Annotated in this window: 107 protein-coding genes and 1 riboswitch; of the genes, 24 read left to right on the forward strand and 83 right to left on the reverse strand. The window is 41.1% G+C overall.

Translation table 11 applies throughout. From position 1 onward, the window contains the following. Window positions 1-216: 216 nt before the first annotated feature. From GPDM_RS14620 to GPDM_RS14705, 18 genes are all read right to left on the reverse strand, one after another. Window positions 217-1,296 carry a hypothetical protein gene (locus tag GPDM_RS14620; RefSeq protein ID WP_008432559.1) on the reverse strand — a complete coding sequence of 360 codons (1,080 nt, stop codon included), beginning with the start codon at window positions 1,294-1,296 and terminating at the stop codon, window positions 217-219. 193 nt (window positions 1,297-1,489) lie between these two features. Continuing rightward, window positions 1,490-2,665 carry an iron-containing alcohol dehydrogenase gene (locus GPDM_RS14625; protein WP_008432560.1) on the reverse strand — a complete coding sequence of 392 codons (1,176 nt, stop codon included), beginning with the start codon at window positions 2,663-2,665 and terminating at the stop codon, window positions 1,490-1,492. Between the two features lie 44 nt (window positions 2,666-2,709). Then, window positions 2,710-4,131, reverse strand: coding sequence for an aldehyde dehydrogenase family protein (locus GPDM_RS14630; RefSeq protein WP_008432562.1), 1,422 nt, complete (start codon window positions 4,129-4,131; stop codon window positions 2,710-2,712). A gap of 17 nt (window positions 4,132-4,148) precedes the next feature. Continuing rightward, window positions 4,149-5,546: a hypothetical protein gene (locus GPDM_RS14635; RefSeq protein WP_008432564.1), complete on the reverse strand. Its 1,398-nt coding sequence runs from the start codon at window positions 5,544-5,546 to the stop codon at window positions 4,149-4,151. A gap of 127 nt (window positions 5,547-5,673) precedes the next feature. Further along, window positions 5,674-6,678 carry a LacI family DNA-binding transcriptional regulator gene (locus tag GPDM_RS14640; RefSeq protein WP_008432566.1) on the reverse strand — a complete coding sequence of 335 codons (1,005 nt, stop codon included), beginning with the start codon at window positions 6,676-6,678 and terminating at the stop codon, window positions 5,674-5,676. A 231-nt stretch (window positions 6,679-6,909) separates the two neighbouring features. Then, window positions 6,910-7,194: a putative quinol monooxygenase gene (locus GPDM_RS14645; protein ID WP_008432568.1), complete on the reverse strand. Its 285-nt coding sequence runs from the start codon at window positions 7,192-7,194 to the stop codon at window positions 6,910-6,912. Between the two features lie 3 nt (window positions 7,195-7,197). Then, the gene (locus tag GPDM_RS14650) at window positions 7,198-7,875 is read right to left on the reverse strand and encodes a type 1 glutamine amidotransferase domain-containing protein (RefSeq protein ID WP_008432570.1); all 678 of its coding nucleotides are present in this window, start codon (window positions 7,873-7,875) and stop codon (window positions 7,198-7,200) included. Between the two features lie 102 nt (window positions 7,876-7,977). Then, on the reverse strand, window positions 7,978-8,499 hold the full coding sequence (locus GPDM_RS14655; RefSeq protein ID WP_008432573.1) for a DUF421 domain-containing protein: 522 nt from the start codon (window positions 8,497-8,499) through the stop codon (window positions 7,978-7,980). 229 nt (window positions 8,500-8,728) lie between these two features. Further along, a complete protein-coding gene (locus GPDM_RS14660) occupies window positions 8,729-10,243 on the reverse strand; it encodes an AbgT family transporter (RefSeq protein WP_008432575.1) in 1,515 nt (504 codons plus the stop codon). Window positions 10,244-10,259: 16 nt separating this feature from the next. Then, window positions 10,260-11,579, reverse strand: coding sequence for a helix-turn-helix domain-containing protein (locus GPDM_RS14665; protein ID WP_008432577.1), 1,320 nt, complete (start codon window positions 11,577-11,579; stop codon window positions 10,260-10,262). Further along, complete coding sequence (locus GPDM_RS14670; protein WP_008432579.1) at window positions 11,576-12,814, reverse strand: M20 family metallo-hydrolase; 1,239 nt, start codon at window positions 12,812-12,814, stop codon at window positions 11,576-11,578. Before GPDM_RS14670 ends, GPDM_RS14665 begins: the two co-directional genes overlap by 4 nt. Next, window positions 12,807-14,123 carry an amidohydrolase gene (locus GPDM_RS14675; RefSeq protein WP_008432581.1) on the reverse strand — a complete coding sequence of 439 codons (1,317 nt, stop codon included), beginning with the start codon at window positions 14,121-14,123 and terminating at the stop codon, window positions 12,807-12,809. The genes GPDM_RS14670 and GPDM_RS14675 overlap by 8 nt, the downstream gene beginning before the upstream one ends. 11 nt (window positions 14,124-14,134) lie before the next feature. Next, window positions 14,135-15,310: a M20 metallopeptidase family protein gene (locus GPDM_RS14680; RefSeq protein ID WP_008432584.1), complete on the reverse strand. Its 1,176-nt coding sequence runs from the start codon at window positions 15,308-15,310 to the stop codon at window positions 14,135-14,137. Between the two features lie 243 nt (window positions 15,311-15,553). Then, the gene (locus GPDM_RS14685; RefSeq protein ID WP_202795736.1) at window positions 15,554-16,321 is read right to left on the reverse strand and encodes an NAD(P)H-binding protein; all 768 of its coding nucleotides are present in this window, start codon (window positions 16,319-16,321) and stop codon (window positions 15,554-15,556) included. Between the two features lie 290 nt (window positions 16,322-16,611). After that, a complete protein-coding gene (locus GPDM_RS14690; protein WP_008432588.1) occupies window positions 16,612-17,577 on the reverse strand; it encodes a carbohydrate kinase family protein in 966 nt (321 codons plus the stop codon). Between the two features lie 32 nt (window positions 17,578-17,609). Further along, window positions 17,610-19,079: a glycoside hydrolase family 32 protein gene (locus tag GPDM_RS14695; protein WP_008432590.1), complete on the reverse strand. Its 1,470-nt coding sequence runs from the start codon at window positions 19,077-19,079 to the stop codon at window positions 17,610-17,612. 169 nt (window positions 19,080-19,248) lie between these two features. Then, window positions 19,249-21,069, reverse strand: coding sequence for a beta-glucoside-specific PTS transporter subunit IIABC (locus tag GPDM_RS14700; protein ID WP_008432592.1), 1,821 nt, complete (start codon window positions 21,067-21,069; stop codon window positions 19,249-19,251). Between the two features lie 111 nt (window positions 21,070-21,180). Next, window positions 21,181-22,170 carry a LacI family DNA-binding transcriptional regulator gene (locus tag GPDM_RS14705; protein WP_008432593.1) on the reverse strand — a complete coding sequence of 330 codons (990 nt, stop codon included), beginning with the start codon at window positions 22,168-22,170 and terminating at the stop codon, window positions 21,181-21,183. Window positions 22,171-22,450: 280 nt separating this feature from the next. On the opposite strand from GPDM_RS14705, the gene GPDM_RS14710 reads away from it, so the two are divergent. After that, on the forward strand, window positions 22,451-23,497 hold the full coding sequence (locus GPDM_RS14710; protein ID WP_008432595.1) for an aromatic acid exporter family protein: 1,047 nt from the start codon (window positions 22,451-22,453) through the stop codon (window positions 23,495-23,497). An 81-nt stretch (window positions 23,498-23,578) separates the two neighbouring features. On the opposite strand, the gene GPDM_RS14715 is transcribed toward GPDM_RS14710, so the two are convergent. From GPDM_RS14715 to GPDM_RS14725, 3 genes are all read right to left on the reverse strand, one after another. Further along, entirely contained in the window at window positions 23,579-24,964 is a 1,386-nt protein-coding gene (locus GPDM_RS14715) for an LVIVD repeat-containing protein (RefSeq protein ID WP_407918608.1), read from the reverse strand. Between the two features lie 348 nt (window positions 24,965-25,312). Then, window positions 25,313-25,987, reverse strand: a complete 675-nt coding sequence (locus tag GPDM_RS14720; RefSeq protein WP_008432599.1) for a metallophosphoesterase family protein — start codon at window positions 25,985-25,987, stop codon at window positions 25,313-25,315. 161 nt (window positions 25,988-26,148) lie between these two features. Next, window positions 26,149-26,991 (reverse strand): aldo/keto reductase, encoded by an 843-nt coding sequence (locus GPDM_RS14725; protein ID WP_008432601.1) that lies wholly within the window; start codon window positions 26,989-26,991, stop codon window positions 26,149-26,151. 154 nt (window positions 26,992-27,145) lie between these two features. Here GPDM_RS14725 and GPDM_RS14730 point away from each other — a divergent pair, with 154 nt between their 5' ends. Then, window positions 27,146-28,603 carry an amidase family protein gene (locus GPDM_RS14730; protein ID WP_008432602.1) on the forward strand — a complete coding sequence of 486 codons (1,458 nt, stop codon included), beginning with the start codon at window positions 27,146-27,148 and terminating at the stop codon, window positions 28,601-28,603. An 89-nt stretch (window positions 28,604-28,692) separates the two neighbouring features. On the opposite strand, the gene GPDM_RS14735 is transcribed toward GPDM_RS14730, so the two are convergent. Further along, a complete protein-coding gene (locus tag GPDM_RS14735; protein ID WP_008432603.1) occupies window positions 28,693-28,872 on the reverse strand; it encodes a hypothetical protein in 180 nt (59 codons plus the stop codon). Window positions 28,873-29,147: 275 nt separating this feature from the next. On the opposite strand from GPDM_RS14735, the gene GPDM_RS14740 reads away from it, so the two are divergent. From GPDM_RS14740 to GPDM_RS14755, 4 genes are all read left to right on the forward strand, one after another. Continuing rightward, window positions 29,148-29,885 (forward strand): maleate cis-trans isomerase family protein, encoded by a 738-nt coding sequence (locus GPDM_RS14740; protein WP_008432605.1) that lies wholly within the window; start codon window positions 29,148-29,150, stop codon window positions 29,883-29,885. 145 nt (window positions 29,886-30,030) lie between these two features. Further along, complete coding sequence (locus tag GPDM_RS14745; RefSeq protein ID WP_008432607.1) at window positions 30,031-30,534, forward strand: TRAP transporter small permease; 504 nt, start codon at window positions 30,031-30,033, stop codon at window positions 30,532-30,534. Between the two features lie 41 nt (window positions 30,535-30,575). After that, window positions 30,576-31,850, forward strand: a complete 1,275-nt coding sequence (locus GPDM_RS14750; protein ID WP_008432609.1) for a TRAP transporter large permease — start codon at window positions 30,576-30,578, stop codon at window positions 31,848-31,850. A 105-nt stretch (window positions 31,851-31,955) separates the two neighbouring features. Then, window positions 31,956-33,020: a TRAP transporter substrate-binding protein gene (locus tag GPDM_RS14755; RefSeq protein ID WP_008432611.1), complete on the forward strand. Its 1,065-nt coding sequence runs from the start codon at window positions 31,956-31,958 to the stop codon at window positions 33,018-33,020. 236 nt (window positions 33,021-33,256) lie between these two features. On the opposite strand, the gene GPDM_RS14760 is transcribed toward GPDM_RS14755, so the two are convergent. From GPDM_RS14760 to GPDM_RS14830, 14 genes are all read right to left on the reverse strand, one after another. Then, complete coding sequence (locus GPDM_RS14760) at window positions 33,257-34,495, reverse strand: DUF1572 family protein (protein ID WP_008432613.1); 1,239 nt, start codon at window positions 34,493-34,495, stop codon at window positions 33,257-33,259. A 280-nt stretch (window positions 34,496-34,775) separates the two neighbouring features. Then, window positions 34,776-35,237 carry a hypothetical protein gene (locus GPDM_RS14765; protein WP_008432615.1) on the reverse strand — a complete coding sequence of 154 codons (462 nt, stop codon included), beginning with the start codon at window positions 35,235-35,237 and terminating at the stop codon, window positions 34,776-34,778. A gap of 70 nt (window positions 35,238-35,307) precedes the next feature. After that, a complete protein-coding gene (locus tag GPDM_RS14770; protein ID WP_008432616.1) occupies window positions 35,308-35,901 on the reverse strand; it encodes a hypothetical protein in 594 nt (197 codons plus the stop codon). A gap of 65 nt (window positions 35,902-35,966) precedes the next feature. Further along, on the reverse strand, window positions 35,967-36,758 hold the full coding sequence (locus GPDM_RS14775) for a hypothetical protein (protein ID WP_008432618.1): 792 nt from the start codon (window positions 36,756-36,758) through the stop codon (window positions 35,967-35,969). A 94-nt stretch (window positions 36,759-36,852) separates the two neighbouring features. Continuing rightward, complete coding sequence (locus tag GPDM_RS14780; protein WP_008432620.1) at window positions 36,853-40,596, reverse strand: AAA domain-containing protein; 3,744 nt, start codon at window positions 40,594-40,596, stop codon at window positions 36,853-36,855. Window positions 40,597-40,976: 380 nt separating this feature from the next. After that, window positions 40,977-41,303, reverse strand: a complete 327-nt coding sequence (locus GPDM_RS14785) for a hypothetical protein (protein ID WP_008432622.1) — start codon at window positions 41,301-41,303, stop codon at window positions 40,977-40,979. A 345-nt stretch (window positions 41,304-41,648) separates the two neighbouring features. Beyond that, complete coding sequence (locus GPDM_RS14790; RefSeq protein WP_008432623.1) at window positions 41,649-42,956, reverse strand: PQQ-dependent sugar dehydrogenase; 1,308 nt, start codon at window positions 42,954-42,956, stop codon at window positions 41,649-41,651. Between the two features lie 327 nt (window positions 42,957-43,283). Further along, the gene (locus GPDM_RS14795) at window positions 43,284-45,554 is read right to left on the reverse strand and encodes an ATP-binding cassette domain-containing protein (RefSeq protein WP_008432624.1); all 2,271 of its coding nucleotides are present in this window, start codon (window positions 45,552-45,554) and stop codon (window positions 43,284-43,286) included. Between the two features lie 376 nt (window positions 45,555-45,930). Then, window positions 45,931-46,146: a hypothetical protein gene (locus GPDM_RS14800; RefSeq protein WP_008432626.1), complete on the reverse strand. Its 216-nt coding sequence runs from the start codon at window positions 46,144-46,146 to the stop codon at window positions 45,931-45,933. Window positions 46,147-46,228: 82 nt separating this feature from the next. Further along, a complete protein-coding gene (locus GPDM_RS14805) occupies window positions 46,229-46,468 on the reverse strand; it encodes a hypothetical protein (RefSeq protein WP_008432627.1) in 240 nt (79 codons plus the stop codon). Window positions 46,469-46,885: 417 nt separating this feature from the next. Continuing rightward, complete coding sequence (locus GPDM_RS14815) at window positions 46,886-47,512, reverse strand: DUF5677 domain-containing protein (protein WP_008432630.1); 627 nt, start codon at window positions 47,510-47,512, stop codon at window positions 46,886-46,888. 13 nt (window positions 47,513-47,525) lie between these two features. Continuing rightward, on the reverse strand, window positions 47,526-47,990 hold the full coding sequence (locus tag GPDM_RS14820; RefSeq protein WP_008432631.1) for a hypothetical protein: 465 nt from the start codon (window positions 47,988-47,990) through the stop codon (window positions 47,526-47,528). A 194-nt stretch (window positions 47,991-48,184) separates the two neighbouring features. Next, window positions 48,185-48,553 carry a methyl-accepting chemotaxis domain-containing protein gene (locus tag GPDM_RS14825; RefSeq protein WP_008432632.1) on the reverse strand — a complete coding sequence of 123 codons (369 nt, stop codon included), beginning with the start codon at window positions 48,551-48,553 and terminating at the stop codon, window positions 48,185-48,187. Window positions 48,554-49,022: 469 nt separating this feature from the next. Next, entirely contained in the window at window positions 49,023-49,583 is a 561-nt protein-coding gene (locus tag GPDM_RS14830) for a CGNR zinc finger domain-containing protein (RefSeq protein ID WP_008432633.1), read from the reverse strand. 140 nt (window positions 49,584-49,723) lie between these two features. On the opposite strand from GPDM_RS14830, the gene GPDM_RS14835 reads away from it, so the two are divergent. Beyond that, window positions 49,724-50,374, forward strand: a complete 651-nt coding sequence (locus tag GPDM_RS14835) for a peroxiredoxin-like family protein (RefSeq protein WP_008432634.1) — start codon at window positions 49,724-49,726, stop codon at window positions 50,372-50,374. A 244-nt stretch (window positions 50,375-50,618) separates the two neighbouring features. On the opposite strand, the gene GPDM_RS14840 is transcribed toward GPDM_RS14835, so the two are convergent. From GPDM_RS14840 to GPDM_RS14875, 8 genes are all read right to left on the reverse strand, one after another. Then, on the reverse strand, window positions 50,619-51,185 hold the full coding sequence (locus GPDM_RS14840) for a DUF4126 domain-containing protein (RefSeq protein WP_008432635.1): 567 nt from the start codon (window positions 51,183-51,185) through the stop codon (window positions 50,619-50,621). Between the two features lie 423 nt (window positions 51,186-51,608). Next, window positions 51,609-52,277, reverse strand: a complete 669-nt coding sequence (locus GPDM_RS14845) for a hypothetical protein (RefSeq protein WP_008432636.1) — start codon at window positions 52,275-52,277, stop codon at window positions 51,609-51,611. Window positions 52,278-52,281: 4 nt separating this feature from the next. Then, window positions 52,282-52,740 (reverse strand): protein-export chaperone SecB, encoded by a 459-nt coding sequence (locus GPDM_RS16335; protein WP_008432637.1) that lies wholly within the window; start codon window positions 52,738-52,740, stop codon window positions 52,282-52,284. After that, a complete protein-coding gene (locus tag GPDM_RS14855; protein ID WP_008432638.1) occupies window positions 52,740-53,339 on the reverse strand; it encodes a hypothetical protein in 600 nt (199 codons plus the stop codon). Before GPDM_RS14855 ends, GPDM_RS16335 begins: the two co-directional genes overlap by 1 nt. Before the next feature lie 182 nt (window positions 53,340-53,521). Next, window positions 53,522-54,322: an AlbA family DNA-binding domain-containing protein gene (locus GPDM_RS14860; RefSeq protein ID WP_008432639.1), complete on the reverse strand. Its 801-nt coding sequence runs from the start codon at window positions 54,320-54,322 to the stop codon at window positions 53,522-53,524. 43 nt (window positions 54,323-54,365) lie between these two features. Beyond that, window positions 54,366-55,595, reverse strand: a complete 1,230-nt coding sequence (locus GPDM_RS14865; protein WP_008432640.1) for a restriction endonuclease subunit S — start codon at window positions 55,593-55,595, stop codon at window positions 54,366-54,368. After that, window positions 55,570-57,153 carry a type I restriction-modification system subunit M gene (locus GPDM_RS14870; protein WP_008432641.1) on the reverse strand — a complete coding sequence of 528 codons (1,584 nt, stop codon included), beginning with the start codon at window positions 57,151-57,153 and terminating at the stop codon, window positions 55,570-55,572. The genes GPDM_RS14865 and GPDM_RS14870 overlap by 26 nt, the downstream gene beginning before the upstream one ends. A gap of 481 nt (window positions 57,154-57,634) precedes the next feature. Further along, window positions 57,635-60,394: a type I restriction endonuclease subunit R gene (locus GPDM_RS14875; protein ID WP_008432643.1), complete on the reverse strand. Its 2,760-nt coding sequence runs from the start codon at window positions 60,392-60,394 to the stop codon at window positions 57,635-57,637. Between the two features lie 166 nt (window positions 60,395-60,560). Here GPDM_RS14875 and GPDM_RS14880 point away from each other — a divergent pair, with 166 nt between their 5' ends. From GPDM_RS14880 to GPDM_RS14895, 4 genes are all read left to right on the forward strand, one after another. Continuing rightward, the gene (locus GPDM_RS14880) at window positions 60,561-60,911 is read left to right on the forward strand and encodes a type II toxin-antitoxin system RelE/ParE family toxin (protein ID WP_008432644.1); all 351 of its coding nucleotides are present in this window, start codon (window positions 60,561-60,563) and stop codon (window positions 60,909-60,911) included. A 6-nt stretch (window positions 60,912-60,917) separates the two neighbouring features. Continuing rightward, entirely contained in the window at window positions 60,918-61,241 is a 324-nt protein-coding gene (locus tag GPDM_RS14885; RefSeq protein WP_008432646.1) for a helix-turn-helix domain-containing protein, read from the forward strand. A gap of 504 nt (window positions 61,242-61,745) precedes the next feature. Next, the gene (locus tag GPDM_RS14890) at window positions 61,746-62,120 is read left to right on the forward strand and encodes a Na-translocating system protein MpsC family protein (RefSeq protein ID WP_008432647.1); all 375 of its coding nucleotides are present in this window, start codon (window positions 61,746-61,748) and stop codon (window positions 62,118-62,120) included. Window positions 62,121-62,281: 161 nt separating this feature from the next. Continuing rightward, window positions 62,282-63,304, forward strand: coding sequence for a sodium-dependent bicarbonate transport family permease (locus GPDM_RS14895; protein ID WP_008432649.1), 1,023 nt, complete (start codon window positions 62,282-62,284; stop codon window positions 63,302-63,304). Window positions 63,305-63,635: 331 nt separating this feature from the next. Here the strand turns inward: GPDM_RS14895 and GPDM_RS14900 are convergent, their stop codons facing one another. Next, a complete protein-coding gene (locus GPDM_RS14900; protein WP_008432651.1) occupies window positions 63,636-64,409 on the reverse strand; it encodes an Ltp family lipoprotein in 774 nt (257 codons plus the stop codon). Window positions 64,410-65,089: 680 nt separating this feature from the next. Next, window positions 65,090-65,179, forward strand: a riboswitch (cyclic di-GMP riboswitch). Window positions 65,180-65,321: 142 nt separating this feature from the next. Here GPDM_RS14900 and GPDM_RS14905 point away from each other — a divergent pair. Next, window positions 65,322-66,785, forward strand: coding sequence for a S8 family peptidase (locus GPDM_RS14905; RefSeq protein WP_008432652.1), 1,464 nt, complete (start codon window positions 65,322-65,324; stop codon window positions 66,783-66,785). Between the two features lie 122 nt (window positions 66,786-66,907). Further along, the gene (locus GPDM_RS14910; RefSeq protein ID WP_008432654.1) at window positions 66,908-68,140 is read left to right on the forward strand and encodes a GGDEF domain-containing protein; all 1,233 of its coding nucleotides are present in this window, start codon (window positions 66,908-66,910) and stop codon (window positions 68,138-68,140) included. Window positions 68,141-68,208: 68 nt separating this feature from the next. On the opposite strand, the gene GPDM_RS14915 is transcribed toward GPDM_RS14910, so the two are convergent. From GPDM_RS14915 to GPDM_RS14925, 3 genes are all read right to left on the reverse strand, one after another. Further along, on the reverse strand, window positions 68,209-69,528 hold the full coding sequence (locus GPDM_RS14915) for a short-chain fatty acid transporter (RefSeq protein ID WP_008432655.1): 1,320 nt from the start codon (window positions 69,526-69,528) through the stop codon (window positions 68,209-68,211). Window positions 69,529-69,666: 138 nt separating this feature from the next. Beyond that, window positions 69,667-70,263, reverse strand: coding sequence for a hypothetical protein (locus tag GPDM_RS14920; protein WP_008432656.1), 597 nt, complete (start codon window positions 70,261-70,263; stop codon window positions 69,667-69,669). Between the two features lie 166 nt (window positions 70,264-70,429). Next, window positions 70,430-71,914: a flotillin family protein gene (locus GPDM_RS14925; RefSeq protein WP_008432658.1), complete on the reverse strand. Its 1,485-nt coding sequence runs from the start codon at window positions 71,912-71,914 to the stop codon at window positions 70,430-70,432. Between the two features lie 207 nt (window positions 71,915-72,121). Here GPDM_RS14925 and GPDM_RS14930 point away from each other — a divergent pair, with 207 nt between their 5' ends. Further along, the gene (locus GPDM_RS14930) at window positions 72,122-72,388 is read left to right on the forward strand and encodes a hypothetical protein (protein ID WP_008432660.1); all 267 of its coding nucleotides are present in this window, start codon (window positions 72,122-72,124) and stop codon (window positions 72,386-72,388) included. Window positions 72,389-72,402: 14 nt separating this feature from the next. After that, window positions 72,403-72,570: a hypothetical protein gene (locus GPDM_RS16755; RefSeq protein WP_008432661.1), complete on the forward strand. Its 168-nt coding sequence runs from the start codon at window positions 72,403-72,405 to the stop codon at window positions 72,568-72,570. Window positions 72,571-72,822: 252 nt separating this feature from the next. On the opposite strand, the gene GPDM_RS16945 is transcribed toward GPDM_RS16755, so the two are convergent. From GPDM_RS16945 to GPDM_RS16760, 9 genes are all read right to left on the reverse strand, one after another. Beyond that, the gene (locus GPDM_RS16945) at window positions 72,823-72,957 is read right to left on the reverse strand and encodes a hypothetical protein (RefSeq protein WP_008432663.1); all 135 of its coding nucleotides are present in this window, start codon (window positions 72,955-72,957) and stop codon (window positions 72,823-72,825) included. 65 nt (window positions 72,958-73,022) lie between these two features. Further along, window positions 73,023-73,430 (reverse strand): DUF3021 domain-containing protein, encoded by a 408-nt coding sequence (locus GPDM_RS14935; RefSeq protein WP_008432665.1) that lies wholly within the window; start codon window positions 73,428-73,430, stop codon window positions 73,023-73,025. Then, window positions 73,427-73,888 carry a LytTR family DNA-binding domain-containing protein gene (locus GPDM_RS14940; protein ID WP_008432666.1) on the reverse strand — a complete coding sequence of 154 codons (462 nt, stop codon included), beginning with the start codon at window positions 73,886-73,888 and terminating at the stop codon, window positions 73,427-73,429. Before GPDM_RS14940 ends, GPDM_RS14935 begins: the two co-directional genes overlap by 4 nt. Before the next feature lie 331 nt (window positions 73,889-74,219). Then, window positions 74,220-74,708, reverse strand: a complete 489-nt coding sequence (locus GPDM_RS14945; protein ID WP_008432667.1) for a DUF4306 domain-containing protein — start codon at window positions 74,706-74,708, stop codon at window positions 74,220-74,222. Window positions 74,709-74,804: 96 nt separating this feature from the next. Next, complete coding sequence (locus GPDM_RS14950; RefSeq protein ID WP_008432669.1) at window positions 74,805-75,857, reverse strand: hemolysin family protein; 1,053 nt, start codon at window positions 75,855-75,857, stop codon at window positions 74,805-74,807. Window positions 75,858-75,907: 50 nt separating this feature from the next. Continuing rightward, complete coding sequence (locus GPDM_RS14955) at window positions 75,908-77,224, reverse strand: hemolysin family protein (RefSeq protein WP_008432671.1); 1,317 nt, start codon at window positions 77,222-77,224, stop codon at window positions 75,908-75,910. A 38-nt stretch (window positions 77,225-77,262) separates the two neighbouring features. Continuing rightward, window positions 77,263-77,649 carry a MerR family transcriptional regulator gene (locus tag GPDM_RS14960; RefSeq protein WP_008432673.1) on the reverse strand — a complete coding sequence of 129 codons (387 nt, stop codon included), beginning with the start codon at window positions 77,647-77,649 and terminating at the stop codon, window positions 77,263-77,265. Between the two features lie 434 nt (window positions 77,650-78,083). Next, window positions 78,084-80,069, reverse strand: a complete 1,986-nt coding sequence (locus GPDM_RS14965) for a penicillin-binding transpeptidase domain-containing protein (protein WP_008432677.1) — start codon at window positions 80,067-80,069, stop codon at window positions 78,084-78,086. A 463-nt stretch (window positions 80,070-80,532) separates the two neighbouring features. Then, window positions 80,533-80,706: a hypothetical protein gene (locus GPDM_RS16760; RefSeq protein ID WP_008432679.1), complete on the reverse strand. Its 174-nt coding sequence runs from the start codon at window positions 80,704-80,706 to the stop codon at window positions 80,533-80,535. Between the two features lie 157 nt (window positions 80,707-80,863). Between GPDM_RS16760 and GPDM_RS14970 the strand changes: the two genes are divergently transcribed. Next, entirely contained in the window at window positions 80,864-81,676 is an 813-nt protein-coding gene (locus GPDM_RS14970) for a CPBP family intramembrane glutamic endopeptidase (protein WP_008432681.1), read from the forward strand. Between the two features lie 31 nt (window positions 81,677-81,707). On the opposite strand, the gene GPDM_RS14975 is transcribed toward GPDM_RS14970, so the two are convergent. From GPDM_RS14975 to GPDM_RS15040, 14 genes are all read right to left on the reverse strand, one after another. Further along, the gene (locus GPDM_RS14975; RefSeq protein WP_008432682.1) at window positions 81,708-83,534 is read right to left on the reverse strand and encodes an ABC transporter ATP-binding protein; all 1,827 of its coding nucleotides are present in this window, start codon (window positions 83,532-83,534) and stop codon (window positions 81,708-81,710) included. Further along, the gene (locus tag GPDM_RS14980) at window positions 83,531-85,255 is read right to left on the reverse strand and encodes an ABC transporter ATP-binding protein (protein WP_008432684.1); all 1,725 of its coding nucleotides are present in this window, start codon (window positions 85,253-85,255) and stop codon (window positions 83,531-83,533) included. The genes GPDM_RS14975 and GPDM_RS14980 overlap by 4 nt, the downstream gene beginning before the upstream one ends. Beyond that, window positions 85,252-85,716, reverse strand: a complete 465-nt coding sequence (locus tag GPDM_RS14985) for a MarR family winged helix-turn-helix transcriptional regulator (protein WP_008432685.1) — start codon at window positions 85,714-85,716, stop codon at window positions 85,252-85,254. The genes GPDM_RS14980 and GPDM_RS14985 overlap by 4 nt, the downstream gene beginning before the upstream one ends. A gap of 141 nt (window positions 85,717-85,857) precedes the next feature. Further along, window positions 85,858-86,121, reverse strand: a complete 264-nt coding sequence (locus GPDM_RS14990) for an RNA polymerase sigma factor (RefSeq protein WP_008432687.1) — start codon at window positions 86,119-86,121, stop codon at window positions 85,858-85,860. Between the two features lie 139 nt (window positions 86,122-86,260). Next, window positions 86,261-87,157, reverse strand: coding sequence for a TIGR01777 family oxidoreductase (locus tag GPDM_RS14995; RefSeq protein ID WP_008432688.1), 897 nt, complete (start codon window positions 87,155-87,157; stop codon window positions 86,261-86,263). Window positions 87,158-87,221: 64 nt separating this feature from the next. Then, window positions 87,222-87,668, reverse strand: a complete 447-nt coding sequence (locus tag GPDM_RS15000; protein WP_008432694.1) for a DUF4385 domain-containing protein — start codon at window positions 87,666-87,668, stop codon at window positions 87,222-87,224. 346 nt (window positions 87,669-88,014) lie between these two features. Beyond that, window positions 88,015-88,581, reverse strand: a complete 567-nt coding sequence (locus tag GPDM_RS15005; protein WP_008432696.1) for an MEDS domain-containing protein — start codon at window positions 88,579-88,581, stop codon at window positions 88,015-88,017. A gap of 347 nt (window positions 88,582-88,928) precedes the next feature. Continuing rightward, window positions 88,929-90,566, reverse strand: coding sequence for a glycoside hydrolase family 13 protein (locus GPDM_RS15010; RefSeq protein ID WP_008432698.1), 1,638 nt, complete (start codon window positions 90,564-90,566; stop codon window positions 88,929-88,931). Between the two features lie 12 nt (window positions 90,567-90,578). Beyond that, window positions 90,579-91,598, reverse strand: a complete 1,020-nt coding sequence (locus tag GPDM_RS15015) for a LacI family DNA-binding transcriptional regulator (protein WP_008432699.1) — start codon at window positions 91,596-91,598, stop codon at window positions 90,579-90,581. 13 nt (window positions 91,599-91,611) lie between these two features. Beyond that, window positions 91,612-92,427, reverse strand: a complete 816-nt coding sequence (locus GPDM_RS15020; RefSeq protein ID WP_008432701.1) for a carbohydrate ABC transporter permease — start codon at window positions 92,425-92,427, stop codon at window positions 91,612-91,614. Then, window positions 92,427-93,287, reverse strand: a complete 861-nt coding sequence (locus GPDM_RS15025) for a carbohydrate ABC transporter permease (protein ID WP_008432702.1) — start codon at window positions 93,285-93,287, stop codon at window positions 92,427-92,429. Before GPDM_RS15025 ends, GPDM_RS15020 begins: the two co-directional genes overlap by 1 nt. Before the next feature lie 622 nt (window positions 93,288-93,909). Next, window positions 93,910-95,214, reverse strand: a complete 1,305-nt coding sequence (locus GPDM_RS15030) for an ABC transporter substrate-binding protein (RefSeq protein WP_008432704.1) — start codon at window positions 95,212-95,214, stop codon at window positions 93,910-93,912. A gap of 226 nt (window positions 95,215-95,440) precedes the next feature. Next, a complete protein-coding gene (locus GPDM_RS15035) occupies window positions 95,441-96,313 on the reverse strand; it encodes an ROK family protein (protein ID WP_008432705.1) in 873 nt (290 codons plus the stop codon). Between the two features lie 24 nt (window positions 96,314-96,337). After that, window positions 96,338-97,927, reverse strand: a complete 1,590-nt coding sequence (locus tag GPDM_RS15040; RefSeq protein ID WP_008432706.1) for a glycoside hydrolase family 13 protein — start codon at window positions 97,925-97,927, stop codon at window positions 96,338-96,340. Between the two features lie 155 nt (window positions 97,928-98,082). Between GPDM_RS15040 and GPDM_RS15045 the strand changes: the two genes are divergently transcribed. Beyond that, window positions 98,083-98,973, forward strand: coding sequence for a PucR family transcriptional regulator (locus tag GPDM_RS15045; protein ID WP_008432707.1), 891 nt, complete (start codon window positions 98,083-98,085; stop codon window positions 98,971-98,973). A gap of 107 nt (window positions 98,974-99,080) precedes the next feature. After that, entirely contained in the window at window positions 99,081-100,178 is a 1,098-nt protein-coding gene (locus GPDM_RS15050) for an ABC transporter ATP-binding protein (RefSeq protein ID WP_008432708.1), read from the forward strand. Between the two features lie 125 nt (window positions 100,179-100,303). Here GPDM_RS15050 and GPDM_RS15055 read toward each other — a convergent pair whose 3' ends face one another. Beyond that, the gene (locus GPDM_RS15055) at window positions 100,304-100,945 is read right to left on the reverse strand and encodes an alpha/beta family hydrolase (protein ID WP_008432709.1); all 642 of its coding nucleotides are present in this window, start codon (window positions 100,943-100,945) and stop codon (window positions 100,304-100,306) included. Window positions 100,946-101,060: 115 nt separating this feature from the next. On the opposite strand from GPDM_RS15055, the gene GPDM_RS15060 reads away from it, so the two are divergent. Then, window positions 101,061-101,621, forward strand: coding sequence for a maltose acetyltransferase domain-containing protein (locus tag GPDM_RS15060; protein ID WP_008432710.1), 561 nt, complete (start codon window positions 101,061-101,063; stop codon window positions 101,619-101,621). A gap of 192 nt (window positions 101,622-101,813) precedes the next feature. On the opposite strand, the gene GPDM_RS15065 is transcribed toward GPDM_RS15060, so the two are convergent. From GPDM_RS15065 to GPDM_RS15075, 3 genes are read right to left on the reverse strand one after another with little or no spacing between them, the layout of a single operon-like run. After that, a complete protein-coding gene (locus tag GPDM_RS15065; protein WP_039863459.1) occupies window positions 101,814-102,113 on the reverse strand; it encodes a hypothetical protein in 300 nt (99 codons plus the stop codon). 46 nt (window positions 102,114-102,159) lie between these two features. After that, window positions 102,160-103,143, reverse strand: a complete 984-nt coding sequence (locus GPDM_RS15070; RefSeq protein ID WP_008432712.1) for an ornithine cyclodeaminase family protein — start codon at window positions 103,141-103,143, stop codon at window positions 102,160-102,162. 24 nt (window positions 103,144-103,167) lie between these two features. After that, window positions 103,168-104,481, reverse strand: a complete 1,314-nt coding sequence (locus GPDM_RS15075) for an MFS transporter (protein ID WP_008432713.1) — start codon at window positions 104,479-104,481, stop codon at window positions 103,168-103,170. A 161-nt stretch (window positions 104,482-104,642) separates the two neighbouring features. Between GPDM_RS15075 and GPDM_RS15080 the strand changes: the two genes are divergently transcribed. Then, entirely contained in the window at window positions 104,643-105,161 is a 519-nt protein-coding gene (locus GPDM_RS15080) for a helix-turn-helix domain-containing protein (protein ID WP_008432715.1), read from the forward strand. Window positions 105,162-105,174: 13 nt separating this feature from the next. Then, window positions 105,175-105,531 (forward strand): DUF1801 domain-containing protein, encoded by a 357-nt coding sequence (locus GPDM_RS15085; RefSeq protein ID WP_008432716.1) that lies wholly within the window; start codon window positions 105,175-105,177, stop codon window positions 105,529-105,531. A gap of 35 nt (window positions 105,532-105,566) precedes the next feature. Here GPDM_RS15085 and GPDM_RS15090 read toward each other — a convergent pair whose 3' ends face one another. The 5 genes from GPDM_RS15090 to GPDM_RS15110 form a co-directional block, all read right to left on the reverse strand. Then, the gene (locus GPDM_RS15090; RefSeq protein ID WP_008432717.1) at window positions 105,567-106,319 is read right to left on the reverse strand and encodes a class I SAM-dependent methyltransferase; all 753 of its coding nucleotides are present in this window, start codon (window positions 106,317-106,319) and stop codon (window positions 105,567-105,569) included. Window positions 106,320-106,337: 18 nt separating this feature from the next. Next, complete coding sequence (locus GPDM_RS15095; protein WP_008432718.1) at window positions 106,338-106,622, reverse strand: DUF5316 domain-containing protein; 285 nt, start codon at window positions 106,620-106,622, stop codon at window positions 106,338-106,340. Between the two features lie 779 nt (window positions 106,623-107,401). Beyond that, window positions 107,402-108,421: an ABC transporter permease gene (locus GPDM_RS15100; protein WP_008432719.1), complete on the reverse strand. Its 1,020-nt coding sequence runs from the start codon at window positions 108,419-108,421 to the stop codon at window positions 107,402-107,404. Beyond that, on the reverse strand, window positions 108,418-109,143 hold the full coding sequence (locus GPDM_RS15105; RefSeq protein ID WP_008432720.1) for an ABC transporter ATP-binding protein: 726 nt from the start codon (window positions 109,141-109,143) through the stop codon (window positions 108,418-108,420). Before GPDM_RS15105 ends, GPDM_RS15100 begins: the two co-directional genes overlap by 4 nt. 103 nt (window positions 109,144-109,246) lie before the next feature. Beyond that, a complete protein-coding gene (locus tag GPDM_RS15110; protein ID WP_008432721.1) occupies window positions 109,247-109,786 on the reverse strand; it encodes a GNAT family N-acetyltransferase in 540 nt (179 codons plus the stop codon). Window positions 109,787-109,966: 180 nt separating this feature from the next. Between GPDM_RS15110 and GPDM_RS15115 the strand changes: the two genes are divergently transcribed. The 3 genes from GPDM_RS15115 (at window position 109,967) to GPDM_RS15125 (ending at window position 112,232) form a co-directional block, all read left to right on the forward strand. After that, complete coding sequence (locus tag GPDM_RS15115; protein WP_008432722.1) at window positions 109,967-110,221, forward strand: SHOCT domain-containing protein; 255 nt, start codon at window positions 109,967-109,969, stop codon at window positions 110,219-110,221. 99 nt (window positions 110,222-110,320) lie between these two features. Then, a complete protein-coding gene (locus GPDM_RS15120) occupies window positions 110,321-110,647 on the forward strand; it encodes a four-helix bundle copper-binding protein (RefSeq protein ID WP_008432723.1) in 327 nt (108 codons plus the stop codon). 106 nt (window positions 110,648-110,753) lie between these two features. Continuing rightward, a complete protein-coding gene (locus tag GPDM_RS15125) occupies window positions 110,754-112,232 on the forward strand; it encodes a phytoene desaturase family protein (RefSeq protein ID WP_008432724.1) in 1,479 nt (492 codons plus the stop codon). A 33-nt stretch (window positions 112,233-112,265) separates the two neighbouring features. Here the strand turns inward: GPDM_RS15125 and GPDM_RS15130 are convergent, their stop codons facing one another. The 3 genes from GPDM_RS15130 to GPDM_RS15140 are packed head-to-tail and all read right to left on the reverse strand — an operon-like array spanning window position 112,266 to window position 115,281. After that, window positions 112,266-112,934 (reverse strand): response regulator transcription factor, encoded by a 669-nt coding sequence (locus tag GPDM_RS15130; RefSeq protein ID WP_237704170.1) that lies wholly within the window; start codon window positions 112,932-112,934, stop codon window positions 112,266-112,268. Continuing rightward, window positions 112,927-114,315, reverse strand: coding sequence for a sensor histidine kinase (locus GPDM_RS15135; protein WP_008432731.1), 1,389 nt, complete (start codon window positions 114,313-114,315; stop codon window positions 112,927-112,929). The genes GPDM_RS15130 and GPDM_RS15135 overlap by 8 nt, the downstream gene beginning before the upstream one ends. Window positions 114,316-114,342: 27 nt before the next feature. Next, window positions 114,343-115,281, reverse strand: a complete 939-nt coding sequence (locus GPDM_RS15140; protein WP_008432733.1) for a F510_1955 family glycosylhydrolase — start codon at window positions 115,279-115,281, stop codon at window positions 114,343-114,345. Between the last annotated feature and the right edge of the window lie 62 nt (window positions 115,282-115,343).

The raw sequence follows: 115,343 nt of genomic DNA on the forward strand, positions 1-115,343 counted from the left end.
ACGGCACGTTGACGAAAGAAGAAGCTCAGACTCAGCTTGAAGCACTTGATGTCGAACTTCCTAAACAACGCGGTGGGGCTAAAGAGCACCGTGGAGAACGCGATAATACAAACGACGAAACTTCTGACGAAGGCTTGTAAAAATAAGAAAACTCGGTACCTTTGGGTGCCGAGTTTTTTTTTGGAGATATGGATTGCGACATGCTGAAAAAGCTATTCAAGTCTCTGGCCACTTAAAACCTCCATAATAATATCGTGTCTTAATTTGACTGAGATCATATTCCCATTCTGTAATCGCATGTCGGTATTTTTGTTCCCCATTTTTTTGTTTTTTTCTTAACCTCACATTTGCGCTAATAATGTATACTACTTTTTTTAGTCCTATTGCTGGAATCGCTCTTCTAATCGCTTCCCATCGTTCTTCTCTTGTAGAGCCACTAATTCGATAACCGATTTTATTCAATTCACTTTGCTCACTAAATAACGAATCTTCAATAGAAGCAAGTGATGCAGACGAATTCGTGTCCACTGAGTTCCATTGACCTGTCTTTTCAGCACTTTTCTTTTCTTGGGAAGCATTCTTGATATTCGTAATTTGGCGATACTTGAGTACTAGTGGGGAATATCTTGCAGATAACTTTTCAAATTGCTCTTTAACCATATAAATTTCTTTAAGCAATACATCAACAAAAATATTTTCCACTTCTGTATACAAATATATTTCACGAGAGCTTTTCGTTTCATATAATGGCAGAATAGCTTTTCGTCCGACTAAATTATATTTTCTTATGAATGTCTCTAGAACTGCGTTGTCGATAACATTAATTTTGTAACGATAAATGGCAGGTTTTAATGAGTCATTTAATTCTGTAAGGTCAGTTGTAGCAGATTCGTTTTCGGATGTAGAATTCTCATAATAAGTCTTTTCACGTTTTTTCTTTTCAGTTGCTGCCGACAGCTCATTTCTAACTTGTAACAAGGTCTTTTCCCACTCATCTTCCTTAGCAGGTTTATTAACTGCTATATCAGCACGCGCTTCTTCTTTAACTACTTTTTTTATAGGTTTAGGTAAAGGATTATTTTGTTGTTTAGATACTTCTAAGTCTAAACGTACTTGAAGCTGCAGATTTTCCCCTTCACGTTTTTTCAACTTTGTTTTTAGCTCTTGTATTTTTTCCTCTTGCCGTTTTATTACTTCTTTTTGACTTTTAATCGTTGTTTCGTATCCAGCTATTACTTTCTTAATTTCTAATTCAGCTGCCATAACAGTTTCTAAAATTCTCGTTTTAAAATCCATAGTTGGTTTCCTTCCTCTACTGAAATGGATATATTATACAACTACATATATAGTAGCATATGTTTATATCGTTCGGATCTCAGAATAAGCAAGCTTCTATTTAGAAATTAAAAAAACTTCTATTTCCCAAGATGTTCACTCTCAGGAAATAGAAGTTTTATGTACTACATTCAATTTAGTTAATACGCAAGCTTTACTTTTCTACAACTTCGCCTTTATAAGCTGCTTGGTAAATCGCGAAAATGTCTTCTCTCTCCAATGGCATTGGACTTCTTGCCAAAATTCTCTTTTGCTTAATGCCATCATCCGCAAGACTATCCAAAACGTCTTCTTGAATGCCAAATTCCTTTAATGACAATGGAATTCCGACATCAGCTACTAATTTTTTCAGTTCTTCAATGCACTTTAGTGAAGCTTCTTCTTGAGACAACTGATTCGAACTAAAGCCCATCGCTTCTAAAATATCTTTCATTCTTTTTTCACAGCTTTGGCGAATATAGCCCATGACGTACGGTAATAGAACAGCATTCGATTCGCCATGTGAAATGTGAAATTGCCCGCCTAAAGGATACGCTAACGCATGAACGCCCGCTACGCCCGCATTGAAAAATGATAAACCAGCTAAATAACTGCCATAGCTCATATCCATACGCGCTTCTTTATTTTCTCCATCTGCTACAGCCGTTCGAATAGAGCCACTAATTAAACGGATTGCTTGCAAGGCAAGTGCATCAGTCACTGGGTTCGCATTCTTGGAAACATAGGCTTCAATCGCATGTGTTAACGCATCAATCCCTGTAGCAGCCGTTACTTTTGGAGGCAACGATGTTGTTAATGCTGGATCCACTATGGCGACATCTGGTAACAGATAGTCATGCGTTACCACATCTTTTGAGGACTCCAACGACAGCACCGAAATATTGGTCACTTCTGAACCTGTTCCAGATGTTGTAGGGATCAATATTTTTGGTATGCCCTTATGAGTTAACGAACGACTCCCCGTTAAGTTCAAGTAGTCAGCAACTTTCCCTTCATGTGTTGCGAGAACTCCGGCCAATTTAGCTAAGTCGAGTGCACTCCCTCCGCCTAACCCAATTACTAGATCAAATTTATGTTCTCTCGTGAAAGCGACTAGTTTCTCTCCTACTTCTAATGGAGGCTCCGGAACCACTTCTGTATAAACACTTGTTTTCCACCCTTGCGCTTGAAGCGGTTCAATAATTTTATTGGTCATCCCCAATTCTTCTAGAAGTGGATCTGTCACTATTAAAATATTGCTGGCATTTAAGCGTTCTACCTCACTTACCAAATGCTCTAATGAATTCCAACCTGTATAACTGATCGGCACAAACGTTATTTTGTTTGACACTGTAAACACTCCTTATCAAATATCATACATACAAAAAGGGCTTTTTAAGATTGATTCCAAATGACGAGTTTCATTTCAGTCATTTCCTCAATCGTATACTTCAGTCCTTCTTTACCATTGCCGCTTTCTTTTACTCCACCATACGGCATTTGGTCCACTCGGAATGTCGGAATATCGTTGATAAGTACGCCGCCAACTTGCAGCTTTTTAGATGCATTGAACGCGGTCTTAATATCATTGGTGAAAATACCCGCTTGTAAACCGTAATCAGAGTTGTTGATTTCACTTATGCCTTGCTCAACTGATTGGATTGAGTTGACGATTACAATAGGCGCAAACACTTCTTGGCAAGAAACTTTCGAATCGGCAGCGACTTGGGTAAGGATAGTCGGTTGGAATACTTCATCTTCAACTTTTCCTCCAATGACTAACTTCGCTCCTTCAGCAACAGCTTCTTGTACCCACGTTTCAGCTCGTTGTTGCTCTTCTTTAGAAATCATAGCTGAAATTTCTGTTGTCGGATCCAGTGGATCTCCAACTTTCAGTTTTGCCGTCGCTTCTTTAAAACGAGTAAGAAACTCTTCGATTAAACTTTCCATTATATAAATCCGCTGCAACGAAATGCATACTTGTCCTTGGTTTGAAAAAGATCCAATGACAACCTTTTCAATCACCACATCCATGTCTACACCTTCATCAATAATAAGCCCTGAATTTGAACCCAGTTCTAACGCTACTTTTTTCAATCCAGCTTTGTCTCGAATGCCTTTACCGACAGCTGGGCTCCCTGTAAAAGTAATCATTTTTACTTTTTCACTTTCAACTAAAACGTCCCCAACCGTTTTCCCACTGCCTGTCACCAAATTAAAAGCACCTTTTGGTAAATCTGTTTGGTCCAATAATTCTGCCAGTAGAAAAGCAGATAATGGGGTTTGAGAAGCAGGTTTTAAAACTACTGTATTTCCTGAAGCAATAGCCGGTCCGATTTTATGTGCTACTAGATTTTGTGGAAAGTTAAACGGTGTTATGGCAGCTACAACACCTATCGGTTCTCGTAATGTATAGGCTAAGCGATTGCTTCCGCCTTTTGCTGCATCCATTGGAACCATTTCGCCAGTTAAGCGCTTTGCTTCTTCTGCTGCAAATTTATACGTTTCAATTGTGCGATCCACTTCGCCTAGCGCATACTTTAGTGGCTTTGCGGATTCTAGTGAAATAAGTTTTGCTGCTCTTTCTCTATGTTCGATAAATAATGCAACCAATTGTTCAAGAATTTCTGCCCGTTGATACGCCGTCAAATTTGTCATTTCTTCACTAGAATTTGTGGCAGCATCAATAGCCTTTTCTACATCTTCTTTTGACGCTTTTGGAATGTCTCCAATTTTTTCATTTGAATACGGTGAAAACAGCTCAACATAGTCAGTAGTCTCTACCCATTGCTTATCAATGTAAAGATTCTTTTTCATGCGGTACATCCTTTCCTTTATAAAACAGAAGTTTCTTCTTTAACTTGTAAAGGTACATCTTTCGTAAATGTTTTGTCTGATTCATTCTTAAAGAAGTCTTTTCCGTAGATCAATAAACATAAGACGATCCCTATCGCGAAAGCCCAAGCTGCTCCTTTGATGACTAAAACCGCTCCAATAATTCCTGCGATTCCTAAGTCACTTTGGCTTCTTGCTTCTAAAATACCAACTTTCACACTGACATAGCCTTGAATCAGAAGTGTTAAAGCAAGTGCTACACCTAGAATTGGTTGAACTAAACTTACAATCGGTAATAATAGTAAGCCGGTATTAGTTCCCCAACGGAATGAACCAGCACCACCAATAAAGGAATCCATCGCTTTTCTTCCGTCTTTAAATCGTTGAACCAGTACCACTTGCATAGCAGCCCATAGCGGACCTGCCATCGTAACATCGGGTCCAAGGATACTCATTGCAGAGTTTCTTGTTCCAAAAATCAAATGCGCACGATTCGCATTGTAATCAATTTTTTCGTCATCACGAGATAAATCTGCTTCTTTTACTAAAGCCTTTGTTTGCAAAACGTCACCAAACAATACGATATACGCTGCAAACACAGTTGGAATGCCTGTTATAAACAGCATTAATGGTGGGAAGCCTAAGCCGAAAACCGTGTAACCCGTCCACAAACCGATGAAATCGGGAGAGCTAATTCCCCACTCAATTGTTGGCCAAGGAGCTTCACCAAACAGTGGTGCAATAACAATTGCGATAATAATGATTGGGAAAATACCGAGCTTGCCGATTGTTCCCCATAAATTATTCGTTAGTTTCAGCTTGGTAAAATGTTTAGAGAAAAGTAAATAAAAACCGATGCCTACAGCAATCGAAATCGTCCAAGGATACGTTTCAAAACGACCTCCTACTTCGAAAATAGAAGCAACTGCCGCAAAACCAGCACCTAATATAATGCCTGATCTAATCGCAGACGGAATACTTGATACTACTTTAGAAGCTAATCCGGTAGATCCTAAGAAAATGGCAAACAACCCTAAGGTCAATTGAAATGCGATTAAAGCATGTACCCTTTCTGGACCTTCTGGAAATTGAAGACAATACAGCATAATGAGTGGAATGGCTGGTGTAATCCATCCCGGTATTGTCGGATCTCCTAGAAGATGATGCAATAAATAAAAGACGCCATTTAACATGACAATCGCTAATGCAACTTCAAACGACATTCCAAGTAATTCTATCAATAACGGAATGGCTGCCAAATCAACTGCACACATCAACAAGCCTTGTACATAATCTGGCCATTCGAATCGGTAATGAATAAACGGCAAACGAATTTTAAAAGGACCAGCTGGAATATACGGCGATTCTTCACCAAACTTTCGATTTTTCCATTTCATAACATATCCCCTATCTCTTTGTTAGTAGCGTTCTTTACAAATCCCCTGGATTCCTTGTCAAAAATGGAAGCGTAACCATTTATGATTAAAAAAATGGTTACGTAACCATTTAACTAAAAAAAAGAACTTATGCCTCCTTCTTCTTTTTAATTATTGTCTTTCTTTCAAATAGTCTAACAGCTTCTGTTATTTGAACACAAGGTTTATTTTGTTGTTGAATCATCTTAATTAACTTTTCAATCGCAATTCTACCTAGATCGATAGGTGAAGAAATACCAACGGTCGTTAGATTAATCGAAGCATGTTGTCCAATTTTCACGTTATCAATTCCAATTATGCTAATGTCTTCTGGCACCTTATAACCTGCAGAAATATAAAAATCCATCATTTGTATGGCGATGGCATCGGTTGCCGCGCAAATTGCCGTAGGCTTTTCTGAAAGCTCTTCTACCTTCAAAAAAGTTTGATACAAATTTTCTTTACTTGTCTTCCCAATGAATATCTTTTCTGGATTTATCGCGGCGTTATTTTGTTGAAATGCTTTCAAAAACCCATCATAACGACCTTTAAAAGTGCTCATCTCTGTCGGTCCACCAATCCAGCAAATCTCTTTATGATTAAGTGAAAACAAATAATCTGTCGCCAAATAGCCTGCCTGCTCGTTATCCATTTCCACAAAATTTTTGTTATTTTCGTGTTTTCTATTGTACAGAATAAATGGAATTCCTGATTTCTCTAACTTCTCAAACACTGGATCTTCCAATAAAACCGATGACAAAATAATGCCATCCACTTTCTTTTCAAAAATAGCGTTATAAATCTCCTCTATATTTTCGTCATTAGAAAAATGAACATTTATTTTAAATCCATTTTCATTTGCATAGTTAACAATTGATGTTGTCGTTTCAACAAAAAACGGATTGTACAAAGGCCCTGAAATAAGCGCAATCGTATCGCTCTTTTTTTGTACAAGAGATCTCGCATTGCCGTCTGGAATATAATTCAATTCATCGATTGCAGCCATTACTTTTCTATATGTCGGCTCTTTTACTAAATGAGGTGTATTTACGACGCGTGATACGGTCGTTTGTGAAACACCTGCATATTTTGCCACATCTTTTGACGATACCATTTTGATTCTCCGACCTTCCTCTACAAATTCTACCTAACTCTTACTTTATATGTATTACTTAAAGCTAGTTGATTTCTAAGAGATTTTCAACTTAAATCGAATTTTCTTTTTCTAATTTTTGTTCTATGTATACTCATAGCTATTGCTTTACTAGAGCTAAAAAAATGCAGCACTTTGCGATAGATCATCACAAAGTGCTGCATTTAGTAATTATGAAATTTTATGAATCGTTTAGACGGTCTTTAACTTAAAAACTTCGCGTCTTTCAACCAAGTCCGCCGTGTTAGTCCGGTATTCTTGGTAATGACTAGACGCGACATGACTCTCTAACGCGTCTTTGTCTTTCCACTCTTCGTGAAGGACAAACGTGTCGTCTTCAATTGATTGATGGAGAACATAGTTTACGCAACCCGCTTCTGCTCGGGAAGCTTCTAGAACTTTGTTCAATTCCGTCAATAATTGATCTTCCATGTTTTCTTTTGGCTTTAGAATCGCAGTAATGACGATTGATTCCATTGCTTAGTTGTCCTTGTTGTTTCTTTTATCTAACGCTTTAACCAATTCGTCTGCTAACTCTTCAGCAGAAAACGGATCGCGCCCAGTTACTAATTGCTCGTTGCCCCATACTACTTTGTTTTCAGCACTATAATTAGCGACTTCGTTCATTTTTCCTTCTAGGCTAAATGGTAGAATTTCAGGAAGACCTTCCGGTTCAACCGCTTCAGGATAACCTGTTACGTCTAAGCCATCAATGATGCTCAAACCATCTGGACGTGTTGTCCAGATTAATGGAGCCGGTCCGTGACATACAGCTGAAACGATATTTCCGTTGTCATAGACGGTGTTAATGATGTCGCGCAGTTCTTGACTTTCAGCCAAGTCATACATAGCCCCGTGGCCTCCAACGATAAATACTACGTCGTACTCTTGTGCATTTACATCTGAAAGAGCTGTTGTGTTATCCGCTATTCCTGATTCGTACATTTTTTTGTATTTGCCTTCAGGATCGTAATCTTCGCTGATGCTGATTTTATCGAGCGTTGGTTTGCCGCCTAGTGGTGAAGCTAGGTCTACTTGATGTCCTGCTTTTTCCAAAATTTCTTTCGGAGCAAATAACTCTTCAGCCCACCAGCCAGTTTCGTAATTATTTTCTGTATCTTTGTGTCCACTTGATAATACTGCTAATACTTTTGCCATGTTTTGTTTCCTCCTCTGATTGATAAATCATCCTAATACTAGTTGTTCCCGAATGTTTTGCATTTAAACAAACTGACTAGAGGGACAATTTTAAGACCCCCTCTATTTTCGCGATATGCCTTCTAACGCACTCTTCGACTTCACCGATTCTTTTTTGATAACAGATATTGAGCCGTCTCCCTCAAGAACAATTGCTTCTACTGCTTCAAAAGAACTTAGACCCTCTTGACGCAATCTCGCTCTCAAATCCTCTTCCCGTAAGTGTTCTTTCAATAACATTTTTTCATTTAATGCATCTTCGTAGTACAAAAATGTCGGTGTTGCTTTGATAAAATCTGAAAACCTCCTCGACTTTACTGCTAGTTTTGTGACTATATACTGAAGCAATGTCAACATAATCAACACTACCGCACCGTCAGCAAAAGAAACTTTTTCGCTTGTGATAATGCTCGACAAAGTTGCACCATATGTGACCGTTATGATGAAATCAAACATATTTACTTTTGCAAGCGACCGTTTTCCAAACAAACGAAGCAGCAAGATCAGGAAAGGATATGCCAACAAGCACATAATCGCCACACGCAAAAGACTCTTCCATCCATCAAAGAAGATAGTATCCAGCATCTTTTCACTCCCTCTCCGAACAGGTTTAAATATAAGATTTCACTCAAAATTTACCCGTTGATACGTGGATTGAAACGAAGGTCATATGACATCTAAACTGGTGCTCTTCTTATCTTTGGGTGTGAGCCATGCCCAAAGCGGCCAGCGCGATTTTTTCACAACAAAAAAACTGCACCACCCTTGTTAGACACAACTAACAAGGGTGGTGCAGTTTTGATTAATAAATAGTTTACATCCGCAAGCTAATACCAGGTCCGATTGGAAGCCCAGTCAATGCGAAGATGATCATCATGATAACCCACACGCCGAAGAAAATCAGGCTGTATGGCAACATCAATGAAATCAATGTACCAAGTCCCGCTTTTTTATCGTATTCGCGCATAAAGGCGAGAACGATTAAAATATACGGATTAAGTGGCGTGATGATATTCGTTGAAGAATCGGCAATACGGAACGCCAATTGAACAAATGCTGGGTGGTAATCAAGCAGCATGAACATCGGGATAAAGATTGGTGCCATTAACGCCCACTGCGCAGAACCACTGAAGATTAACAAGTTCAATAATGCAGCAAGAATACTGAATGCGACCATGACCGGCAATCCTGTCATATTTATACTTGTCAGGAATTCTGCACTGTTAACAGCCAACCAAATGCCAAGATTACTCCAGTTGAAATAACTGATAAACTGAGCTGCCGCAAAAATAAGAACGATATAACCCGACATGTCTTTAATAGCATCCGCCATATAAGCAGGGATGTCTTTTGATTCCGTAATTTTCTTCACTGTGACGCCGTATGCGACAGCAACCGTGATGAAGAAGAAAAGAATGATTGGAACAATTCCGGATAAGAACGGTGACGGAATGATGCCGCCATCTTCATTTCGAACAGGAGAACCTGGGAAGAACACTAACAATGCGATCAAGCCAATATAGACAGCTGCCGCGATTAAGGCGTTGCGTAACCCTTTGTTTTCTTGCTTTGTTACAGGTTCGAACGATTTATCTATTCTGCCTGTATACTTACCAAGGCGCGGTTCGATTAATTTTTCTGTGATAATTGCGCCAACAATCGCCATGATAATAACCGAAGCACTCATGAAGTACCAGTTATCGACTGGTGTAACGATAAACGTCTCATCAATCGTTTTCGCCGCTTCCGTTGAAATCCCGGATAGCAATGCATCTGTTCCTGTGATCAATATGTTTGCTGTAAATCCAGCGCCCGTTCCAGCAAATCCAGCTGCAAGACCGGCGAGCGGATGTCTACCTACCGAGACAAAGACCATCGCAGCAAGCGGTGGAACTAAGATAAATGCGGCATCCGATGCCAAGTTACCCATAATCCCGGTAAAGATCACCGCGTATGTAATCAATGATTTTGGTGCATTTAAGATCGATTTCTTAATAGCCGTTTCCATTAAGCCAACACGTTCAGCTAAACCAATACCGAGCATCATTACAAGCACCAGACCAAGTGGCGCAAAGCCGGTGAAGTTATTGATGGTTTCTGCGAGAATATAACGAATTCCTTCTCCTGAGACAATGCTTCGAATCGCCATTTCTTCACCGGTTCCTGGGTGGATTACGGTGGCACCAAGCGAACTAACTAACCATGAGAGTAAGACAACAAACACTGCTAAATATACAAAGATAAAGAATGGATCGGGTAAGCGATTGCCCCATTTCTCAATAAAGTTCAAAAACCCTTTTTTGCCTTGTTCTTCTGTCGGTGATGTCATTCCCATTCCTCCTCGTTTAGTTCTCTGAACCAAATAGTAAACGGTACAATTTCCGCGGACGTCCTCTTCGGCCAGATTCTTCTCCTGAAACTTCTGCTACGCCAACACTTTCAAGTTCGGTCAAAATTCTGCGTGCATTGCGTTCGGTGCTGTTCATCCACTGCGATAATTCCAGTGCCGTGATTTCTTCTTTTGCGTAATGGTGAGATAGCGATTCAATACGGGCGACAACGGTTTGACTAATCGCTGCGTCTTTTAGCGCTTCTTGCCATTTTGCTTCACTGCTGCGCCGGCTATAGCTGAGCTCATTTCCTAGGGAATTGATCTCCGTCACTTTTCCGCCTTCGTCAATATTGATAACAACACCGTTCTCTTTTTCTCGGGTATAATCCAATGCCAATCTGACGTTTTGTTCGGAGTCTGTAACTGTTCTGCCGTATCCCACACCAATGCGGACGTGCATATTGCTGTTGGCAAAAATTTCTTCTTGCAACTCTTTCAAGTGGTGGAATTTACCGTATAGCTCTAGTTCACCTCTTGTTGTATAGATGAAATAAATGCCATTCCCCATGCTCACTTTCGAGCCTTTTACTTCTTCAGCAAAATCGATAAGCACGCGATTCGTGGCGAGCTCCTGCCGTTCTATTTTGAACGGTGTCTTGCGCTGTTGCGCTTGGCTTGGGTAAATGATTTCGATGCCAATCATTGCTAATTGCTTCATCCGGTAAAGATCCGACAAGCTCCTTTCTTTAATAACTGAAATTGCTCGGTGCGCTGCCAGTTCCGATACACAAATCCGATAAACCGGCACGCCTCTTTCTTTTAAGGCATTATACGTACTATGAACACAAGTTAGCGCTGCCTGTATTTCACCTGAACGATAAAGTGCCTCGTGGTAATCGACCAATTCTTCAGCAGGAATATAACCGAGTTCTGGAGCGGTGTGAATTTTCACCTTTTCCAAATCAAAGTCTTTCAACATTTTCAACACTTCTCCGCGTGGAACCGAATCGAGGCTAATGCTCGACAACACCACACCTTCTTGCATAATGGCGTCCAGCATCGTCCCGAGTAAACTCGACCCATGCAGCAAAATATAATCTGCGTGGTCGGCATCGATTAACTGTTCTTTTAATGCAAAATGATAAGGCGCCGGACCCGAAAAAAGCCAATGGCCAATACGGGCTGAATTTTCATTGATAATTTCTTTTGTTTCTTCGGTCTGTTCGTAAATGAACGGAATCAGTTCGATGCCGTCTAAACTGCCGGCCGCTTTCATCGTTTCGTTAACCGAGTCTTTTGGTCCGATTAATCCGACTTTCACGATTTCTGTCATAGCGTCGTTGCCTCCATCAAATAACGGGCTAAAAGTTCTGAGCCCATTTTCAAATCTTCCGCTGTTGCATATTCATCTGGATGATGACTCAAGCCGTCTTTACAAGGGATAAACAGCAATCCACTCGGCCATACTTGCGCCATATTCATGACATCATGTCCCGCGCCGCTATCCATGTGATGTGCTAAATAAGCTTCTTGGTCACCCGCATCAACTAACTGCCGAGCTATCTTTTCATCAAGCAAAACAGATGGATTATCGACTAATACTTCAATAGAGATAGCTACGCCGGTCGCTTGTTCAATACGGTTTGCTTCAATCCGAATCGCTTCTGCCATTTTCTTTTTTAACCCATCATCAACACTACGGATGTCTACTCCAGCAGTTACCGTTTGCGGAATTACATTCATCGAGTTTGGAGAGGACGTCAAGGTACTAACTGTCGCCACTAGCGGTTTCTCATACACATCATTGAGTTGAAGAGCTGTATCTTGAACAAATGAAATAAAAGGAGCCGCTGCCGCTAAAGCATCTTGTCTGCGGTCCATCGGCGTCGTACCTGTATGTCCTGCTTTGCCATTAAACGTAACGGCTAAGCGAATCGGACAAGCCACACCTTTAACAATGCCGTAATTTTTTTCATGGTCGTTTATATGCATTCCTTGTTCGATATGCAGTTCGACAAAGCTTTTTAGTTCCTCTTTTGAACGTTTCGCTTTGGCCAACTCTTCCCAGTTAAAGCCTTGGCTTTTAACAGCTTCCGCCAGTGTCGTGCCGTGTTGGTCGACAAGCGTTCCAATAGAATGATCCAATAATCCACTCATCGCTTTACTGCCAATTGTCGAGACACCGAACCGCGAAGATTCCTCCGAACGGAAACAAATGACTTCAATCGGTCGTTTTGGTTGATAATCGGCTTCTTTTAGCAATTTAACTGCGCCGAGGCCACATACAACGCCCGCTCCTCCGTCAAATGCGCCACCGTTTGGCACCGTATCAAGATGAGAGCCGGTCGCTACCGCCGCATTTTCGCCACCTGGAACTTCCCACCGCGCAATCATATTTCCTGCCGCGTCTACTTTTACAGCCAAGCCTAACTCTTTCGCGATGTCTTTAAAAACTTCCATGGCGCTTGTTTCTTCAGGTGTATAGCCTTCTCGCGTAAACCCTTCTGTTCTAATCAATGCATTAGTCATATTCATCCGCTGTAAATGTTCAACTAACCAGCTAAGCACGTAACCCGTCCTCCTTTAGCAAATAATCCGTTGTTCGTATTATCGTTTCCAATCCAGCCAGTAACGCCTGTTCCTCATAATCGAAACAAGGATGATGATGACCGGCAGGTAACGGACTTGCAAAAATCATAAATGTTGCTTTTCCGCCTTGTGCACGGACGCGCTCGATCATGTATGTAACATCTTCTGAAGCTCCCACTTCCAAATGCGGAACAATCTTTAAGCTTGTTGACAATGCACATGCTCGTTCTACAACTTTCGCGAATTCGTGATCCGCAGCTGTCGAAACCGATCTTCCCATGTGTTCAAGTTCTAGCTCGACATCGTATAATGCAGCACTCGCCTGTAAAATCCGCGTTGCATTTTCTTGCATGTAAGCATCCAACTTATTGGTCTCACCGCGCGTTTCGATTTCCATCAACGCTTTGTCTGCGATAACATTGCGTCCGGCTCCTGCATGCAAAGTGCCGACATTGATACGAGTGATTCCGTCTTTATGGTTGGCAATGCTATGTAGATGCAATGCAGCTGATGCGGCAGCGAGCAACGCGTTGCGTCCTTCATTGGGCTCTAGTCCAGAATGTGCCGACTTGCCAATGAACTTCGCATTGATTTTGGAACTGGCCAAAAATTTTGATGTGGTCGCTGCAACTGTTCCTGACGTTAAATTGTGAATCCCGACATGACCGCTCATAAAGTAATCAATGTCATCAAGCCACCCTTTATCAACAATTGCTTTTGCACCGCGTCCACCTTCTTCTGCAGGTTGGAACAAAATTGTGTACTTGCCATTTAAGCTGTCTTTTTTCTTCGCCAAATAATTCGCGAGTCCGAGTCCAATTGCCGCGTGACCATCGTGACCGCAAGCATGCATCATTCCTGCAATTTGAGAACGAAACTCTTGTTGTGCTGGCACATGATCAGTGCATTCTGCTTCTTCTATTGGCAATGCGTCTATATCAAAGCGATAAGCAAAGTTCGGGCCTGGTCTTCCTGTGTCAAGTACAGCTGCAAATCCAGTATGTCCACCTTTCATCTTTTCAAGAAACTCAGGCGGCACGCCTTTTTGAAGCGCTCGCTGTTCATTTTCCGCGAGCATTGGATCACACGGTACACCCATGCGTTCTGAGCTTGTTAAAAAGTCTGTTCCATAAAAAAGTAAAAATCCTTTTCCAGCTAATTCTTCGCTCAACTCATAAGTGGTTACGTATTCCGCAAAGCCGATTTCAGGATACTGATGTCGCTCGCGTCGTTGTTCAATCACATACGGCTCAATCTCTTCCATGAATTGTTCAATGGAATTTGCCATTTCTGTTCCTCCTATTTGTTCAATTCGGCTAGCACGTCAAGCGCTGCTTGGGCCATCAACTCTGTCCCAATCGACAAAGCTTGTTCATCGATCATAAAGCCAGGGTCGTGGAGCGGTTTTTGATGTTCTCCGACCGAAGTGCCTAACCAGTAATAAACCCCTTCATACTTTTTCAAGAAACGTCCAAAATCTTCTCCAGCCATACTGCCGATTACTTCTGGTGTACCAACATCACCTAATTGATGTTTTGCCGATTTCCGAACTACTTCAGCCCAACGCTTTGTATTAATCGTTGCTGGGTAACCATCCGAATAGTCGATTTCACAAGAACCGCCCATCATTTCCGCAGCTCCTTGAACCACTTCATGGAAACGTTTTTTCAAAAGTTTCTTGGTATCGTCTGAAAGAGAACGAATCGTTCCTTCGAGCACTACCGTGTCCGCTACGACATTGTAACGATAGCCTCCTGCAATTTTCCCAATTGTGATTACACCTGAATCCATCGGGTTCGCGTTCCGGCTAACAATCGTTTGGATGGCAGACATGACTTGGTTGGCGATAATAATCGCATCGACGGTTTGATGAGGCATCGATGCGTGGCCCCCTGCTCCGTAGATTGTCACTTGGAAACGGTCAGAGTTCCCCATGATGGCTCCGTCTATGACACCAACTTGCCCAGCCGGTAGACCTGGCCAAACATGTTGCGCGATTAAAACATCCGGTTGATACGTATCAAAAACACCATCTGCCATCATTTGCTCCGAACCACCTGTTGGTGCATTTTCTTCAGCCGGCTGAAAAATTAATAACACGGTTCCAGCAATATCGGCTTTCTGGTCTTGCAGTAATTTTCCGACTCCGAGCAACATGGCCGTATGCGCATCATGCCCGCATGCATGCATTTTGCCATCGACTTTAGACTTGAACGGCACATCTGCTTTTTCTAAAATCGGTAAGGCATCGATATCGGCACGCAATCCAACCGTTTTTCCTGGCTTATCGCCTTGGATCACACCAAGGACACCTGTTTTTGCATATCCCGTAGAATATGAGATACCATATTCATCAAGTTTCGCTTGTATTTTTCGAGAAGTTTCCGTTTCTTCGCCACTCAATTCAGGGTTCTCATGAAGATCCCGTCTAAATGCGCGAATCTCTTCGAACAACTCTTGTGTTTGCTTTTTCAACAATGTCACCTGCTTTTCTATTTAAGGAAATAGACCTTAATCATTCCGTTAATAAAGAGTGTACACTATTTCACTAATACAGCGCCACTTTAATTTTGATTGTTCTGAATATAATTTCAATAAAAAAGCAGCTCCGCTGTTACGCGGAGCTGCTTTTGGTGGTGTGAAAAATTTTTCTGGTGTTAAATTTAAAAATTACGCTAGTTTTGCATATGCATTATCAAACCAATTTACTTCACGTCATCACTTGCTCTTTGGACTAACACTTTCGAAATAATCTTCCCAAGATTGATGGGCTCTCCCTGTAGCTTCAACATAATGGCTTGGGTTATTCGACTTGCCGTCTTTAATGCCTTGATAGATTCCGGTTACGACTGTGCCGATAAATTCACCTAACTCAGCGATTCGTTCTTCTTTAAATTTCTCTACACTAATAGCTGTATAAGTTAAATCCGCATCAAACGCATTGCCCAAGTAGTCCGCTAACTCGTACTGCGTAATGGCTTCACCGTGAAGGTTGTATATTTTCGAATTGTGCTGATCTTCTATCAGCATTTTTGCGTAAGCATAAGCCAGTTCCGCTCTTGTCGTGTAGCCACATTTGCTATCGCCTGCGCAATTTCGAATGCCACCTTCTTGGATATAAGAGTCAATGTATTCCACATCGGGCTCGATGTAAATACCATTACGTCCAATCACCCAGTCTAGTCCGCTATCGATTACATCTTGTTCGGTTTGTCGATTACTTTGAACAATCGGCGAAAACGCTGTGCCTTCTTCTGCTCCTTGTATGCTGGTGTAGACAATTTTCTTTACTCCGCTGTTTTTAGCCGCTTTAATAACATTGCGATGTTGGGGTATACGTTTGTCAGGTGCATCCATACCGGAAATGAGTAACAATACATCTATTCCTTCCAGTGATTTCTCTAATGCTAGTTGATCCTCGTAATCGCCTGGTCGCACTTCAATACCTAAATGTGCTGCTTTTTCAGGTGTTCTCGCTAGTCCAATAACTTCATCTTATGACAGCAGCGAGACTGTTGCATCTACTATTGCTTCACCCAACTTACCATTTGCAGCCGTTACTGCTATTTTCATCCACTTGTCCCCCATATCTCTTTTTTGCTTATACAGTCGTTCGTTACTTTCAACTCAAGTATAAATGATTGAGAAGCAAAAAGCGTATTCTCCGTAATTAGTAATTAGGAGTATAGACTAGAATAAAAAAGAAGCTCCGCTATTGCGCAGAGCTTCTTTTTTATGGGGATAAAATGGACAACATCAATTATTCGACCGACTCCCTATCCGATTAATTGCAATACTTGCTCTCTAGAAGGAATAGACGAAATCGCGCCTTTCCCCGTGGTCGTTAACGCACCGCTAGCATTGGCAAAAGCGAGAATTTCTTTAACATGCTCTGCTACAAGCTCTTCTAAATTGTCTTGAGTCGCACCCTTATTTAGTAATTGATACAGAAATCCGCCAATAAATGCGTCTCCCGCTCCTGTGGTGTCTTCTACTTTCACACCATATCCTTCAGATGAATAGTGGTTGTTTTGCACATAGACATCGGCACCGTTTGCACCTTTTGTAAACACGACAACTTTTACGTCTCCTGTAAACAACGACGCAATCGCTTTTTGTTCATCCGCTATTCCCGTAATAAACTCCAGTTCTTCATCAGAAACTTTAACGATGTGAGACAGCGGGATAAATTTCAAAATCGTGTTTCTGCACTCTTCTGCATCTTCCCAAAGAGGCAAGCGCACATTGGGATCAAAACTAACGACACCACTATAAGCTTTCGCTAATCGAATGGCTTCGACATGCGCTTGTTTCATTGGACTTTCAACTAAGTCTACAGAGCAAAAGTGCAAAATGTCGCCGTGATTGAACCATTCGCCCTTTATTTCTGAAGCAGTCAGCAGTAAATCGGCAGAAGGGTTTCGGTAAAATGAAAAATCACGTTCCCCGTCTTCACGTAAAGACACGAAGGCTAATCCAGTAGGTGCTTGTCGTGTTCTTGAAATTTTACCGACTTGAACACCAGCCACTGTAAGTTGCTCCAACAGAAAATCGCCAAACGCATCTTGTCCTAATTTAGTAATCAGTGAAGCACTGCCCCCAAACTTCGCTACAGCGACGGCAACGTTTGCAGGCGCACCGCCCGGAACCCGTTCAAAAGAGGTCACATCTTTTAATGCTAATCCTTTTTGTTGGGGGATAAAATCGATTAATAACTCGCCAATTGAAAGTAGATTCCCCACTCCACACACCTCTTTCTCTAAATATGATCTTTTCAATAATCCCACTTTACTGCTTTGAAATTTACCGATCCATTTGTTGCAAAAAAGCGAATTTCCTTACTTTCTGCAGAAGGGAAAATTCGGGAAGTAAATACGGCTTCTCCATCATTTACAAAGATCTCTACGGACGAAGAATCTACAAACAAGTGGAATTTTATTTTTTCTCCATCGAGTTGATATTTTCTTTCTGTGCCATACGCGATCGCTACTTCTTCACCGGACGCCGTACGATCTAGTATCACTTTCTCTTGCGTCGCATCGTATTGGATGACTGTTTTTTCTTCACCACTTGCTCGGAATTCAACGCCATAAATCGCAGCGTCTTGCCGTTCAAATTCACAAACTAATTCATAAGCAGCACCAGAAAACTTATCATAGGTTTTCACTTCATTTGTTATGAAGCCTGACACTTCTGCTTTTGTTTTACGAAGAGATTCGAGTTCTGGAATTGGTGTTTGGCGCAGCTTACCGTTTCGAACCGTTAATTCTCTCGGAACTGTCAAACAGTGCGCCCATCCGTTCACGTCACTCGGATACTCTACTTCTGGTAACCCCATCCACCCGACTAAAATACGTCTACCGTTAGGATCTTCCATCGTTTGAGGTGCATAAAAATCAAATCCTCTATCAAGCTCCTCAAAATTTCCATGAGTCATTTCTTTCTTTTGTAAATCGATTTCTTCTCCTAGCACATACCCAGCTTGATATATGTTTTGGTAACGATCGCCTTCTGGTAGGACTCCTTGCGGTGATAAGATCAACACCCCTTGATCACCCAGTACAAAGTAATCTGGGCATTCCCACATAAATCCGAAATCGCCCAATTGGGTTTGGACTTCACCTTCAAACTTCCATTCAAATAAGTCAGGCGAACTTAATAACCCCACACATCCTGTTTGATCTGTTGTTTGCGCGCCAATCACAGCGTAAAATTGTTCTCCTTCTTTCCATACTTTAGGATCACGAAAATGCTCTGTATAGCCTTCAGGTACATGGTCAAAAACAGACTCGTTCAACTTTAAAATCGTGCCCTCGTTATCCATCACGGCGATGCATTGATGAGGGTGTCTATCTAACTTTTCATCCCGCGTGTTACCTGTGTAAAACAAATACAGTTTTCCGTCATGCTCAATGGCACTACCTGAATAAACGCCGTGACTATCAAAATAACTGTTTGGTTCAATCGCGATCCCGACATTTTCCCAGTTTACCAAGTCTTTTGACTTGGTATGGTACCAATATTTTAGTCCGTGAAACGGACCTAACGGATGCCATTGATAAAACAAATGATATTCCCCCGCGTAAAAACAAAAGCCATTCGGATCATTTAACAAACCTGAAACCGGTTGAATATGGAAAGTTTGACGCCACGAACAATTATTGACTCTTGAAACTAGCAAATCAATTTCTTGCTGGCTGACTTCTTCTATTCGGGTATATTTTTTTACTTTTTGTAATTTCATTTTGGTAAGCTCCTTTTAGCAACACCATTCCGATTTACTAAAAATTTTTAGTATAAATTGATAAAGACCCCTCTTGCGGAACCGGTTCCGCAAGAGGGCGTAAAACATTCCTTGCTATAATACTAGTTTACGCTATTTAAACCAACATTAACTGCTCTAAGTCTTGAGATTAAACCGATACACTCAATAACACATCATTTTTTTCGACAACTTTATTGTCTGTTTGAATGATTTCTTTGTAAAGACTTGAGTTGGTAATAATGACTGGCGTTGTAAGATCGTAGCCTTCTTCTTTGATTTTTTCCAAATCAAACGTTACCAGTTCATCTCCTTGTTTGACTCTGTCTCCTTGTTTAACTTTCGCTTCGAAATATTTCCCTTGTAATTCTACCGTATTCAACCCAATGTGGATTAACATCTCTACGCCCGTATCGGAAGTAATGCCAATTGCATGACGCGTTGGAAAAAGAGCGGTAACGACGCCGTTTACTGGCGAAAATGCTGCGCCAATTGTCGGTTCAATCGCGATTCCTTTGCCCATTGTTTCAGTTGAGAACACAGGATCATTTACTTCGCTCAAAGCTTTTACTTTGCCAGTTAATGGACTTACGATATTTTGTCCTTCGATAAGCAACTCACCCGATTCGATCGTTTTGGCTTCTTTGCTTTCATATCCTAATAACAACACTGCTAGTGCCGTACCTAAGATCGAAAAAGCAATAACAATCACATAGCCAATGACCGGTAGAAATGTTGGGATTGTAAAAACGCCACCAGCTAATTGTGTAGCTTCGACTCCTAGCCCTCCAGCAAGTGCACTCGCCAGTCCGCCCATGATAACAGCGATAACGAATACGCGCTTATAGCGGAAAAATAGACCGTATATAACCGGTTCTGTAATTCCGGATAGCACACTCGGGATTAAAGCAGCACCCGCAATCGCTTTTAGGTTTTTGTCTTTTGTTTTTAAGAAGACGCCTAGTGCTGCTCCACCTGCAACCCAAACCGTTCCCATAACAATTCCTAATAGCGCATCACTGCCGGTAGTTGTAATATTCGATAGCATCAGTGGGATAATTGCCCAGTGAAGCCCTAAAATTACGATAAATACCCAACCCGCTCCGAGTAAAAGTCCTGTTAAAATAGCACTCTTATCTAAAACAAAAACGGTAGCTTGTAAAATCGCATCTCCTACATAAATACCGAAAGGTCCAAAAATCAACACTGTTAATGGCACCATCACGAGTAAAGATACCATCGGAATAATAATCATGTGTAACTGAACGTGAAATGCTTTTTTAAGAACTCTTTCTAATAGTGAATAAATACTAACAGCAACAAACACAGGAAGTACAGTTGAGGAATAATTGATCAATACTACTGGTATGCCAACAAACGAACTAATATCTCCTGCTTCCGATAAACTCGTAAAGTTTGGCTCTAGTAAAGCAGCTGCTATAACGGCTGAAATGTACGGACTCACACGAAGCTTTAAAGCCAATGTTACCGCTATCAAAATTGGTAAAAAGTAAAATACGGCATTCGCAGCAGCAGATAAAATAGAATACGTTCCACTTTCAGCTGACAACCAGTCCAGCATAACCAGAACAATTATAAGCGCTTTCAATAAACCAGAACCACAGATGACAGGGATTAACGGCGTAAAAGTGCCTGATATCGTATTAAAAATTCTTGAAGACAACCGGCCTTTTTCTTTTGTCTCTTCCGTAGCATCTGAATCCGCTCCGAAATTACCGATTTTCATAATTTCACTAAACACGCTTGAAACTTGCGGGCCGATGACAACTTGATATTGTCCGCCACTTTCAACAACTTTTAAAATCGCCAGTTTTTCCAATTCTTTTTTATCGGCTTTTTTGTTGTCTTTTAAATTGAACCTTAACCGAGTCGCACAATGTGCAACGCTTGATACATTTTCTTTTCCCCCAACCAAACGAATAATGTCTTCCGCCAACTTTTTATAACTCATTTCCCCATCTCTCCTCTTCGATTCAGTTTTTTGGAACCGGTTCCATTTCAAGCTATTATAAAACCGGTTCCATTTTTATTCCAATAAAACCGATTCCATTCACTGATTATATTACCGCTTTAATTTATTGTCAACGCTTTCTCGCTCAATTATCTGATAATCAGACAATTGAGAGCGTGGAATTTCGCCGCCGTTCAATAAGGCCACTAAACTAGTAGCTGCCATTCTCCCTACTTTTTCATAATGAAACTTAACTGTTGTTAAGCCAGGATGGATAATTCCAGTTACATCATACCCGCCAAATCCGGCAATTGATAAACTAGACGGAACGTCAATCTCTTTTAAATGGGCTGCTTTTAACGCCCCTAAAGCAATATTATCTGTAGCACATACGATAATAGAAGGATCAAAACTCTCAATGATGGAAGATGTCACTTCAACCGCATTTTCCATTTTAAAACTGGTTTCATAATAATTCACTTCACAACTATCGTCTTCACTAATAGCTCTTTTAAACCCTTCTTTTCTTCGTACGCCTACAGCAATATCTTTTTCAGTCACACCTAAATAAGCAATTTTTCGATGACCATTTTTCAACACGTATTTCCCTAAATCATAGCCGGCCGAATCATCGTCATGGATTAAACTGTACAGTTGATCGTGTTGTTGGCCGACTAGAATCACGGGTAAATTTGTTTCTTCAAATGCTTTTAAGTGTGCCTCTGAAATTTGAGTGGCCAGTAAAATAATCCCGGCAACTTTTTGGTTGTACAAACTATAAATACTTTCAATTTCCCGTACCAAATCTTGACTGGTATTCGCAATCAACATTTGATAATTCAAATCTCTTAGTTGCTCGTCAATCCCCATCAAAACTTGAGAAGAAGCAAACGAATCGAGGCGTGGCACAATCGTTCCAATAATGTTTGGTTTTTTGGCTTTTAAACTTTGGGCAAAGTTATTGGGCGTATATCCTGTTTCATGTATAATTCGCTCGATTTTTCTTTTGGTGGCCACGCTAATCGAACCGCCATTAAGATACCGCGACACGGTGCTTTTTGCTACACCCGCTAATTGAGCTATATCCGCAATTGTTTTCATGATTCCAACTCCAAAAGAAGTAAAATTTGTACCTTTAGTATATACCAAAATAACATGAAACCAGAAAGAAAGGTAGAAAGCATTAATGCTCGCTACCTAATCCCTCCTGTTTCGGATCCACATAAATTATAGAATTGTATCCATAAAATCTTTGCATCAAAAGTTAGTTTCACAAGTAGCTGCACGTGAGAAGCAAAAAAATGTGTTGCTGTTCATAAGAACTTGGGTGATATACTGAACAATAGGAGAAAAATTACAGAAAGGAGCTGATGGATAAAAAATGCGTTCTTTTCACTTTAATGGCAGTCGAATTGTCAAAACTGGGATTGCTATCTTTTTAACCGCCGTCATTTGTGAATGGTTTGGTTGGCCACCTGTATTTGCGGTAATCACCGCAATCGTGACGATCGAACCTACAGTTAGCGACTCGATTAAAAAGGGACTCGTTCGGTTCCCAGCATCCGCGATTGGCTCTGCATTCGCTGTCCTCTTTATCACACTTTTCGGGAACTCCCCGATTACCTATACACTCGCTGCAGTAGCAACGATTTTAGCTTGTTACCGACTCAATTTGCATGCCGGTTTACTGGTTGCCACATTAACATCTGTCGCAATGGTCGAAGTGATTCATGAACATATTTTGATCTCTTTCTTTATTCGCTTAGGGACGACGACCATTGGACTGTTAGTGTCTACCGCTGTCAATATGCTCGTGTTTCCGCCCAACTATCGAAAAAATATTTTGAAGAGCATTCAACGCATTGGGGAACGCGCAGGCAATATGTTGGAAGAGACATTTCAAACCATCCTTTTTGACAGTGACGCGAACCGTCAAAAAGAGCAGTTGATCGTAAAAGAACTGATTACTGAAATTCGAAAAACCGAGAAACTAATCCATTTTCAGCGCGACGAATCCAGTTTGTATCCGTGGGTTCGCGAGCGAGAAGCCGAGCTTCAAATGGCAGAAAAGCAATTGCTCTTTTTACATAACTTAGAATTCCATTTAGATGCTTTGCTTTATATCCCGCTGCACAATTTGTCGTGGACCACTGCCGAGCGAAAAGTTGTTATGCACGCCGTAACTGAACTTGCGAACGACTTGAAACACTCAATCGACTACGATCACGAAAAGCATCAATGCCAATTAAAAAATATTACCGATCTTTTTTGGGACAACAGCAAAGGTATCACAGCAAGCGATGCTAGACGCCCTACTGAATTCCCACCCGAATTTACGATTCTTTACGAACTGATCACGATTTATGATTTAGTGGATAAGTTTTTTGATCCGGGGAGTGTGCAGGCTGCACGAGAGACAGAGAAATAATTGCAAAATAAATAGGAGCAGCGCCAGGGAAATAACTGGCACTGCTCCTTTCTTGTTTATCTTTTCTGCTTTATTGATCATTTACTGTTTGGCGTTATTTTTTACAAGCACTTTCAAACCTTGCGCCATATCGGAAGCCAGCACGTAATTGCGGTCCACGAACACACCCCAAACATCTGCTTGGTCAGGCGCGTATTGGCCGATTTGTTTCGGATTAGCCGGGTCGGTGATATCCACTGCGTAAACTCCACCTGCATAATGACTTAAGTAAAGCGTGTTGCCGTGTACTTTCGGATCGTGCACTGTATTGGCAAATGTCGGGCCATCTTCAACTTTTTCGGTCAAGTCCGTTTTAAACTCACTCAATAACACGGGATTTGCTTTATCCTTGATATCAAAAATTCGCGTATAGCCATAAGATTCCTCGTACCCAGGACGCACAGGCGAAGAAACTTCCCGAGTTTCAATCAGCACATTGCCGCCTTTGGCTAAAGCCGCTGAATGGGCTGATCCCTGCTGATTGGATGCATAGTCTGTGCTACTCAAATAGACCGGATTTTCCGGGTCTGTAATATCAAAAATGATCGTGCCGAGGTCCCACATGGAGACATAAGCGTATTGCGCATTATTGTCGGTGATGACACTGTGATTGAACACAGGACGAGTTTTGCCATCCGGCGAGTTCCAGTGGTAGCCATTAAAGTCGGCTGGTACTTCGTCCAGAATCCGCGGATCAAATTCCCAAAGTGTTTCCGGCTCTGCCGGATTGGACACATCGACAATCGTAAAGTCTTTGTGTTCGCCGTGGCTATAATAATCAGCGTATGGATTAGAAGCCAGCACAAGAGCTTTGTTTCCTTGCATCGTCAAAGTAAGCTCATGGGTACCGCGCGTGTTTTCATAAGTTTCCCAGTAGCCTAGCTTTTTGGGATTAGTCGGATCGGTCACATCATATAGCAGGAATCCGCCCGACGTATCTTTCGCATTACGATTCAGCTGTTGGACACTCACGACGGCCAGGTCTCCTTTAAAGTCAGGAGTATTAATACTTTTAACAATGACTTTTTCCTGCCATGTATTTTCTACGTCGTCGTTTGCAAAGACCGCAACTTCCACCGGATTGGCAGGATCTTTCAAATCAAAAACTCGCACACCTCCATTGCCCCCATTGGCCGTATGCGTGCCCACATAGGCATAGCCTTTATGAGCGAAGACATCAGCTGTGTTGTTCTGCACCCCATCAATTTCTTTTAACTGTGCTGCGCCAGCTTCTTTCAGGAACGAAAGATTCTTAGATCCTTCTACCTTTGCATCACTCAGATTTGCAATTTCTTCATTGGAAAATACTTCATGTTCTCCTTTTGATACGCCTGAACTATCGAGTTCATCGTGCGCAAAAGCGGTAGGTACCGCTGATAGTACTAGTACAGAAGCAAGCATTACATGGGTAAACGACTTTTTAATCACCAATATATTTCCTCCTTTTGAAAAATTAATCTTATTTCTACTTTATTCTATTAAATGGAAATCATTAAAACAACTACGGAACACGAAATAGTTTGAATATTTATAAAAATAAATCAAATGATACAGTTTCTATAAGGACTACTGAACTACCATTCAATTTTGTATTGGTCCATTGGTTGGCATATACATTGCATTTCACAAGGGACGGTAAAATTCACGAAACACTTTCAGATGCACAGCCTATTGAATTGAAGTAACTAACAACGAATTAGTAGAATTAAAAAATTCCCTCTACATAAAAAAGCCGCATATCAAAATGCGACTTTTTTATGTAGAGCTGTCCCTATATTAGCTTTTCCTCACACTATAAAGCTTCTTACTCGGCAGTTCCAAACAATTTAACTGTCCCCCGTAAACCGCGCCACCATCAATTCCGATAATCTGATTGTCACCGAAATAAACATCGTAATTTTCTGTCCCTCGAAGTACAAACGTTGGTGTATGGCCAAAGATTACTGTCTTATTGCCCGAATACCCTGTATGAAATTCTTGGCGAATCCATAGTAAGAGATACGGGTCCGTCTCGTGAGGCGAGACACCCGGTTGAACCCCAGCATGCACAAAAATATAATCATCCGTTTCATGGTAGTAATCCATTTCCTTAATAAACTCCACGTGCCCGCCAAAAATTCCGTTCACTGGTAGTGTTGTATTTTGTATGGAAGGATCATAGCTATGCAATGTAGCCAGTCCTCCGTTTCGCACCCAATTTTCTTTCGCACAAGGTTTCTCCGCTGCGGCTTCTAGCATCATTTGGTCGTGATTTCCCCGCAAGATAATAGCTCCCTGCCTTTTCAATTCGATAACGCGCTCCAACACTTCTTTTGAGTCCGGTCCTCGGTCCACATAATCCCCTAGTAAAATTAGCTGATCTACAGCGGCATCGTACTCTATCCTCTCTAATAACTCATTAAACAATTCGAGTTCTCCATGAATATCGCTAATGGCTAGTAGTCTTTTCACGAGACTCACCCCTTCGCTGTTGAGTTTTTAGGCGAAACTAGTTGGTTGATTGGTTAATGCATCGCTCTTTGTGTTTAAAAAAGACTCATTCCATTGAATGAGCCTAGATTTTATCATCAAGATTTCCAAAATCATCGAGCAGTTGTTCTTAACCCAATCTCCTAAAATTCTTCATGCGTGGCCGGATCCATATCAAACAATCGGCCATCTGAGCGAGACAGTTCTGAGATTGCAATCATCTCGGATTCACTTAATTCAAAGTCGAAAATGGACAGGTTTTCTCGCTGCCGCTCGGGCGAAGTGGAGCGTGGAATAGAGACAGAGCCGATTTGATATTGCCAGCGCAGCACGACTTGAGCAATGGTTTTGTTATGAGCTTCGGCAATTGTCTTAATAGCGTCGTTTATCAAAATATCTTTCGCCTTGGCAATCGGGCTCCACGACTGTGTTTGGATTCCATGATCTACGTGTACTTTGCGCTGGTGTGCTTGGTTAAAGAACGGATGCAATTCCACTTGGTTCAAACTCGGTGTCACCCCGGTCTCATGAATAATCCGCTCTAAGTGCTCTGGTAAAAAATTGCTGACGCCAATCGACCGGACAAGTCCCCATTTTTGCGCATCAATCAACGCTTGCCAAGCTTCTACGTAAGTGTCTTGATTGGGCATTGGCCAGTGGATCAAGTAAAGATCAAAATAATCCAGCTGGGAACGGTACAGCGATTCTTGAATGGCCACTAAGGCTTTTTCATATGTGTGATAACGTCCCGGCAGCTTAGATGTCACCCATAGTTCTTCACGAGAAATGCCGCTACGTCGTATGCCTTCTCCTACCGCTCCTTCGTTTTCGTAATTATACGCTGTATCAATCAACCGGTAGCCGGCATTGATTCCACTGCTGACTGCGTTCGCTCCCGCATTGCCCCACAGTCCGTATGTACCCAGTCCAATAACCGGCAAAGTCGTTCCATCGTTTAAGGTCACTTTTGGAATTGCTTTTTCCATCTACTTCCACTCCTCCCGCTTTTATTTTCAGATTACTCTTACATCTCTCTAAACTCAAACGATTTGGTCTCAATTCATGACGCTTTACTTTATGTAAAATTAAGAATTGATGTACAATTAGAGACAGTACATCACTATAGCGAGGAGCTTACATATGGAAACAAGCACATTCAAACTAACCGAAACAACAATCCAAGACATTCAACAAGCTTTTCATGACAATAAACTAACTTCCGTGGAATTGGTTCAAGCTTATCTCGATCGGATCGAAGCTTTCGACCAGAATGGCCCAAAAATCAATTCCATCTTAACAATCAATCCGGACGCGCTAAAAATTGCAGCACAACTGGACGAAAAACGCGGGCAGGATAATCAAGGTCCTCTTTACGGTATTCCTGTGTTACTAAAAGACAATATCGAAACCGCGGACCCGATGCCGACAACAGCCGGCGCCATTGCACTCGAACACAATTTTGCAAAAGAAGATGCATTTGTTGCCAAGCAATTGCGAAACGCTGGGGCGATTATTCTCGGCAAAGTGAACTTGAGCGAATGGGCGTATTTCATGTCGCAAGACGGCCCGAGCGGTTACAGTTCACTCGGCGGACAAGTACTGAACCCATATGGCATTGGTGTCTTTAAAGCAGAAGACGTTGGTGGTTCGAGTTCAGGGACAGGCGCAGCAATTGCATCGAACTTCGCTGTTGTGGGTGTCGGCACAGAAACATCCGGCTCGATTTTAAGTCCAGCAAGTGCTAATTCGATTGTCGGTATTAAGCCAACAGTTGGTCTCATTAGTCGCTCGCGCATCATCCCGATTGCCGAAAGTCAGGATACCGCAGGACCGATGGCGCGTACTGTGACAGATGCCGCGATTTTGCTCGGCGCTATGACCGGCGTCGACGAACAGGATTCAGCAACACAAAAAAGCACTGGCCAAGCACTCACTGATTACACACCGCACTTGAAAAAAGACGGATTGGACGGCGCACGCATTGGTGTGGATCTAAATTTCTTAAACAACGAGGCCCCAGAAGAACGTGCCATTATGGACGAGGCAATCGAGCAAATCAAAGCACTCGGCGCCACAGTTGTTGAAGTGACCATTCCTAAATCATCATTCCAGTCAGACGTCTTGTGGTATGAATTCAAGCGCACCGTTAATGATTATTTGCGCACTACACCTGACGCAGTACCAGTCAAGTCACTCGTAGATGTTATCGAGTTTAATAAACAAGACCCTGAACGTCGCATGAAATTCGGGCAAGCTGAACTGGAAAAATCACAAATCTTAAGCGACGATCCAAACGACTCGACCTATTTAGAACACCGTAAAACTGATTTACGCTCTTCTACATCAGAAGGATTGGATCTCATTACGCAAGAACACCAACTCGATGCGCTGTTATTCCAAAACAACCGTGGTGCCGCTATGCCCGCAAAAGCAGGCTATCCGTCCATCACTGTTCCAGCTGGATACGCGAGCAGCGGGCATCCCGTTGGTGTTACGTTTAGCGCACAGGCATTTAGTGAAGCGCGGTTGATTGAATTGGCTTTTTCGTATGAACAAGCGACTTTGAAACGAAAAGCACCAGACTTGGAATCTTACTAAATTTAATTGCACGATTTAAAAAACCCTTTACTGAAACGACTGCAGGAAATTGCAGTCGCTCACTAAAGGGTTTTTCTGTGTCGTTTCAACTATCCGTTATTTCGAGGCATATATGCATAAGCTTTGTAATCGTCCGTAACTTCGAATAGTACTTTGGACGGAAGCTTTTGTTCTGCTCGTTGTTGCTGGTTGATGTTCTTGAACGCCTGTTCTTTTAAGTTCTTTAAATTATGATACTTCAAAACCTTAATGCCAAAATTGATCTTCACTCAATGGTTCTCTACCACAATCGCCGTCAAAATCTGCGATTTAGATGTTGCGCTTTTCTGGGAGCGGAACAATTCATTGTTCAAAATGAATACAAAACAATAAAAACTTCATACACTTTTTTGGAAGAATTCGAATTCTAATATTGTATAATAAAAAGAATATTTAAAAAGTTTCAAATATTCATTGGAAGAAAGGGGATGAATTTCATAGGATGACTAGCTTTACATAGTTCTTTCATAACTGTGCACTAAAAAATGAAGCAAGAGGTGAAATTATGAAAGACTTGCCATATGGCTGGAGAGGAAAATTGGGCTTGATCTACATTGCTTCCGCTTGGTCAATGGACGCTGAATATGTTGATATGGCTCCTGATGGGGTTACTACCCTTACAACGAGAGTCGCTTTATCAGAAAATCCCGATCATTTCACAGTTGATGATGTCCACTCGCTTGGAGAAGATGCAGTAAAAGCGGCGAAATTATTAGCGCAAGCTCCAGTAGGTTCCATTGCCTTCGGTTGCACAAGCGGCAGTTTTGCAAACGGTGTGGGCTACGATAAAGAACTGATAAAAAGAATGGGGGTTGCTTCCAATAACATCCCCTGCACAACAACTACTACTGCAGTTGTAGCAGCATTAAATGCTTTCAATGTTAAGAAAATCGCAGTAGCGACACCTTATGAAGACGCCTTAAACAGACTTGCCAGAACCTTTTTAGAAGATAGCGGATTTTCGGTCACCAACATGACTGGACTTGGTATAACAAGTGATTATGAAATATCAAACACAACTGTAGATACCATTTACACAATGGCGATGGAAGTGGACACAGCCGACGCCGAAGCTATTTTCATTTCATGTACCGGCTTATCGGCAGTACGCTTGATTGAGACACTGGAAGCTGACTTAGGAAAGCCGGTTGTATCATCCAACCAGGCGACTTTCTGGCATAGTATGAAGTTAGCTGGAATCAATGAGGATGTTAAAGGTTTCGGAAGCTTATTCCGTTTATAAAGTGCATAAAAGAAGTCATGGTTAAAATTCAGGAAATTTTCTATGCACTTTATAAATAATCAGAAAAGATATCATAAGCGAAGAAACACAATAAGGCTACACATATTATAAAAGACTTCCAACTAACGCAGGGGGTGTAGAGAAGATGAAAACATTCAAAAAAATTGAAAAAATCTGGTCCTCCATCGAATTGGCCATTTTAGGACTAATAACGCTTGTAATGAGTGTGTTGTTAGCCGGAAATGCGGTCAGCCGCTACCTTTTCAATAAAAGCTGGGGATTTTCAGAAGAAGTTGGTTCCCTCGCACTGGTCGCCATGACATTCTTGGGGATCGGCTATGCGGTAAGAAAAAAGCAGCATATCGAGATGTCCGGATTTTACGATTTATTGCCGAAACAGGCACAGTGGGCTCTCCGACTGTTTATTGATCTGGTATCAGCTATTGTTTTGCTTTTTCTCACTTACCTCGCCTATGAGTACGTTTTGCATTTGCATCAAATCGGTGAAGTGACGACGATGCTTCAGTTCCCCGTTTATCTTATTATGGCTGTCATACCTATCGGGTTCTTCGTTGCATTTCTTAGTTATTTAGTTGACTTTATTATGGGCATCTATACGAGAAAAGAAAATGACATTGACGCCAAATAATTAACGTCTCATAAACCCAGACACAGCTAGGAGGAAATACATTGCTATGGCTCATAATTGTATTATTGTTCGTTATGCTATTTATGAATTTTCCAATCATGATTGTTTTATTAACAACAGGCCTTGTCATGATGCTGACACTTGCTCCAAATATCGATTTTGTCATTTTTATTCAACAACTGGCTAGCAGTGTCCAATCTTATGTATTACTCGCGATACCAATGTTCATTTTTGCAGCGGACATCATGGTTAAGGGAAACACCGCAAATAGATTATTGGATTTCGTTAAGGATTTGTTCGGACATATCCGAGGTGGAACGGGGATTGTGACTGCTGCTACAAGCACCTTATTCGGTTCGGTTTCGGGTTCCTCCCAAGCAACAATAGCAGCTATTGGACCGCCGATGCGCAAAAGAGCACTGGAGTATGGATACCAAGATTCACATATCATGGGATTGATCGTCAACTCCGCCGGAATCGCTATTTTGATTCCACCGAGTATTGTCATGATTTACTACGGAATGCTGACCGGTACTTCCATAGGAGACTTGTTTATAGCCGGAGTCATTCCTGGCGTGCTAATTTTTTTCGGCTTTGCTGCATACGAATACTTTATCGCAATACGGAAGAAAATTCCGGTTGAACCTAAAGCGACGATGGGCCAAAGATGGAGTTCATTTAGAAGAGCTCTTTTAACGTTTGGGTTCCCTATCATTATCTTAGGTGGAATCTATTCAGGAATGTTCAGTCCGACCGAGGCAGCGGCATTCTCTGTATTTTACGCCATTATCTTGGAAGTATTTATTTTCAGGTCCGTTAAGATCAAACAGCTTCTGCCAATTGCAGCATCAACCGGAGTCATAACCAGTGTCGTGTTTATTTTATTAGCTGCCGGTGGATCGTTTTCTTGGATCATATCGTACTTAAGAGTTCCTCAAGCTTTGACAGAAGCCGTATTGGGAAATAACCCAAGTGAACTTCAAGTAATCATCATCATGTCGTTATTTTTTTTAGTTTCTTGTATGTTTGTCGATTCGCTGGTGGCGATTGCCATTCTAACACCAATCTTTTTCCCGATTGCTTCTCAAATGGGCATCGACCCAGTCGTAATTGGAATTTTAATCACCATGCAAGCGACACTTGGTACTGTCACGCCGCCATTCGGTGTAAACATATTCACCGCTTGTGCTGTATTCAATAAACCGTATGCAGAAGTTGTAAAAGGGGTATTCCCCTATATTATTATCTTTTTAATCATTAATGTCCTATTAATCCTTTTCCCGGACATTATAATCGCTTACCGCTATGTGCTTTAAAATTCTTGGCATTATCGCCAAATAAAGGGGGGTGTTTCCTCTAACTGATTCACTTACTACCGTTGAGCTTACTTGAAACAAATAAAACTAATAGGGGGTAACAATATGTTTAGTAAAAAAAATTCCATGCTTTTAATTCTTTTGATCCTGATGCCAATTTTCTTGTTTGCATGCGGCAACGATAACACTGAGGGCATTGAAGCTAAATCAAGTGATGATAGTATAGGCATTCGCTTTGCACACGAAGAAAGTCAAGGGGACGTACAAGATTTATATGCAAATAAATTCAAGGAATTAATCGAAGAAGAAACAGAAGGTCGAATTACTGTTGATATTTATACCACAGGGACGCTTGGAGGAAATGATGACATGTTCACTCAACTCCAGACGGGGGCGGTTGATATGGCCATTACTTCCCCAGGATTTACAGGAAGTGTTATTCCACAAACACAAATTATGAATATTCCATTCTTATTCTCAAATAACCCGGAAGTAAATAGAAAAGTACTGGATGAGAGTGAAGCGTTATACGGCACACTTGCAGACAAATACGAGGAAAAAGGATTGGAAATATTCAAGTTCTGGACAGAAGGTTCTATGTACTGGACAGGAAACAAAGAAATCACAGAACCAGCGGACATGAAAGGGCTGAAGATGCGTGGAATGCCAACTAGTATGATCATGGAATCTTACAAGTTAATGGGCGCAGATCCACAAGCTACAGATACCGGTGAAATCTATACGATGCTGCAAACAGGCGGAATCGACGGCCAAGAAAATCCATTATTCTTTATTTACAACAGTAACTTCCATGAAGTGCAAGATTATTTGATGGACTCTAAACACCATATTTACATCACGGCTACAGTGGCGAATTCTGAGTGGTTCTCTTCATTGGCTGAAGAAGACCAGAAATTGATCAATGAAATAATGCAAGAAGTGAATGATTGGTCGTTCACAATGCAACAAGAAGAAGAAGACAAAGCGCTGACTGAAATCAAAAAATCGGATCTGGAGATTATTGAATTGACTGAGGATCAAAGAGAATCGTTTAAAGAACTTGTTGCCCCTATCCGCGATGTTTATATTGAAACTGGCGGAGACGGAGCCGAGGAAATTTTAAAAATAATTGAACAAGATATACAAGCAGCAGAAGAAGAACTCAAATAATCGACTTCTCACATCGTACTCATTGATGATGAAGAACCTACTTGGCTGAAAAAAGTAAACATTCTGCCCTGTCCCGATAATTATGTTTAATCTACAGAACGTCAACCGATGGATTTTGTCTGTGACGTTTTGAGAGAAAAAATCAGTCAAATATTGAGTCAATTAAAGCACCCTTTATTGAAACGCTAGCATGGAGATGCCTGCCGCTCAACAAAGGGTGTTTTTTGGTGTAATTTTTACTGTTCGTTTTTCGGGCGTACATATGCATAAGCTTTATCATCTTCCATCACTTCGACCAGCAATTCGGTTGGAATCTCTTTTTCTCCTAATTGTTGCTGGCTAATTTTCTTTGGCGCCAGTTCCTTTAAGCTCTCCCAATTGCGGTATTTCAAAGCCTTGATGCCAAAATTGATTTTCACTCTATAGTTTTCTTCGATGCTTTTTACTTTTTCTTCGATCGCTTCAATGATTGAATGGTTCTCTACAACAATCGTCGCCAACGCCTGTGATTTGACGTCTGCTTCCTCAAAGTTCCGGATGGTCCGGAGATACAGCTCGTAGCATTCCTCAATAAACTGTACATTGAGCAGCACAAGCTCTTGCTTGGCATTAAACTGCCCGACGAGCTGCTCATACTCTTTTTTTACAGGGGCTTCTCCCCATTTTCGCAGCGTTTCATGTTCTTTCAAGCCTTCGATATTTGCAACAATTCCCTTCAAGTCTTTCATCAATACGTTTAAATCCTGCAACGTCGCCGTATAAAACCTTTCAATTTCTGCATCTTCCACACCATTAAGGGTAATGCCGTTTCGGCGGAACCGTTCAATGACTTCTTTGAAATAACCGAAGCGCGCCTCGATCCGTCCTGCAAAATCATTCTCGCGGTGCTGAATCAAAGCTTCGAGCTTTTGTTCCATGCTTTTCAAAGAGCTTTGGATTTCCATGAGCTGTTGCTGACCAACGACCGTCGTTAACAAGTTCATACTCGCGTGTGCTAAGAGCGCTGGATTTATACGCTTCACGAGAACAGCTTGTTCATAAATTCCTTTCACGCCATCTTTTTTCACTGCCGGCACATACCCTTTGCCGTCTACCCGTCCAATCAACTTCATGCTCTTATCTTTCAGACCCTTCACTACTTCCGGGCTAAACTCCACGCGGTACGTCCGGCTTTGGTGGAGCACTACCGCCCCGTCTTTTAGGGTCTGTGTGATAATCGGAATCATATGCATGGGAAGCTCGATTTTGTCATATCCGCTTTTGACGATTTCCTCTTTATCTACTTCCGATACTTTCGGGTTTAAATGGCTGTCGTCATCTTCTGGCTCTGGTTCAATCGTATCATTTTCTTCTGTCGTTTCTTCAGCATGTGGTTCTTCTATCTGCGCTAAGGCCTGCCTTTCCTTTCTAAAGTAAATAAAGACAGCAATCAGCAAAGTCAGTATTACTGCAACCGAAATAAAAATATATTCCACGGGCTTTCCCTCACTTCATAAATAGTCCTGGAACGCACATAAAAGCTTTCTAATTCGCTCTTATAGATTTCAGGTAAATCGATTCACTCTATTCATCTTTACCCAATTTCGCAGGAGCTTACCTTCCTATTCTCTAGATCGAGCATAATTTTTGAAAACGAATAGAATGAAAAAAGCTACACCTGCGCTGTTGATTTAGCAGGTGTAGCAATGGATCAGTTATATATTATTGTGTGTTGTCATCATCTATTAGAATTACTTCTGTCTAAGTAGCCGGTTTTCATTTTCCTTCATGAGCTTCAGTAATTTCTCGCATTAACTCAATCCAGTCTTCCCTTTTAAAATTATAATAGGCTAACTCTATTTTTCTTAAAACTAGATGAAGACTATCAAATTTCTCATCAGAGCGGAAACGCCACCAGCTTTTCACAGTAGGCGCCTTTGTACCAGGCGGATAATACGTTAACGTTCCTTCAGGGTTTATAATTTTTTCTAACTTGTCAGCATCTAAGTATCCGTGTGGAAAATCGATGTAAAGACCAAGTGAAAGTTTATGAGGTTTAATCGTTCCAATTTTATGCGTGGATTCCGCATCCTGATTCTCGAGTGAATCACTCCAAACGACTGGTTTATCACTGGTGATTACAAGTTGATCGTCTGTACTCGGCTCCACTTTACAATGAGGAAGCCCCTCAAACACATCGAGTATCTCGCCTAATTTTTGTTTTACTAATCCGTCCATTGTGTCACTCCTTTAGATTTACTTACTAAATTTCGTTCACTTTAAATAACTAATTATTTTGAAGCCGAAACTATATGGAATTTTCCTCAGGTCGAAAGTCCTTCAAATAATATTTATTAATATCCAATAAAATTTTATTGAAATCGTTTTCTGAATCACAATTAATGAGTTGAGTATTTATCTTTGGATAAGGATTAAAGAACTCGGATTCATTTTTTGATTCATAAATTACAGTTGCTTCTTTCAAAATTCTATCATTTGCTTCATTTCGAAGATTAGCGAGTAAAGCTTTCGATTTTTCATGCTTGCTTGTAATTAATTTATATTTCGGAAGATTGGTTGGGTTCTTTATATTTATATTATTTAAATCAAACTGGTAGTGATTTTGTATATTCTTGGCTTCAAATATAGCATCTCGAAAATTTTTTATATTTGATTCTGTAGATAAACTTACTTTTCTTAGATTCTCATATCTATACTTAAAATCATCTGAAGAAGAAAATATATCTTTTGTTTTTTCAGCTACTTTGTCACTGGCGCTTTTCACACCTTCTTTAACTATACTTTCGGTTGTCTCTTTGCCTAACCTTTTTATAAATTCATTCGCTAACATACTTGCTCCTAAACCGAACGCTGCCTTCACTACTTTATCCGGAACTTTCAATTGTATTCCCCTTAAGTTACTTCATTTTAATTCACCAAAATTCTTCTGGAAGCGAAACAATAAACTTAATTTTTGTCTTTACCACTTTCAAGATTAGTGACAGCTTCGTTGATAATTCTATAACTAAATGGCAATGTAATAGTTAATAAGGTTAGTATTATCGATAAGACACCGATGGTATTTCCTAATGATACCAAACCAGAATCTACTAACCACGTTTCTATAGATGCTATTATGTTATTTTCACTAGTTTTTTCTGTAATTCTAGCTATCCAACCAAATACTATAATTAAAAAAGTAATATATATTATCGAATAAAAAATACGCAGTACTAGATAAACTACTTGGTTTGGTATGCTCATATAAGATGATAATTCCTGAAGTTTATAACTAGTAACTACCCCTTTAATACCATTATCATGAGGAAAGAGATATTTAAGAAATATATAAAATATAAGGTTCAGCACAAAAGAAAGCACTATTAATAACACGCTGATATATGCAACAAATAAAATTAGTATAGTTGATAATAACAGTGGACTATTCATATCCATTTGAAAAATTATGAGACTTAGAAATATTAAACCAATTAGTGGAACTAAAAACGTCAAACTCAATACTATTTTATGATATAAACTCCATTGATAACTAGTTTTAACATTATGATCTTTTATAGTTAATACTATAGAAACAAATGAAACAAAGTATAGAATATAAATTAAGCTATTTTCCCACAAAATTAATATTGGAAAAAATGTAGCCATAATTAGCAGAATCAATTCCGGACCATTATATTTGCGGACCCAAGCTAATTCGTAGCCTCTCTTGAATAAATTGCTTTCCACATCATCTTGCATTTTTGTACTACCCTTCTTATTTTATATATATTATAAATTGTAGCATGTTGCTAAAAGCGTTTATAATTCTTTCCCAATATATAATTCCTATCTCTTATTTCAAACTCCCAGCCATACCCTCTTTAACCTCATCTTTCTTCACTAAAGCCTTAATAACCTGATCAATTCTCTCAATCTCCACACTCTGATTTTTCCACCAATTGCGACTCCAGATACGTTCGATGGTCCAGCCCCGGCTTTCGAGGAACTTTTGACGGTAGATATCGCGTTCTTTTGCATTCTTGGAACTGTGGTACATTGCCCCGTCGCATTCGATTCCTACGATATATTGAGAAGGATCGTTTGGATGGATGACGGCTAAGTCAATTCTGTAACCTGACATGCCAACTTGTGTTTGAACTTCGTATCCTAGGTTTCGCAATTGCTCGTACACTTGCTCTTCAAAAGGTGAATCGAATTGCAATGCTGATGTGGAGACACTTGTGTTACCGAGTTCATTGACGTCTTGTATGACTTCTTGAACTCTTTCTATTTGACCATTGGAAACCGCTCTCGCGTATTTCAAGTAATCCTTAAACAAGCGTGGACCATTACTTTTCGAATTCGCCACTTCCAGTTCTTCTGGTTCAATGCTGCTTACGACGATTGTTTCTTCTTTTGCACGTGTCACAGCGACATTCAGACGGTTTTCTCCGCCTTCCTGGTTCAGGGAACCAAATCGGTTGTATACGCGCCCTTCTTCGTTTTGGCCATATCCTACTGAAAAGAGGATAATGTCACGCTCATCGCCTTGGACATTCTCAATATTTTTTACAAAAACTCGTTCATCCAGACCCCTGCTCATCACTTCTCCATACAAAGATCCAAACTCCATATCCTCAATTGCTACTTTCTCAATCATGTCCAGAATTTTCGTCTGCTGAGTGCTGTTGAATGTAATGATCCCGACTGACTTTTCTTGTTTAGCAATCAAAAGTTCCTTGAGAACTTCTACTACCTTTATCGCTTCCACTTCATTTGCTCGATCAATCCATCTGCCATTCTCTACCTTGATCCATTGGATAGCTGGGGGCTCTTTATAAGGTTGCACATTTGGCGATATTTGAATTGCACCGTTATAGAAAGCATGATTCGAGTAGTTGATTAATTCCTCATATTTGGAACGGTAATGCCATTGAAGCGTCTTTTCATCGAATCTTCTTTTAGCCAAATTTAATAAACTTGGTGAGTCATTGGATAGAAAGTCTTCTTCATCTTCATCATTTTCAATGGTAGACATGAACATATTTGATGGCGGCAACTGCATTTCATCACCTGCCACAATTACTTGCTTCGCACGATAAATTGAAGGCAAGCCGTTTTCAACGGTACATTGTGAAGCCTCATCAAAGATGACGAGATCAAACAGATTTTCAGTCAATGGAAAAATGGATGAAACGATTTCTGGAGATGCAAGCCATACCGGTGCAACGTCCATTAATCCTTTATCCGCATATTGATTCACCAGTTTCCGCAACGGCCAGACTTGCCGCTTTTTACCGGTCTGGTGCTTCAGATCTTTAAATACATCCCGTGAGGAATCCTGAGCTCCTTGCAAGGATAGCTTCAGTTCATTGATCAAGTACTGGCGAGCAAGTTCTTTTTTCTTTTCAACCAATTCTTCAAAATTAGAGCGCAGCCGGTTATATTCGGAGTTCGATACTTTTTTTACAGCCGGATGCTTACGCTCCGCTTTGTCGATCCAGTAAAGATAAACCGACTGGCGTAACGTCTCTGTCCATTTTTCTGAAAGATTATCAAAACCAATTTGATTCTTTTTCTCTATCAAAAGCTTTATTAGCTTTTGTTCAGTTGGATTACATTCCTGCCCAAACTGATCCATATGCTGCAAATCTTCAAAATCGGTATGAAGATATTCTTGAATCAGTTCCATTTCCTTTACGGGTAACGAGCCATCAGAAACTAGCTCTTTATACTTCTCTACTTTCGAAGGTTCAAGAAAATATTTTAAGACTTCCATTTCTTTATTGATTTCACTTGTGATTTGCGCCAGATCATTCATCAGTAATAAGCTCTTTTTAATCTTCGGCCACTCTTGCGATTTAACACCTGAAAACTTAGCACCTTTATTTAAATCCTCAATAATTTTTTTGCCGGTAAAACTTGTCCAATACCATAAGCGCAAGCCTTGCATTGTCCGTGGTTCTCCGTCAGAGATATCTGGCTGGATTTTCAGAAGATCTTGTTGGATTCCCCATGTATAACCGGGAGTGATATCATCAGCATCCAAGAGATTTAAACACTCTTCCGCTTTTTTGATCTGTATAATTAATTGAGCCATTTTTTGTGTAAAATCCGTTTTTTCCTTCATACCAAATTTGGCGAAGGAAAGTCTGTCTTTCAGGGGATAGGAATCTTTGCCGAACCGTTCATACCATTCCGCATACGTATAAACCGTTGCCAAAACATCTTCCAAGTTTTCAGCATTCAACTCATTCGCAGCTGAATCGACTACGATGAAAGCTTCAATATCTCCAGTGCTTTTAGTTCTACTATACAAATCATAAAGCGATAATCCATTTTCATTTTTCGAATGCAGCCCGACAGCAATATTATTCAGTTCCATTTCCTGCTGCTCAAGTTTCTGAGACGTGGTTCGCAAATTTTGCGTCCACCCTTGTTCATAATTTAAAGAATACGAGAGGGTATCATTTATTTTTCCGTAAAGTGCTTTTCTATCTTGATTTTCATCGTGCACTAAAGCGGTATAGCCGGTTAAGTCGAGGCTGTGGAGCCGCTGGTAAACGACATCCAGAGCAGCCCTTTTTTGGCACACTACCAGAATTCTCTTCTTTTGATGAAGAGCATCTGTAATCAGATTGACAATCACCTGCGATTTCCCTGTTCCAGGCGGACCATGAACTGCCAACCCTTTTTTGTAGCGGGCTTCCTTCAAAATCTCTTCCTGGGAACCGTCAGTGTTTAACAGATACAGACGATTAAATTCACGGATGTCTTCTGGTTCGGTCTTCTGTGCATCCCAATCACTTTCCATTATTGTTGCATTTTCAGGATTTAGAAGATCACCAACTAAAGATAAATTGCTCGTTTCGCTAAGATCAATCAATTGATCATAATCGCGAACAAGCGAAGAACTCCCCTGTGGAAAATGGCCAATGATAGCATTCTTTGTGAGTTCCAACTGGCTCTTAAGTGGAATCTCATCCGTCTTGTATTCTTTTAAAGGCACATAACGGGCGGATACTTGTGTAACAGCTAATTGGAACCTTTCCAGGAAAGCCTGGATTTCTGCATCCCCCTTTGATGCCACTTCCTGCGCTTCATCCATCCACTCTTCTGAAAAGCGCAATTGATCTATTTTCTTGAACGCCAAAAATAAAGTCCGGTTGAGAATAGGCTCACCCTCATCTTTTTTCAACTCAAATGTCTGCCGGTTGATTGATCCCTTTTCCAAACGGACCGGGTAAAGGAATAGAGGCGCTTGGAAGAACGTCCCATCTGAGAAAGTACCAGAAACAAATGGTGTCCCCAAGTAAAAATCATGAACACCGGTCTCATCTTCAATGCCTTTTATATTTCTATAGAGCGTAGTCAGTTTTCTCGTATTCGCAGTATCCTTTTCTTCCTCTTTTGTTAGTAAAGAGAAAGACTTTGTCGACTTCCTTTTTAAGCCTTCCACTATTCCTTCAGCGATTTCAGAAGAGCTACGCGTCAGATCAAAACTCCATTTATCGTAAAGCTTCAACAAACGGATCGAACGGTTTCGTTTGCTGATATTATTCAATTTGTCTCGCATATGTACCAATTCCTGTTTCATATCTTCACCTCTATATTCTTCAAAAGTAAACTCGTTACTGATTAATAGTTATTATTATTTCATAATTTTACCACATCTTTTCTTATAGAATTGTAAATTGATTTGAATTCTAATTTGGAAGCGAGAGTGTAAAAACGATTTTTATATGGATATCACTTCTATAGGAGTGGAACAATTCCCACACTCTTTGTACAGGTGAATAATGTGAAAAAGCTGCACCTACTATGTAGACACAGCGGGTGCAACAATATATGTGATGTAAATTGTAGCGTATTAACTATTTAAAATTGTTTCTTTCTCAAAGACAAAACACTAACTGACTATATAGCCAAACAAAAAGAACCTTGAGACTGCCAAGGTTCTTTTTACAATTATATATATTAAGCATTTAATTTATATTGCTCTGCCACACCATACATGCCATTTTCAGTTGTTAGGTCATTCAATTCTGCAATAACAACCTTAGGAGTAGAAGGGTCAAATACTGTAGAAATATAGCTAACTTTAAATGTATAGATAGCTTTTATGCGGAAGTTTTGATATTCAGGTGAATTTTTTGTGGTCGTCCAATAAAGAACGTTGCCATCTTTATCTCCTAAAGCGACTACACGATATTCGTCATTTTTAAAGCACGACAAAAGCTTAAGATCCCTCGTATATTTCTTCCCTTTTTCAAATCCGTTCACTTCTTTAATCGCAAGCACCATCGAAATACACCTCATTCCATAGTGGTATGCACTTAATATAACAGAACTTACGTTCGATTACCAGTCGGAAGCTTAAAAAAGTTTGAATAATTAGTTTTTATTATAAAGTTAGTTCAAACTAGCTCACATACTTTTTTCATGTCAAAACCCATCCTTATATCTAGAATCTAAATTGTTCGGAATAGTTTTTTACACAGAGGCAAACTTTAATAATTTAATTACCTGTACAGGCAAAAAAGAAGCAGGCAACCATGGATGTCCATGATTGCCTGCTTCTTTAATATTGTCGACCGTCTTAAGTTAATAACATTGTCATAAGGTTAGCTACTTGTAGAGAATAATAACTTATTCCCCTGCTGCAGAAAGCTTATAAACCTTACCGCCATCAGTGATGGCAATAAGCGCGCCATCCTCAGTTACGAGAATATCGCGGAAACGTTCGCCTTCGTCAGTTAATAGACGTTCTTCTCCAACAATCATGTCTCCTTCAATAACAATACGTGCAATATAACTCGACACTAAACCGCCAACGAATAAATTGTTTTCCCATTCAGGAATTGCGTCGTGATCATAGAATGCCATACCGCTTGGTGCACTTGTTGGATCCCAATAATATCTTGGTTCAATAAAACCTTGTGCCTCATGTTCTGAAATACCTTCATTGACAAATTCACCAGAGTATTCGAGACCATAAGAAACTATCGGCCAACCATAGTTATTACCGGGTTCAATAATATTCAGTTCATCCCCAGCTTGTGGACCGAATTCAACAATCCATAAATCTCCTGTTTCAGGATTATAGTCTATACCTTGAATATTACGATGACCGTAGCTGTAAATACCATCCAGTGCATCTTCATCTTCAACAAATGGATTCGACTCTACTGGTTCTCCGTCTTGTGTAATGTGAATGACTTTACCTAAATAAGCATCCAATTCTTGTGCCCGATCGCGGCTTTCGACATCTGAACGCTCACCAGTTGTTAAGAACAGGTTGCCCTCTTCATCAAAGATGATACGTCCACCATAGTGTAAAGTACCTTCATATGCTGGTGTCGCTTGGAAGATAACTTCAAAATCTTCAAGTGAGGCTTCATCTTCTGATAAAACACCTTTACCAACAGCCGTTACCGTACCACCTTCAATGTCTTGAGAAAACGTCATAAAGACTAATTGTGAGTCGTCGAAATCAGGTGCAACGGCTACATCAAGTAACCCACCTTGATCTTCGTTATTTACCTCGGGTGTACCTTCAATCGGATCTGAAACAGAGCCGTCTTCAAGGTTTACAATAAGAAGTTCTGCTGCATCTCTTTGCGTCACAAGTAAGCGATTTGGTTCAAACTCTGCCATACCCCAAGACACGCCAAGACCTTCAACAACCACTTCCGTATCAAATTCTGTTTCAGTCTCTATTGCAGGTGCTCTTGTTTGTTCTGGAAATGCGGGTTCAAACTCAGTAACTTTTGGTTCAGTTTCTGCGCTTTTATTAGCACTTTCTTCAGTGCCCTCGTCAACACCTTCTTCTGTTACCGCATCCGAATCATCCGTTGATTTTTCGTCTGCAGTATCATCATTACCGCATGCTGCTAAAGTCATTACAGACATCAGCATTGCAGAGAACATTAATTTTGACCACGAAATTTTCGTCATCATATCTTCCTCCCTTTTTAAAATTTTTACTGAGTAACTATTAAATTCAGTTCTCAGAAATCAAACATCAGAAATTGATTAAGAGTTGCCTACCCTAACTAAAAACTCCCTTATAAATGCACTTTCCCTTAAACCTACTCCATCAAACCGATTTTTAGCATAAATGAATCATTTGCAGTGTGTGTTCGATGTGTTCCGTACAATTCTCACAAATTTTTAGAGAGGAATAAAATCAAAAAGGTGCAGCAATGTATAGTAAACAAATTGGCGTGTATTGTTTTCTGCACAGGAGCGCGATTTTATGTTGCCCCGCACAGAAGAATCTTTTCATCTCTTTGCATCTTTTCTCAGCCACTTCGCCGTCACCGTATCCGACTCGAGCATCGCTTCCGGGGTTCCCTCAAATAAGATTTCTCCTCCTCTTTTACCGCCACCTGGACCCATTTCGATGACCCAGTCGCTTGCCGCGATAAAGTCCAGATTGTGCTCGATGAGGATCACCGAATTCCCTCTGTCAACGAGTCCTTGGAATACAGCTAATAGATGGGCATTGTCTTTTGTGTGCAGCCCCAATGAGGGTTCATCGAGCAAGTAAATCTGCCCTTCTTTTTTCAGGTGACTGGCGAGTTTGAGGCGCTGCACTTCGCCGCCGCTCAACGAACTGGTCGTCTGGCCGAGTGTCAGGTAGCCCAAGCCGACATCTTTCAAGGTGTCCACTTTTTTGACGATTTTCGGCATCTTCAAATAGTGATTGGTTTCGTCGATCGACAGTTCCAAAATCTCTACAATATTTTTCCCTAAGTGGCGATACGACAGTGCCTCATCGGAATAGCGCGTTCCTTTGCATGCTTCGCAAGTAACGGTCACGGGATCCGCGAATGCCACGTCCGGCGTGGTGACGCCTTTGCCTTCACAGACAGGACAAGCTCCTATTGAATTAAAGCTGAATAAGCCCACAGGCTGCCCTGTTTCTTTGGCAAGAATCGAACGGATGTCATCCATGATTCCCATATAGGTCGCGAGTGTCGAACGACTTGATGTTCCGATGCTACTTTGCCGCACCGCGATGGTTTCGGGATAATTTTCTATAAATGCGTCAAACATTAACGAACTCTTCCCGGAACCCGAAACGCCGCATACCGACACCAACACGTTTTTCGGGATTTCCACACTTACATTTTTCAAGTTATTCGCAGATGCATTGTTGATCGAAAAACTATTTTCTCTCTGTCGCGGGGTTTTATTGATAGCGACTTTATGGTTTAAATCAGTGATCGCGGATGCTTGCTGCAGACCTTCCTGCGCGCCCTGATAAACTACTCGACCGCCGGTCACACCTGCACCCGGACCCATTTCGATAATTTCATCCGCTGTTTGGATGACGGCCAAATTGTGCTCGATGACGACGACAGTGTTGTAATTGTCTCTCAAACTTTTCAGCATGTGCGTCAACTTCTCGATTTCTTCTGGATGCAGCCCCGCACTCGGTTCGTCGAATATATACGTGATATTGTTCAGACTACTACCCAAGTGGCGCGCAATTTTCACGCGCTGCGCTTCCCCTCCGGACAACGTGCCCACTTTTCTCGCCAAACACAAATAGCCAAGTCCCAAATCCACCAACTGCTTGACACCCGGTAGCACCTGCTGCGCAATCGATGTGCCAACCGGATCGTTTATTTTCTCCAGTTCACCCAGCAAATCCGTCATTTCCAGCCGGTCGTATTGCGCGATATTCAAGCCGTTGATTTTACTTTCCAGCACTTTTGGATTCAACCCAGAACCTTCGCAAGTCGGACACGGTGTACGCGCCGTCACCGCCAGCACATCGTCCTGTGACGTTACTTTCAGTTTTGAGAGGTCGCGGTTAATGTACAGGCGGATAAACCGGGGAAGAATGCCGTCCCATTCGATATCCCGATTGCCTACTTTGTAATAATAAGTACTGAATGCCCGCTCGCCTTCCCGCGGACCATAGACCAGAAGATTGTATTTTTCTTCCGTGTAATCCTTGATGGGAAGATCGGGATCAAACAATCCACCGTCCACCATCCATCTGCCTTGCCAGCCGGGCGGCGCGAGAGGTCTGAATCTCACCGCAGATTCGCGAAGCGACTTCGAATGATCGATGAGTTTGTGGACATCCGGCGCAATAATTTCGCCAAGTCCACTGCACTCCGGACATTTACCGAAAGAACTGTCGCTTGAAAACTCGGCGGCTGAGCCGATCGGCGGGCTGCCAATCCGCGAAAATAGCAAGCGGATCAACGGATCGATATCCATATACGTGCCAACCGTCGAACGTGAATTTCCTCTTACCGGTTTCTGTTCAACAACGACCACGGGACTTAAATGCTGCATCAAGTCGGCATGCGGCCGTTCATACCTCGGCATCTGGTGCCGGATATACAGCGGGTAATTCAGCGTCATTTGCCTTCTGCTTTCTGTTGCTAACGTATCAAAGACAACCGAGCTTTTGCCTGAACCCGACAGACCGGTAAACACATTTATCTTTTCTTTCGGGATATTCAAATCGACATTTTTCAAATTATTTTCCTGCAACCCTCTCAGGATGATTTCATCTCTTTTTTCTGCCATAGCGAACTGCTCCTTTTCTGATCAAGTCAGGTGATTAACCTATTGATATAAGAGTTCCCTGTTTTGGTCCCGTTTACACAAGCGTTTATTGGATGAGGAAATGAATAAACCGGAAAAGCCACACCCGCAGTATTGCTGCTGCGGGTGTGGCAATGTATGGAGTATGGATTGTCAGGGTCGTTTAGAATTTTTTAACACAGGAAAGCGATTTTTCTTCCACTATCCAGGTTAAATTGTCCCCGGACCTTCCCTGTGTACCGCACAATTCCTACACAATTCATAGAGATGAATAAAATTAATAAAACACACTCGCAATGTTGAAGCAGCGGGTGTGGCACTGTATAGCAAATGAATTGTCGTGTATTGTCAGAATCTTTTAGAATTGTTTCTTACACAGGGGCGCGATTTCTACAATGTTTTTGTCTTCATCCCATCTTTTCAATAATACTTTACTAAGTCTGACACCTTTCTCATTAGCAAAAGCTGAACCGTTAAGTAAGTTTTCACCACTAGCTTTTAACTTGTAATCCTGTCCATCAACACCTAAATTTTCACAAATTTTTTCTTCATTTAATATTCTGCTGATCCTCACGACAAATTACCTCATAAAAAAATATTACTCCATTATATACATGCAAATAAAGGAGTGCCTATAGACACCCCCTTTTCAGTTTTTATTCTATGAAATGGTTAATAGCTACATTTACTTTTGTACGAATCAGACTTATGCAGCTTGCTGATACTGGGTTTTTTCTAGGATTAAGACAATCTCCTCTTAAAAACCCCTCACTGTCTCTTTTAATCACTTCATAGAAATCCCTTTGTTGTTCTGCATCATATCCTTCAATAGTAATGAAGTATCCATTCTCACCATCTGGTGAAATTTCCTTTATTGATATAAGATGTCTTGACATAAACAACTTCCTTTCTAGTATGTTAATTTCATCTAAACCTTTTGATTTTAAATTTGTCAACAAAAATTTAAAACTTATAAATCTTCTTACAACCACCATGTATTACCAGCAGATATTGCTAGATATAGTATTCATTACACTTCACGTACACATTAATCGGGAAATACTTATAGAACAAACATCTATTATATATTTAGAAAGTCTTTATTTACACTTCCTAACTCTTCCTTCAGGGATTTCCTCATGGCCTTCAACATTTCTTTCATTCTTTTGTTGTAGTGTTTAAATTGAGTATCATCTGATTTAGATTGAAAGAAAGAAATTAAAACAGGAATTAACCCATACTGAAACTTGATAGATTCTTTAACCAACTTATAACATTCTTTTTCTGTTCTCTTGTTGAGAAAGTCCTCACCTTCAATGGTTACAATAATGTTCGAAAATCTTAGTGAATACAAAAAGTGTAAAGAAGCGAACAAGTATCGGATAATTTACCTTTTCAACTGTAAAACGAAAATGTTCGTCTAAATAATAATTTGCTATGCCAAAATTGCTATGAGCAAAAGGAGATAGGAAACCATAAAACGTATAATAATACTGTTTATCTTTACCTGTTTTAAATCCACTTGGATTTATTAGCTCCCCCACTTTTTCCCCTTCTCGATTAAATATCTCTCCTTCCTCTCGAACATTATATTCAGCAAAGAACAAATTTAAAGGAAAGGTTATCAACTGGTCAATAAATTCTTCATTTTCGTTAAGGTATCTGCTGCTCAGATAATTTTCAAACATAGATCTTATTAATATTAGTGCATCTTCATTATGTCCCATCTTCAATAATTCTCTAATACTAATTAAGGTTTTAGTGCTCTTTGTAAAATTAAAGTACTCATGATCATAGGTAAACTTTGAGTTTGTTTCTCCTGTCATCAACATCTCATTGTATCCGTAAAGGTGTGCTGCATAATCCACGAAATCACGTGATCTAAAAATAAATTTGTTAATTAATTTATCAAGCTTTTTCATGTAGAGATCCTTACTCATCAATGCTCACTCCTTAGCTACTGCGGATGATTTTAACACCTAACTTCTTACGTTCCCGGCATTGCTTTTTAAATTCTTTAGTCGCTTCTTTATTCCCCATAATAGTTAGAGTTGTAGCAAACTCATCTTTATTGATAGAACGATATAAAGCATTGATCTTTCGCTTAATATAATTTGCAAAGTAAAAGGTAAGAATGGCTCTATCACACTCAAATTCTCTATTCTTTATAAACCAGTCAACTAGCCTTTCAACATGAATTTCATCCGACATAAGAAACGCACCATCTAAATATTGAGCTGAGCCAATGACTGTATCGACTGTATTGGTTGCTGACATAACACAACTGGCACCTAGATGGTCATAGTGCTCTTGCCCTTTATATTGGACAGCATAATATTTAATTAGTTTAGTTGCTTCATCTATATCAGCTTTAATATTTTGTATATCACCTGGTGTAAGTTTGATAGTTTCATTCATTATTATTCCCCTTTATAAAAACTGGTCTTTTTGATAATTTTACCATATCAATAGAAAGACTTGTCTCAATTTAAAACATTTGCACCACAACAAAAAAAGCCCACCAAGCGGCTAATGCATTTGCCTACTTAGTGGGTATCGCTACTTTGTAATGAAGTTAACAATTATTTTTTCAATGATTTTCTTAAAAAATCCTATTTATAATTCTTGATTTGATCTATATTTTGATAGACAGATTTATTTATCATAGCATCCTTTATCTCATCAATAACTGTTTCAATATCATTAATGCACTGCTCTATGTCATCAAAAGATTGGACTAGTTCATGCCCTATATCTTCTATATCTCGGAATTTATCATATTTATAATTCCTTACATATTCTGAAGCATCTTCTAAGGCAGAATCAACATCTTCTCCTATATCAATTTGTTCAAACTTATTCCACATAATAGATTCTTCCCTGTTATTTATAAAATTAGCAAGTTCATCTAACTCAGAAGCAAAGTCTTCAACCAAATCCCTTAATTGTTCTACTTTCTTTTCCGCTTTTCCTTCAAACACTCCCCTGTGATCCGTACAATTCCCACACAATTCATACGAATGAATAAAGGAGAAAAACCACACCCGCAATGTTGATACTACAGGTATAGCAATGTATAGCATATAAGTTGTCGTGTATTGTCAGAATATTTTAGAATTGTTTCATACACAGGGGCGTGACTTCACAATGTAGGTGCAGTTCATAAGACAAAATTGACATTCTTCAAATTATTTTCCTGCAACCCTCTCAAGATGATTTCATCTCTTTTTTCTGCCATAGCGAACTGCTCCTTTTCTGATCAAGTCAGGTGATAAACCCAATTGATATAAGAGTTCCCTGTTTGGGTCCTGTTTACACAAACGTTTATTGGATGGGGAAATAAATAAATAGGAAAAGCCACACCCGCGATGCTGCAGGTGTGGCGATGCATAGAAAATAAATTATTGAGTCTTGTCAAAATCTTTTATAATTTTTGCCCAGTGGCGTGATTTATACATTTCCTTTTTTCGCGTAATGCTTCCGCGCTTTTTCACGATTCCCGCAAACTTCCATTGAACACCATTTTCTTCTGCCGCTCGTATCGATAAAAAAAGCATAGCAAACTGGGCTCTCGCATTTTTTAATCTTGTTAAAAACTCCTTGTTGAAAGGCTTGGATCATTTCAAAAGAAAGCAATGCCAGAAACCCCTCTGTGCCTCCTTTGCTCGGCACTGGTGTAAATGTTTTATCGATAAAAAGAGGAGCATCTTCGGTGTAAGTGGCTAAAGAAGTGAAAGGAATTTCATTCCCTTCCAGCACAGACAAATACCCCCACCATTGACCACGAAATTCTTTTACCCGCTCCACATCAATTGGGGACTTGTAGAGCTTTTCTACTTGCTGCTGATTCAGTATGCCTTGTTGCGTCATTAACGAAAGCCAATCATCCAGGCCATTCTCTTCATCAAGAAAGTCCGTCACAGAAACTTTTTTGATGTTAATCGTATTTAAAAAATTGATAAACAAATACTGACTGACAAAGGAATATGCTGTTTCCGAATTATTCTCCATATGAACCCTCCTTCAAACAGAATGATTGACTTACATTCTAACATACCCTAAAGTTCGAAACTAACCGCATAAAACATTTCAAATAGTTAGACATAAAAGCGGTCAATACAATCAATAGATGAAAAGGGAGTTTTTATTTTATGACAACAAATATGAAGAACGATTTTGAGCAATACGTAGAGAACTTTAAAGCAACAGCGCCTGCAGAAGTCCAAGAGAAAATGCAAAATGCTTTGGAAGAATTGGAAGCATCGAGCGCAGAAAAAGGATTGAAAAAAGGTGAGAAAGCGCCAAACTTCAACTTACCGAATGCAACTGGCGAAACAATCGAGCTTTATGAACAGTTAAAACAAGGGCCCGTCGTCCTAACGTTCTATCGCGGAAACTGGTGCCCATTCTGTAATATGGAACTGCGCGCGTACCAACAAATCATTGGTGACATTCACGGGCAAGGCGCTGAACTGATTGCCATCAGCCCACAAACTCCTGATCAATCCATGTCCATTCAAGAAAAACACGACTTGGAATACATCGTCTTAAGCGATGAAAGCAACGAAGTGGCCAACCAATTCAACCTAGTCTATCAATTGCCGGAATACCTGATTGAAACGTATAAAGAAATCGGACTCCGCGTCGACCAGCATAACGGTGACGATACGTGGACGCTTCCTGTATCAGCAACCTACATCATCCAAACAGACGGAACGATTGAATTTGAATACACCAAATCAGATTACAAAGATCGCTACGAACCTTCTGATGTACTGGAAGAATTAAAAAAACTTAAGTAAGTAAATTGGAAAAGTTATCTCGAAGTCATTTCCTTCTGACTTTCTGGGATAACTTTTTTATATTTACCTGAATTTTTCTATTTAAGTTATTTCAGCGGTTCCAGTTTCCTCTGTCGCAAACAATTCACATACAATTTATATGAATGAATAAAATAGAAAAACCACACCCGCAGTATTGCTACTGCAGGTGTAGCAATGTATGGAATATAAATTGTTGTGTTTTGTCAAAATCATTTAGAATAGTTTAACTCCCAGGGACGCGTTTTTTACGCCGTTTCCGCTTAGGGTAATAAATGAAAAGCAGCAGTGGAATCAGCACAACAAAAACAATAGCCAGCACCGGAATCAGGAAAATGGCAATCGGTACTGTCGTTGCAGTTACATCTTCCGCAACGGCGACAGCAGGACTGAGCAGCGCGGTTTCGCTTACCCCTTTAACAGCAGTCACCACAGTATGTGATGCCGTGGCAACTCCACCGCCGCCAATAATGGCGATGCTCCATTCAAGCAGCGGATTCATATCTCCGATGAATGACGCTGTCAGCAGGATACCCGCAAGTGCCGCGATCGGTGTGGCAATCAGTTTCATCATCGACCCGACAGCCGGAATGTAATTGACCGCTATTTCAAATACGATTGCCGCTCCGAAAGCAATCAGCGCAGGGGTGCTGCCGAGCCAGCTAAATCCTTCTGACACGGTAATCCAGTCTGCCCGTTCACAAACACCGGTTATAAATAAAGGCGTAAAAATCCGGAACCCGACTGTAGCGCTTAAAGCCAGCCCGATGCATATTGCAAGAATCATCTCCATAAGAAGTTCCACTCCTATCCAAAGACTTTTCACCATTATATAGGAGCAGGTTATCAAGCGCTCGTATATATATTTCGTCCCAGGGTGCGGAATAATTTGTAAACAATTTATACAGATGAATAATATAAAAAAGCTGCACCTTCAACATAGGAGCAGCGGGTGTAGCAATGTATATGATATAAATTGTAGCGTATTTTCCGAATCGTTTAGAATTGTTTCTTTCCCAGGATCGCGATTCTTTTCATTCAAACACAATTTATACGAATGAATAAAATCGAAAAAACACACCCGAAAAGTCGATGCATCGAGTGCGGTAATGTATGGATTATAAATTGTCGTGTATTGTCAGAATCGTTTAGAATAGTTTTTTACACAGGGACGCAATTTATGATTTTCTGCAACTCGTGACTGTTGTTAAAAATATTATAAATTTTTAATTTCCTTATTCCCAATTATTGTTAAATTTTCGGTATTAAATTTCTTCCTTTTAAAATCTTGATTGATACTTCTGCTGTTGTGATAAGAAACACATCCTAGCACACATGACTTCATTGCACTTTTATCTATATGTTCTTTTAAATTTTGAAACAAATCAATATTGCCTTTTTCAAAACTTTGTGGAGAGGCCTTGCATTCATAAAACTCCGATTTTAGATCAGAACGGTCAAAAGCTGCATAATCAAAAGCTTTTTTATAAATAGACATGTCTGAAGGAATATTAGTTCTCTCTATCTTTACAGCACATCCAGCTTTTTTTATGGAAGTAGGTTTATTAAATCTTTCAGAAACTGATAATTCAACAAACTTTTCTAATAGAGCTCCTCTTACCCCATTAAAAATTTCTTCAGTTTTAATTTTACTAAAAAGATTTTCTAATGTATCAAATATTTCTTTCGGAATTTTATCATTGGCACTCTGCCAGTTCTTAAATTCCTCTTCCCATCTTTCATAATGCTTGATAACCATTAAGCCCTCACATATGATATCTAAATAGTCCTTATGCCTATATAAAATTTTCGCAGCAGGTACAGTTTTGTTATTAATCTCAGGTTTGATAGGTTCTATGGGTGTTAACTCAATATTTACTACCATTTAATTAATCTCCCATTAAATTTGAATCAGAACTGTACCGATTCTTTAAGGTTTCTAAAACATCTATAGTAGGTAAAAGTATGGGCGGGATTGACATCTTAGTCATTGTATCTGAAACTGCTTGCCTAATATATGGCCATAGCAACGGAATACTTTGATATTCTAGAAAAATCTTCAATTCATCTTCAGTGAGTTCAGAAACTGTACGGCATTGCCCTACGTACTTAATAACCACCTCTAGAGGACACTCAGAATCCTCGACGACCATTCTCATTTCTAATAATGCTTCCCCCCTATATTTGTCTATAATTCTTGAACCATTAGATAACTGAATTGCTAAATGGTCTTTAATTTTAGTTAAATCATAGTCTGTACCAAATTTAACGTTCATTTCGACTAACTGAACTTCTAAAAGCTGAATTTTATGCTCTGACAAACCCTTAATTATTTCTTCAAATTTCATCACTGATATCTCTCCTCATAAAAAAAACCCGCTTCTTTAGCAGGTTTTAATAATAAATGGGAATTCATGGCAATTTCTATCCAAAAATGATCTTGTAAATCATAATTTTGTAAGTCGCTACTTAAATATATTGTACTAGTAATAATGTCACCCTTAAAATCACCGTTATGTTCTAAACTACTTACATGATCATCTATTCCATAAATAGCATCTAAAAATGATAAATAAAATGAATTATAATCGTTGTATTCAATAGCGTCAATAAAACTAGTTTCAAGAATATGATGGTAACGTTTAACAAAAGGCTCAACTTCAACATTAAATAATACAGCCTTACTTAAAATATTTCTAAGCATATTAATGCCTTCTTCTTCTAACCAAAAAGAAATATCTCGTATGTCTTCACTTTGATGTTTCTTAATGTTTTCTAAGAAAAACTCATCTACGTTATTTACTTCACTAATTTTTTGAACTACAGTAAAACATTCTTTCACGAATTTAAGTAGAGGTGAATTTGTGAACACTTCCTCATCCTTGCCAGTAAATATAATTGATAACTCTTCGTTACTAATTAATTTAGACATAGCAGTGCTATTCATAGTATTCCATCCCCTTAAGTAAATCAATGTTATTAAATCATTCTAAATGTATTTTGTTTTAGTGTCAATATTTGAGATTATAAAAAATAATGTTGATTTACTTAACTGTCTCTCTTTCCGTAAAGTGCAAAACATAATTTTCAAAACTACTTAGCTACAAGACATTACTTCTTTATAAAAACTCATTCTATGCCTAAAACGTCAAGATCTAGTTCTATTCTTTTCTTCTTCTTTTTAATCAAACTATTAATGAACGCGTCATACCCCTCTTCAGGATAATGTACATTAGTTTTTTTCGTTCTTTTCCCCACTATGGAACTCAACTGCTCTGAAATATCTAGTGTCCAAGATGCCAAAGCTCCTCCTTCTTGAAAATAATAATATTGTTCAATTGAATTATAAAGTAACTTTAATTGCATAAGATGAGCTTCTAAGTCTAATTCGGAAGTTGATGAATATCCAGTGTCAATCCTTCTATTAATAATTTTCTGAATATCATCATAAGAGGCTTCAATAGTCTGTGTACCTCTTCGAGTATATATTCTATCTCTCTTTATTCCTTCTCCATCTCTTGGGGAAACAAAAGGAATTAGCTTTGGTAAATCCGGAACTAATAAAACTTGAAACTTTTTATTTTTTATAGAAGCATATTCTGTTTCTGTAAATTGAAAGTCTAAGATTCTAGAGACATTAATGAGATTCTTGGGTAAGAATTTATCTATCTCTTTATAGACATCTTCTTTCTTTTTAAATTCTTTTACACCTACAGATTCTATTTGCTCCTTCTCCTCACTTACACCAATGACTAGGCATCCTCCACCATAGTTAGTTAAAGCTAAAATATGCTTTGCAAGTTTTCCGGAACTTGGCCATTCTTCTTTGAAATCAACTTCGTTATGTTCCCCAGTTTGATGTTTCAAAATATCTCTTAAACCTTCTCGAGTAGGCTCTTCAAAAAACTTTGCAAAATCTTCTTTTATCACTTTTTCACCTCACCATATTTGTAAAAATTTCTTTACCTAAAATTCACACAAACAGCCTTTGCATAAACCCTTTCTTCTGCTCCTCCAAAACCATCAACTTCTCTTTTTCTTTTTTAATTTTCCTATCAGTATTTCGAAGAAAATCTGCAATCTGTTTCTGTTCAACTTCAGAAATAGGCAGTTGAATGTTCTTGGAAACAAAATTTTGGTTAGTGATATTAATTGTATTCTTTGCTCCTTTTTGTACTATAGAATGCAAGTAATTAGTAGTGTTATTTTTGTACATGAAATATGAATGAAGAATATAGCCAATGTAAAAATTTTTTGGTTCATAAATTCCATAGAGAGGAGAAACTATTACATCTTCTTTTATATGACTTTGTTTGATGATTCCAAAAGGAAAATCCCCAGTTGGACTTTTTGTATAGACAATATCACCGTATTTAACAACACTATAATTGGAAACATCTTTAGCGGCGAAACTTCTTCCTAAATGAGTAATCTGATTTATAACTCCTGCACGTACAGCTACAGAGTGAACTTTCAAGTTTCTTTCATTACACTTTTCTTTCCTTTCTTCTAAGATTTTATTCAGTTTAATACTCTTCCACTCCCCAAACTCTCCACCATCCTCATCCTTAAACCGCAACTCCTGCGAGAAAATCTCCTGCATCATACCTTTTTTTAACTGTTCTAGTTTCTCAATTTTCTCTTGTTGCTTTTCTGTCTTTCGATTGAGTAACATTAAGAAAGAAGAAACTTTCTGCTGTTCTTCAATTTTAGGGATCATAACCGTAACTTCGCTTAATATGCCTTGACCTACATTGTAACGAGTACTTCCCCCAGCCTTACTAGATATCTGATTTCTTGCTGAAGAATTATTAAGTGCTGTTTTTAAAAAGAATGGTGAGTAGTCAGCAATTTTTTTCCCACGAATAACAAAACCTCCGAAGACAGAAGCCTTTTCTTCGTCGAGATAGACATTACATTTACCAACATCTTCACGAGTTTCTGAACTTCTTAAAAACAGGATATCTCCGTGCGTTACAGAATATGTTTGAAACTGTTGTACTGTGGCATTTACAGATCCAATAATCTTATCACTTAGGATATAATCGTTATTTAAAATATCCAAAACATTAATGAATTTTGTTCCATGTCCATAACTGTCTTTATCCGCGTTAATTCCATTTTTAAACTCCAATAGCTCACTTAACTCTTGTTGCTTCCATTCTCCATCAAACCCATCAAATCTTAACTGAGGTACTTTCACCTAAACCAACCCCCAATTCCTTAAAATACTGCTCTAGCTCTCGATCAATCTCTTCAATCTCCTGGTCAATCTCGTTCAATCTAACCTGCACAGCTTCCAAATCCACTAGCTCTTCCTCATTAAACGTATCGACATAACGCGGGATATTAAGATTATAGTCATTCTCTTTAATCTCTTCCAAACTTGCTGCATAAGAATAACGCTCAATCTTTTCACGCGTTTTATACGTATCGACAATCTTGTCGACGTTTTCGTCGGTTAAGTTGTTTTGGTTTTTGCCTTTTTCAAATTCATTTGAAGCATCGATAAAAATAACATCGGCATCTTCTTTGCGTGTCTTTTTGAAAACTAAGACACATGTTGGAATAGAGGTACCGAAAAACACGTTAGCTGGCAAGCCAATCACTGCATCTAAATAGTTCTTGTCTTCAATCAGAAATTGACGGATGACGCCTTCTGCTCCACCACGGAATAACACTCCGTGTGGTAATACAACAGCCATCGTTCCGTTATCGTCTAGTTGATGAATCATATGCTGCACAAAAGCGAAATCCGCTTTTGATTTTGGTGCCAGACGACCGTAATCACTAAAACGTTCATCGTCTAAGTATTTTGCGTCCGCACTCCAATTGGCCGAGTATGGCGGGTTTGCCACAACGGCTTCAAAGCGCATATCGACATGTTTCGGGTTTTCTAACGTGTTTTCATTTTGAATATCAAAATCGGTATAACGTAAATCATGTAGCAGCATGTTCATGCGCGCCAAGTTGAACGTTGTCGTCGTTAGTTCTTGCCCGTAAAACAAGCGTACATTCGATTCTTTAGCTACACGGAGCATTAGTGAACCCGATCCACACGTTGGATCGTAAACATTCTTTAAGTCCGGTTTTTCATGTGTCACGATTTTCGCTAGAATTTTTGACACTTGCTGTGGCGTATAAAACTCGCCTGCTTTTTTGCCAGCGTTCGCCGCAAATTGTGAAATCAAATACTCATAAGCATCGCCCAATACGTCAATGTCTACATCGTCGTGTAAAAACGGAATATCGTTAATGCTTAAGATGATTTTCGCAATTAGTTTTGAACGTGATTTTACGTCACGCCCTAATTTTGTCGACGTTAAATCCATGTCATCAAAAAGATGTTCAAAGTCTTGTTGGCTATCTGTTCCTAAAGTCGATTCTTCAATGGCTTTGATCGCTTTATGCAACAGCTCTACATCAAACTTCCCTTGATCGCTTTTTGGGATTTCCGTTACCATCGATGAAAACAAAAATTCTGGTTCGATAACAAAGCCGATTTCTTCGAGCAAAGTTTCGATCAATCCTTCGCGGTACTCTTCGTCTTTCCAAGCATCTTCATACGAAATATTGTCTTCTTCTAATAACTTCGCAATCCGCGCCTCTGTCTTTTCTGACAAATAACGATAAAAAATAAGACCAAGTATATAATTTTTAAAATCATACGCTTCCATTTGACCGCGCAAGTCATTAGCCATAGTCCATAGTTTCTTATGCAATTCAGCTTGTTGCTGACGTTGTTTTTCTGAAGTTGTCATTGGGATTCTCCTTTGGTGTGGTCTATACATTCTTTTCTTCTACAATTGCGTCCCCGCAACAGTCACAATTTGAGGAACAATTGTGTCTGTCACCGTGACGCGAGGTTTGTTGTGACTGCTACTTGCAGTTCTTCTACTATTATATTCTCTCATCAGTTGCTTTGTTAGATTTTACGCACTAAGCGCCGGCGCGTCCACGGGATAGCCGAAGCAATAAGACTAGCGGTCTTTTCGCCTGGCTTATTGTGGGGGGCATCCCCAACGCGTCCGAAGCGTTTTGTCATCTTCTACTTCTACTAATATACTCGAGCCTATTTACGATTTGCGCTAACTCTAGTGACATCACATTTAGAAGAAAGAGCGAAAGGCGGCGACTCCAGGGGGAACAGCACGAGCTGAAGACCCTGGACTGAGCAGAGCGAGGGAAGCGGCTGAAGCCGTGCCCCCCGGAAAGCGTCCGCCTGCAGCGATTTCTTCCAAGCTACGAATACTTCCTCACATTATCATAGATAAAATCCTTTAACGCCTGAACACGTTTCCGCTTTTCTTTAAACGGTGCTTTGATCGCATCATTGATTTCTTGGTCAGGAGATACGCCTGTATACTCATATTCTTTCATAAAATACTCGAGACGGTCTTCTGCCACTTGCACCTGCTCAGACATCGCTTGGATTTCGCGTTTGCGGCGCTTGTTTTCAAAGTCGTGGTATTTCTGATTAATGGAGTCTTTATTCGTAAGCGTTGGTGCGACACCTTGTAAGAATTCTAATAATAGATCTCGTTTCAAGCGCATTTCATCGCTTGATGCTTCGTTCACTTCTTTAATCGCACGACGCACTGCTGCGTCACGCTCATTTTTATTTTCAAAGTTTGTGTTGCGTAATAACTCAAGAATATAATCGACATTGATTTTATCCGTCTGCATCAATTCGATTTCAAAATCGATGTCGTTGATGACGGACACTTTATCTTTGGCGTTTTTATCGTTTTCATAAAGCAGTAAGTACTTACTTCTAAAATCTTTGTAGGTTTGTTCACTAATGCCCATGTCTGGTTGGTTAAAGTCATATTCCACAAATGTTTTTAACTTTGTGAGGATGCGCGTTAAGTCGCGGAATGAGATGACAAACTCTTTTTGCTTGGATTCGCCTTCCAAGTCGTCGACCGCTTCTGGTGAAACCGCAATGTCGAGAAGTTGATCTAGTTGGTCTTTAAAGTCTGCCAAGTATTGATCGTAACGCTTCATGAGAACCGTTTCCGTATCTCCAGTTTGAGAAAACAACCGAACAGCCGTGTCTGTTTCGTCTTTTAAATTGCGGTAGCACACAATATTGCCGTATTGTTTTTTCGGTCCTTCGACACGATTCGTCCTTGAATACGCTTGGATTAAGCTGTGGTGCTTTAACGGACGGTCTACATATAAAGTACTCAAGGTTTTGGCGTCAAAACCCGTTAAGAACATATCAACGACAATGAGCAAATCGATTTGTGCGGATTTCACTTTTTTTGAAACATCCGCAAAATAAGCAGCGAAGTTTTCCGTCGTGTGATTGCTGCCAAATTCTTGATTGAAATCTTCCATAATGCGTTCGAGTGAATGACGCGAATGTTCTTCGCCTTCTACACTTTCTTCGTTTGTCCCAAAACTAAAAATAGACGCAATTTTTATGCCGGAATCGATTTTCTTAAAAGCATCGTAATATTTAATTGCCGCGGGAATGCTTTCTGCTGTCAGTAAACCAGTGTATTTCTTATTATGTGTTTTATTCGAATGAATGCTTGTAATGTGACGTGCGATCATGTCAATGCGTGTATCTGCTAGCCACAATTCTTGTTGGTCAATGCCAGGCACTTTGGTGACGTCATCGATGCCGTCTTTGCCTTTCATCGTACGGATGTATTCGACTGAAAAGCCAAGCACGTTGCCATCATGAATGGCGTCTTTAATCAAGTACGTATGCAAACAGTCTTGGAACAAATCCGACGTGGTGCGGCCGTCTTGTGATTTGTTGTCGACAAAACGCGGAGTGCCGGTAAAACCGATGTATTGCGCACGTTTGAAATGGCGTTTGATCAGTAAATTCATCTCACCAAATTGCGAGCGATGACATTCATCAATAACAAAAACGACTTTTTCGTTTTCGTATAGCTTCATCACGTCGCGGTACCGTTCGGTTTTAACGGCATGTGCCATTTTTTGAATCGTTGTGATGATTCGTTTTCGGTTCGGATCTTTTAACTGCTTGACCAACACTCCTGTTTTGGTTGTACGGTCGACAGAGTCTTTTTCGAATTTATTAAACTCTTCCATCGTTTGCGAATCGAGATCTTTTCGGTCAACGAGAAAAATGACTTTCTTGATGTCTTCTTGCTGCGCTAAAAGTTCACTGGCTTTAAAGGAAGTTAAAGTTTTTCCGCTCCCAGTCGTGTGCCACACATAGCCATTTTCTTCTTTTTCGATGGTTTGATGAAGAATGCGCTCAACTGCATAAATTTGATACGGGCGCATGACCATTAAGTGTTTATCGGTTTCGTTAATGATCATGTATTTGGACAAGACATTTTGCAACATAACAGGGTTTAAGAATGAAGCAGTAAACGCGTCTAGTTTCGTGATGCGTTTATTGGCATCGTCCGACCAAAAAAACATCAAACTCTTCATCGGCTCCCGGTCCGAGTTCGCAAAATACTTCGTGTCGACGCCGTTTGACACCACAAAAACTTGCAGAAAGTTAAACAAACCACCGTAAGAATCTTTACGGTAGCGCATGATTTGGTTAAAGCCTTCAGCAAAATGAAGACCTCTCCGCTTTAATTCAATTTGAACGAGTGGCAAGCCGTTGAACAGCAATGTCACATCATAGCGATTTGTGTAACGTCCCACTACAGTGGTTTGATGCGTCACTTGGAGAAAGTTGTTTTGATGGTTTTGCGTATCGAATAATTTCAAGTAAAGGATGCTGTCGTCATCGCGCGAAATGATTTCTTTATCACGTAAAATTTTAGCCGACTCAAACACGCTCTTGCCTTCAATTTTCAACAGCAATCGCTCAAACTCTTTATCAGACAAAGCATGTCCCTCTAGGTTTTCTTCGTTCAGCTTATTGATTTGTGTGCGAAAGTTGTCTTGCAATGCCTGGACAGAAGGAATCGAAACTCGTTCAAATCCTTGTCCCACGAGTTGCTCGATCATCTCGTTTTCCAGCTGCGCTTCCGACTGTGTTCTTGTTTGATGTACCATACGATATCCCCCTCTTATGGCCGTCATTCTATTTAGATAATTTTACCACAAATGTGGGTGGTTGTAATTGAGTTAAGTGGATGAAGAGAATAATTTGTTGACTGCTCTAATTTGATTGAACCCTATTCAATAGGGTATAATAAAAAGAAAGTAGAAAGAGGTATATATGAAACGAACATTTGTATATATTGAAAACTTTGAGCAGCAGTGGAAGCAATATGGATTAGGTTCTGATGAACAACGTGAACTTGAACTGCAATTACTTATGAATCCAAGTCAAGGTGATGTAATTGCAGGTACTGGTGGACTTCGCAAAGTTCGATTTTCTCCTGAATATGAGCAGCGAGGTAAAAGTGGTGCATACCGTGTTATTTACTTAGATATCCAAACTTCATCTCACACGCTCTTACTCCTTATTTACGCTAAAAATCAACAGGAAAATTTAAAACCTCACCAAAAGAAAGTACTAAAGCAGATGGTCGAACAACTGAAATTTCTTTATACACAGAAAGGGTGAACAACAATGACTGAAGATCAATTCTTTAACGACTTACAAAGGAGTCTAAATCAGGCGATTGACCACGCGAAAGGAAAACCTTCAAAAACTAGAACCAAAACAGTCGAGATAAAAGAACTAGCTAACTTTACAGCTGAAGACATTAAAACACTCCGCTTGCAGATGCAGCTGACTCAAAAATCTTTTGCTGCACTCATGGGCGTATCGATTAAATCTGTAGAGTCTTGGGAACGTGGAACCAACCATCCAAGTGGCTCAGCCTCTCGCCTATTGGAAATTTTGAGAAACGAACCTCAAGTAGCTGAACAACAGGAGATTATCTCTGTTTAGTTGATTTTAAGTATGTCAATTAAAAGACCATTATCTTTTTTTAGATAATGGTTTTTTGTTGATTGTATTGAAGCACTTCTTAACATCTATATAGTGAACTCAATTCAAGCTGATTGACCCAAACCCAGCGCCGGCGCGTCCACGGGCTAGGCGGAGCGAAAAGACGGATACTCTTTCCGGCTTAGCGCGTGAGCCATGCCCAAAGCGACCGAAGCGCAACTTAACTCGTAACTGTGTCTTTCCATAGACAACTCCCCCAAAAACATCCTATTGACAACCCAAAACAGATTGGATAAGATTACTTCAACAGAATAACCGTAAAATTTAAACTGGTAACCAGGTGCTGTTTCAGGCTTAAGCAGGCAGTTAATAAGTTTCTTATTGATTGGATGAAGAAGTGTGGAGAATCATTGGTTAAAAGCATGGTAGGACGGGATATTTTTATATCTGCATTTGTTGCAGGTGTAGAAGTATGCCGTTTTTCTTTATTAGGAGGAACAATATATGGAGCATAGTAAATGGACAAAAGGATCTTTAGAAGCGGAGATCAGCAAAACCTTAACCCAGTGGGAAAAAGATTTTTTAGGCAGAGGTTCTGTTTCGGTAAAAACAGATATTCTCCGGGATATGCTGGTCATTTCGTTAAGCGGCGTTTTGACACCTGCCGAGTATCAATTATGCAGTGCCAAAGAAGGGTTATTGGCCGTTAAACGAATGCGATCAGATTTAGTGGAGTCCGGACGTGAGTTTTTAGGGAACCTTATACAAGAGCTAACAGGAGAAGAAGTGAAAAGCTTCCATACCGATATTAGCACCCATACTGGAGAACGCATCATGGTTTTTCGGTTATCTGGAAATCTACAGGAAAAATTACAATAAGCATATATGGGAGACTTTCAGAACAAGGCAACTTGGGCTGCGGGTAAACCGGTACCATCTAATTGGCGATGAGCTTATTCATCATTGTCAATTAGATGGTACCGGTTTTTTTATAAAGAAATCTGCACCATACAATCGATTACAAAGGAGAACTGATCATTATGTACGATATCATGATTCAAAATTTATTGTCCCCTGTCGTTTTATTTTTTGTACTGGGGGTCATTGCCGCTTTAGTTAAATCTGATTTAAAATTTCCTGCTGGCTTGAGTGAAGCCTTAAGCATCTACTTGTTAGTGGCTATCGGCATTAAAGGCGGCATGGAGCTGTCTCATTACGAGCTCCACACCGTTATTAAACCGATTGCTGGAACTTTGCTTTTGGGCATTACCATTCCAGTGCTTGTGTTGATTGCACTTCTCGCGATGAAGATGGATCTTCATAATTCCATCGGACTTGCGGCTACATATGGTTCTGTCAGCATTGTCACATACGGAGCCGCCATCTCCTTCCTTGAAAAGAAACAGATCAGCTATGAAGGATTTATGAATGCATTAGTGGTTTTATTGGAAAGTCCGGCCATCATCATATCGCTGCTGCTGTTGCGAATTCTACATAAAACCGATTCAGGAGATTTGTTAGAAGCTCCCGGAACTCCCAAAAAGTTCGGTCTAAATTTTGCTTCCCTTATGAACCTGTTCGATAAAGAAGTGCTACGTGACAGCTTATTGGGCAAAAGTGTCCTACTGTTGATGGGCAGTTTGATCATCGGCTGGTTGGTAGGACAAAAAGCTGAATCGATTGTTAAACCGCTGTTTATCGATCTTTATGGAAGCATCTTAATACTTTTCCTATTAAATATGGGGTTGATCGCAGGAGAGCGCCTCCCTGAAATCAGCAAGCACGGCTGGAAAATCCTCTTATTTGGTCTATGTGTTCCGCTAATTGGTGGAAGCGCTGGCGTCTTAGTAGGAAATTTGGTTGGCCTATCGCTTGGAGGTGTGGTCTTGATGGCTGTGCTGGCGGGAAGCTCTTCTTATATCGCCGCCCCGGCAGCTTTGCGGACGTCCGTTCCGGAGGCAAACCCATCCATTTATCTCGGTCTGTCTCTTGGTGTTACCTTCCCGTTCAATTTAATCGTTGGCATTCCTTTCTACTTTGCTTTAGCGCAATTCACTCATTAAATCTAAAAGAATCATGGGAGTCATTTGATGAACATAGAAAAAGAGGTGTTGGAATAGACTCATTCCAACACCTCTTTTATCATAATTGTTTCTGGTATTAGCGAATAACCTGTTTAGAAAAGTGGCTATGTTCCTACTATGAATAAAGAGAACCACATACTAGCGACGGCGCGTCCAAGGGCTAGGCGAAGTAAGAAGACAGGTGGGTTTCCTGGCTTCTTGCGAAAGCCATGCCCAAAGCGCCGGAGCGATTTGTATCCCAGAAGATCTGGTAAACAACTCGAATAACCACAAGTCGGTCTTTAGTCAAAGACTGATCCCCTATATTTTATTAAAGCCCAATAACATCCACAGCATTCGTAGCATCCGCCTTACTATGCCCTTCAAACTCCAATTGCTCAATTAGTCCAGATCTTGAGAAAGACGTGTACTCGATGTAGGTCTCTGCCGCTAAAATCGCTTGTTCGCTCCAATCAACAGTGATTTCGTCTACTGCGTATGTCGCATTGTCGCTACTATAGCCTTCAAATTCTAATTGTTCGATAAGGCCCGTTCTTGAAAAAGCAGTATACGCGATATAGTTTCCAGCCGCTTGTACTGCTTGCTCGCTCCAATCTGCATCGATTTTTTCTGCAGCAAATGTAGCATCCGCGTTACTAAATCCTTCGAATTCCAATTGGTCGATCAATCCGCTTTTCGAAAACGCGGTATACGATAAGTACTCTTCGGCCATTCTTGTCGCTTGTTGTTGAGAAGCTGAACCTGCATTTTCTGCTTCTATACGTGCTGTCTCTTCAGCTTTTGCTTGTTCTTCTGCTTTTGCCTTTTCTTCGGCTTCAACTTTTGCTTGTTCTTCAGCTTTTCTCTGTTCTTCTGCTTCTGCCTTAGCTTTTTCTTCTGCCTCAGCCTTAGCTTGTTCTTCTGCTTCAGCTTCACTCTTCTCTTCTGTCTCAGCTTTTGCGACTTCTTCAGCTTTTTCTGGTTCTGCGGCTTCTACTTCTGTTGTTTCAATCACCGGTTCGTCCTTCTCGATTGTTTCTTCACTACAGCCACTCAACAAAACGATGAGTCCAGCGGTCGCTACTACTTTTTTGTTTTTCCACATACATACTTGCCCCTTTCTGATTATGAAGATTAGATTGTGCTTGTTATTTTGACTTGCTATGAATCAGCAACTTATTAAATACATTATTTTGTAAAATAATCCCTAATATAGTACTTTTGTAGTATTAATATATTCCCATTTATACTATAATATTACCAATATAACACAACGAGTATCTAGTTCATATAGCATTCATGTAACTAAACTCTACTAGCCCGTCTATTGTTTATTTTACAGATCACTATTTTTGCCGATACACAAAAAAAGACCTCCCTATGAAACTGGTAAGGTCGAATTTTATGAACTTTGTCTCAGCACTTTTGCACAATAATTTCCCCGCCTTCTATTGAACTACTCTTTTACTAAATAGTTTTAATTGCAATGTTAATTTAAAAAACAAGAATAGTGTGTGCATAATTTCAGGATTGATCTTTTAGATAGATAGACTTTCCTGTCTTATCGCATGATTTTCATTAGCTCGCGAAAAATACTAACTTTATGTTTTATTTCCCATCTAAAAACTTAATAAAAAAAGTTGGAAAAATATAAAAGAAATAAATCCCATAATAAGCATTTATAATTACATTTTCAGTTGACAGTAGGTACAAAGATTCTTATAATGTTAATAAATTGCATTTTCTAATCATTCAGTAAATTTAAGTAAAATATAGGTACAACTAAAAACGAAAAGGCAAATTTGTCGAAAGACAAAGACGCAAAACCACAGATCTACGGATTGGTAAACAATCTACGATGGCTGGGTTACCGAATGGTTTAAGGACTATTCCACAGCGAATGGTCCTTTTTTTATAGGCACAACAAGAACACCACATACAACATTACATTGTAAGGACAGGGGCTGATGATTTACTAACATCTTTTGAAGAAATACTTAATAAGAGGAGGGAAAACATGACAGTAAAAAAACTACTCACTCATATGATGGTGGCTGCAGTTGCACTGAGCGGCTTTGCAGCTTCTATCGCACCTACTCACACAAAAGCCATGGTCATTTCCGAACAAGCACAACCTACTGCTCGCTATATGGTAGGCACAAAAGCAGGTACGCAAGGAATTGAGGACGCGATCCTACAACTTGGTGGTTCGATTGTTGATGAATGGACTTTTATCAATACCTACTTAGTAGAAATAGACCCAGCTAAAGCACCATCCATTCAGTCCGTTCCCGGCGTAGTTTTTGTCAATCAAGATGAAAAAGTGGTCGAAAACAAGAAGTCGAGTAAAACCTCGGATGATAAGTTAATCGCCAATGTTTATCAGTCCGTCCTCGCTAGCGACAAAGTGGTTAAAAAAGGAGTTACCGGTAAAGGGGTTACCGTAGCAGTTGTTGATAGCGGGATCGCTAACGGCGCTCAATCAGACTTTAAAAAACGAGTTTCGGCAAATGCTAAATTCTCAACTGCCAATAACATGTCAGATTCTTTCGGCCACGGTACGCACGTAGCGAGTATTCTTGGAGGCGACGGAACTCAAAGTAATGGAGCCTACCCTGGTGTTGCACCGGGCGTTGATATTGTCAACGTCAAAGTGAGTGACGACGAAGGCAAAGCTGGCGAACAAAACTTAGTCGAAGGTCTTGAATGGATTTACGATAACCATGAAAAATACAATATCCGCGTAGTGAATATTTCCAATCAAATTGCCACGCAACAAAATTACAAAGAAAGTGCAACAAACGCGGCTGTTGAACTTCTTTGGCATAAAGGAATCGTAGTTGTCGTATCCGCAGGCAACCAAGGCGGCACAAGTTGTTCGACTTGTTACGCACCGGCAAACGATCCATTTGTCATTACGGTAGGTTCCATAGATGATAAGGGCACAAAAGATACCGCAGACGATTCGTTAAAAAACTGGTCGAGCAATGGGCTGACTTCAGAAGGATTTTCTAAACCAGAAGTTGTTGCTCCTGGTTCTAAAATAACGGCTTATATGCCAAAAGGCGAGTTGCGGGGATTAAAACCTGAAAATGTTGTAAGCAACGACTATTTCACCATGGGTGGCACGTCAATGTCGACACCAATGGTAAGTGGAATTGTGGCGTTAATGCTTGAACAAAATCCAAACTTGACTCCTGACCAAGTAAAATGGATCTTGAAGAATACGACACGTTCTTATGGCAAACAACCTGCAGGTAGCGCTGGACTTGTCACTGCAGATGCAGCTGTATTCTTTAAACCAAGCAATCTCCCAGCGAACGTTACTCAAAATTTCGAACTGTCTTCCCTGATTGCAGCTGCAGCAGGCGACGATGTAAATCTAGACACTCCAGATTCTTGGTCGAACATTGCTTGGCGCAACGTCTCTTGGTCGAATATTGCTTGGAGAAATATTGCTTGGAGAAATAACTTTGATTAAACTGAAACGTTTCAGTAACTTGCAAGTCGGACATTCTAGTTTACTAAGCTAGCGAGTACTCGCTTCCCTATTGTATTCATTAGTGATTAGAACTGGACTTCTTGTCCATGAGGTGAATAGTGATGAATACCAAACACCCAAGAAAAGCCATAAATTTTATCGTGCTGTCCAACATGCTAGCCCTCACTGTTTTCCTAATTAGTTGGCAAGTCGAGCAGCCGCAACTAGCTGATCTCACATCCATTACTTTTCTCATTTGGCTCACGCTAGTGATTATCTCTCGACATGGTGGACTATTTGATTTTGTCGATTCCAAGCTTTCTGCTGGAATGGGCTGTGTTGTTGAATTTGCGGCATTGATTATTTTGCCTTTTCCTTTATTTGCATTGAGTATTGTGATTTCGTGTTTCGTCAATATTGGTTTTCGTTTAAAAGAAAAGCACCCTGAACCATTCACGGGTCCCGATTTCAATGCTTCTGCGACCATCGTTTCTGGGTTATTGGGGTATTCGATCTTTAGAGAAATATCCGGTACTAGCCCTGATTCTGAGTTATTGTTCACCATTGCGCTGTTATTAGAAATGCTGGTTTTCGGCATTACGCGCATCTTTTTGATCAATACATTGATCAGTTTGGATGAAGGCATTGCTTGGAAAACAGCTCCGGTCATTAAAGTGGATACCGTTTCATCCGAAGGAATTTTGTTAATTACTGGTGCTATTTTAGCGATTACGTATCTTTACAACCCGTATTTAATTTTATTCCTAATTGTTCCGGCACTGCTGTTGCAGAATTTACTGCAAAAGGCTAATAGTGCTGAATTGATCTACATTGATGCCAAAACCGGCATTTACAATTACCGACATTTTGATGAAAAGATAAACGAGTTGTACAAAAAGAGTCAAAAAAACAACACGTCACTATCGTTGATTTTTGGGGATATGGATTTTCTTCGGAATATCAATAACACGTATGGCCACTCTACTGGCGATACTGCTATTATCGCTGTTGGAAAAGTGTTCAAGCAAAGCCAAAAAAGTAAATTCACCGTGGCGCGTTTTGGTGGCGAAGAATTTGTTATGCTGCTGCCTGAGACAACAAAAGCAGAAGCTTTTTGTCAAGCTGAGGAGATTCGCCAAAACGTCCAAAACTTAGACGTTCGAAGCGAAGCCAACGAGAAAGTGTCGCTGACGATTAGCTTAGGCGTTGCCACTTATCCAGAAGACGCCACAGACATTCATTCGTTGATCAAAACGGCAGATGAAGCGTTGTATGAAGCAAAGCGCAAAGGAAGAAATAGAGTTAGCTTATACGAAGTTGCTGAAGCTGAACGTGCTGTCTTAGCAACTAATTAAACAAACATGAAAAAAGACGATCTCGTAAAAGACATATATATGCCTTTTACAAGATCGTCCTTTTTTATTTACAAGAACAATAACCCTAATCCGATTACTACGCCACTAACTACCAAGACGATCACACAAAAGCCCATGATGTCTTTTGCTTTGAGTCCAGCGATTGCCAGTGCTGGCAATGCCCAGAACGGCTGGATCATATTTGTCCACGCATCGCCCCATGCAACTGCCATGGCGACTTTCGCCGGTTCACTGCCAAGCATTTCTGCCGCTTCTAACATGATCGGTGCTTGAACAGCCCATTGTCCGCCACCCGAAGGAACGAAAAAGTTAACCAGTCCTGCACTTAAAAATGCGAAAAGCGGGAACGTGTCAACTGTGGAAATGCTAACAAACGCTTCTGAAATAACAGCTGCCAAACCAGACGCTGTCATCATCCCCATCATACCTGCGTAAAATGGGAACTGTACGATAATTGCGCCCGCTCCTTTGACCGCTTCTTGAACAGCATTCAAATACTTACGCGGGGTGCCATGGAAAAGAATCCCCAGGAACAAGAACATAAAGTTAACCAAGTCGAGCGTTAACGCAAAACCGTTGTTTGCGAAATAATAAGCTATAAATGCAATACCTAAAATACCAATCACCATAGATAAAATCCAGCTGTTTTCCAATCGTTCTGCTGGTGTCATATTCTCTTTAGTGGGAAGTTCTTCGACTGTGGGCTCGACCAAAACTTTCGGGTCGACTGTGACTGTTTCTTCTTTTTTTGGCATCATCATACGATTTAATAACGGTACAATGATCAATAACGCGACAACGATGATTAAGTTGTAGCTTGAAAAAATGGTTTCCGACGTTGGGATAATGCCGATTTTGTCAGCAAACGGATGCCCTTCTGTTGCGATCGACAACGGAATTGATCCTGAGAACCCCGCGTGCCAAATCAAAAATCCAGAATACGCACTCGCAATCAATAAGCGGTAATCGACATTCTCGACGCGCTTTGCCAATTCTTTAGCGAACAACGCACCAATAACCAAGCCAAAGCCCCAGTTGATCCAGCTTGCTGCCAGTGACACAATCGTCACCCACAAAATAGCACTGCCTGGTGATTTTGCAAAACTCGCAAGCTTGCCTAGTCCCTTTTTAAAAATTGGGCTACTCGCTAATACAAATCCCGTAACAAGTACGAGTACCATTTGCATCGAGAACGCTAGTAATGCCCAAAACCCTTCACCCCAAAACGCCACCATCTGTAAAGGTGATGAATCTGTTAAGCCTAAACCTAGTCCAAACACGACCACCGTCAAGATAATTACGAATAAAAACGGATCGGGTAAATAACGCTCCATTAAATTATTCGAAAAACGTGTAATCCCTTTCATTTTCCGATTCCCCTTTTATCTAAATTTTCACTGCATTTCTAATGCTACCTTATTTTGCTCGTTTCGTCCGTAAAAAATCACAAAAAGAGTGAACAGAATTGGCTGTTCACTCTTTTTCATCGCTAATTTATTTGTTCGTTACGGTTCCATCTTCAGCAATTCAATCAACCTGATTACTTCCTCGTCTTCTCCTACGTCGATAGCGACAAGCTCGGTGTTGGCAATGATTTCGTCATAAAACTCTTTACCTGCTGGATATACCCCATCCCATCGCAGCGGAACATTGTATAAGTTCAACGTGCCATTGCCGTTGCCACTATAAGTGACGCCCCCGTCCACTAAGCGAGATCCCGCCAATTGAATAACGTCTTCCGGGTATGTGCCGCTCGTTTCATCATCTACGTTAAGCGGGGTGCCAGCGGGTATGTGGTTGACGTACAAGCCATCTAACTCTTGGTTGGGTCCGAGTTGAAGCCACACTCTGGCGTATTCGATTTCCTTGCTGGAATACTCTGCTAAAGCGTCTTCGCTCGTTTCGGGAGTGATTTCTTCGGGTTCTGTTTCTTCTTCCATTGGTGTTGCGCTTTCTTCTTCAGTAGTTTTTTCCGGAGTTTGCTCACTTACTGTATTTTCTTCAGGCACTTTATTTTCTGGTTCTTCGTTTGTATTGTCGCCGCAGCCAGCAAGTAACAACATAACACCACTCACATAAAGGGTTTTTGTAAAAGCATTCATAGGGTTATCTCCTTTCTGCTAGTTTGAGTGAGGTGTGTGTTTTTTACTATTTCTACTTTCTATTTTATACGGTAACTTATTTTATTGGAATGCTGGATAAAAACTTCAAGTATCGATGATCTAACAAAACCCCAAAAACCTGTGTAAGGCTTCTGGGGTTTGCTGTTTACAATTCTTCTTCGTTTTTATTCGTATCCTCAACTTCTTCTTTTTGCACCACTGGCATTGTTGCAACCGGTGATTGTTGAGCTGGTTGGTTGTTGCGGTTGGCGTAGGACTTTAGCAAATCACCAATGTCGATACCGGTCATTTCTTTTAGCGGCTCTTGCATGTCGACCATGGTTTTCGTGACACTTTTGCCGAACGATGGAATGCCTTGGCCGTTACCAGAATCAATGATTTTCACCGATTCGATATTGCTTAGTGGCAAGGCAACTTTCTCTGCGAATACCGGCAGCATGTCGATCAGTTTCTCAGTGATGATGACGTCGCCATGTTCTTCCATTGCTTCAGCAAGTAGTTTACGAGACTCGGCTTCGGCTTTACCGCGCTCACGAATAACTTCAGCTTCTGCAGCACCTTCGTCACGTTTGATCTTCGCTTTTGCTTCCCCTTCGATGACCGCACGGCGTGCATCAGCTTCTGCGGAACGTGTGGTTTCGTAGTACGTCGCATCGGCTTTTGTTTTACGCACTTTGCTTTCTTCTTCTTCGAGTTTAACTGCGCGTTCACGTGCCGCGAATTGCATACTAAGCTCTTCGTCCTGAATTTCCATCGCGAGCTTCGCTTTTTCGAGTTCATAAGACTGCTCAGATTTGGCACGCGCACGTTCGGTTTCTTCTTTAAACGCAGCGTCTTTAATGTCTTTTTCTTTTTTCGATTCGGCTGTTGAAATTTGGCGTTTGTATTCTTCTTCTTTTGCTTCTTGATCGGTTTGTGCACGGTGAATACGTGTTTCGCGCTCCGTGTTAGCTTCAGCGATTTCAGCGAGCTTGCGCACTTCGGCAATACGCGGACGACCTAAGTTTTCCAAGTAGCCGTTGTCTTCATCAGCATCACGCAAATCCGTCAAACCAAGTGACGTGATTTTAAAGCCCATCAAGTCTAGCTGCTTTTGAGCGACGTCTTGAACGTCGGTATTGAATTTTTCGCGGTCGCTATTAATATCTTCCACTGTCATTTTTGATAAGATGGCACGTAAATTACTGCCAAGCACTTCGATAATTTCCGTTTCAATCTCACTTTGTTCTTTGCCAAGAAATTGCTCCGCGTAATTGGCAATGCCGTTTAACGTATCGGCCACTTTCACCATTGCCACAGCATCTGCAACAATTGGTACCCCTGCGTTTGTATAAACACGCGGTGTTGCGAGTTTTAATTGGAATGAAGTCAAGCTAACCGGTGTTGACGTTTGGAAGCGTCTTAACAAGTATCCGCCGCCTCGAATGATTTTCATCGAACGTCCTTCGTCGTCGGTGAAAATATTTGTGTCTTTATCTGGATCTCCTAATTTTGGTCCCGTGATGATCAACGCTTCGTTGGATTTAGCGGTGCGGTAACGGATTTTCATCCAGAAAAAATACCCAACTCCTGCGATTGCCGCGATGATGACTAGCGCAATAATAACTGTAATAATTCCTAATGACTGCATGTTCTTTCCACTCCCCTTTAGCTATTTGACGCACGATCTTTTCAAGCTTGTGATGGTGGCCTATAGTATTAATACGAACTAGATGTCTAAATGTTTCAATAAAACCAAATATTCCTACCAGATTTTTTCTTCCTCTGTTTAATGAAACCCTTACCCTGCTTTTTCGTATTAAGAGTAATGAGATAAAATAATGTGAGGAGTGACGATATGGGACTCGTTCGGTGGTTATTTTTTAAGAAGAAGCATTTGGCTTATACTGCTTTTGGTGACGACATGTACTATCAAGCGGCCGACAGTCTTAGAGCACAAGGCATCGACTATGACACTGTATTACAAGTAAACGCCAACGTTCATGGCACTGAAGGACTTATCGGTTCCTCGCATATGCGCGACGCTGTGACAAACACGACTCAATACGATTTGTATGTAGAGAAAAAAGATCAGCACCGTGCGCAACAAGCGCTGAACGGGTAAAGGGAGAGATAACTTTGGAAATTGGTTTCTACTTAATGATTACGATTATTTTTACTGGCTTGATCCTTCTCGCTGCTTTCGATATATATCGGAAATCCGAGATCAAGCTCGCTGATATTCAATTAGAGCGAGAGAAGCTTGCTTTAGAGCACAAACAATTAGAGAAACTGACGATCGAGTAAATCGAAAAAGGCGTTTCAAGCGAGTCGCGCTTGAAACGCCTTTTTCTTGTTTTGGGTAATTTGGTTTTTTTGTGCGAGTTGCAAATAAACTAGTGTATCTTGCAAACAACGGGTGGGATTGCGCAAACAAATCGCTCGTTGCTGCAAATAAAACATTGTTCCCCGCAAACAAGCTACGAGCTTCCGTAAATAACGTCCTCACTCCACCTATTTTCACGCTTTAACTAGTGAAGGCGCATCATGGCCTCTTCTTTATAAGAGAGATTGAGATTTTGCAAACAAACTGGCGTATCCCGCAAACAACGAGTCGACTTGCGCAAACAAATCACTCATTGCTGCAAACAACGCGTCGCTTCCTGCAAACAAACTATGACAAACCACAAACAACGATCGACTTCTCTCCTTTCAAATTCCTCCTCAACCTAAAAACCAGCCACAAGGGCTGGTTTTTATCATTTATTGCTCAATTCTTTATTCATTTTCTTTGCTTGATTTTTAAAGTAGAAATAAAAAGCTGACCAGAACAACAAGTAAAAAACCACAAAGGTTCCAAGGATTGATAGAAAGCCTTCTACAGTAAAGGAGACCCAACCGATTCCGAATGCCAATACGAAATACAGCACGATGACCGTGAAGAAATGCGTCACAGTCTGACGACGCAATGACCAGTTATGATGCTCAAAAATCAAACTGCTGACTGCGAAAAACCAGCCGCATACCATACTGCCTAATGAGTTTCTCAAAAACAAACCGCTATCTAACGTTTCTTGCCCACTCAAAATCACAGTGTAGGTCAAGATAATGCTGAAGAAAGCTCCAAAGCAAATACCACCGATACTGCGGATCAAAAAAGTTTTCATTTTCCTTTCCCCCTATTCATTTTCAGAGATTCTTTGATGGCATTGACGTAATTTCGTGACACATACTCTTTCGCACCCGAATGAAAATAAACGCACAGTGTTCCGTTGAAAGATGCTTCAAAGCGACTTAATTCATCGAGATTGGCGATGACTGATTTTGACAGCCGGATAAATTGACTAGACGGAAACATTTCTTCTAATTCATAGAGCTTTTCTTTCAAGCGAAATTCACCTTTAGCTGTTACCGCTGTGACATTATCGTTGTTTGCATGAAAATAATGAATGTCCGCTGGCTTTAATATGTGTTGCATATCGCCATCTCGTCCAACGAGAAAACGCGTCGCTTCTTGCCCGTTAATAAAATCAATAATGCTTTTAATCGAATCGTCCATTTCCTTGCATTCAATGGTTACTTTCGTTTCTTCAAATCGACTATCAATGTTTAAAGATACTTTCACCTAACCTCACCTCTTATCTTTCATTAATAAAATCCTCATCTACTTATAATCCAAGTTTATGCTACTATTTATCCTTTGTCTGTGCTTTTCCGGTAACATGCAGAAATCATCCGGTAAGGTGCAGCGATTGCTTTGCCACATACAAAAAAACAGGCCAAGTGACCTGTTTTTGAGGAGTGCTTATTTTCTTGAAATCATTTTATGGGCGAGTTGCAAACAAACTAGTGTATCCCGCAAATAACGAGTCGACTTGCGCAAACAAATCACTCATTGCTGCAAACAACGCGTCGCTCCCTGCAAACAAACTAACGTATCCCGCAAATAACGCCGCTCAGACTACGCCTTTTCGCTCTTTAACTAACGAAGTCACCCCAAAAACCACTAACACGACGCCACACACGAAGAAAATCCATGAAAATATTTGGAGTCCGGCTGTTGGCGACGATATGAATACGCCACTCATCACGAAAAGCCCCACGCCGCATACTAAATAAAACACGCTCAACGCGATTTTGTTTTTTCTAAAGATCCATGAAGCAAGTTGCAGCAGTAAAATAAACGAAGAAACAAACATGATTACCGGAAACAACGGCGCGAACTTCGCAGCGTATATTAAGTAATCAATCGTCAAAATATCCCCTGCCGATTCAACGCCGCCATTTAGCCAATTGGTGAAGATCGCCGAGTACGGCCATTCCCAAGAGACATCTTCTAATCGGCTGCCTTCATAAAAACTAAAAAATGTGGAGACGGCGAAAAAGCTTAACGCGCCGAAAAACAAGATGGCTTCTCGCATACTTCTCGTTGAACGTTCTTGCATACACATCTCTCCTTTTTGTAACTCTTCCTTTCATCTTACCAATAATTTTCCAAAAAAAGAAGAGAAACCCACAGGCTTCTCTCTTCTTTTATTTCATTAAATTGGTTCTGCTTCAAACGAGTCGTCGCTAATTTCACCGACGATTTCCTCTAAAATGTCTTCCATTGTTACAAGCCCAGTCATCGCACCGTCTTTTGTGATGATGGCCATATGCGTGTGGCTTTGCTGCATATTGGTCAACACTTTTTGAATCGGTGTCGTTTCTGGGAAACGCGACATTTCGTGAATAAACGATTCTGGGCTTTGCGTTCTTCCCGCTGCCATGCTCGTCAACAACTCTTTCGTGTTAATAAAACCAATGAGGTTGTCTTCATTGCCATGATCGGCTACTGGGTAGCGAGTAAATTGGTGTTGATCCAACACCGTAAAAAACTCAGCGCGCGTCAGGCGACTATCCACTGAAACAATTTCCGCTTTTGGAATCATGATGTTGCGAACAATGCGATCGTCAAAAGCGAAGATATTTTTCAAATACGTTAGCTCGGTTTGATTGATTTCACCGCTTTGGAAGCTTTCAGCCATAATCAGCTTTAACTCTTCTTCCGAGTGAGCTTCTTCGTGGCCGGCTGGCTCTACTTTAAATAAACGCAACAACAAGCGGGCCGAACCATTCATCAACCAAATAAACGGATTCATAATTTTACCGAACCAGTAAAGCGATGGCGCCAGCAACAGTGTGACTTTTTCAGCGTATTGAATCGCCAATGTTTTTGGTGCCAATTCGCCAATCACGACGTGTAAAAACGTCACGATCGTAAGGGCGATGGCATACGACAACACGGTCGATAGCGCGGCCGGAACTGCGAACGCTTCAAATAATGAGTGCAGCATGCGTTCAACGGTCGGCTCCCCTAATGCACCGAGTGCAAGTGCCGTAATTGTAATGCCTAGCTGACAAGCAGATAAGTAATAATCCAAATCATTGGCTACTTTTTTTGCGAGTACAGCTTTTTTGTTTCCTTCCGCGATCAGTTGATCGATTCTCGACATGCGCACTTTTAAAATGGCAAATTCGGCACCGACGAAAAAGGCAGTTGCGATAATTAATAACGCAATAAGTAGTAAACTAATGACTATTTGTCCGTCCAATTGGTCTCCCCCAAACGAGGGATTCACCTCCATTAAAGGTTAAGTTGACGTTATTCACTCAGCTTATTCGAATGAGTGTGGAACATCACTTGCTTGACTTGCTGGTTGTCCATTTCAACGATGGTCCACGAAATATTCAAATCCGTGAAAGTCGCGCCGGTTTCAACATCTCCCGGACTTTTGAAGTGAATCCAGCCACCAATGGTGTCGATGTCATCACTTTCATCAAATGTTAAATCAAAGCGTTCTTCTAAGTCTTTCAACAATACGCGTCCGTTGATCAAATATTGATTGTCGCTTACTTTGCTAATGTCCGCCACTTCATCAAAATCAAATTCATCGCGAATTTCACCAACGATTTCTTCTAAAATGTCTTCCATTGTAATCATGCCCGCTGTTCCGCCATATTCATCTGCAACGATGGCAATGTGGACACTCGCTTTTTGCATAATCATGAGCGCTTTTTGTAAACCCGTTGCTTCAAAAACCGTCGGTACTTCTAAAATGAAATTCTCCAAATACCACTCGCGTCCAGCGACAATATGCGGCAGCATTTTCTTGGCACTGACAAATCCAAGGATTCTATCTTTGTCGCCATCTTCTGTTACAGGGTAACGAGTGTAATTGTTTTCATCCAAAATCTCGATAATTTCTTCGAGTGGCATGTCTTTATCAAGCGTGACCAGTTCGGTACGTGGCACCATAATGTCTTTGGCTACGCGCTCATCAAAAGAAAACACATTTTCCATATATGAAAGTTCGGTCTCATTGATCGCTCCGTCTTCAAAACTTTGCGCCATCACGATTTTTAATTCTTCTTCCGAGTAGGCTTGTTCATGACCTGCCGGTTTTACGCCAAACATTCTAAGCGACACGCGAGCCGCTCCGTTTAATGCCCAAATAAAAGGCTTCATGACTTTCCCAAACCAGTACAGTGGCGGTGCCAAAAGCAGAGACATTTTCTCCGCAAATTGAATCGCCAATGTTTTCGGTGCCATTTCGCCGACCACTACGTGAAGGTAGGTTACAAGTATAAACGAGATGGCGTAAGAAGCGGTTGATGCCATTGCATCGGAAACCGCAAAAAAATCAAAAACGGGGTACATCAATCGTTCAATTGTTGGTTTCCCGAGTGCTCCGAGTCCAAGCGCTGTAACGGTAATGCCGAGCTGACAAGCCGACAAATAATAATCCAAGTCGCTTGCCACTTTTTTCGCGATTACCGCTTTTTTATTGCCTTCTGCGATTAATTGATCAAGCCGCGACATGCGAATTTTAACAACCGCAAACTCCGAACCCACAAAAAATGCGGTTAAGCCGAGCAATAAAATTAATAAAGCCAAATTCAATAAGGTAACTATATCCACGTGTCTTCCCTGTAAAAGGGATTCACCTCCACAATGATTTACAACAAAGCAATCAATGCAGTGATTGCTGCTAATTGATGTTCAAGCGCTTTGCTGACGTGCAGTTTCACAGAATTTGGCGCATCTTTTAACTGCTCTTCCAAACTTGTGATTTTTCGTTGCAAGCATTCGAATTCTTCGTATACTTCTTCAGCGAGAAACTCTGTTTCGGCATATTCCGGTGTATTCAATACTTCTTTAATTTCCGAAATCGACATGCGCTGTTTTTTTAATAATTGAATGCGTTGGAGCGTTTGCATAGTAGAAGCCGGATACAACCGGTAATTTGTGTCAGACCGCTCGCTATGGAGCAATCCCGATACCGTGTAGTAATCGATAGTTCTTGTCGATACCCCGCTCAACTTTGCGATTTCCCCGATTTTCATTAACTCCTTCCCAATGCAGACGCCTCCTTTTTTAGCCGATTTGATCTGTGACTCGGTAGTACTAGATCGTTGTACTAAAAAATATAGCACGTTCTGCGAAAAAGCATACAGTGTAACGTTCTAGTTTTTTAATAAAATCGAAGGGATCACCAATTCGCGACATTATATCGCCATTTGTTGGATGGCGGACGTGTTGAAGTGGTGATCCTTGTTAAGGCTTGAAAAGTTCATGTAAAGAGCTTGAAAGTTCAGGTAAAGCGTTCAAAAGTTCAGGTATAAACGTTAAAACTTCATGTATAAACGGCTATCCCTATTAAAGCTTGAAAAGTTCGTGTAAAGAGCTTGAAAGTTCATGTATAACTCGTAAATATTCATGTAAAACCAAAAAACTTCATGTAAAACAAAAAAGCCAGGCACCATCTGCCTGGCTCACTTTATTCTTCTGAAAGGAGTGCTTTTTCTACCATTTCTTCGACTTTCTCCTCGCCTTGAATCATCATTGAAACAATCAACTCAGGCTTCGCCGCTTGATAACCGACGAACCATTTTGTCTGCTTGCCTCTTTCATTTGCTGTACCACTTTTGCCAGCGATTTCTATACCGAGTTGTTCACCCGTATTGTTGAAGCTTTTCCGCAAAATTTTAGCGTTCGCAGCACTCAACAAGTTTTCATTCCATAATTCTGGTTTTTCTTCAGTCACATACAAAGTCGGTTTGTACAGTTTGCCGTTTGTCAAAATCGGGCTATATAGATTCGAGAGGTGCAAAATATTGACTTGCATTTGGCCTTGACCAGATGCGGTGTCAGCAAGCTGCCCCTCGGAGCCAAATGTGCCGTCTTTTGAAATGCGTGATGGTGTCAGGTCGATTGGAAAATCGAGTTCTTCGCCAAAACCGAAGTTCTCCAATCCTGTCTGAAACTCATTGTCTAGGATGTTCAATGCTTGTTGGGCAAAGTAAATTGAGTCGGAATAAACCAGTGCTTTGTTTAAATCGATTGGATTTTTGATATCATCCCGCGGACGCGTAATGCGAAAATCACCCCACGAGCGGTAACGTTGCCACGACTTGCCGGTGATGTCCATGCCTTCTGCCGGATTGAGCGTACCACTTTCCATTCCAATCGCTGCGGTAATTGGCTGGATCACTTGTCCCGGCGTATAAACGGCTGCAAAGCGATTGAAAAATGGCTGCAGCGGGTCGTTCGCAAGTTCTTGGAATCGACTAGTGGTGATATTTGGCACAAATTCATTGGGGTCAAAGCCCGGTGAGCTGACCAATGCCAAGGTTTCGCCAGTCGTCGGATTGATCGCCGCACTTGCTCCCGGTTGTTCTCCCATTGCCGTATAGATTTTTTTCTGCAGTTCCGCGTCAATCGTTAGCGTAACCCTTTCGCCTGGTACGGGTTTATTTTCAACCGAAGTAATCACAGCGTTTTCGCGTTGTTTTTTCAAAATAATGCGGCCGCCTGCTTCTCCACGTAGCCGCTCTTGCAACACTTCTTCTAAGCCTTGCCGTCCTACCAAGGTTTCAGTTGTATAGCCTTGGTCGCTCCACTCCGCTAGTTGCTGAGCCGTAATCGGGCCCACATATCCGGTAACGTGCGATAAAGCGCGGTTATACGGATAATTGCGCATTACTACTTTCTCTTGTTTAGTGCCGCGAATGGTAAATAGCTCATCCAGTGTCGCTTGGTCTGCCTTAATTTGCGCAATCGGTACTAAATAATGCGGTTGTACCCACGGCTGATTGAGCCGGCCATCAATTGTCTCTTCGGTAACGCCTAGCAACTGCGCCAATTGTTGTTTTTTCGATAAATCGAAGTTTTCAGGAACCACGCCAATCTCGTAGCCTTCACTATTCGATGCGATTGCTTTGCCATGGCGATCGAGAATTTCCCCGCGCGCCCCTTCAACAACAGCTGTCGTCACTTGGTCCCCTGCCTCTAAATTCGGCAAAATAAACGACGGGTCCCATTCTACAAACCAATCTTCCTGTTCATAAAGCAAGGTCAAGGTTTTATTGAATTCAACCGGACCTATAATGGAATCAAAACTCACGTTAATTTTGAAATCTGCCGGTTGCTCTTGATTCCATTCGGCATCTTCCTCGGGCTTTGTATACGTCACGTTCATGTTTTCAACGCCCAGCTGGTTGTGCAGCTCTTGTTGCCATGTCACAAAATTCGCTTCCCCGTAAACGGTTTGCGTGCCTTGATTTAAATAAGTGCTGTGCATCGTAGGAAAGTCGCCATTGTTCCATAGCTCAATAAAATCCGCCACCCGTCCTTCCGGAGATTCTACTGTTTCAGTCGGCTCTTCTGGTGGTTGTTCAGGAGTCGGTTCAGCTTCCTCCTGCTGGCATGCTGCTAATAGAAGAATAAATACAAAGAAAATAGTCTTTAACATGGTCTTCTCCATCATATGACCTCCACTCTTTTCCTTTCTTCTATTATCGCTTTAATGGCGCGATAATTAAAGTCTGAGTATTCTGTTTTTATTATTGTGTGGAAATAGGCATCCCTGTTAAAACTTTAAAAGTTCAGGTAAAGAGCTCAAAAGTTCAGGTATAACTCTGAAAAGTTCAGGTAAAGACTTCAAAACTTCATGTAAAAACTCACATCCCTGTTAAACTTCTAAAACTTCATGTAAAGATCCCAAAAGTTCATGTATAACTCTTAAAAGTTCAGGTAAAGACTCTAAAAGTTCAGGTAAAAGTAGGCATCCCTGTTAAAACTCCAAAAGTTTAGGTAAAGAGCTGAAAAGTTCGTGTATAACTTCCAAAAGTTCAGGTATAAACCCCAAAACTTCCTGTAAAACCAATCCCCCCTCTCAATCCCACAAAAAAAGCAGCCAAGCTTTACCAGCTTGGCTACTCGATCCATCATTTTTTCGTTTTTTCTTTTATTTTATTGGCAACGTCGTCTTTCATGACCATTGCTTTGTCTTTGTAGTTGGTGGCTTTTTCTTTGTAGTCGTCTTTGTTTTCTTCCCAATGGGCTCTGCCTTTTTCGATCGACTTGTCTTTAAACTGGTTGAGTTTGTCTAGAAATGCCATGTGAATCATCCTTCCGTTCTGCCCGCCACTCTAGCGGTTAGGTAAACTACCTTAAGCATACGCTGTTTTAGGTCCGCTGTCGAAAAATAGCGTCTTTTGGAACTTACTGCGCTCACGTTCGTATAATCTAATACGATAGCTAAAAAGGTGGTGCTCCATGTTTGAAGAAATGAAAGCGCGGTATTTGATTTTGTATTCGGTGATTGGAACCGTAGTGAGTATGGTCACGTTAGTACTACTAAATGTCAGCGTCATCACGTTTGAAGTCGTCAGCCAGTTGATGATGTATGTCGTCGTCCCAGGAATTTACTTTGGCTATTATTTCAAAAAACACAATGCCTCTGTTTGGAATGTTTTATCGTTTACGGGGACTAAGAAATGGTTGCCGATTTTATTTGCGTTAGTCGCTGTGTCGATTGCTTTTTCGCTTAGCATGTTTTGGCTTCAGCTGTATGTCTTGGCACGGTTTGCGCCGTGGCTTGTGGACTTTTTGCTAGAAGAGATCCCGCTGCCCGAGTCGCCTTGGTATATTGCGTTCACGATTTTCACCATTGCCATTTTAGCGCCAGTGGTTGAGGAATTTATGTTCCGTGGTGTGTTGTTAAAGCGTTTTATCGGAAAAACTTCGGTGTGGGGCGGAATTTTGATCTCCAGTTTAGTGTTTGGCGTGTTGCATCTTGATGTGATTGGCGCATTTTTGTTCGGTGTTATAGCCTCGCTCTTGTATTTGCGCACCAATAATTTACTGGTCCCGATTTTTTTGCACATCATCAATAATTCACTTGCGGCCGCTTCACTGTTTTTAGCGCCAAAGTGGCCAGAGTCTATTGCTATTTTTAACTTTACAGATGTTTACACGAAAGCCATGCCGAATACAGTCATGCTAGTTGTTAGTGCCGTGTTCATGTTTGGTGCGATTTATTGGCTTGCGCGCGGGCTGCCAACTCAAAAAGACTCTATTATAGAATAAAAAAGGTCCACCAGAGTGGACCTTTTTTACGTTAAACAGCCAATTTCGCTGTAAATTGACTTTGATACAAATCGGCGTAAAAGCCGTTTTTATCAAGTAATTGTTGATGCGTACCTTGTTCAATAACTTTCCCTTGGTCCATGACGAGGATAAGGTCAGCGTCTTTAATAGTCGACAAGCGATGCGCAATAACGAAGCTTGTGCGGCCGTCCATCAATTTGTTCATCGCTTTTTGGATAAAGATTTCCGTCCGCGTATCGACGCTCGATGTTGCCTCGTCCAAAATCATAATTGGCGGATCGGCGAGAATCGCACGCGCAATCGTCAATAACTGCTTTTGGCCTTGTGAAATATTCGATACTTCTTGATTTAAAATCGTATCGTAGCCATCCGGCAACGTACGGATAAAATGATCCGCGTGTGCTGCTATTGCCGCATCACGCACTTGTTCTTCGGTCACTCCGGTTTTGCCGTAAGCAATATTATCGCGAATTGTGCCGTTAAAGAGCCATGTGTCTTGCAACACCATGCCAAAGTTTTGACGCAATTCGTGTCTCGACATGTCACGCGAATCGAGACCATCGATTAAAATACGTCCGGCATTTAATTCGTAAAAACGCATCAGTAAATTGATCAAAGTGGTTTTCCCAGCACCGGTCGGGCCAACTATGGCGACCGTTTGTCCTGGTGACACATCGATATTCATGTTGTCGATCAACAACTCACTGCCATACCCAAAATTCACGTTTTCAAATACAACCGAGCCTTTCGCACGTTCGAGAACAGAAGTGGACACTTCTTTTACTTCTTCTTCCTCATCCAGCAATTCAAACACGCGCTCTGCAGCGGCAATGGTTGATTGAACAATATTGGCAATGTTCGCGGTTTGCGTAATCGGCTGCGTAAACTGTTTGGAATACGTGATAAACGCTTGAATGTCCCCGATCGAAATCGCGCGTTGTGTAACTAAAATACCCCCGACGATACTAATCAAGACATAACTCAAGTTCCCGATCAACGTCATCATCGGCATAATAATCCCAGAGATAAACTGTGCTTTACGCCCGGCGTTGTATAGTTCTTCATTAACTGCATCAAACTGTTCGTTCGATTTTGCTTCATGACCAAATGCTTTTACAACTTGGTGACCTGTGTACATTTCTTCTACGTGACCATTTAGATGGCCAAGGTTTTTTTGTTGGCTCGCAAAGTACTTTTGAGATTTTTTCAAAATCGGTCCGATGACAAATAACGATAGTGGCAAAGTGACAACGGCAATTAACGTTAGGAGCGGACTGATGGTTAACATCATAACGAAAATCCCGACGATGGTGACAATTGACGTAATAAATTGCGTCAAACTTTGTTGCAACGTACTGCCGATTGTATCGATGTCATTTGTCATACGGCTTAACGTTTCACCGTTTGCTCTTCCATCAAAATACTTGAGTGGTAATTTTTCTAGTTTTTTATTGACGTCTTGGCGCAAATCGTAGACGGTGTCTTGTGCGACTGTCGACATCATGTATTGTTGAATATAACTAAACAAACTACTAAATACATATAGCCCGGCAAGAAGCGCGAGCAACTGACCAATAACTCCAAAATCGATACCACCACCCGGCACACCCTGCAATTGACCATAAGCGCCTTCGAACAATTCAGTAATAGCCATCCCCATGATTTTCGGTCCAATAATCGTAAAGACAGTACTCAAAATAGCCACTAAAAAGACGGCTGCTAGTTTTTTACGACGTGGTTTTAAATACGAAACAAGACGTCGGAACGTGCCTTTAAAATCTTTTGCTTTTTGCGGCGGCATGCTCGATCCGCCATGTGGAGGTCCCATTTGGCTCATGCGATTTCCTCCTCTGACAGCTGTGATAAGGCAATTTCACGATAAACTTTGTTGGATTCCAACAATTCTTTATGCGTGCCCATGCCGACCATTTTGCCTTTTTCTAATACGATGATGCGATCTGCATCGACTACCGTACTGACGCGCTGTGCAACAAGAAGCACCGTCGCATTTTTCGTTTCATCTTTTAATGCTTTCCGCAGTTTGGCATCTGTTTTAAAGTCTAGTGCCGAGAAACTATCATCAAAAATATACAGATCCGGTTTGCGAATCAAGGCGCGAGCAATTGATAAGCGTTGTTTTTGACCGCCCGATAAATTGGAACCACCTTGTTCGATTGGCGCTGCATAGCCACCTTTGATTTGGTCGATAAACTCCGTTGCTTGTGCGGTGCTTGCAGCTCTTTTCATTTCTTCGTCGCTAGCATCTTGCTTACCAAAGCGAATATTTTCTGCGATAGTTCCAGTAAACAAGATGGATTTTTGTGGCACAAAGCCAATTTTCGACCGAATTTCTTGTTGCGAAGCTTCGCGAATATCGACCCCGTTGACACGGATGGTCCCACTAGTTGCTTCATAAAAACGCGGCACAAGATTGACGAGTGTGGTTTTACCAGAACCCGTTCCCCCGATTAACGCCGTGATTTCACCCGGCTTTGCGGTAAAGCTAATGTTCGACAATGCCGGTTCTTCCGCTCCCGGATAATGGAACGTTACGTTGTCAAATTCCAACGTGCCGCGATTGCGGTCTGCTTTAGCCGTACCTTCGTCTTTAAAAGCTGGCTGCATTTCCAATACTTCGTTAATGCGTTTGGCTGATACAGCTGCCCGCGGAATCATAACAAACATAAACGACGCCATCAGTAAGGCAAACATGATCATCATGACGTATTGAATAAACGCCATCAAGTCACCAATTTGCATCGCACCGTTGCTAATACGGATGCCACCAAACCAAATAACGGCAACCACCGTCATGTTCATCACTAACATCATCGTCGGCATCATAAACGCCATAACTTTATTGACGCGAATAGACACATCCGCCAATTCTCGATTGGCTTTTTGAAGACGCGCTTTTTCTTCGGTTTCACGGTTAAACGCACGAATCACGCGAATGCCTGTTAAGTTTTCCCGCACGACCAAGTTCAATCCGTCTAACCGTTTTTGTACTTCTTGGAACAACGGAATCCCATATTTCAAAATCAGCATGACCGCAATAACCAAAACCGGCATCGCGCCAATAATAACGAGCGATAACTTCGCGTCTTTTGAGACGGCCATAATAATCCCGCCAACTAACATAATGGGTGCACTAATCACCATTCGCAACATCATGATGGTGACTTGCTGAATTTGATTGATGTCGTTTGTGGTACGGGTTATGAGTGAGGCGGTTCCCACTTCATCAAATTCTTGAAGCGAAAATTGCCCGACGTGTTTAAACACTTTTTGCCGCAAATCACGTCCTAGTCCCATCGCTGCTTTTGATGAATAAAAACTAGCAAAAACAGATGCCACAGCACCGATTGCGGAAACGAGTAGCATCCAGCCACCGATTTCCCAAATGTACGGAATATTGCCTTTTACTACGCCGTTATCAATAATGTCCGCCATCAAGGTCGGCAAAAACAGTTCTGCCATCGATTGAGCAAAAACTAAGGCCACCACGCTCCAGACAATCCATTTATACGGACTTAAGTTTTTTAGCACTTTGATCATTTGTTCGTCACCTCTAATTCTACTCTTGTTAAGTAGGTTGAAATTTTCTGGTGAGCGTCTAAAAGTTCTTTAATTTGTTCAGCGGTAAATTGTTCACTCGCCGCCTTAAACACTTGGTACAATCCGTCTTCTTGTAAATAGAAGTCATCTACTAACTGTTGTCCTTTTTCGCTCAATGACAGCATCATTTCCCGGCGATTGCACACCACTTGTTGGCGGTTAAGATAGCCTTCTTTCACCAGCCCATCTACCGCTTGACTCAACGTACTTTTCGGTAAAAAAGTTTTTTCTCCAACCGTCTTTTGCGTCATTTCATTGCAATGAGAAATGGTCATCAAAATCGAATATTGTGGAATCGACAAGCCTTTTTCCATAGCCGATTTTTGAATAAAACGCACCATATTTTTCTGCACATTGGCAAAAGACATCATCAACTGCATATACATTTCTTGTTCTTTCATCCACTTCACCATCTTTCGTTTCTGAACTGTTCCAAATGGAACTATCTACTATAAGCTACTCTCTTTATAACGAGTGGTCAACTTGGAAGTATCGATTCATAAAAAAAACAACTCTTGATCAATCAGAGTCATTTTGAGTGGTTAGATTTTATTGTTTGAAACCATGCTTTGTGACCGATAACAGTCAATCAACATCGCTAGCATTTTACGGTTTTGCATAAAGTCTTGCGGTTTTGTCCAAACTGTTCGAAATACATGGGTGACGAGTTGCTCACAGACAGATTGATCTGGATGGTTTTGACGTGCAATATTCCATAATATGCGATGGTAACGGTCGTACAATTCGGATAAAGCTTGTTTGTCACGGTTGCGAATTCCAGTCATCAATTTTTCGTCTATGGTCATTTCGACACCCCCCTATTCTGTCATTACCGTTAAGTGAATGTCTTAAACCTAATCATCTCGAAATAAAGGTAATTATTCAAAATAAAAAAAATAACACTAGAAAAGTTCTCTACTTGAAGAACTTACTAGTGCTATAGGTCTATTTATTCTGTTGGTTGAGAATATTTCCAAGCGCTTTGTCAATTGTTGGATAATTAAAATGGAAATTGAATTGTTCTAAGCGTTCGGGTAAAATCCAGCGGCTTTTTAAAATCAGTTCTGGTTCTGTCCCGATCACTACCGCTCCCATGTTCAACATCCATTCGGTTGCAGGCAATCCCACTTTCCGGTTCATTGCCATTCGCAATTGCTTCATCAATTCGCGATTGGTAACGGGTTCAGGAGAAGTGGTATTTAGTACCCCACTAATTTGATCATGATCGCGCACAAATAGGATGATTCTATAAACATCTTCTAAGTGAATCCAACTAAACATTTGCTTGCCATTTCCTTGTTTGCCGCCAAGTCCGAAACGTACCATGTTTTCATAAGGCGTCATGACGCCACCATCTTTGCCAAGTACGATGGATAACCGCAACGCTACTTGTCGTGTAGTGGGCAAATTAAACGAAAACAATGCCTGCTCCCACGCTTTGCCGACTTCTACCGAAAATCCACTGCCAAATTCACCGCTTGCCTCGGTCATTGGACGATCTTCCGCATGACGATAAATCGTCGCCGTGCTGGAATTGATCCATAGCGGCGGCGGGTTGTCGCAATTTAAAATTGCTGTGCCAAGCGCTTCAGTTGTCTCCATTCGCGAATCAAAAATTTCGCGCTTATTGGCTTCAGTGTAACGACAATTCACTGATTTCCCAGCTAAATTGACTAGCATTTCTGCGCCTTCCAAAGCGTGGACAATGCCCGTATGATTTGACCAATTCAAATGTCCGGATTGTCTTGATACAATAATCACTTCGTAGCCTTGATCTATGAACTTTTGTTCTAAGTATTGTCCAACAAAGCCTGTGCCTCCAGCTAATACAATCTTTTTCATCTAGCCACCTATTTTCTGTAAGTTGTTATAGTAGTTGACGCGTGGCTTGAACAAAAGATGCACCTCAGCCGAATTCTTTCTGATGTTTCTTTTTGCGCTTTAAATAATCTTCGTCTTCTCGAATTTCATCCCATCGTTTTTTAAAAATCGCTGCCGATTCTGCTTTTACCGGATCAATGTCTCGCTCTTTAATGCTGCCATCTTCATTGTATTTGCGGCCACCTTTGTAATTGGTATAGCGCCGCGCACGCGTATAGCCCATCTGTATAAATTTCCGTGCCATGTCCATGCCAACAAAATCATCTTGCTTGCGATACTCCTCGAACATCTCCGAAATTTTATCGCACGACTCTTGTGCAATTTCCGGTGTTTTAAATCGCCAATGTGGCAAAATCTCACTTTTATACGGCTCTACTAAAAGTACGCCTTGCTCACCTTTGCCCACGCGGTACAATTCCGGATTTTTACGCAAATCAAGATTTTCATAATCAAGATCATAATCAAATGCCATCGTAATCGACTCCTTTGTGCTGTTCTTTGTTAGCAATATACCCTGGATGTCGGGGTGTGAATCTTTTTTATACGGTTGGCGGGAGATTGGTGGGGAGGCTTTGATTCGTGTAAAGACTTGAAAAGTTCATGTAAGAGCAGCAAAAGTTCAGGTAACAGCTCAAAAAGTGTGCGTAACAACGTGAAAACTTCTGGTAAAAGCTTTGATTCGTGTAAAGGCCTGAAAAGTTCATGTAAGAGCATCAAAAGTTCATGTAACAGCTCGAAATGTGTGGGTATAAGATGATTTTATTCATGTAAAAGTTCTTCTATACAAAAAAAGCACCGCCGAGAACTCGACGGTGCTTTTAAGCTTCTGTACTTACGTATAAATCAGAGACGACAATATCGTCTTCTGCCAATATATATGGATGCTTTTCTAGTAAAACGTTTCTAATGTCGTCTTGTAGAAGCGTATTGTCGTAAGCGCAAATGCATGGAAATTTATAGTTCTTTACTGAAACATCTATAATTTTTTCGAAGTCTTCTATCAAATGTATAGGTACTTCTCCAGATGCCCATTCTACGTGTGCCCACGCTCTGAAAGTTGCTTGTTTTTCCAAAAGCGGTTCGAGCATTTTTTCAAAATAAGCTTGAATTGCAGGCGGATGGTAACTACCGCTCGAGAAATAAAAATCAAAGCTTTTTACAAAATGAACGAATTCCATCTGTTCTTTTGTTAGCTGGCTCTTCAATTCAGCATGGATATCTGGTGATAAGCGAGGATTCTCAATCAAGATGATATGGTCCCCTGCTTCTACGCCATGCTTGGCATAAGCGACGACGTGTTCGATGTATTTCCGAATCTCATCATACGCGTATAGCACGTGGACATCGTGCCGAGCGTCAAATAATTGCAGCATGTTTTTGTTCATTCTGTCACCCCTTGGAAATTCAATATGGCTATTTACTAGACTAAGTATACACAATAAAAGAACACCTGTCCCCCGATTTGCCTAGGGACTATTGGATGCAACCCATGCTATGCTTCATGTAACAGCTTCAAAACTTCATGTATAACTTCGAAAAGTACGAGTATAGACACGCAAACTTCTGGTAAAGAGCCTCCATCCATATAAAGACTTTAAAAGTTCATGTAAAGCGCTCGAAAGTTCAGGTAAAGATGAAAATTACACATGTAAAGACCGATTTCATTCTTATTAAAACTCCACTCTCAACACAAATAGAAACCGAAGAAAGTTAACCTCTCTTCGGCTTTTACTCACCCAACAACTGCGTCTTTTGGAATTTTGTAAACACGTGCTTCATATGGAAGCAATTGTTCAGGATCGATGTTTTTATAATTGGCTAATAGCAATGTGGAATCTTCTGGGTGAACCGCGCATAAGCACGCGTGCTGACCGAGGTTCGTAACGATCAGTACTTTATCATCCGCCGACTCGCGCGTATAGGCAAATACCGAATCGTGCCCCATTTCAATTAGTTTGTATTCGCCGTAAACGATGACGTCCATATTTTTGCGTAGCCAAATCATTTGTTTATAGAAGGCTAATACTGAATGTGGATCGTTTTCTTGTGCTTCAACGTTTAGCCACTCGTAATTGGGGTTGACGTTGATCCACGGCATTTCTTCTGAGAAGCCTGCATGCAACGTGTTGTCCCATTGCATCGGCGTTCGTGAATGGTCGCGACTTGTCGCGCGCAAAAGCGTCATGATGCTTTCATGGTCCATACCCGTTTCTTTTTTGTGGAAGTATAAGTTATGCGTGTGAACGTCATCAAAATGATCAAGTTCTTCAAACGGTGCGTTCGACATGCCAATTTCTTGTCCCTGGTAAATAAATGGCGTACCTTGCATGAAGAAATACATACACGCTAAAGCGGTCGCACTTTCACGCCAGTAGTATTGATCGTCGCCCCACGTAGAGACAACGCGCGGCTTGTCATGGTTTTCGATAAATAATGCATTCCAGCCGACACCGTTTACTTTGTCTTGCCATTTGCTCAATACTTTTTTCAGTTCTGGCACATTAACGCCGTTGCTTATTTCCGTATTCCATAAATCGATGTCTTCAAATTGGAAGATCATATTGAATTTGCCGCTTTCTTCGCTGACCCATTCATCGATTTCATCTGCAGAAACGCCATTTGCTTCGCCGACTGTCATGATGTCGTACTTACTGAACGTTTCTTCGTGCAACTCTTTTAATAACGGTTGGATGCCATCGACGTTCATGAATTTTTCCCATGACGGCACAAATACATGATCGCCTGCACCTGCTGTGTTTGCGTATTCTTTTTTAATGTGGCTAATGGCATCTACACGGAAACCGTCGATTCCTTTATCAATCCACCAGTTAATCATTTTATAAAGTTCGTTGCGTACTTCTGGGTTTTCCCAATTTAAATCAGGCTGCTTTTTCGAGAAGATATGAAGATAGTATTGCTTCGTCTTTTCATCGTATTCCCAAGCAGGTCCGCCAAATATACTTTCCCAGTTTAACGGTTCGTCGCGCCACACATACCAGTCGCGCTTTGGATTATCGCGTGATGAACTTGATTCCAAAAACCACGGGTGTTCATCACTCGTGTGGTTGATAACCAAATCGATAATCAACTTCATGCCACGAGCATGTACTTCTTCCATCAGTCGTTCAAAATCGTCCATCGTACCAAATTCTTCTAAAATAGCTTGATAATCACTAATGTCATAACCATTGTCGTCATTTGGTGACTTGTACATCGGACAAATCCAAATCACGTCGATGCCTAAGTCTTTTAAGTAATCCAATTTACTTGTGACACCATTAATATCGCCTAAGCCATCATCGTTCGAATCCATAAAACTTCGTGGGTAGACTTGATAAACGATTGCTTCTTTCCACCATTTTTTAGTCATATTCGATCCCTCTCAAAGACGTCGACACGAACCTCTTTCAATCAGGCGTGAAGGAACCGTGACTTGTTTAGAAGGTGTCGATTCGTCTGTTATTTTCTCTAATACCAACTCTGCCGCACGCAGGCCCAGCTCATAAATAGAGATGTCTACTGTGCTCAGTGGCGGCTTTAAATACCTTGAAATGGTGTGGTTGTTAAATCCAATAATGGAAACATCATCTGGCACTCCAATTTTTAAATCTTCAAGATAGCCGATTACTTCGTACGCCACCATGTCATCGTGTGTGACGATTGCTGTCGGTGGAATCGGAAGTGCCATCAGCCGTCGAATCGATTCGCGTTCTTTGCCTTGGATAAAATCTTGGTTCACCGTATAATCCACATCAAATGGAATCTGGTGCTCAGCAAGCGCCTGCTTATACCCTTGCATTCGGTCAATAGACACGACAAAATCCGTCGCTCCTCCCACAAATGCAATATGATGATGACCCAAACCAATCAAGTATTCAACCGTGTCTTTCGCGATATTGATATTATCGTTATTCACATATGTTACGGAACACGGTTCTTGATGTGGACGCCCGACAACTGCGAATGGCAATTCGCTTTGTCTTAAAAACTCCAGTACCGGATCGCCAATTTTTGAATACAACAGGATAATGCCATCGACTCGTCGACCTTGTACCATTTCCACAACTTCTTGGTAAATTTCTTCTTGAGTGGCACCCGTTGATAAATACAAACCATATTTACTGTCATGAGCTTGGGTTGAAATGCCGCGCAATACTTCAGGAAAAAACGGATTTTGAAAAGCCAATGCCGCTGAGTTTTCCATAATGATGCCGAGTGTCCGGCTTTTATTTGCCACCAAATTGCGGGCTTGGAAGTTTGGGTAATACCCCATGTCTTCCATGACTTCCCGCACTTTTGCTTTTGTTTTCACACTGATTCTCGGATTATCTGCGATTACGCGGGAAACGGTGGCTGGTGAGACGCCCGCTTTTTTCGCCACATCTTTAATCGTGATTGCCATTTAACCGTCTCCCTTATTTTACTGCTCCATCCGATACTCCTTTGATGATTTCGCGCTGTGCAAAGAAGTAGAAAATGATAACTGGGACGATAGCTAGTGTTAATCCGGCAAGTGCTAGATGCCATTGCTTCGTGTATTCACCGAAGAAGAAGAACATTTTCAATGGAATCGTTTCACTTCCTGGGGTATTAATAACAAGTGACGGCAATAAATAATCGTTCCAAATCCAAATGATGTTAAGAATCGCAACTGTTACCGTAATTGGTTTCAAGATTGGGAAAATAATATGCCAGAACACTTGCCAACGGTTAGCACCATCAATTGTCGCCGCTTCATCAAGTGAGCGTGGGATATTGTTTAATGCGCCGTGATACAAGAAAATCGAAAGACTTGCGCCAAAGCCGATGTACATGAAAATCAACCCGCCGCGGTTTAGCATGTCAAACTTCCCGAATACCGTAACAAGCGGAATCATTACAGACTGAAACGGAATTAACATCGCTGCAACGAATGTGAAAAACAATACTGTACTAAGCTTACTTTTAGCGCGTGATAACGCGTAGGCTGCCATTGCAGAGAATATAATAATCAACACAACACTAATGACAGTGATTAACAACGAATTAAATAAAGTTTGCATAAAATCAAGTTCTTCGAATGCTTTGATGTAGTTATCAAAACTCCAGCTTTCTGGAGGGCTAATCGTATCCATAAAGATTTCTTTTTTTGATTTAAACGAGTTCACGAACATCAGATAAAACGGCGCTAGCCACAAAATCGCTAACAATAAGCCGAGAACTTCTAGTTTAATATTCCACTTTTTCTTCATTACATTTCGACCTCCTTACGTTTGTTCAGATACACCTGGACAAGTGCGATGATCGCTACGATGATGAAGAAAATAACAGCTTTCGCTTGTGCATAAGCAAAGGCATTTTGCATAAACGCCGTCTTGAAGATTTCCATCGCAACCATTTCTGTAGAGTTGTAAGGTCCGCCGCCTGTTAGCGACAAGTTTTGATCATACAATTTAAACGTATTCGACAGCGTCAAGAACATGCTGACGGTAAACGCAGGTGCCACAAGTGGGAAGATGACAAAACGGAAACGTTGGAACGATGAAGCTCCATCAATTTCAGACGCCTCCAGCAATTCTTTTGGCATCCCTTCCAAATAAGCAATATAGATAACCATAATGTAACCAGCCATTTGCCAGCTCATTAAAATAACCAAGCCCCAGAACCCAGTGTCTGTTGTAGACAACCAGCCTTGTAAACTTTCCATGCCGATAATTTCACCGACACTTGCAAATACTTTAATGAAGATAAACTGCCAAATGAAACCTAAAATTAATCCACCGATTAAGTTCGGCATAAAGAATGTTGTACGCAATAATTTGCTTGAGCGAACGCGACCTGTCACAAGAAGTGCAAGCGACAAGCCAATTACGTTAATTAAAATAACAGATACTACTGAGAATTTTGTAGTGAACCAAAGCGAATCCAAGAAACGCTGATCGTGGAATAAGTCGATGTAGTTTTGGAATCCAACAAACTCACCTGTATTTATGCCGTTCCAAGTGGTGAAGGAGTAATAGACGCCTAGTAGCATCGGAACGATGACGACTAGCGTAAGTGCCAATAAGACAGGGGCAAGAAACAACCAATAAGATAAATCTTTTGTACGCATACAGGCATCATTCCTTTCTTGAGTTGTTCGGTTAATTTTAGATTTGGTTGAAAAATCGCTCTAGACGGACGCCTTTCCTCTTTTAATTTTGATTTGGTTAGCGATAGTCCGCAAAACAGCTGCGCTTGCCGCGGGCGAGCGCCAAGCCGCTTCGTCGCTCTGCTCCTGCAGGGTCTCGGCTGTCTCGCTTTCCCGCAGGCGTCTCCGCCGTTTTGCTACCTATCTTTTATTTTTCGAGTAGCAATACTAGCTGCTCTCACTTTGTATCTAGCAAGTTCTTAGCGCCGGCGCGTCTACGGGCTAGGCGGAACAATAAGACGAGTGTTCTTTTCGGCTTATTGTGTGAGCCATGCCCAAAGCGTCCGGGGCGGCTTAAACTTCTCAATTTTCCCTAGATACAAAACAGCTGCTCTCACTTTGTATCTAGCAAGTCTCTTAGCACCGGCGCGTCTACGGGCTAGGCGGAGCAATAAGACGAGCGCTCTTCTCGACTTATTGTGTGAGCCATGCCCAAAGCGTCCGGGGCGGCTTAAACTTTTTAATTTACCCTAGTAACAAAACAAAGTAGCACAGAGGCTACTTTGTTTGAAACGCTCATAATGATCATTAGCTTGCAAGTTGCTTATTTAGCTCTGTCTGTTTTCCAAGCTTCTTTCGCTGAGTCGATAACTTCGTCCCAGCTTGCTTCGTCGCTTAGGTATTTTTGGATGTTCGAGCCAAGTTCGTCTTGTCCCCATCCAGTTGGGTAACCCATGAATACCCATCCGATTGTGTTACCAGACTCAGAAGCGTCGTAGATAGCTTTCGACATTGGATCAGAGATTTTTGATGTATCGTAACCTTCGTAAGCTGGAATAAATTTGAAGTCTTCCAATACAGCTGTTTTACCTGCATCAGATGTGTATAACCAGTCTAAAAATGCTTTTGATTCTTCGACAACTGCTTCGTCAGCTTTTTTGTTTACGCCCCAATACATTGGTACGCCAACTGGTAGTCCAGCATTATCCATGCCTTCTACAGGAATTGGCATAAGGCCAACACCGCTGTCCGCAAGTTCTTGGTCGATGCCAGCGATTGAACCGTAAGCCCAGTTTCCTTGTTGGATAATCGCTACGCGCTCAAGTGAGAACAATTCTTCTACTTGTTGCGAGTAATCAAGGCTAACTGTTGGTTGTTTCGAGTATTCGTTTTGCAAATCAACGATTTTCTTGAAGCCTTCTCCGTATTTGAAGTCAACTGTTTCTGCGTCAAATGCAGTTAATACATTGTTGTCGAATTCAGGTGCTAAGAATGTGTTCGACAAGTGAAGTCCTGTTACCCAAGTTTCTTTACCTGGGAAAGCGAATACCGATTCAAGACCAAGTTCGTCTTTTTTCGAATCCAATGTTTTCACAGCTTCTTCAAGTGATGCGTAATCCGTGATTGATGTAGGATCAATTCCTGCTTCTTCGAATAGACGTGTGTTGTAGATAAAGCCATAACCTTCTTGGTTATAAGGAAGTCCAAGTACTTCAGACTCAACTGTAACGCCATCAAGTGTGCCTTCAAGAGCTGCGCCTGATGCTGCTGTGTCTGTTAAATCTGCTAAGCTGTCTTTCCAGTCCGCTACATCCTGAGGTCCACCGATGTTAAAGATTGCGGGTTCGTTGCCAGATGCAAAGCGTGAACGAAGTGCTGCGCCGTAATCTTCGCCGCCACCAACTGTTGTGATTTCAATATTAACGTTTGGATTTTCTTCTTCGTAAAGTGCCACTACATCTTCAAATTGTTCTTTGAATTCCACTTTAAATTGGAAAATATCAACCGTAACTTGTTCGCCTTCTGCGCCAGACTCTTCTTTTTCTCCATCACTACTACATCCTGCTAAAACTGCTGCTGATAACATCAATGATGCGACTAACCCCTTGCTGAACTTTAATTCTTTCATCAGTAAATCCCCCTTTAGAATGTTTGTGAAATCGTTTGCACAAAGTATCAAATAAAAAATGAGAACGGACTGGAGCTTGTTCCCAAAAATTAATTATCTGTATCATATCATTATGAAAACGTTTGCACAAGGTCTCTTTTTAAAATAATTAAAAAACTTTTTCCCTGGCCTTAATAAAAGAAAAAAGGAGCGGTTTCTTTCTCCGCTCCTACGCCAATTTACCGATTTAATTTTCAAGAACTAATAATGCTGCACCTAAAATGCCGGCATCGTTTTCAAACTGTGCGACTTCTACCGGCACCGGATTTAATAAAATGGTATCCATCTTTTCCTGCAGTGAAGTCATCCATAAGCCTGCCGCTTCTGATACACCACCACCGATAATAACCATTTCCATATCAAAGACCGCTTGCAAACTACTAATGACTAGCGCTAAGTCAGCTGTAAATTCTTCTACAACTTTTTTAGCAGCGGGATCGGTTTTGGCATTTTCAAACAGCTCAGGTGGTGTTACTAGTAGCCCTGCTTCTTTAATGCGGCGCTGCAATGCTGTTCCGGATACATACATTTCACTGCATCCGAGTCGACCGCACGCACATTTCACTCCGTTTGGATAGAGAATCATATGGCCAAGTTCTGCCGCACCCCCGTGTGGTCCACCACTCAATAGTTTGCCGTCCCATAATACGCCACCGCCAAGACCGGTACCAAGCGTTAACACCACGACACGATCCAGTCCTTGCGCCGCACCAAACTTTGCTTCTGCAAGTGCCACAACATTTGCATCGTTTTCGACTTCGACGCGTTTGCCTGTTGCTTTTTGGAGCCATTCTTTAACTGGCGTATCGGTCCATCCTGGCAAAGTTTCTGCCGCGTAAATTACTTTTCCTTGTTTTGGATCAACAAAGCCGTGCGTGCCAATGCCAATTGCTTGAACTTCTGGCTGTTCTGCTAATATGCGCAAAATGTTTTCTTCAAGGTATGGATAAAGCGGAATGATCGTCGGAATTTTTTCTTCGTATATAATTTGACCGCTAGCGTCAATGATGCCCATGCGGATTTTTGTACCACCTATGTCGACTCCTAATACTTTTTCCATGGCTCCTCCTTATGGTCTTCGTTTTTATTTGTAATAAACAACGGCTTCGTATGGCTCGAGTACTAATTCGTCTTCGTCGTTTTGACGATCGTAATTGCCGATTAATCTGTCGCCTTGTGGGCGTTCTACTGTTTTTTGCTGACTTGAAAAATTACAGTAAACGGTCAATTTTTCTTCGTTCCATGTACGCGTATATGCGAATAATTCTTTGTCTTGACGGTGCAATAATTCGAAGTCACCATGCGTGATGATGTTCATGTTTTTACGGAACGCGATAAGCTTTTTGTAGTATTGATATATGGAATCTGGATCTTGATGCTGCGTCGCATTGATGTCTGTATAATTTGGGTTTACTTTGATCCATGGTGTACCTGTTGTAAAGCCACCATTTGGTTCGGTTGACCATTGCATCGGCGTTCGTGCATTGTCACGACCTTTAGCGTAGATTTTCTTCATGATGTCATCATGTGAAATTCCCGCTGCACGCTTTTCTTGATACATATTGATGGTCTCAATGTCTTCATATTCTTCAATCGCCTCAAAACGAACGTTGGTCATGCCCAATTCTTCGCCTTGATAAATATACGGTGTGCCTTGCATAAAATGTAGACACGTTGCGAGCATTTTAGCTGACTCGACACGCCATTGCTGATCGTTGCCAAAACGCGATACAATGCGCGGCTGGTCGTGGTTGTTCCAGTACAAACTGTTCCAGCCTTCTTCGTGTAAACCGTGCTGCCATTTTTCCAGATTCTCTTTTAAATCGGTCAAATCGAGCGGCTTTAAATCCCATTTCTCCCCCGATGCTTGGTCAAGGTCCATATGTTCGAACGTAAAAATCATATTGAGTTCTTGGTTTTGTGCAGCGGTATAGTCGCGGGCTTCTTTTGGTGTAGTACCTGGTGATTCACCCACTGTGACAATATCGTAATGAGACAGCACTTGTTTGTTCATTTCTTTTAAGTACGTGTGAACGTTAGGGCCGTTCATAAATTGGCTGCTCGCATCGCCATTTGGTGCATCTTGCATATCTGGAACTTTTGAAATCATGTTGATGACATCCATCCGGAAACCATCTACACCTTTATCCAGCCACCAGCGCATCATTTCGTAAACGGCGTTTCGCATATCTGGGTTTTCCCAGTTTAAATCTGGCTGCTTTTTGGAAAACAAATGCAAGTAATATTGGTTGCGTTCTTTTTGGTACTCCCACGTCGATCCTCCAAAAAACGAGCGCCAATTGGTTGGCTGATCGCGCCATATGTAAAAATCGGGATGGTCTTTAAACCAAGCATGCTCATCAGACGTATGGTTGACTACAAGGTCCATGACCAATTTCATGTCACGCGCGTGTACTTTTTGGAGTAGCTCATCAAAATCTGCCATCGTGCCAAATTCTTTCATGATTTTGTAATAATCACGAATGTCATAGCCATTATCATCGTTCGGTGAATCATACACAGGCGATAGCCAAAGAATATCTACACCGAGCTCATGCAAGTAATCGAGTTTCTGGATAATCCCACGAATATCGCCGATTCCATCGCCATTTGAATCCATAAAGCTTCGCGGATAAATTTGATACACAGTCGATTTTTTCCACCATTCAGTCATCAAGATGCCCCTTTTCTCGTAAAGTGATTACTATTCTAACATCATACATGAATCCGCTGTTTTGCCAACTACTTAATTTAAACTGTGGTTTTATTGTATAATGAGTAAATTATGCAATTCTTCAGAACGCTAAAACCTGCGAAAAGAGGTATTCGATGATCAATCAATTAAAAAAACTCTATCCTTCGCTTCAACTGTTTGACCAAAGCACACTTTCTTCAGATTCAGCTTATAAATGGTTTTCACTGGCTGATGGCAAAATTGTCGGCATTCACGAAAAGGACCTAGCCCCAAGAGATATGTCTTTGCTTACGACATTTTTAACGCCTTACAATCCGACTTTTCCGGTGCTGACAGACGAAGAAAAAAAGTGGTCGGCTGCGGTTAATCCTGAGCTTTCCACTGATGCGCAGACCTTTTCATTACATTCTCCGTATCGCTTTGTGCATTTTTCCATTCAAGAAAAACAAATTAGCCCTACAGCGTTTAAGCAAGCGGTTCAAGATTTTTATGCACAGCACGTACCGATTTTGTGGGAAAACGACCATCAAGGAATTTTGGTGGAATACGTCACAAAAGAAGATGGCCCGATTTCTTATGATGAAATTATCGATGTGTTGATGAGCGATTTGTATATCAAAATCCATTTTTTTGTTGGACCACTTCGTGCAAGTTTGGACGGAGCTACCGCTCATTACCGCGCGATGGTAGACGGCGCAAAAACCATTAGCCTGTATTCGAAAAAAACCGTCATCAGTTATACCGATGCCGTACCGTATTTATTGATCGACCAAACACCCGAGCCATTCCAGAATGAAATAAAAAAATCGGTTTTGCAAGATTATCAAGGCGATGAAGAAACGATGAAAATGATTGAGGTATTCGTACGCAATAACTTAAATATCTCCGAAACGGCAAAAGCTTTGCATATGCATCGCAATAGTTTGCAGTACCGCTTTGATCGCTTTTACGAAAACACCGGTATTGATGTTCGAAAATTTCATGATGCGCTGGCCGTTTACTTAGCGATTCTCATCGAAAAGTAAATGTGCACAAAAACGGATTTGATTTTTTAGGCAATTTTGATATTTCCTCTACCTCGTCATTCGGTTAAGCTGTTACCAATGACAAACAGATTATTGGGGGAAACCAAATGACGGGCTTAACATTAGTTAATATCAAAAAAGAATACGAAAAAGGTGTAGTTTCGGTTCAAGACTTTAACTTAGAAATTCGTGATAAAGAATTTTTAGTACTAGTTGGACCTTCAGGTTGTGGGAAATCAACAACGCTTCGCATGATCGCAGGATTAGAAGATATTACAGACGGTGATTTGTATATCGGCGACAAACGCGTTAACGACGTATCACCTAAAGACCGCGACATCGCGATGGTTTTCCAAAACTACGCTTTGTACCCGCATATGACTGTTTATGAAAACATGGCGTTTAGTTTGAAACTACGCAAAATGAAAAAAGATGAGATTAAAGCACGTGTTGCTAACGCTTCAAAAATTTTAGGACTAGATGATTACTTAAACCGTAAACCGAAAGCGCTATCAGGTGGTCAGCGCCAACGTGTCGCTTTAGGCCGTGCGATTGTCCGTGACGCTAAAGTCTTTTTGATGGATGAGCCTTTATCCAACCTGGATGCGAAATTACGTGTACAAATGCGCGCAGAAATCCAAAAATTACACCGCCGTCTACAAACGACGACTGTTTACGTAACGCACGACCAAACAGAAGCTATGACAATGGCAACTCGTTTAGTTGTTATGAAAGATGGCTTTGTTCAACAAGTCGGCACGCCAAAAGAAGTTTACGACTTACCAGAAAACATGTTTGTTGGCGGATTTATTGGATCTCCTTCTATGAACTTCTTAACTGGCAAATTAGTTGGTAGCCATTTTGTAATAGGCGATTCCAAAGTTCTTATTCCAGACAGCAAGCTAAAAATGCTTCAAGATCAAGGTTACGAAAACAAAAACCTAGTGCTTGGCATCCGTCCTGAAGATATTCACGATGAGCCGCTATTCTTGGAACATTCACCACATACAAAGATTCAAGCTTATATCGATGTTGCTGAATTGATGGGTGCGGAAATCATTCTTTACTCGAAAATTGATGACCAAGATTTTGTTGCACGCGTTGACTCTCGCTTTAACGTTGAAGCTGAATCTACAGTTGACCTTGCATTTGATATGAATAAAGCCCATTTCTTTGATGGCGACTCTGAATTACGTATCCGTTAATCGAGCGTTTTGTTAACCACCGAGTATGACTCGGTGGTTTTTTGTATTTAGCGGCGATTTTATTTAATTATCTAAACGACGACTAATACTCCATAAAAAAAGCCACCCAAAAGGGCAGCTAGTTGTTAAAATTCTTTAATGCCAGCAATGATTTGTTTCAAAGCATCAATCGATTTGAGTGGATCGTTTTGGCAATCCAAGCGGTGATTAATATCTGGCAATAGTGTCGATTTTAAATTCGGGTTTGCTTTTAACAACTCGAAAGCACCTGCTGAGTAATAGCGATCTTTGTCGCCAATAAAGCATAATGCTTCGTTTTTGCTGTTGACCATTGTGTTGAGCACCTGTTCTTGATTTAGTAATGGTGTTACCCATACAGCTTTAGCATCGCTAAATTCTGGGCGCAGCATTTCAGTTCCCATCGCAATCGTACCAAGCGATTTGCCGACCAAGTAAAAGTCTTGATAGTTTCTTCCTTTAAGCACTTGGCTAATTACTAAACGCACATCGTGAACAATCGCTTCGTTTAATTCAGTCATCGTGAACTCGTCATATGCTTTGTCTGTGTATTGGTAGTTTACTCGCAACACATCGTAATTTGCATTTAAGAAAATTTCTTCTGCGAAATGGAAAAGCGGACTTTTTGTTGTATATCCAGCACCTGGCAAGAAAATAGCCAATTTTTTTGTGTAATCTTCTGTTAGCATCACGGTATAAGGTACTTCAATCCCCTTGTAACCTACGACTTTGTTGTTAATTGCTTTCATAATTTTCACTCCTATCTCTCTCTATTATAAAGAATATTCCATAAGTTTACTAAATATTTTTGAAATTAGCTATGATACAATCGATTTACCATTAATTTTTCGGGGAGGCTAACAAATGAGGACGGAAAAAGACAAAATGCTCGCGGGTGAAATGTACGATCCAGCCGATTCGGTACTGCGCCAAAATCGCATGAACGCTCGCCGACTTAGCCGGCTGTTTAACGAAACAACCGAAATGGACGGCCAAGATCGTGCTGACTTGCTAAAAAAATTACTTGGCTCGACTGGCGAAATGATTCATGTCGAACCCACCATCCGATGTGATTACGGATACAACATTCACGTAGGCGATAATTTTTATGCCAATTTTGACTGCGTGTTTCTCGATGTTTGCGAAATCCGGATTGGCGACAATTGCATGATTGCCCCGGGAGTCCATATATACACAGCCACTCACCCGCTAAATGCCGTTGCGCGAAACTCCGGCAAAGAATTTGGAAAACCCGTCACAATCGGCGACAATGTCTGGATCGGCGGCAGGGCCATTATTAATCCGGGCATCACCATTGGCGACAATGCGATCATCGCAGCTGGCGCCGTCGTTACCCAAGACGTACCTGCGAATACATTAGTAGGTGGCAATCCCGCACGAATCATTAAACAAATTGAGGAATAAAAGCAATGCGCTCCGGTGCGTTGCTTTTTTTACTTTCCATCATTATACAAATAAATTATGAAAAAGCGAATTTTTTGTAAAGAATATGTTGGGAATTTGGTGTAGCGATTTTGATTTTTTTAAAGGCTTTAAAAGTTCTTGTTAAAGCGCTAAAAATTCAGGTAAAGAGTTCGAAAGTTCATGTAAAAATTGCTATCCCGGTAAAGACTCTAAAAGTTCAGGTATAAGCTTCAAAAGTTCAGGTAAGAGTGCGAAAAGTTCAGGTAAAGATTCCAAAAATTCATGTATAAATCGCCATCCCGGTAAAGACTTTAAAAGTTCAGGTATAAGCTCTAAAAGTTCAGGTAAGAGTGCGAAAAGTTCAGGTAAAGAGCTCAAAAATTCATGTATAAATCGCCATCCCGGTAAAGACTCTAAAAGTTCAGGTAAAGAGCTCAAAAGTTCATGTAAAGACCCAAAAACTTCACATAACCCCTCACCACTCCCCAACAAAAAAAATCCCCCAAGCGACATGTGCCGCTTGGAGGATCAATCACCTTTACATCTCTACTTCTATGCCCGTGCCATTTGCTTTGATTTTGCGGTAAACACCTTTGGCTACAGCGAGATCAAAATAAGCCGCACCTACGCATTTGAAGAAAGTGATTTCCGATTCCGACTCACGGCCTGCAGCATTTCCGGCAACAACTTGCCCGAGTTCTGCGTGCAATTGATCGAATGACCACGCACCCGTTTTCACGGTGTGGATTAATTCGCCGGCTTCGTCTTTAACGCCTGGTAAGTCGTCAGCGACAATTTTATCAGCGCGTAAGATTGTGGTTTCATCCACTTCGCGCATGCTTGGCAAATAGGAACCAACGCCGTTAATGTGCGTACCGGGTTTTAAGTCGTCTCCGTTAAACACCGGATCGTTCGAGCGGGTGGCGCAGCAAATAATGTCTGCTTGCTGAACGGCTACTGACACAGTTGTTTCGACTGTGTACGGGATGTTGATACCAAATTCAACAAGTCGTTTACCAAACCGCTGTGCTTTTTCGGGTGTGCGGTTGACTAAAATAATTTTTTCGATGGGTCTCACTGCTAATACGCCAAGCACTTGCTCGAACGCCATGCCGCCTGTACCGATCACAGTCAGTACGCGGCTATCTTTTCGTGCCAACAAATCCGTTGCAATTCCGCTAAGTGCACCTGTGCGCAATCGCGTTAAATACGATGCCGTCATCATCGCCACATGTTCTCCGTTATCTCCGTCTGACAAAAGAATCACACCTTGAGTCGTCGGTTTGTTTTGTGCTGGATTTTCCGGAAAGATGGTGACGATTTTCACGCCTGAGATTTTATTGACCATATCTGCACTTGGCATATAAAGTGCGGATGCTTGGCGTTCTGGAAAGCTAAGGACGGTGCGATGCGGGTTATTAATCTGGCCCTGCTCTTTTGCCCGAAGCATTTCTGTTACGTCGCGGATGGCGTCACTCATATCGTATTGTTGCTGAATCTGTTGTTCGTTGATGATAAGCATGAATACCCTCCTAAAAATATGCGCTTAAACGCGGCTTTCCTTCGCTACTAATGTAGCTGCTTTTTCTTGTTTTTGGGTGCCACTTAAATCTTTTACTGCCCAGATAGATAACAACGAAATCACGGCTGTTAACATGATATACAATGCGACCGGTACGTAAGAGTTATCAAATGTTGCTAGCAAGAATGTTGCCACTAAAGGTGCTGTTCCCCCTGCTAATGCTGCACCAATTTGATAGCCTAATGTAACTCCCGTGTAACGAACTTTTGCATCAAAAATTTCTGAGAACATTGTTCCAAGTACCGCTGTGATTGGCGCCCAAATAACGCCTAGTCCAATGATTGTCGCAACGATTAAAAGTAACACAGAACCTTGTTGCAACATCCAGAAGTAAGGGAAAGCGAACAAGCCCATTGCTACAGCGCCAGTCACATACATTTTCTTGCGTCCAATCCAGTCAGACAATGCGCCCATAATCGGGATCAAAATCGTCGTAATCACCGTTGCAATCATAACGGCTGCGAGTGTAGCTGTTCTTGAAAACTCGAGATTTGTTGTTGCGTACGATACAACAAATGTCCCGAAAATATAAAACGGTGCTGTCTCAACAACTTTTGCTCCAATCGCGATTAACACTTCACGCCAGTGATATTTTAATGTATCCACAATCGGTAATTTCGGAATCTCACCAGATGCTTGGACTGCTTTAAATTCTGGTGTTTCATCAATGCCTTTACGAATCCAAAGACCAAACAATACTAGAAACGCACTCAAGATAAACGGTACGCGCCAGCCCCAGCTCATAAATGCCGCTTCTGGCAATAAAGTCATCAAGTACAGCGCCAAAGTTCCCATCACCATTCCGATCGTAACGCCCATTTGTGGGATACTCCCAAAAAACCCGCGTCTTTCAGGTGGTGCATATTCTGTCGCAAGTAGTAATGCGCCGCCCCATTCTCCACCTATCCCAAGTCCTTGGATCAAACGAAGGGTGATTAACAAAATCGGTGCTGCAACTCCAATTGCTTGATAAGTTGGCAATAAGCCCATCGCGAACGTGGCAAAGCCCATTAAACTCAATGTGATTACCAATGTTTTTTTACGGCCAATGCGGTCGCCGATATGACTAAAGATAATGCCGCCAAATGGACGAATAAAGAATGATAAGGCAAAAGATGCGTAAGCGAGCATTAACCCGACTGTTGGATCTTCGTTGACAAAAAATAATTGATTAAATACTAATGCTGCCATGGTGCCGTATAAAAAATAATCAAACCATTCAATCGAACTTCCCACAAGACTTGCCGTCAAAACTTTGCGTGTTTGCTTTTTATCCATTCTAACTTCCCCTTTACGAATAAATTGAAGTGACACTTTAATTATCCCTTTTCAACAGTTTAGTCAGTTAGCAATATTCTGTCAATGAACTTCTTAAATTTTATTTTTAGTGGATGTACGTTATGATAGAGACAGAACATTTAGTAAAGAGGGGTTTCTGCATGCCGAATGGAACAATTGGGGTAACATTAAAAAGTCTTCGCAAGGAGCGCAAATTGACCTTGAAAGAGTTAGCAGAGCAAACCAATGTCTCCATTAGCTTTTTATCGCAAGTTGAACGCGGAAAGTCGAGCGTGACATTAGAGTCGCTGCGCAAAATAGCGGATGCCTTGAATGTCGACCCTAGTCTTTTTTTCGCCAATGAAACCGAAAAAACCGATTGGGAATCGCGACTTGAAAAATTCCATTACAAAGATTTATCACACGGTGTTAAAGAAGCAAATTTAGTCCCAATGCTAGTAATCATGAAACCGGCTGAATCCGAAGGCAATCCATTTGCCCATAGCGGTTATGAGTTTTTATTCGTATTGGATGGGGTGTTAACTGTCGAGGTGGACGGCGAACGTACCGAACTTACTGAGCGACAATCCATCATGTTTGATGCACGTAAACGACATTATTGGTTTAACTTAACGGAGCACGATGTACAATTTTTACTCGTATCATCCAAAACGAATTAAGGGGAATCTGTCTATGCATCCAGTCAAAGATCCGCAAGTAGATGAATTTATCGAAGGGTTAGAAAATCCAGTACAAGACATTGTTTCTGAACTCCGCACATTGGTATTCGAAGCTTACCCAGAAATGGACGAAGGCTTTAAATGGTCAAAGCCGAGTTATGCCAAAGAAGGTCTCGTGTGTTATATGCAAACGGCAAAAGGGCATGTCAATTTCGGCTTTTACCGCGGCGCGGAACTTCGTGACGAATCCAATCTACTCGAAGGCGACGGCAAAAAAATGCGTCATGTTCGCTTGAACCGGACCGATGACATTCAAAGCGATGAACTGAAATTATTGATTTGGGATGCAGTGGAATTAAACCGGAAATAAAATAAAAACCGAGGTGCAATTGCACCTCGGTTTTCTTATTTTGTCGCTTCGTATGTGATGATGGAGTTTGCGTTTTTTGGGTACTGATCAAACTGATAGCCCGATGAAATCGAAATCTCTTTAAAACCAATGTTTTTTAAAAGGGTACGGAATTCTTCCACGCCATACCAACGCATCGGATAGCGTTCGAGTTCGGTTTCGATCAACTTCCCTTCGCGCCAGCGCTCGTAACGCCCTTGTGAAACAAAGGTTTGTTGAATCCAATCTACTTTGATTTTCTTGCTTTCCACGGTTAACGTATCGCCATTAAGCGCTTGCCATGTTCGAGTAGACGTTTTCTCTAGTTCGACGCCTGCTGGCACATCCAAGTCGACAATTAATCGCCCGCCTGTTTCTAAGTGATTGTAGAAGTTTCGAAGCGCTTTTAGCGATTTTTCTCGTTCATCAAGCAATAGGAATGTTCCAGTTGGAATCACAACGGCTGCATACTTTTGATCAACCGAAAACGACTCCATTTTTGCATGAAATAAATTCGGATTGAAGCCGTGCTTTTCACAATTGGCTCGGCACACTGTCAGCATTTCTTCGGATACATCAAATCCATCTACTTCGAACCCTTTTTCAAGCAACGGTACAAGCATGCGCCCAGTTCCCGTAGCTGGTTCTAAAATACGGCCTTTACACGAACGGAGTCGTTCCAAGTAGTATTCAATATCCCCGAACGAACTGCCAATCGGCTTGTCGAGATCGTACACTTCTGACGACAACTTGCTGTAATACCCTAACAACGCCTCACCCCATCCTTTTTATGAAATCATCGCTAAGTTGACGATTACTGCAATTATATTCGGCACAGCCACCATCACTGCGTTTTTCATTTTTGTCACGCGCTGTTGCTTTTCGCGACGTTTTTCTGAACTTGTTGTTCTTGTTGACTTGTTTTTACCAGTGCCCAATGCCAAAACGCCCCATATCAATGCAACGCCAGCAACAATGCCGCTGATCATGTAAATTAATGACCAATCATTTAGCAAATACGCAACCAGCACACCAATTAAAGCAATCGCTGTTCCAGCTAAAAAGTATTTCATTATGTTCTCTCCTTTAGATACTGTATGTGGCTAAAATTCACCTGCTTGTTAATTTTATCAAATGTCACCCGATTGAGGTAGTCGGAGAGTTGGAAATTTGTTTTCTTGTTATGTGTGGTTTTCGAATCTTTGGGTGGGTGGTGATTTATACAGCAACTTTTGCGATCCTTACATGAACTTTTCGATCTCTTACATGAATTTTTGAACTCTTTACATGAACTTTCCCTCTCTTTACACGCATCGCGATTTATACACTAACTTTTGCGACTCTTACATGAACTTTTTGCTCTCTTACACGAACTTTTAAACTCTTTACATGAACTTTTCCGCTCTTTACACGCACCGCAATTTATACACTAACTTTTGCGACTCTTACATGAATTTTTCACTCTCTTACACGAACTTTTGAACTCTTTACATGAACTTTTCCACTCTTTACACGCATCGCGATTTATACACTAACTTTTGCGGCTCTTACACGAACTTTTTCACTCTCTTACATGAATTTTTGAACTCTTTACATGAACTTTTCCGCTCTTTACACGCATCGCGATTTATACACTAACTTTTGCGACCCTTACATGAACTTTTTGCTCTCTTACACGAACTTTTAAACTCTTTACATGAACTTTTCCGTTCTTTACACACACCTCAAACTCCACAACCCCTTACCCAAAACCCACACCCTTATAATGCCTAGCAGTTCGCCTAGGCGAACTGCGCTAACCCCTTACCCCTATAAAAAAAGCTGTCCACAAAAGCAGACAGTTGAAATACTTTTATAATTTTCGGTAGCGTTTTAAAGCGAAGATGTTCATAAAGATAAACACTATCGCAAAAGCAGCGAGTGCTAGTAGGTTGCTTGAAATATCGGCTAATCCTTCTCCTCGGTACATAATCGCTTTTAAGGCATCGGCTGCGTAATATAGCGGCATGATGCGGCTGAGGTTTTGCAGCCAGTCGGCCATGCCTTCGAGTGGGATAATACCGGCAAAAAAGATTTGTGGAATAACGACAATCGGGATAAATTGAACCATTTGGAATTCAGACGATGCGAATGTAGATAACAAAATTCCAAGTGACAGCGCTACTAACGCCAGCATTAAATTGACAAGTATAACGTGCCATACTTGACCGATCATGATCATATCCAATACTTGGATCGAGTAAAACACAACGATAATGGTTTGGATAATCGCAAAAATGCCGAAGCCTGTTAAATAAGCCACAACAATTTCCCAGCGACGAATTGGTGTTGCTAATAAGCGTTCCAATGTTCCCGATACGCGTTCTTTTAACAAGCCAATGCCTGAAATGAGAAATACAAAAAAGAACACGAAAAAGCCGACTAGTATTGGTCCGAGTACATCAAAAAATGCGGTATCTTCATCCCCAAAAATGTATTTGGTTTCTATGCTCGGCGCATTTCCTCCCCCTTGCATCGCTGCGATTTGCGTAATTTTCATGAGCAATCCACGAGATGTGCTTGGGTCATTGTTTTCCAAAACCACTTGGAAACTGCCGTCTTTTATTTCCAATAATCCTGCGAGATTATCTGAAATGATAGTTTGATTGTCAGCTTCATCGTAAGAAATCACATCAATTGATGCGTTTTCCATCGCCGTCATGAGCGGTTCACTGCCTCCGACCACTGCGAGTCTCGGGTCTTCTGATTCGCCATTAAAGAAAAAATACATTAAAGTCAGCACAATTAGCGGAGCAAAAAACAGCAAAGCCATTGTTCGTTTGTCGCGAAGTAATTGCAGCATGATGCGTCGAATTAGGGCTAGCGTTCTCATCGTGCATCCCTCCCTGCTTGCAGAAAGACCTCTTCTAAATCAGTTGCACCATATGTCGTTTTCAGTTCAGCCGGTGTTCCAGCTGCTAAAATTCCACCTTCACGCACCATGGCAATGCGGTCGCATTTTTCTGCCTCGTCCATTACGTGAGTGGTTACGATAATCGTCTTTCCTTGCTCTTTTTTTAATGTCATCAATTCCCGCCAGATGGATATGCGAAGTTCTGGGTCGATACCGACAGTTGGCTCATCAAGAATTAAAATTTGCGGATCGTGAACAAGCGCAATCGCTAAAGACAAGCGCCGTTTCATACCACCTGAATAAGCCGCGACTTTTTTTCCTAACTCGTCGGTCAACTCGACCAAATCTGCAGCATAAGCAATTCGGTCTTTCAAGTCCGCCTTCTTCATTTTGTATAGTGATGCGAAAAAGCTTAAATTTTCTTTCCCCGTCAATTCAGGGTATAAGCCATCTTCTTGAGCCATATAACCAATATTTTCGAGCAATGTTAAATTAGGGACTCGTTTACCCAGCACTTCTACTGTCCCATTCGTCGCAGATTCAATTCCAACAATCATTTTAACTAACGTTGTTTTTCCTGATCCTGAGGGTCCAATCAAGCCAAAAATTTCACCTTCTGCAATTTGCAAGTCTACTTCTTTCAGTACGCCCGCTTTGCCATAGGCTTTACTAAGTTTATTGATGGAGATGCTATTCTTCATGTGCATTCCCTCCAGTCGAATAAAATCTTCGTGTTACTTTTTATTGTACGCTCATTCTAAAAAAAACAAAGCAACAATTTCGCTGCTTTGTTCGAACTTCCTCTTATTTCCACTCTTCAGCCAATATACCGTAAACTACGTGATCGACGTAATGGTCGTATAGCCATTCCGCTTGGCGAATAGTGCCTTCTTCTTTATATCCTAGACGTTCAGGAATGCTGCGGCTTTTGTGATTTTCTGCGGCTGCACGAATCTCAACTTTGTTTAACTTGAGTTCAGTCAGTGCATAATCAGTTAAAGCTTTAGAAACACGCGTCATGATTCCTTTTCCTTGATATTCCTGTCCGAGCCAATAGCCAATATAGGCAGTTTTATTGGCTGCATTAATACTATTAAAGCCTCCAACTCCCACAATCTCTCCCTTGTATAAAATAGCAGCGCCTAAAGATTTGCCTTCAACAAAATTACTGCTACCGGATTTAATAAAATCTCTCGTGTCTTCTACTTTTGTTGTGAAATCGAGCCAAGGTAACCATTCTCTTAAATATGTTCTCGATCCGTCAGTCAATTCGAAAATCCGATCTGCATCACGCACTTCTAAAACTTTCAGCGATAAGTCTTCATCAATTTTATGTATGAACATGGAAATCACCCCTTTTATTGTATGCATCTATCGTAGCATAATTTCTATATACTAATTACTATAATTGCCACCAAATATTTCCGTTCATTGCATTTATCTAAAGGGTGAACTACACTAACCGTAAGGTATGGAGATAGTCATTTTTATAAAAATTTCACGAAAGAAAGCGAGTTGAAAATAATGAGCGAGTTTTTCACACCTGGGAACCAGGCGCTTGGTGTCACAATTGCTGTTGGCTTTATCATTGTGTTGTCTCTAATTGGTGCTGCTTTATGGTTTACATTGATCAAAGCACGAAAAAATGCAGCGCGTACGGAACCGCATGAATCAGATCAAGCAATTGAAGCGTTACGTCGACGTTATGTAAAAGGTGAAATTACTAAAGAGCAATACGATGAGCAATTGCGTTCGTTAAAGACGTCATCAAAAAACTAATTGTGCAGTTTTTGTGGAGCTTTTCTTTTCCGTTTAATTTCCAAATTAAAGGGAACCTAAAAAGAGAAGCAACAAAATCTGAAATTGGAGGTTTTATTGATGGCAACTGAACAACATGCAGAACTGATTAAGACTTTGCACGATTGTGCAGCAGCATGCAACCATTGTTTTGACGCGTGCTTACAAGAAGATGATGTAAAAATGATGGCGCAGTGCATTCGTCTAGACCGAGAATGTGCGGACATTTGTGCTTACCTTGAGCACGCCATTACACGCAATTCACCGTTTGTTGCAGAACTAGCAAAAGCTTGTGCAACAATTTGTGACGCATGCGCAGAAGAATGTTCTAAACACGATCACGATCACTGCAAAAAATGTGCAGATGCTTGTGCAAAATGCGCAGAAGCTTGCCGTAACGTAGCATAATTCTCTCCAGAAAAGCCCGGTCGCAGAAAAATTCTCTGCGACCGGGCTTTTGTATTGGCAGGAAAGTCCGCTTTTCTTCATAATATAAGCAAAGGAGTGGATTCGGATGACTCGACATGTATTGGTTGTCGGTGCGGGGATTGGCGGTTTAACAGCAGGCTCACTGCTTGCCAAAGACGGTTGGTCTGTAACCTTGCTCGAAGCGTCTTCAGAACTGGGCGGCTGTGCTAGTAAATTTAAACGTCATAAGTATTTATTTCCCGTTGGTGCAACGCTCGGAATGGGGTTAGAGCCAGGCGGTATTCACGAACGTGTTTTTCGTTACCTCGGCAAACCGATGTCCATCGAACCACTTGAGCGTGTGATGGAGATGGTTCATCCGGCTGCGACTTTCGTGTTTCACCAAGACCGGGCGCAACACGTTGACGGCATCGTTGCTCATTTTCCATCTCACAGCGAAAAAATTCGAGCGTTTTATAAAGAAGTTTTTGCTGTAGCTACGACTGTCCGCACGTTAATGGATCCGCTTCCTGCCCTGCCACCTGCTACCGCAAACGAGTGGGCTTATTTGGTTAAATCAATGCGTCCTCACCACATTAAACTGCTCCCTTTTTTCAATCAAACCTTAGGTCAGCGTTTAAAAAAGCATGGCCTCAGTGAACTGCACGAATTTCGTCATATGCTGGATGGATTGTTAATTGATAGTATGCAAACAGATAGTGAAGATGTTGCGTATTTATTGGCTGCAGTCGCACTAGATATTTACCATGAAGGGGCTTATTACGTACCGGGCGGCTTGTATCGTTTTGCTGAACTAATGGGCGACAGCTTAACAGAAAGCGGTGGCGTATTAAAAAAACGACGTACTATTGAAAAATTACAAGCTCACGGGAATGGCTGGATTGCTACCGATCATCGCGGCAATACATATGAAGCATCCGATGTTATTTTAAATGTGCCGATTCAGCAATTGCCAAAAATTTTAGCCCCAGAACTTGTAGCCAAGCTGAAAGTGTCTTTGCGCGACGGTATTGCTGGAGAAACCTGGACAACATTGACGCTTTATCTAGCCGTTGATTCGACGAAACTCGATGAGCCTTTACCGGCATTTAGGCAAATTTCAACTGGCGATGGGTTTGCTGAAGGCGGTCATTTCTTCATGTCTGCTTCTCTTCCAGATGACGAATTGCGTGCGCCTGCAGGCTTTCAAACGGTAACGATTTCAACGCATTCACGTATCGAAGAATGGAACAGCCAAGAAAAGTACGAAGAAACCCGCGAAGTATTAACCGAACGGATGCTGCAAACGATCCAACATGTGATTCCTGGATTTCGTGAGGCAATTGTTCATATGGAGAGCGGCGCACCTAAAGCTTGGGAACGTTTTGCGGGTCGTGTTAACGGCTTGGTCGGTGGATTTCCTCAAACTTTAGATGCCGCTTTGTTTCATTCGATTTCACACCATTCTGGTTTGCCTAACCTGTATGTTTGTGGCGATCACATTTTTCCAGGCGGCGGTACAATTGGCGCTGCTGCAAGTGGTATTCACGCGGCACGCTCGGTTTCTGGCAAGCGATTAATCTAGAAAAACCACTGCAGAAAAATCTGCAGTGGTTTTTTAATGGACCCATTTATAGCCAATTCCCCATACTGTTAAAAAATGATCGTCGACGGGAAAGCCTGCTTGGCGAACTTTTTCGCGAATGTTGCGGACATGCGAATCGACTGTTCGTCCTTCAGTTTCCGAGTCGTAGCCCCATACTAATTCTAATAACCGGTCGCGTTCGAATACTTTATTCGGATTTTTCATTAACAGACCAAGCATTGAAAATTCTTTTGGGGTGAGACGAATCGATTTTTGTTCATAACTCAACTCAAAACCTTCTTCGTCCCAAAGCAGCCCTCTAAATTCGATTCGTCTGGCAGGCGCACTTCGACGCAACACAGCTTCCATGCGTGCAAGCAATTCTTCTTCGCCAAAAGGCTTAGTCATGTAATCATCTGCTCCGAGGCGTAACCCTTTGACCACGTCTTCTTGTTGCTCGCGAGCTGTTAACATAATGATTGGGATATCCGAAAATTTGCGAATGTCTCGACACACTTCCCAGCCATCCATATCGGGCATCATAATATCTAGCAACACCAAATCAAAAGATTCTTTTTTTAATAACTCCAAAGCTTGATAACCATTAGCTGCTTTTGTACAAACGTAGTGATGTGGCCGCAAATAAAGGGCAACTAAATCAAGCATTCGTTTTTCATCATCCACTAACAATACTTTATGAATGGTCTCCACCTCTTTTCAAGCGAACCGTCACAGTCGTTCCTTCGCCAACTTGGCTGTCGATGTTGATCTGTCCACCGTGTGATTCGACGATTTCTTTAGCAATCGCTAAACCTAGCCCTGAACCCCCTCGTTCACGTGATCTCGATTTCTCCACACGGTAAAGACGGTCAAAAACAAATGGCAGCTCGTCTTCCGGTATGCCTTGCCCCTCGTCACGAATTCGAATCGCGATTTTGTTTTCTTCCTCAGTGCATGTAATCCTCACGTCGCTGCCTGAAAACGAGTGCTTACGGGCATTATCTAAAATGTTAAGCAACACTTGTTGAATGCGTTCAGAATCGACATACGCCTGCAAGTCTTCACTGCACTGAACCGACAAAGTGATTTGTTTTTCCTCAAATGCCGGTTTCACTAAAAGAGCAACCGAATTTAATAACTCAGCAATCGAGACTTTCTTTTGTTCAATTGCAAACTGATTGCGATCCAATTTAGCCAAATCAAATAAATTACCAATTAAAGACGTTAAATGAGCGGTTTCCTCGCGAATGATGCTCAAGTATTCTTCGCGTTCTCGCTCTGTTGTATCCCCACGTTCCAAAATATCTGCATAACCTTTAATATAGGTTAGCGGTGTTCGCAATTCATGTGAAATACTCGACAAAAATTCATTGCGCGCCTTTTTCAACCGATCGAGGTCTGTCGATAACTTCGTAATCGCATTGGCTAATTCACCCAGTTCATCATTTCGTTCATTTGATAAATCGACTTGATTGTTGCCTTGGCTTAACTGCTCTGTCGCTTCTTTCATACGAATTAACGGCAAGGTAATAAAACGTGACAACAATAAAATCGTAATAATTGTTAATACTAAGGCGATCAATGCTACTAACAAAAATTGATTTTTTAAATGTCCAACCACGCGCTCAATATTGTCAGTTGGGGAAAACATAAAGACATGCCCCGCGTGCTGCCCATCAATTGTAATCGGGCTATCGGTCGCGATATAACGCTTTGTTTTCCAATCTTCTTCAACAATTTCACCTTTTGTAGATACCTTTTTAAAATCTGTATGTTGAAGAACCGCTAGCATTTCTGGCTCTAACGCATCCGAATTCACCAAAATCTCTCCTGACGCATCTGTAATGACGACGATAAAGTTAGTAGCCGCTTCCATCATGCCGACGTGTTTCAACGTCACTTCCTCAAAACTATCAGCCAACACTTCGCTATGCGTTTCACCTCGTGCCAACAAACTATCCAATACTCTGTCGACTCGTTCATTGACTAATGTCACATATAACGTCGCAAACAAGAACGCTTGAATAATTAAGATAAAGATAAAAAATAACATACCGATTTTCAAAGAAAGTTTATTAAACATAAGGACCTCCGCTGTTATCTAACTTTTTTATTGCTCTATTTGTCCAGCGTTTAAAATTTGTTTCCAGTTACCTTCTTCAAAAGTAAATGCGTGACCGGCTGCTGTGTAAATGGCGAGCTGTTCTTCTTGGAGAGGGTTTTGAGCGATGAATATAACTCCATCTTCCGGTAAATCAGGCAACTCGATTGATTGCGTATTGGCTGTTTCTAACGTATAGTTGATGAGCTCTGCTTGTGAATCGTACGTTGCGTAATACAACGACTCTTCATTGAAAAACACCGCTGTTCCGAAAACACCATTTTCTGTCAATGATGAAAAGCTATCTCCACCATCTTTTGATAAAAACACGCCTTCAGCTGAAGCTGCAGCAATTAATTGCGAATCACTTGGGTGCATTGCAAAAGCTGACACTTCGCCTGCTAGTCCAGATCCATTGACTTGTTGCCATTCTTCTCCATCATTTTCACTGCGAAAATACCCTGCGTTTAGCTGTGAATTTTCTTGAGGATTCATGACAAATAGATGATGGCTGCGATAACCAACCGCCATATGGTGAAAATCCGTTTCGCCTTCAAAGCCTAAATGATCGAGCGAACGACCACCATCTATACTTCTTTGGATTCCAATCGGATTTTGCATCATGGAGTTTGGTCCTGGATGACCAGATGTATAAAAACCATCCGCTACTGTGTTAAATCCCATGTAATCATTTGCATGTTCGGTTGCTTCTAACCACTCGCCATAGCGGTAAATTCGTAAGCCGTTGTGCGATGCAAAGTACAAACCTTTTTCATTTTCAATATAGCCCATGCCATGGACATGATCTAAGCGACCATCAAATGCCACTACTAATTCCTCCGAATTATCATCGGTTTCGGCAGTTGATGTATCGGACTCTTCGCTCGGTGCACATCCAACAAGTAGCAACCCAGTCATTAAAGGAGTTAATATCCATCTTGTTTTCATTATATTCATCCTCCGATTCATTATTTAGATTTCATTGTACAGGAAAAGTTTTGAGTTTTGGT

This window comes from Planococcus donghaensis MPA1U2 (genome assembly GCF_000189395.1).
GTDB classification, from domain to species: domain Bacteria; phylum Bacillota; class Bacilli; order Bacillales_A; family Planococcaceae; genus Planococcus; species Planococcus donghaensis_B.

Excerpts from the sequence above, each read along its gene's own strand:
- GPDM_RS14620 (WP_008432559.1), bottom strand. The coding sequence starts at position 1,296 with ATGGATTTTAAAACGAGAATTTTAGAAACTGTTATGGCAGCTGAATTA.
- GPDM_RS14630 (WP_008432562.1), bottom strand. The coding sequence starts at position 4,131 with ATGAAAAAGAATCTTTACATTGATAAGCAATGGGTAGAGACTACTGAC.
- GPDM_RS14635 (WP_008432564.1), bottom strand. The coding sequence starts at position 5,546 with ATGAAATGGAAAAATCGAAAGTTTGGTGAAGAATCGCCGTATATTCCA.
- GPDM_RS14640 (WP_008432566.1), bottom strand. The coding sequence starts at position 6,678 with ATGGTATCGTCAAAAGATGTGGCAAAATATGCAGGTGTTTCACAAACG.
- GPDM_RS14645 (WP_008432568.1), bottom strand. The coding sequence starts at position 7,194 with ATGGAATCAATCGTCATTACTGCGATTCTAAAGCCAAAAGAAAACATG.
- GPDM_RS14650 (WP_008432570.1), bottom strand. The coding sequence starts at position 7,875 with ATGGCAAAAGTATTAGCAGTATTATCAAGTGGACACAAAGATACAGAA.
- GPDM_RS14655 (WP_008432573.1), bottom strand. The coding sequence starts at position 8,499 with ATGCTGGATACTATCTTCTTTGATGGATGGAAGAGTCTTTTGCGTGTG.
- GPDM_RS14660 (WP_008432575.1), bottom strand. The coding sequence starts at position 10,243 with ATGACATCACCGACAGAAGAACAAGGCAAAAAAGGGTTTTTGAACTTT.
- GPDM_RS14665 (WP_008432577.1), bottom strand. The coding sequence starts at position 11,579 with ATGACAGAAATCGTGAAAGTCGGATTAATCGGACCAAAAGACTCGGTT.
- GPDM_RS14675 (WP_008432581.1), bottom strand. The coding sequence starts at position 14,123 with ATGGCAAATTCCATTGAACAATTCATGGAAGAGATTGAGCCGTATGTG.
- GPDM_RS14695 (WP_008432590.1), bottom strand. The coding sequence starts at position 19,079 with ATGAAATTACAAAAAGTAAAAAAATATACCCGAATAGAAGAAGTCAGC.
- GPDM_RS14700 (WP_008432592.1), bottom strand. The coding sequence starts at position 21,069 with ATGAGTTATAAAAAGTTGGCGGAAGACATTATTCGTTTGGTTGGGGGA.
- GPDM_RS14705 (WP_008432593.1), bottom strand. The coding sequence starts at position 22,170 with ATGAAAACAATTGCGGATATAGCTCAATTAGCGGGTGTAGCAAAAAGC.
- GPDM_RS14710 (WP_008432595.1), top strand. The coding sequence starts at position 22,451 with ATGCGTTCTTTTCACTTTAATGGCAGTCGAATTGTCAAAACTGGGATT.
- GPDM_RS14725 (WP_008432601.1), bottom strand. The coding sequence starts at position 26,991 with ATGGAAAAAGCAATTCCAAAAGTGACCTTAAACGATGGAACGACTTTG.
- GPDM_RS14730 (WP_008432602.1), top strand. The coding sequence starts at position 27,146 with ATGGAAACAAGCACATTCAAACTAACCGAAACAACAATCCAAGACATT.
- GPDM_RS14740 (WP_008432605.1), top strand. The coding sequence starts at position 29,148 with ATGAAAGACTTGCCATATGGCTGGAGAGGAAAATTGGGCTTGATCTAC.
- GPDM_RS14745 (WP_008432607.1), top strand. The coding sequence starts at position 30,031 with ATGAAAACATTCAAAAAAATTGAAAAAATCTGGTCCTCCATCGAATTG.
- GPDM_RS14755 (WP_008432611.1), top strand. The coding sequence starts at position 31,956 with ATGTTTAGTAAAAAAAATTCCATGCTTTTAATTCTTTTGATCCTGATG.
- GPDM_RS14765 (WP_008432615.1), bottom strand. The coding sequence starts at position 35,237 with ATGGACGGATTAGTAAAACAAAAATTAGGCGAGATACTCGATGTGTTT.
- GPDM_RS14775 (WP_008432618.1), bottom strand. The coding sequence starts at position 36,758 with ATGCAAGATGATGTGGAAAGCAATTTATTCAAGAGAGGCTACGAATTA.
- GPDM_RS14780 (WP_008432620.1), bottom strand. The coding sequence starts at position 40,596 with ATGAAACAGGAATTGGTACATATGCGAGACAAATTGAATAATATCAGC.
- GPDM_RS14785 (WP_008432622.1), bottom strand. The coding sequence starts at position 41,303 with ATGGTGCTTGCGATTAAAGAAGTGAACGGATTTGAAAAAGGGAAGAAA.
- GPDM_RS14790 (WP_008432623.1), bottom strand. The coding sequence starts at position 42,956 with ATGACGAAAATTTCGTGGTCAAAATTAATGTTCTCTGCAATGCTGATG.
- GPDM_RS14795 (WP_008432624.1), bottom strand. The coding sequence starts at position 45,554 with ATGGCAGAAAAAAGAGATGAAATCATCCTGAGAGGGTTGCAGGAAAAT.
- GPDM_RS14805 (WP_008432627.1), bottom strand. The coding sequence starts at position 46,468 with ATGTCAAGACATCTTATATCAATAAAGGAAATTTCACCAGATGGTGAG.
- GPDM_RS14815 (WP_008432630.1), bottom strand. The coding sequence starts at position 47,512 with ATGAGTAAGGATCTCTACATGAAAAAGCTTGATAAATTAATTAACAAA.
- GPDM_RS14820 (WP_008432631.1), bottom strand. The coding sequence starts at position 47,990 with ATGAATGAAACTATCAAACTTACACCAGGTGATATACAAAATATTAAA.
- GPDM_RS14830 (WP_008432633.1), bottom strand. The coding sequence starts at position 49,583 with ATGGAGAATAATTCGGAAACAGCATATTCCTTTGTCAGTCAGTATTTG.
- GPDM_RS14835 (WP_008432634.1), top strand. The coding sequence starts at position 49,724 with ATGACAACAAATATGAAGAACGATTTTGAGCAATACGTAGAGAACTTT.
- GPDM_RS14840 (WP_008432635.1), bottom strand. The coding sequence starts at position 51,185 with ATGGAGATGATTCTTGCAATATGCATCGGGCTGGCTTTAAGCGCTACA.
- GPDM_RS14845 (WP_008432636.1), bottom strand. The coding sequence starts at position 52,277 with ATGGTAGTAAATATTGAGTTAACACCCATAGAACCTATCAAACCTGAG.
- GPDM_RS16335 (WP_008432637.1), bottom strand. The coding sequence starts at position 52,740 with ATGAAATTTGAAGAAATAATTAAGGGTTTGTCAGAGCATAAAATTCAG.
- GPDM_RS14855 (WP_008432638.1), bottom strand. The coding sequence starts at position 53,339 with ATGAATAGCACTGCTATGTCTAAATTAATTAGTAACGAAGAGTTATCA.
- GPDM_RS14870 (WP_008432641.1), bottom strand. The coding sequence starts at position 57,153 with ATGACAACTTCAGAAAAACAACGTCAGCAACAAGCTGAATTGCATAAG.
- GPDM_RS14875 (WP_008432643.1), bottom strand. The coding sequence starts at position 60,394 with ATGGTACATCAAACAAGAACACAGTCGGAAGCGCAGCTGGAAAACGAG.
- GPDM_RS14880 (WP_008432644.1), top strand. The coding sequence starts at position 60,561 with ATGAAACGAACATTTGTATATATTGAAAACTTTGAGCAGCAGTGGAAG.
- GPDM_RS14885 (WP_008432646.1), top strand. The coding sequence starts at position 60,918 with ATGACTGAAGATCAATTCTTTAACGACTTACAAAGGAGTCTAAATCAG.
- GPDM_RS14890 (WP_008432647.1), top strand. The coding sequence starts at position 61,746 with ATGGAGCATAGTAAATGGACAAAAGGATCTTTAGAAGCGGAGATCAGC.
- GPDM_RS14895 (WP_008432649.1), top strand. The coding sequence starts at position 62,282 with ATGTACGATATCATGATTCAAAATTTATTGTCCCCTGTCGTTTTATTT.
- GPDM_RS14900 (WP_008432651.1), bottom strand. The coding sequence starts at position 64,409 with ATGTGGAAAAACAAAAAAGTAGTAGCGACCGCTGGACTCATCGTTTTG.
- GPDM_RS14905 (WP_008432652.1), top strand. The coding sequence starts at position 65,322 with ATGACAGTAAAAAAACTACTCACTCATATGATGGTGGCTGCAGTTGCA.
- GPDM_RS14910 (WP_008432654.1), top strand. The coding sequence starts at position 66,908 with ATGAATACCAAACACCCAAGAAAAGCCATAAATTTTATCGTGCTGTCC.
- GPDM_RS14915 (WP_008432655.1), bottom strand. The coding sequence starts at position 69,528 with ATGAAAGGGATTACACGTTTTTCGAATAATTTAATGGAGCGTTATTTA.
- GPDM_RS14920 (WP_008432656.1), bottom strand. The coding sequence starts at position 70,263 with ATGAATGCTTTTACAAAAACCCTTTATGTGAGTGGTGTTATGTTGTTA.
- GPDM_RS14925 (WP_008432658.1), bottom strand. The coding sequence starts at position 71,914 with ATGCAGTCATTAGGAATTATTACAGTTATTATTGCGCTAGTCATCATC.
- GPDM_RS14930 (WP_008432660.1), top strand. The coding sequence starts at position 72,122 with ATGGGACTCGTTCGGTGGTTATTTTTTAAGAAGAAGCATTTGGCTTAT.
- GPDM_RS14935 (WP_008432665.1), bottom strand. The coding sequence starts at position 73,430 with ATGAAAACTTTTTTGATCCGCAGTATCGGTGGTATTTGCTTTGGAGCT.
- GPDM_RS14945 (WP_008432667.1), bottom strand. The coding sequence starts at position 74,708 with ATGCAAGAACGTTCAACGAGAAGTATGCGAGAAGCCATCTTGTTTTTC.
- GPDM_RS14960 (WP_008432673.1), bottom strand. The coding sequence starts at position 77,649 with ATGAAAATCGGGGAAATCGCAAAGTTGAGCGGGGTATCGACAAGAACT.
- GPDM_RS14965 (WP_008432677.1), bottom strand. The coding sequence starts at position 80,069 with ATGGAGAAGACCATGTTAAAGACTATTTTCTTTGTATTTATTCTTCTA.
- GPDM_RS16760 (WP_008432679.1), bottom strand. The coding sequence starts at position 80,706 with ATGGCATTTCTAGACAAACTCAACCAGTTTAAAGACAAGTCGATCGAA.
- GPDM_RS14970 (WP_008432681.1), top strand. The coding sequence starts at position 80,864 with ATGTTTGAAGAAATGAAAGCGCGGTATTTGATTTTGTATTCGGTGATT.
- GPDM_RS14975 (WP_008432682.1), bottom strand. The coding sequence starts at position 83,534 with ATGAGCCAAATGGGACCTCCACATGGCGGATCGAGCATGCCGCCGCAA.
- GPDM_RS14980 (WP_008432684.1), bottom strand. The coding sequence starts at position 85,255 with ATGATCAAAGTGCTAAAAAACTTAAGTCCGTATAAATGGATTGTCTGG.
- GPDM_RS14985 (WP_008432685.1), bottom strand. The coding sequence starts at position 85,716 with ATGAAAGAACAAGAAATGTATATGCAGTTGATGATGTCTTTTGCCAAT.
- GPDM_RS14990 (WP_008432687.1), bottom strand. The coding sequence starts at position 86,121 with ATGACCATAGACGAAAAATTGATGACTGGAATTCGCAACCGTGACAAA.
- GPDM_RS14995 (WP_008432688.1), bottom strand. The coding sequence starts at position 87,157 with ATGAAAAAGATTGTATTAGCTGGAGGCACAGGCTTTGTTGGACAATAC.
- GPDM_RS15000 (WP_008432694.1), bottom strand. The coding sequence starts at position 87,668 with ATGGCATTTGATTATGATCTTGATTATGAAAATCTTGATTTGCGTAAA.
- GPDM_RS15005 (WP_008432696.1), bottom strand. The coding sequence starts at position 88,581 with ATGAACAAAAACATGCTGCAATTATTTGACGCTCGGCACGATGTCCAC.
- GPDM_RS15010 (WP_008432698.1), bottom strand. The coding sequence starts at position 90,566 with ATGACTAAAAAATGGTGGAAAGAAGCAATCGTTTATCAAGTCTACCCA.
- GPDM_RS15015 (WP_008432699.1), bottom strand. The coding sequence starts at position 91,598 with ATGGCAATCACGATTAAAGATGTGGCGAAAAAAGCGGGCGTCTCACCA.
- GPDM_RS15020 (WP_008432701.1), bottom strand. The coding sequence starts at position 92,427 with ATGAAGAAAAAGTGGAATATTAAACTAGAAGTTCTCGGCTTATTGTTA.
- GPDM_RS15025 (WP_008432702.1), bottom strand. The coding sequence starts at position 93,287 with ATGCGTACAAAAGATTTATCTTATTGGTTGTTTCTTGCCCCTGTCTTA.
- GPDM_RS15030 (WP_008432704.1), bottom strand. The coding sequence starts at position 95,214 with ATGAAAGAATTAAAGTTCAGCAAGGGGTTAGTCGCATCATTGATGTTA.
- GPDM_RS15035 (WP_008432705.1), bottom strand. The coding sequence starts at position 96,313 with ATGGAAAAAGTATTAGGAGTCGACATAGGTGGTACAAAAATCCGCATG.
- GPDM_RS15040 (WP_008432706.1), bottom strand. The coding sequence starts at position 97,927 with ATGACTGAATGGTGGAAAAAATCGACTGTGTATCAAATTTATCCGCGA.
- GPDM_RS15045 (WP_008432707.1), top strand. The coding sequence starts at position 98,083 with ATGATCAATCAATTAAAAAAACTCTATCCTTCGCTTCAACTGTTTGAC.
- GPDM_RS15050 (WP_008432708.1), top strand. The coding sequence starts at position 99,081 with ATGACGGGCTTAACATTAGTTAATATCAAAAAAGAATACGAAAAAGGT.
- GPDM_RS15055 (WP_008432709.1), bottom strand. The coding sequence starts at position 100,945 with ATGAAAGCAATTAACAACAAAGTCGTAGGTTACAAGGGGATTGAAGTA.
- GPDM_RS15060 (WP_008432710.1), top strand. The coding sequence starts at position 101,061 with ATGAGGACGGAAAAAGACAAAATGCTCGCGGGTGAAATGTACGATCCA.
- GPDM_RS15070 (WP_008432712.1), bottom strand. The coding sequence starts at position 103,143 with ATGCTTATCATCAACGAACAACAGATTCAGCAACAATACGATATGAGT.
- GPDM_RS15075 (WP_008432713.1), bottom strand. The coding sequence starts at position 104,481 with ATGGATAAAAAGCAAACACGCAAAGTTTTGACGGCAAGTCTTGTGGGA.
- GPDM_RS15080 (WP_008432715.1), top strand. The coding sequence starts at position 104,643 with ATGCCGAATGGAACAATTGGGGTAACATTAAAAAGTCTTCGCAAGGAG.
- GPDM_RS15085 (WP_008432716.1), top strand. The coding sequence starts at position 105,175 with ATGCATCCAGTCAAAGATCCGCAAGTAGATGAATTTATCGAAGGGTTA.
- GPDM_RS15095 (WP_008432718.1), bottom strand. The coding sequence starts at position 106,622 with ATGAAATACTTTTTAGCTGGAACAGCGATTGCTTTAATTGGTGTGCTG.
- GPDM_RS15100 (WP_008432719.1), bottom strand. The coding sequence starts at position 108,421 with ATGAGAACGCTAGCCCTAATTCGACGCATCATGCTGCAATTACTTCGC.
- GPDM_RS15105 (WP_008432720.1), bottom strand. The coding sequence starts at position 109,143 with ATGAAGAATAGCATCTCCATCAATAAACTTAGTAAAGCCTATGGCAAA.
- GPDM_RS15110 (WP_008432721.1), bottom strand. The coding sequence starts at position 109,786 with ATGTTCATACATAAAATTGATGAAGACTTATCGCTGAAAGTTTTAGAA.
- GPDM_RS15115 (WP_008432722.1), top strand. The coding sequence starts at position 109,967 with ATGAGCGAGTTTTTCACACCTGGGAACCAGGCGCTTGGTGTCACAATT.
- GPDM_RS15120 (WP_008432723.1), top strand. The coding sequence starts at position 110,321 with ATGGCAACTGAACAACATGCAGAACTGATTAAGACTTTGCACGATTGT.
- GPDM_RS15125 (WP_008432724.1), top strand. The coding sequence starts at position 110,754 with ATGACTCGACATGTATTGGTTGTCGGTGCGGGGATTGGCGGTTTAACA.
- GPDM_RS15135 (WP_008432731.1), bottom strand. The coding sequence starts at position 114,315 with ATGTTTAATAAACTTTCTTTGAAAATCGGTATGTTATTTTTTATCTTT.
- GPDM_RS15140 (WP_008432733.1), bottom strand. The coding sequence starts at position 115,281 with ATGAAAACAAGATGGATATTAACTCCTTTAATGACTGGGTTGCTACTT.